The sequence below is a fragment of the unidentified bacterial endosymbiont genome (assembly GCF_918797525.1).
Classification (GTDB): Bacteria; Pseudomonadota; Gammaproteobacteria; order Enterobacterales; family Enterobacteriaceae; genus Enterobacter.
In genome coordinates, this window is the sequence record NZ_OU963893.1 from 4,132,871 (window position 1) to 4,248,213 (window position 115,343).

Annotated in this window: 101 protein-coding genes, 3 tRNA genes, 2 pseudogenes and 1 other annotated feature (2 of these 107 running past the window's edge); of the genes and pseudogenes, 45 read left to right on the forward strand and 61 right to left on the reverse strand. The window is 53.7% G+C overall.

Annotation, left to right across the window (positions count from 1 at the left end):
• Both mog and tal read right to left on the reverse strand, forming a co-directional pair.
• Positions 1 to 472, reverse strand: partial view of a molybdopterin adenylyltransferase gene (gene mog / locus NL510_RS19795; RefSeq protein ID WP_253379551.1) — the 5' portion only. Its footprint begins 116 nt before the window's first position; the window shows 472 of its 588 coding nt (coding positions 1–472); it begins with the start codon at positions 470 to 472; its stop codon lies beyond the left edge, outside the window.
• Between the two features lie 110 nt (positions 473 to 582).
• On the reverse strand, positions 583 to 1,536 hold the full coding sequence (tal, locus tag NL510_RS19800; RefSeq protein ID WP_253379552.1) for a transaldolase: 954 nt from the start codon (positions 1,534 to 1,536) through the stop codon (positions 583 to 585).
• 262 nt (positions 1,537 to 1,798) lie between these two features.
• Between tal and NL510_RS19805 the strand changes: the two genes are divergently transcribed.
• Together NL510_RS19805 and yaaA are read left to right on the forward strand one after the other, a co-directional pair.
• Positions 1,799 to 3,229 (forward strand): alanine/glycine:cation symporter family protein, encoded by a 1,431-nt coding sequence (locus NL510_RS19805; protein ID WP_253379553.1) that lies wholly within the window; start codon positions 1,799 to 1,801, stop codon positions 3,227 to 3,229.
• A gap of 66 nt (positions 3,230 to 3,295) precedes the next feature.
• Positions 3,296 to 4,069, forward strand: a complete 774-nt coding sequence (gene yaaA / locus NL510_RS19810) for a peroxide stress protein YaaA (protein WP_253379555.1) — start codon at positions 3,296 to 3,298, stop codon at positions 4,067 to 4,069.
• Positions 4,070 to 4,131: 62 nt separating this feature from the next.
• Here yaaA and thrC read toward each other — a convergent pair whose 3' ends face one another.
• The 6 genes from thrC to yjjY all read right to left on the reverse strand — a co-directional run bounded on the left by thrC (position 4,132) and on the right by yjjY (position 10,403).
• Positions 4,132 to 5,418, reverse strand: coding sequence for a threonine synthase (gene thrC / locus NL510_RS19815; RefSeq protein WP_253379556.1), 1,287 nt, complete (start codon positions 5,416 to 5,418; stop codon positions 4,132 to 4,134).
• A gap of 3 nt (positions 5,419 to 5,421) precedes the next feature.
• On the reverse strand, positions 5,422 to 6,351 hold the full coding sequence (gene thrB, locus NL510_RS19820; RefSeq protein WP_253379557.1) for a homoserine kinase: 930 nt from the start codon (positions 6,349 to 6,351) through the stop codon (positions 5,422 to 5,424).
• A 1-nt stretch (position 6,352) separates the two neighbouring features.
• Entirely contained in the window at positions 6,353 to 8,815 is a 2,463-nt protein-coding gene (gene thrA, locus NL510_RS19825; RefSeq protein ID WP_253379563.1) for a bifunctional aspartate kinase/homoserine dehydrogenase I, read from the reverse strand.
• Between the two features lie 25 nt (positions 8,816 to 8,840).
• Positions 8,841 to 8,958, reverse strand: a sequence feature (Thr leader region).
• Positions 8,897 to 8,965 carry a thr operon leader peptide gene (gene thrL / locus NL510_RS19830; RefSeq protein ID WP_253385028.1) on the reverse strand — a complete coding sequence of 23 codons (69 nt, stop codon included), beginning with the start codon at positions 8,963 to 8,965 and terminating at the stop codon, positions 8,897 to 8,899. (Overlaps the previous feature by 62 nt.)
• A 211-nt stretch (positions 8,966 to 9,176) precedes the next feature.
• Positions 9,177 to 9,863 (reverse strand): tRNA/rRNA methyltransferase, encoded by a 687-nt coding sequence (locus NL510_RS19835; RefSeq protein ID WP_253379565.1) that lies wholly within the window; start codon positions 9,861 to 9,863, stop codon positions 9,177 to 9,179.
• Positions 9,864 to 10,262: 399 nt separating this feature from the next.
• The gene (gene yjjY / locus NL510_RS19840) at positions 10,263 to 10,403 is read right to left on the reverse strand and encodes a YjjY family protein (RefSeq protein WP_001541509.1); all 141 of its coding nucleotides are present in this window, start codon (positions 10,401 to 10,403) and stop codon (positions 10,263 to 10,265) included.
• 95 nt (positions 10,404 to 10,498) lie between these two features.
• Here yjjY and arcA point away from each other — a divergent pair, with 95 nt between their 5' ends.
• Complete coding sequence (gene arcA / locus NL510_RS19845) at positions 10,499 to 11,215, forward strand: two-component system response regulator ArcA (RefSeq protein WP_253379567.1); 717 nt, start codon at positions 10,499 to 10,501, stop codon at positions 11,213 to 11,215.
• Positions 11,216 to 11,259: 44 nt separating this feature from the next.
• Here arcA and creA read toward each other — a convergent pair whose 3' ends face one another.
• Positions 11,260 to 11,733, reverse strand: coding sequence for a protein CreA (gene creA, locus NL510_RS19850; protein WP_253379569.1), 474 nt, complete (start codon positions 11,731 to 11,733; stop codon positions 11,260 to 11,262).
• Positions 11,734 to 11,944: 211 nt separating this feature from the next.
• Between creA and robA the strand changes: the two genes are divergently transcribed.
• Positions 11,945 to 12,814, forward strand: coding sequence for an MDR efflux pump AcrAB transcriptional activator RobA (gene robA, locus NL510_RS19855; protein ID WP_253379574.1), 870 nt, complete (start codon positions 11,945 to 11,947; stop codon positions 12,812 to 12,814).
• On the opposite strand, the gene gpmB is transcribed toward robA, so the two are convergent.
• A complete protein-coding gene (gene gpmB / locus NL510_RS19860) occupies positions 12,811 to 13,458 on the reverse strand; it encodes a 2,3-diphosphoglycerate-dependent phosphoglycerate mutase GpmB (RefSeq protein ID WP_253379575.1) in 648 nt (215 codons plus the stop codon). The two genes, robA and gpmB, sit on opposite strands and share 4 nt — an antisense overlap.
• A gap of 49 nt (positions 13,459 to 13,507) precedes the next feature.
• Here gpmB and yjjX point away from each other — a divergent pair, with 49 nt between their 5' ends.
• Positions 13,508 to 14,023, forward strand: coding sequence for an inosine/xanthosine triphosphatase (yjjX, locus tag NL510_RS19865; RefSeq protein WP_253379576.1), 516 nt, complete (start codon positions 13,508 to 13,510; stop codon positions 14,021 to 14,023).
• Here yjjX and trpR read toward each other — a convergent pair.
• Positions 14,014 to 14,343: a trp operon repressor gene (trpR, locus tag NL510_RS19870; RefSeq protein ID WP_253379583.1), complete on the reverse strand. Its 330-nt coding sequence runs from the start codon at positions 14,341 to 14,343 to the stop codon at positions 14,014 to 14,016. The genes yjjX and trpR overlap by 10 nt on opposite strands.
• A 55-nt stretch (positions 14,344 to 14,398) precedes the next feature.
• On the reverse strand, positions 14,399 to 16,336 hold the full coding sequence (gene sltY / locus NL510_RS19875; protein WP_253379584.1) for a murein transglycosylase: 1,938 nt from the start codon (positions 16,334 to 16,336) through the stop codon (positions 14,399 to 14,401).
• Positions 16,337 to 16,560: 224 nt separating this feature from the next.
• Here sltY and ettA point away from each other — a divergent pair, with 224 nt between their 5' ends.
• A complete protein-coding gene (ettA, locus tag NL510_RS19880; protein WP_253379586.1) occupies positions 16,561 to 18,228 on the forward strand; it encodes an energy-dependent translational throttle protein EttA in 1,668 nt (555 codons plus the stop codon).
• 180 nt (positions 18,229 to 18,408) lie between these two features.
• Here the strand turns inward: ettA and nadR are convergent, their stop codons facing one another.
• Genes nadR through serB form a run of 3 tightly spaced genes read right to left on the reverse strand, consistent with a single transcriptional unit; the run spans position 18,409 to position 22,042 of the window.
• Positions 18,409 to 19,641, reverse strand: a complete 1,233-nt coding sequence (gene nadR / locus NL510_RS19885) for a multifunctional transcriptional regulator/nicotinamide-nucleotide adenylyltransferase/ribosylnicotinamide kinase NadR (protein ID WP_253379587.1) — start codon at positions 19,639 to 19,641, stop codon at positions 18,409 to 18,411.
• Positions 19,642 to 19,676: 35 nt separating this feature from the next.
• Positions 19,677 to 21,062 (reverse strand): DNA repair protein RadA, encoded by a 1,386-nt coding sequence (radA, locus tag NL510_RS19890; RefSeq protein ID WP_253379588.1) that lies wholly within the window; start codon positions 21,060 to 21,062, stop codon positions 19,677 to 19,679.
• Between the two features lie 11 nt (positions 21,063 to 21,073).
• On the reverse strand, positions 21,074 to 22,042 hold the full coding sequence (gene serB, locus NL510_RS19895) for a phosphoserine phosphatase (RefSeq protein ID WP_253379589.1): 969 nt from the start codon (positions 22,040 to 22,042) through the stop codon (positions 21,074 to 21,076).
• A 117-nt stretch (positions 22,043 to 22,159) separates the two neighbouring features.
• Here serB and NL510_RS19900 point away from each other — a divergent pair, with 117 nt between their 5' ends.
• Positions 22,160 to 22,804, forward strand: a complete 645-nt coding sequence (locus NL510_RS19900; RefSeq protein ID WP_253379590.1) for a YtjB family periplasmic protein — start codon at positions 22,160 to 22,162, stop codon at positions 22,802 to 22,804.
• A gap of 39 nt (positions 22,805 to 22,843) precedes the next feature.
• The gene (lplA, locus tag NL510_RS19905) at positions 22,844 to 23,860 is read left to right on the forward strand and encodes a lipoate--protein ligase (protein ID WP_253379592.1); all 1,017 of its coding nucleotides are present in this window, start codon (positions 22,844 to 22,846) and stop codon (positions 23,858 to 23,860) included.
• An 85-nt stretch (positions 23,861 to 23,945) separates the two neighbouring features.
• Here lplA and deoD read toward each other — a convergent pair whose 3' ends face one another.
• The 13 genes and pseudogenes from deoD to NL510_RS19970 all read right to left on the reverse strand — a co-directional run bounded on the left by deoD (position 23,946) and on the right by NL510_RS19970 (position 36,144).
• Positions 23,946 to 24,668: a purine-nucleoside phosphorylase gene (gene deoD, locus NL510_RS19910; protein WP_253379599.1), complete on the reverse strand. Its 723-nt coding sequence runs from the start codon at positions 24,666 to 24,668 to the stop codon at positions 23,946 to 23,948.
• 82 nt (positions 24,669 to 24,750) lie between these two features.
• Positions 24,751 to 25,974: a phosphopentomutase gene (deoB, locus tag NL510_RS19915; protein WP_253379601.1), complete on the reverse strand. Its 1,224-nt coding sequence runs from the start codon at positions 25,972 to 25,974 to the stop codon at positions 24,751 to 24,753.
• 53 nt (positions 25,975 to 26,027) lie between these two features.
• On the reverse strand, positions 26,028 to 27,350 hold the full coding sequence (deoA, locus tag NL510_RS19920) for a thymidine phosphorylase (protein ID WP_253379604.1): 1,323 nt from the start codon (positions 27,348 to 27,350) through the stop codon (positions 26,028 to 26,030).
• Between the two features lie 53 nt (positions 27,351 to 27,403).
• Positions 27,404 to 28,183 (reverse strand): deoxyribose-phosphate aldolase, encoded by a 780-nt coding sequence (gene deoC, locus NL510_RS19925; RefSeq protein WP_253379605.1) that lies wholly within the window; start codon positions 28,181 to 28,183, stop codon positions 27,404 to 27,406.
• Positions 28,184 to 28,765: 582 nt separating this feature from the next.
• Positions 28,766 to 29,563 (reverse strand): hypothetical protein, encoded by a 798-nt coding sequence (locus NL510_RS19930; RefSeq protein WP_253379606.1) that lies wholly within the window; start codon positions 29,561 to 29,563, stop codon positions 28,766 to 28,768.
• A 221-nt stretch (positions 29,564 to 29,784) separates the two neighbouring features.
• Entirely contained in the window at positions 29,785 to 30,567 is a 783-nt protein-coding gene (locus NL510_RS19935; RefSeq protein WP_253379608.1) for a TatD family hydrolase, read from the reverse strand.
• A pseudogene (locus NL510_RS19940) lies at positions 30,564 to 31,611 on the reverse strand (patatin-like phospholipase family protein). Before NL510_RS19940 ends, NL510_RS19935 begins: the two are co-directional and overlap by 4 nt.
• 122 nt (positions 31,612 to 31,733) lie before the next feature.
• On the reverse strand, positions 31,734 to 31,895 hold the full coding sequence (locus NL510_RS19945) for a DUF1328 domain-containing protein (RefSeq protein ID WP_003856556.1): 162 nt from the start codon (positions 31,893 to 31,895) through the stop codon (positions 31,734 to 31,736).
• Positions 31,896 to 32,022: 127 nt separating this feature from the next.
• Entirely contained in the window at positions 32,023 to 32,640 is a 618-nt protein-coding gene (gene osmY / locus NL510_RS19950) for a molecular chaperone OsmY (protein ID WP_253379609.1), read from the reverse strand.
• A gap of 300 nt (positions 32,641 to 32,940) precedes the next feature.
• Positions 32,941 to 34,530 carry a peptide chain release factor 3 gene (gene prfC / locus NL510_RS19955; RefSeq protein WP_253379610.1) on the reverse strand — a complete coding sequence of 530 codons (1,590 nt, stop codon included), beginning with the start codon at positions 34,528 to 34,530 and terminating at the stop codon, positions 32,941 to 32,943.
• Between the two features lie 91 nt (positions 34,531 to 34,621).
• Positions 34,622 to 35,299 (reverse strand): pyrimidine 5'-nucleotidase, encoded by a 678-nt coding sequence (yjjG, locus tag NL510_RS19960; RefSeq protein ID WP_253379611.1) that lies wholly within the window; start codon positions 35,297 to 35,299, stop codon positions 34,622 to 34,624.
• Between the two features lie 19 nt (positions 35,300 to 35,318).
• Positions 35,319 to 35,762, reverse strand: a complete 444-nt coding sequence (gene rimI, locus NL510_RS19965; RefSeq protein ID WP_253379612.1) for a ribosomal protein S18-alanine N-acetyltransferase — start codon at positions 35,760 to 35,762, stop codon at positions 35,319 to 35,321.
• Complete coding sequence (locus NL510_RS19970; RefSeq protein ID WP_253379614.1) at positions 35,731 to 36,144, reverse strand: DNA polymerase III subunit psi; 414 nt, start codon at positions 36,142 to 36,144, stop codon at positions 35,731 to 35,733. The genes rimI and NL510_RS19970 overlap by 32 nt, the downstream gene beginning before the upstream one ends.
• 102 nt (positions 36,145 to 36,246) lie before the next feature.
• Between NL510_RS19970 and rsmC the strand changes: the two genes are divergently transcribed.
• The 4 genes from rsmC (at position 36,247) to NL510_RS19990 (ending at position 37,765) form a co-directional block, all read left to right on the forward strand.
• Entirely contained in the window at positions 36,247 to 37,275 is a 1,029-nt protein-coding gene (gene rsmC, locus NL510_RS19975; protein ID WP_253379616.1) for a 16S rRNA (guanine(1207)-N(2))-methyltransferase RsmC, read from the forward strand.
• A gap of 172 nt (positions 37,276 to 37,447) precedes the next feature.
• Positions 37,448 to 37,533 (forward strand) — tRNA-Leu (locus NL510_RS19980).
• Between the two features lie 28 nt (positions 37,534 to 37,561).
• Positions 37,562 to 37,647 (forward strand) — tRNA-Leu (locus tag NL510_RS19985).
• Positions 37,648 to 37,679: 32 nt separating this feature from the next.
• Positions 37,680 to 37,765 (forward strand) — tRNA-Leu (locus NL510_RS19990).
• A 41-nt stretch (positions 37,766 to 37,806) separates the two neighbouring features.
• Here NL510_RS19990 and NL510_RS19995 read toward each other — a convergent pair.
• The gene (locus tag NL510_RS19995) at positions 37,807 to 38,076 is read right to left on the reverse strand and encodes a DUF1435 domain-containing protein (protein WP_253385030.1); all 270 of its coding nucleotides are present in this window, start codon (positions 38,074 to 38,076) and stop codon (positions 37,807 to 37,809) included.
• Between the two features lie 214 nt (positions 38,077 to 38,290).
• Between NL510_RS19995 and NL510_RS20000 the strand changes: the two genes are divergently transcribed.
• Positions 38,291 to 39,355 (forward strand): GGDEF domain-containing protein, encoded by a 1,065-nt coding sequence (locus tag NL510_RS20000; RefSeq protein ID WP_253379618.1) that lies wholly within the window; start codon positions 38,291 to 38,293, stop codon positions 39,353 to 39,355.
• A 94-nt stretch (positions 39,356 to 39,449) separates the two neighbouring features.
• Positions 39,450 to 40,247 (forward strand): siderophore-iron reductase FhuF, encoded by a 798-nt coding sequence (gene fhuF, locus NL510_RS20005; RefSeq protein ID WP_253379620.1) that lies wholly within the window; start codon positions 39,450 to 39,452, stop codon positions 40,245 to 40,247.
• Between the two features lie 40 nt (positions 40,248 to 40,287).
• Here fhuF and NL510_RS20010 read toward each other — a convergent pair whose 3' ends face one another.
• A complete protein-coding gene (locus NL510_RS20010; RefSeq protein WP_253379622.1) occupies positions 40,288 to 41,634 on the reverse strand; it encodes a PTS sugar transporter subunit IIC in 1,347 nt (448 codons plus the stop codon).
• A gap of 328 nt (positions 41,635 to 41,962) precedes the next feature.
• Between NL510_RS20010 and NL510_RS20015 the strand changes: the two genes are divergently transcribed.
• A complete protein-coding gene (locus NL510_RS20015) occupies positions 41,963 to 42,421 on the forward strand; it encodes a YbaK/EbsC family protein (protein WP_253379624.1) in 459 nt (152 codons plus the stop codon).
• 37 nt (positions 42,422 to 42,458) lie between these two features.
• Here NL510_RS20015 and bglJ read toward each other — a convergent pair whose 3' ends face one another.
• Both bglJ and NL510_RS20025 read right to left on the reverse strand, forming a co-directional pair.
• A complete protein-coding gene (bglJ, locus tag NL510_RS20020) occupies positions 42,459 to 43,100 on the reverse strand; it encodes a DNA-binding transcriptional activator BglJ (protein WP_253385032.1) in 642 nt (213 codons plus the stop codon).
• Positions 43,097 to 43,834: a helix-turn-helix transcriptional regulator gene (locus NL510_RS20025; protein ID WP_253379626.1), complete on the reverse strand. Its 738-nt coding sequence runs from the start codon at positions 43,832 to 43,834 to the stop codon at positions 43,097 to 43,099. The genes bglJ and NL510_RS20025 overlap by 4 nt, the downstream gene beginning before the upstream one ends.
• Before the next feature lie 353 nt (positions 43,835 to 44,187).
• Here NL510_RS20025 and NL510_RS20030 point away from each other — a divergent pair, with 353 nt between their 5' ends.
• From NL510_RS20030 to opgB, 9 genes are all read left to right on the forward strand, one after another.
• A complete protein-coding gene (locus NL510_RS20030; protein ID WP_253379628.1) occupies positions 44,188 to 44,964 on the forward strand; it encodes a threonine/serine exporter family protein in 777 nt (258 codons plus the stop codon).
• Positions 44,955 to 45,428: a threonine/serine exporter gene (locus NL510_RS20035; RefSeq protein WP_253379630.1), complete on the forward strand. Its 474-nt coding sequence runs from the start codon at positions 44,955 to 44,957 to the stop codon at positions 45,426 to 45,428. Before NL510_RS20030 ends, NL510_RS20035 begins: the two co-directional genes overlap by 10 nt.
• A gap of 66 nt (positions 45,429 to 45,494) precedes the next feature.
• The gene (locus NL510_RS20040) at positions 45,495 to 46,136 is read left to right on the forward strand and encodes a TetR family transcriptional regulator (RefSeq protein WP_253379632.1); all 642 of its coding nucleotides are present in this window, start codon (positions 45,495 to 45,497) and stop codon (positions 46,134 to 46,136) included.
• A 41-nt stretch (positions 46,137 to 46,177) separates the two neighbouring features.
• Positions 46,178 to 46,630: a MarR family winged helix-turn-helix transcriptional regulator gene (locus NL510_RS20045; RefSeq protein WP_253379634.1), complete on the forward strand. Its 453-nt coding sequence runs from the start codon at positions 46,178 to 46,180 to the stop codon at positions 46,628 to 46,630.
• Positions 46,631 to 46,712: 82 nt separating this feature from the next.
• Positions 46,713 to 47,141 carry an organic hydroperoxide resistance protein gene (locus NL510_RS20050; RefSeq protein ID WP_253379636.1) on the forward strand — a complete coding sequence of 143 codons (429 nt, stop codon included), beginning with the start codon at positions 46,713 to 46,715 and terminating at the stop codon, positions 47,139 to 47,141.
• 148 nt (positions 47,142 to 47,289) lie between these two features.
• Positions 47,290 to 47,835 carry a primosomal protein DnaT gene (dnaT, locus tag NL510_RS20055; protein ID WP_253379639.1) on the forward strand — a complete coding sequence of 182 codons (546 nt, stop codon included), beginning with the start codon at positions 47,290 to 47,292 and terminating at the stop codon, positions 47,833 to 47,835.
• Positions 47,832 to 48,569, forward strand: a complete 738-nt coding sequence (gene dnaC / locus NL510_RS20060; protein ID WP_253379641.1) for a replicative helicase loader DnaC — start codon at positions 47,832 to 47,834, stop codon at positions 48,567 to 48,569. The genes dnaT and dnaC overlap by 4 nt, the downstream gene beginning before the upstream one ends.
• Before the next feature lie 83 nt (positions 48,570 to 48,652).
• Complete coding sequence (locus NL510_RS20065; protein WP_253379642.1) at positions 48,653 to 49,135, forward strand: YjjA family protein; 483 nt, start codon at positions 48,653 to 48,655, stop codon at positions 49,133 to 49,135.
• Positions 49,136 to 49,404: 269 nt separating this feature from the next.
• Positions 49,405 to 51,696: a phosphatidylglycerol--membrane-oligosaccharide glycerophosphotransferase gene (opgB, locus tag NL510_RS20070; protein WP_253379651.1), complete on the forward strand. Its 2,292-nt coding sequence runs from the start codon at positions 49,405 to 49,407 to the stop codon at positions 51,694 to 51,696.
• A gap of 71 nt (positions 51,697 to 51,767) precedes the next feature.
• On the opposite strand, the gene tsr is transcribed toward opgB, so the two are convergent.
• The gene (tsr, locus tag NL510_RS20075) at positions 51,768 to 53,432 is read right to left on the reverse strand and encodes a methyl-accepting chemotaxis protein (protein ID WP_253379653.1); all 1,665 of its coding nucleotides are present in this window, start codon (positions 53,430 to 53,432) and stop codon (positions 51,768 to 51,770) included.
• A gap of 497 nt (positions 53,433 to 53,929) precedes the next feature.
• Here tsr and NL510_RS20080 point away from each other — a divergent pair, with 497 nt between their 5' ends.
• The 8 genes from NL510_RS20080 (at position 53,930) to NL510_RS20115 (ending at position 65,224) form a co-directional block, all read left to right on the forward strand.
• A complete protein-coding gene (locus tag NL510_RS20080) occupies positions 53,930 to 56,083 on the forward strand; it encodes a carbon starvation CstA family protein (RefSeq protein ID WP_253379655.1) in 2,154 nt (717 codons plus the stop codon).
• A gap of 121 nt (positions 56,084 to 56,204) precedes the next feature.
• On the forward strand, positions 56,205 to 57,158 hold the full coding sequence (gene yjiA / locus NL510_RS20085) for a GTPase (RefSeq protein WP_253379657.1): 954 nt from the start codon (positions 56,205 to 56,207) through the stop codon (positions 57,156 to 57,158).
• A gap of 880 nt (positions 57,159 to 58,038) precedes the next feature.
• Positions 58,039 to 58,626, forward strand: a complete 588-nt coding sequence (gene ecpA, locus NL510_RS20090; RefSeq protein WP_253379659.1) for a common pilus major fimbrillin subunit EcpA — start codon at positions 58,039 to 58,041, stop codon at positions 58,624 to 58,626.
• A gap of 108 nt (positions 58,627 to 58,734) precedes the next feature.
• Entirely contained in the window at positions 58,735 to 59,385 is a 651-nt protein-coding gene (locus NL510_RS20095) for an EcpB family pilus assembly chaperone (RefSeq protein ID WP_253385034.1), read from the forward strand.
• 8 nt (positions 59,386 to 59,393) lie between these two features.
• A complete protein-coding gene (locus NL510_RS20100) occupies positions 59,394 to 61,874 on the forward strand; it encodes a CS1-pili formation C-terminal domain-containing protein (RefSeq protein ID WP_253379661.1) in 2,481 nt (826 codons plus the stop codon).
• 34 nt (positions 61,875 to 61,908) lie between these two features.
• Positions 61,909 to 63,552, forward strand: coding sequence for a fimbrial adhesin EcpD family protein (locus NL510_RS20105; RefSeq protein ID WP_253379663.1), 1,644 nt, complete (start codon positions 61,909 to 61,911; stop codon positions 63,550 to 63,552).
• 9 nt (positions 63,553 to 63,561) lie between these two features.
• Positions 63,562 to 64,242: a fimbria/pilus periplasmic chaperone gene (locus NL510_RS20110; RefSeq protein ID WP_253379666.1), complete on the forward strand. Its 681-nt coding sequence runs from the start codon at positions 63,562 to 63,564 to the stop codon at positions 64,240 to 64,242.
• Positions 64,243 to 64,678: 436 nt separating this feature from the next.
• Complete coding sequence (locus NL510_RS20115) at positions 64,679 to 65,224, forward strand: YfaZ family outer membrane protein (protein ID WP_253379668.1); 546 nt, start codon at positions 64,679 to 64,681, stop codon at positions 65,222 to 65,224.
• Between the two features lie 47 nt (positions 65,225 to 65,271).
• Here NL510_RS20115 and NL510_RS20120 read toward each other — a convergent pair whose 3' ends face one another.
• Positions 65,272 to 66,651, reverse strand: coding sequence for an NAD-dependent succinate-semialdehyde dehydrogenase (locus tag NL510_RS20120; RefSeq protein WP_253379670.1), 1,380 nt, complete (start codon positions 66,649 to 66,651; stop codon positions 65,272 to 65,274).
• Positions 66,652 to 67,077: 426 nt separating this feature from the next.
• On the opposite strand from NL510_RS20120, the gene NL510_RS20125 reads away from it, so the two are divergent.
• From NL510_RS20125 to NL510_RS20145, 5 genes are read left to right on the forward strand one after another with little or no spacing between them, the layout of a single operon-like run.
• Positions 67,078 to 69,345, forward strand: coding sequence for a type I restriction-modification system subunit M (locus tag NL510_RS20125; protein WP_253379672.1), 2,268 nt, complete (start codon positions 67,078 to 67,080; stop codon positions 69,343 to 69,345).
• A complete protein-coding gene (locus NL510_RS20130) occupies positions 69,345 to 70,727 on the forward strand; it encodes a restriction endonuclease subunit S (protein WP_253379674.1) in 1,383 nt (460 codons plus the stop codon). Before NL510_RS20125 ends, NL510_RS20130 begins: the two co-directional genes overlap by 1 nt.
• Entirely contained in the window at positions 70,724 to 73,984 is a 3,261-nt protein-coding gene (locus tag NL510_RS20135; protein ID WP_253379676.1) for a type I restriction endonuclease subunit R, read from the forward strand. The genes NL510_RS20130 and NL510_RS20135 overlap by 4 nt, the downstream gene beginning before the upstream one ends.
• The gene (locus NL510_RS20140; RefSeq protein WP_253379689.1) at positions 73,977 to 74,141 is read left to right on the forward strand and encodes a hypothetical protein; all 165 of its coding nucleotides are present in this window, start codon (positions 73,977 to 73,979) and stop codon (positions 74,139 to 74,141) included. Before NL510_RS20135 ends, NL510_RS20140 begins: the two co-directional genes overlap by 8 nt.
• A 3-nt stretch (positions 74,142 to 74,144) precedes the next feature.
• On the forward strand, positions 74,145 to 75,416 hold the full coding sequence (locus NL510_RS20145; RefSeq protein ID WP_253379692.1) for a DUF445 domain-containing protein: 1,272 nt from the start codon (positions 74,145 to 74,147) through the stop codon (positions 75,414 to 75,416).
• Here the strand turns inward: NL510_RS20145 and NL510_RS20150 are convergent.
• From NL510_RS20150 to NL510_RS20165, 4 genes are all read right to left on the reverse strand, one after another.
• A complete protein-coding gene (locus NL510_RS20150; RefSeq protein WP_253379699.1) occupies positions 75,413 to 76,489 on the reverse strand; it encodes a DUF2955 domain-containing protein in 1,077 nt (358 codons plus the stop codon). The two genes, NL510_RS20145 and NL510_RS20150, sit on opposite strands and share 4 nt — an antisense overlap.
• Positions 76,479 to 77,546, reverse strand: a complete 1,068-nt coding sequence (locus NL510_RS20155) for an HlyD family secretion protein (RefSeq protein ID WP_253385036.1) — start codon at positions 77,544 to 77,546, stop codon at positions 76,479 to 76,481. Before NL510_RS20155 ends, NL510_RS20150 begins: the two co-directional genes overlap by 11 nt.
• The gene (locus NL510_RS20160) at positions 77,543 to 78,013 is read right to left on the reverse strand and encodes a MarR family winged helix-turn-helix transcriptional regulator (protein WP_253379709.1); all 471 of its coding nucleotides are present in this window, start codon (positions 78,011 to 78,013) and stop codon (positions 77,543 to 77,545) included. Before NL510_RS20160 ends, NL510_RS20155 begins: the two co-directional genes overlap by 4 nt.
• A gap of 208 nt (positions 78,014 to 78,221) precedes the next feature.
• A complete protein-coding gene (locus tag NL510_RS20165; protein ID WP_253379716.1) occupies positions 78,222 to 78,701 on the reverse strand; it encodes a carboxymuconolactone decarboxylase family protein in 480 nt (159 codons plus the stop codon).
• Between the two features lie 102 nt (positions 78,702 to 78,803).
• Here NL510_RS20165 and pdxR point away from each other — a divergent pair, with 102 nt between their 5' ends.
• Positions 78,804 to 80,192, forward strand: a complete 1,389-nt coding sequence (gene pdxR / locus NL510_RS20170; protein WP_253379718.1) for a MocR-like pyridoxine biosynthesis transcription factor PdxR — start codon at positions 78,804 to 78,806, stop codon at positions 80,190 to 80,192.
• Positions 80,193 to 80,238: 46 nt separating this feature from the next.
• On the opposite strand, the gene foxA is transcribed toward pdxR, so the two are convergent.
• The 3 genes from foxA to NL510_RS20185 all read right to left on the reverse strand — a co-directional run bounded on the left by foxA (position 80,239) and on the right by NL510_RS20185 (position 83,793).
• Positions 80,239 to 82,347 (reverse strand): ferrioxamine B receptor FoxA, encoded by a 2,109-nt coding sequence (gene foxA, locus NL510_RS20175; protein WP_253385038.1) that lies wholly within the window; start codon positions 82,345 to 82,347, stop codon positions 80,239 to 80,241.
• Between the two features lie 121 nt (positions 82,348 to 82,468).
• Positions 82,469 to 83,422, reverse strand: a complete 954-nt coding sequence (locus tag NL510_RS20180) for a helix-turn-helix transcriptional regulator (protein ID WP_253379720.1) — start codon at positions 83,420 to 83,422, stop codon at positions 82,469 to 82,471.
• A 137-nt stretch (positions 83,423 to 83,559) separates the two neighbouring features.
• Positions 83,560 to 83,793: a DUF2171 domain-containing protein gene (locus NL510_RS20185; protein ID WP_253379722.1), complete on the reverse strand. Its 234-nt coding sequence runs from the start codon at positions 83,791 to 83,793 to the stop codon at positions 83,560 to 83,562.
• A gap of 218 nt (positions 83,794 to 84,011) precedes the next feature.
• Between NL510_RS20185 and NL510_RS20190 the strand changes: the two genes are divergently transcribed.
• Complete coding sequence (locus tag NL510_RS20190) at positions 84,012 to 84,197, forward strand: DUF2767 domain-containing protein (protein WP_253379724.1); 186 nt, start codon at positions 84,012 to 84,014, stop codon at positions 84,195 to 84,197.
• A gap of 38 nt (positions 84,198 to 84,235) precedes the next feature.
• Here the strand turns inward: NL510_RS20190 and NL510_RS20195 are convergent, their stop codons facing one another.
• Together NL510_RS20195 and NL510_RS20200 are read right to left on the reverse strand one after the other, a co-directional pair.
• Positions 84,236 to 85,357, reverse strand: coding sequence for a ribosomal protein uL16 3-hydroxylase (locus NL510_RS20195; RefSeq protein WP_253379726.1), 1,122 nt, complete (start codon positions 85,355 to 85,357; stop codon positions 84,236 to 84,238).
• A gap of 135 nt (positions 85,358 to 85,492) precedes the next feature.
• Positions 85,493 to 86,098: an ATP-dependent Clp protease proteolytic subunit gene (locus tag NL510_RS20200; protein WP_253379728.1), complete on the reverse strand. Its 606-nt coding sequence runs from the start codon at positions 86,096 to 86,098 to the stop codon at positions 85,493 to 85,495.
• Positions 86,099 to 86,438: 340 nt separating this feature from the next.
• Between NL510_RS20200 and NL510_RS20205 the strand changes: the two genes are divergently transcribed.
• Complete coding sequence (locus NL510_RS20205) at positions 86,439 to 87,056, forward strand: response regulator transcription factor (RefSeq protein WP_253379730.1); 618 nt, start codon at positions 86,439 to 86,441, stop codon at positions 87,054 to 87,056.
• A 2-nt stretch (positions 87,057 to 87,058) separates the two neighbouring features.
• On the opposite strand, the gene NL510_RS20210 is transcribed toward NL510_RS20205, so the two are convergent.
• From NL510_RS20210 to NL510_RS20230, 5 genes are all read right to left on the reverse strand, one after another.
• Positions 87,059 to 92,641 carry an ATP-binding sensor histidine kinase gene (locus NL510_RS20210; protein WP_253379732.1) on the reverse strand — a complete coding sequence of 1,861 codons (5,583 nt, stop codon included), beginning with the start codon at positions 92,639 to 92,641 and terminating at the stop codon, positions 87,059 to 87,061.
• Between the two features lie 9 nt (positions 92,642 to 92,650).
• Entirely contained in the window at positions 92,651 to 93,031 is a 381-nt protein-coding gene (locus NL510_RS20215) for a response regulator (RefSeq protein WP_253379734.1), read from the reverse strand.
• 23 nt (positions 93,032 to 93,054) lie between these two features.
• Positions 93,055 to 93,315, reverse strand: coding sequence for a XapX domain-containing protein (locus NL510_RS20220; protein WP_253379742.1), 261 nt, complete (start codon positions 93,313 to 93,315; stop codon positions 93,055 to 93,057).
• A complete protein-coding gene (locus NL510_RS20225; RefSeq protein ID WP_253379744.1) occupies positions 93,312 to 93,533 on the reverse strand; it encodes a XapX domain-containing protein in 222 nt (73 codons plus the stop codon). Before NL510_RS20225 ends, NL510_RS20220 begins: the two co-directional genes overlap by 4 nt.
• A 61-nt stretch (positions 93,534 to 93,594) precedes the next feature.
• Complete coding sequence (locus NL510_RS20230; RefSeq protein WP_253379746.1) at positions 93,595 to 94,281, reverse strand: hydrolase; 687 nt, start codon at positions 94,279 to 94,281, stop codon at positions 93,595 to 93,597.
• A 239-nt stretch (positions 94,282 to 94,520) separates the two neighbouring features.
• On the opposite strand from NL510_RS20230, the gene NL510_RS20235 reads away from it, so the two are divergent.
• Genes NL510_RS20235 through NL510_RS20250 form a run of 4 tightly spaced genes read left to right on the forward strand, consistent with a single transcriptional unit; the run spans position 94,521 to position 99,267 of the window.
• Positions 94,521 to 96,392: an amidohydrolase gene (locus NL510_RS20235; protein ID WP_253379748.1), complete on the forward strand. Its 1,872-nt coding sequence runs from the start codon at positions 94,521 to 94,523 to the stop codon at positions 96,390 to 96,392.
• Complete coding sequence (locus tag NL510_RS20240; RefSeq protein WP_253379750.1) at positions 96,392 to 96,799, forward strand: DoxX family protein; 408 nt, start codon at positions 96,392 to 96,394, stop codon at positions 96,797 to 96,799. Before NL510_RS20235 ends, NL510_RS20240 begins: the two co-directional genes overlap by 1 nt.
• On the forward strand, positions 96,796 to 98,415 hold the full coding sequence (locus tag NL510_RS20245) for an MFS transporter (protein ID WP_253379752.1): 1,620 nt from the start codon (positions 96,796 to 96,798) through the stop codon (positions 98,413 to 98,415). Before NL510_RS20240 ends, NL510_RS20245 begins: the two co-directional genes overlap by 4 nt.
• Positions 98,416 to 98,445: 30 nt before the next feature.
• Positions 98,446 to 99,267, forward strand: coding sequence for an alpha/beta fold hydrolase (locus NL510_RS20250; protein ID WP_253379754.1), 822 nt, complete (start codon positions 98,446 to 98,448; stop codon positions 99,265 to 99,267).
• Positions 99,268 to 99,596: 329 nt separating this feature from the next.
• Here the strand turns inward: NL510_RS20250 and NL510_RS20255 are convergent.
• Together NL510_RS20255 and NL510_RS20260 are read right to left on the reverse strand one after the other, a co-directional pair.
• Positions 99,597 to 100,349, reverse strand: a pseudogene (locus tag NL510_RS20255) (MFS transporter); the annotation flags it as partial.
• 42 nt (positions 100,350 to 100,391) lie between these two features.
• Positions 100,392 to 101,483 carry a cellulase family glycosylhydrolase gene (locus NL510_RS20260; RefSeq protein WP_253379756.1) on the reverse strand — a complete coding sequence of 364 codons (1,092 nt, stop codon included), beginning with the start codon at positions 101,481 to 101,483 and terminating at the stop codon, positions 100,392 to 100,394.
• Between the two features lie 185 nt (positions 101,484 to 101,668).
• On the opposite strand from NL510_RS20260, the gene NL510_RS20265 reads away from it, so the two are divergent.
• Entirely contained in the window at positions 101,669 to 102,679 is a 1,011-nt protein-coding gene (locus tag NL510_RS20265; RefSeq protein WP_253379758.1) for a LacI family DNA-binding transcriptional regulator, read from the forward strand.
• A 49-nt stretch (positions 102,680 to 102,728) separates the two neighbouring features.
• Here the strand turns inward: NL510_RS20265 and NL510_RS20270 are convergent, their stop codons facing one another.
• The 11 genes from NL510_RS20270 to NL510_RS20320 form a co-directional block, all read right to left on the reverse strand.
• Positions 102,729 to 103,730 (reverse strand): YcdU family protein, encoded by a 1,002-nt coding sequence (locus NL510_RS20270; protein ID WP_253379760.1) that lies wholly within the window; start codon positions 103,728 to 103,730, stop codon positions 102,729 to 102,731.
• 4 nt (positions 103,731 to 103,734) lie between these two features.
• On the reverse strand, positions 103,735 to 104,673 hold the full coding sequence (locus NL510_RS20275) for an ACP S-malonyltransferase (protein ID WP_253379762.1): 939 nt from the start codon (positions 104,671 to 104,673) through the stop codon (positions 103,735 to 103,737).
• A gap of 10 nt (positions 104,674 to 104,683) precedes the next feature.
• Positions 104,684 to 106,072, reverse strand: coding sequence for a hypothetical protein (locus tag NL510_RS20280; protein WP_253379764.1), 1,389 nt, complete (start codon positions 106,070 to 106,072; stop codon positions 104,684 to 104,686).
• Complete coding sequence (locus NL510_RS20285; RefSeq protein WP_253379767.1) at positions 106,069 to 106,857, reverse strand: outer membrane lipoprotein-sorting protein; 789 nt, start codon at positions 106,855 to 106,857, stop codon at positions 106,069 to 106,071. Before NL510_RS20285 ends, NL510_RS20280 begins: the two co-directional genes overlap by 4 nt.
• 9 nt (positions 106,858 to 106,866) lie before the next feature.
• The gene (locus NL510_RS20290) at positions 106,867 to 108,177 is read right to left on the reverse strand and encodes an ABC transporter permease (protein ID WP_253379769.1); all 1,311 of its coding nucleotides are present in this window, start codon (positions 108,175 to 108,177) and stop codon (positions 106,867 to 106,869) included.
• Positions 108,178 to 108,825 carry a hypothetical protein gene (locus NL510_RS20295; RefSeq protein WP_253379771.1) on the reverse strand — a complete coding sequence of 216 codons (648 nt, stop codon included), beginning with the start codon at positions 108,823 to 108,825 and terminating at the stop codon, positions 108,178 to 108,180.
• Positions 108,809 to 109,516 (reverse strand): ABC transporter ATP-binding protein, encoded by a 708-nt coding sequence (locus NL510_RS20300; RefSeq protein WP_253379773.1) that lies wholly within the window; start codon positions 109,514 to 109,516, stop codon positions 108,809 to 108,811. Before NL510_RS20300 ends, NL510_RS20295 begins: the two co-directional genes overlap by 17 nt.
• Before the next feature lie 10 nt (positions 109,517 to 109,526).
• Positions 109,527 to 110,477, reverse strand: coding sequence for an ATP-binding protein (locus tag NL510_RS20305; RefSeq protein WP_253379776.1), 951 nt, complete (start codon positions 110,475 to 110,477; stop codon positions 109,527 to 109,529).
• A gap of 18 nt (positions 110,478 to 110,495) precedes the next feature.
• Positions 110,496 to 111,713: a beta-ketoacyl synthase N-terminal-like domain-containing protein gene (locus NL510_RS20310; RefSeq protein WP_253379778.1), complete on the reverse strand. Its 1,218-nt coding sequence runs from the start codon at positions 111,711 to 111,713 to the stop codon at positions 110,496 to 110,498.
• A gap of 4 nt (positions 111,714 to 111,717) precedes the next feature.
• The gene (locus NL510_RS20315; protein ID WP_253379780.1) at positions 111,718 to 114,276 is read right to left on the reverse strand and encodes a beta-ketoacyl-[acyl-carrier-protein] synthase family protein; all 2,559 of its coding nucleotides are present in this window, start codon (positions 114,274 to 114,276) and stop codon (positions 111,718 to 111,720) included.
• A gap of 100 nt (positions 114,277 to 114,376) precedes the next feature.
• Positions 114,377 to 115,343: the 3' portion of an aminomethyl transferase family protein gene (locus NL510_RS20320; protein WP_253379782.1), read on the reverse strand. The gene runs 194 nt beyond the window's last position; only the last 967 of its 1,161 coding nucleotides appear in the window; its start codon lies off the right edge, out of view; its stop codon occupies positions 114,377 to 114,379.

Below are 115,343 nucleotides of genomic sequence, written 5' to 3' on the forward strand. Positions count from 1 at the left end.
TCCCCTGAACGATCACGCTGCCGTCGGCGGTTTTTAAGCCTTCCAGCGTCTCTTTGATCGACTTCGGCTGGCCAGGCAGATTCAGAATTAACGCCTGCTTGCGGATCACCCCGACCTGGCGGGAAAGGATTGCGGTTGGCACAAAGTGCAGGCTGATCTGGCGCATCTGTTCACCGAAACCAGGCATTTCACGATCCGCAACCGCCAGCGTGGCATCCGGGGTCACATCACGGCGTGCTGGCCCGGTTCCTCCCGTGGTTAACACGAGGTGACAACTCATCTCATCCACCAGCTCACACAGCGTTTGTTCGATGATCGCCTGCTCGTCCGGGATTAACCGGGTCTGGATTTCAAAAGGAGTTGTCAGCACGTTGTTCAGCCACGCTTCCAGAGCAGGGATGCCTTTATCCTGATAAACACCGCTGGAGGCGCGGTCAGAAATCGACACTAAGCCGATACGTAAGGTATTCATAGCCATTCCATTCAAAAAGTACTGATTAAAGGGAATGATACACGCAGCGGGGAAATTCAGACAGAGTACATAAGACGTCGCGTGACCGGGAGCCCGGTCACGCAGAATGATTACAGCAGGTCGCCAATCATTTTTTCCAGTTTTTCCTGATCGATGGCAAACTTACGGATCCCGTCCGCCAGTTTGTCTACCGCCATGGGATCCTGGTTGTGCTGCCACAGGAACTGGGATTCAGTGATGCGTTCAGGACGCGCTTTCACTTCACCGGTGTAAGACAGCTTACGTTCAATGGCGCCTTCGCTTTCTGCCAGCTCTTTCAGCAGCGCAGGCGCGATGGTCAGGCGGTCACAGCCAGCCAGCTCGATGATTTCGCCGACGTTACGGAAGCTTGCGCCCATTACCACGGTCTCATAGCCGTGCTGTTTGTAGTATTCGTAGATTTCAGTCACCGACACTACGCCTGGATCTTCAGACGCTGCATACTCTTTCTTGTCGGTGTTAGCTTTGTACCAGTCCAGAATACGGCCCACGAATGGCGAGATCAAATAAACGCCCGCCTCTGCACACGCCCGCGCCTGAGCGAAGGAGAACAGCAGAGTCAGGTTACAGTTGATCCCCTCTTTTTCCAGCTGCTCTGCAGCGCGGATGCCCTGCCAGGTAGATGCCAGTTTGATCAGGATGCGGTCGTTGCTGATACCCGCATCGTTGTACATTTTGATCAGACGTTTTGCTTTGGTGATAGACGCGTCGGTATCGTAGGACAGACGAGCATCCACTTCGGTAGAGATACGGCCAGGCACCAGTTTCAGGATTTCCAGACCGATGTTCACTGCCAGTTTGTCAGTGGCGTCCACAACCTGCTGCATGCGGTCGGTGCTCTGTGCTTTCGCCCAGGTCACGGCGTCATCAATCAGTTTACGATACTCAGGGATCTGCGCGGCGTTAAGGATCAGAGAAGGGTTAGTTGTGGCATCCTGCGGCTGGTACAACTTCATTGCCGCGATATCTCCGGTGTCAGCTACGACAGTGGTGAACTGACGAAGGGAGGTCAATTTATCCGTCATGATAGTGTTTCTCTTTTAACGTGCCCTGGATAATTCACGCTACCGACAGCATGCCTGCAGCGGAAAAATGACAGGTTTACTTGTTAGGGGGATGTAACCGGTCTGCCCTGATGATAACACGACAGAGGGGTAGCGCAACCGCAGACAGTGCGCTGAGGCAGAGTATGATAAACTCGACTTATTAACAGGCTGCTAAGTAACAGCATGGTCAATCAGTGGTAGCGCTTACATATTCACACTGGCAACAACAAGAGGGACGTTAGTGCCTGATTTTCTTTATTTTATAATTGAAGTTCTGTGGGGTTCAATCATGATATATCTGCTACTGGGAGCAGGTATATGGTTCACCTTGCGCAGCGATTTTATCCAGTTTCGCTATATCCGCAAGTTCGGCAAAAGTCTCAAAAACAGCCTGACCCCGCAGCCGGGTGGATTGACCTCGTTTCAGGCCCTCTGCATCAGCCTGGCCGCACGCGTCGGTAGCGGCAATCTGGCGGGCGTTGGGCTTGCCATCAGCGCCGGGGGACCGGGCGCGCTCTTCTGGATGTGGGTCACGGCGATTGTCGGCATGGCGACCTCGTTTGCCGAATGTTCGCTCGCGCAGCTTTTCAAAGAGAAGGATAAGAACGGCCAGTTTCGCGGCGGCCCGGCCTGGTATATGTCTCGCGGGCTAGGAATGCGCTGGATGGGTGTCCTGATCTCACTCTTTCTGCTTATCGCCTACGGTCTTATTTTTAACACCGTGCAGGCCAATTCTGTCGCGCATGCGCTGCGTTACGCCTTTGACTTTCCCGAGTGGCTATCCGGTGTCGTTTTAGCCGCCTTTATCCTTATCGCTATTTCAGTCGGTCTTCGAGGCGTCGCCCGTATGATGCAGTGGATGGTCCCTGTAATGGCGCTGGTGTGGATAACCGCCAGCCTGTTTGTAACTGCGCAGCACATCGACCAGGTGCCATGGATCATTTCGACCGTCTTTAAAAGTGCCTTTGGCTGGCAAGAAGCGGCGTCGGGAGCAATGGGTTATACCCTTAGTCAGGCGCTGACGGCAGGTTTTCAGCGCGGCATGCTCTCTAATGAAGCCGGAATGGGCTCCACACCGAATGCCGCCGCCACCGCCGCTTCATGGCCCCCTCACCCGGCGGCGCAAGGCATTGTGCAGATGATTGGCGTTTTTACCGATACCATCGTCATCTGCTCCGCCAGCGCCATGATTTTGCTGTTAGCCGATCCTGCCCCGCACGGCACGGAGACTGCCGGGATACAGCTCCTTCAGCAGGCAATGGTGAATCTTGCCGGGAGCTGGGGCGCCGGATTTGTCGCACTGATCGTAATTCTGTTCGCCTTCAGCTCAGTGGTGATGAACTACATGTATGCCGAAAACAATCTTATCTTTCTTAAGCGCGACTCACGCCACTCGCTCAGGCTGCTGCGCCTTGGGGTGATACTGATGGTGGTGGCAGGCTCCCTGCTCAGCATGCCGCTGGTCTGGCAGTTGGCGGACGTCATTATGGCCCTGATGGCGATAACCAACCTGACGGCGATTTTACTGCTCTCGCCGGTCGTCACGCTTATCGCGCGGGACTATCTGCGCCAGCGTAAACTGGGGGTTCAGCCAGTGTTTGATCCCACGCGCTATCCCGAAATCGAAGCGCAAATCGCCCCGGGCTCCTGGGATGATTTGCCACGGCAATAACAGCTATCGATCAATTCAGGGCGATTTTTTGCTAAAGTCGCTCTACATTTCCTGCAAGGACTGGCTATGCTGATTCTGATTTCACCTGCAAAAACGCTCGATTACCAGAGCCCGCTCGCCACCGAGCGTTATACCCAGCCTGAACTGCTGGACTATTCGCAACAGCTGATCCACGAAGCCCGTAAGCTCTCTGCGCCGCAAATCGCCTCGCTGATGAGCATCAGCGACAAACTGGCGGATCTGAATGCCACCCGTTTTCATGAATGGCATCCGGCGTTCACACCGGGCAACGCGCGCCAGGCGCTTCTGGCGTTCAAAGGCGATGTCTATACCGGCCTGCAGGCGGAAACGTTTAGCGAAGCCGATTTCGATTTTGCCCAGCAGCATCTGCGCATGCTGTCGGGGTTGTATGGCGTACTGCGCCCGCTGGATTTGATGCAACCCTATCGTCTTGAGATGGGGATTCGCCTGGAGAATGCCAAAGGGAAAGACCTGTATCACTTCTGGGGCGACATCATCACCGACACGCTCAACACAGCGCTGCATGCGCAGGGCGATGACATCGTGATCAATCTGGCATCCGACGAATACTACAGATCAGTGAAGCCAAAGAAACTGGAGGCGCAGATCCTCAAGCCGGTTTTCCTCGACGAGAAAAACGGCAAGTTCAAGGTCATCAGCTTCTATGCCAAAAAAGCGCGTGGCCTGATGAGCCGTTATATCATTCAGAACCGCCTGACAAAGCCGGAGCAGTTGAGCGAATTTAACACCGACGGCTATTTCTTTGACGAAGAAGCATCAGGAAAGGGTGAGCTGGTGTTTAAGCGTCACGAGCAGTAAAAAAGCCGGGTGCGGCTTCGCCCACCCGGCCCTGGAATAGCCTTCTCTGTAGCAGCGGATTTTTATCCGCGAGTCATCATCAACTTACGCAGCGCGGCGAAGTCCGCTGGCAACTCATGGGACAGCAGAGGGAGGTCGGCGCGGTCAGCCAGCGCTTTTGGCAGGGGCAGGGTTTCACCCAGAATCGCTTCCACGCTCTCTTTAAACTTCGCCGGATGGGCAGTTCCCAGGAACAGGCCGTATTCACCGGGATTAAGCTGGTCGCGCAGCGCTCGGTAGGCAATCGCCGCATGCGGTTCAGAGGTATATCCCACCGCTTTCAGCTCGCGCATAGTGGCTTTGGTCGTTTCATCGGTCACCGAAGCGTAACCCAGTTCCCCCAGACGCCATACCTTACGGCGAAACAGCTCTTCCACGCGCGGCCAGTTATTCGGCTGGCTCACGTCCATGGCGTTTGAAAGCGTCGCCTGAGTGACGTTTGGCGCCCATTTTCCGTCTTTCAGGAAACGCGGCACGGTGTCGTTAGCGTTAGTCGCGGCAATAAAGCGTTTCACCGTCAGCCCCAGGGATTTCGCCAGCAGGCCCGCCGTCAGGTCGCCAAAGTTTCCGCTTGGTACAGAGATAACCAGCTGATTACGCGCTTCCTGCGGTAATTGCGCCACCGCTTCGAAGTAGTAGCAAATCTGCGCCAGCAGACGGCTGATGTTGATGGAGTTGGCCGAGTTCAGACCCAGCGCCACTTTCAGCTCTTCATCATCGAACGCCTGTTTGACCAGCGCCTGACAGGCATCGAAATCACCGTCAATGGCTACGGTTTCAATGTTGCCGCCGAGCGTACAGAACAGTTTTTCCTGCAGCGGGCTGATTTTGCCTTTCGGGTAAAGGATCACCACGCGGATATTCTTCAGGCCGTAAAAGGCATGCGCCACGGCCGCACCGGTATCACCGGAGGTGGCGGTGAGAATAGTCACCGGCTTATCACTGCTGATGTGCGTCAGCATCTGGGCCATAAAACGGCCACCGAAGTCTTTAAACGCCAGCGTCGGGCCGTGGAACAGCTCCAGGCAACCTATATCAGGCTCTACCTGCTTCACCGGCGCCGGGAAGGCAAATGCCGCCCGTACGCGCTGTTCCAGCAGCGCCTGCGGAATTTCATCCCCGATGAAGGCAGAAAGGATCTTTGCGCTGCGGGTGACAAAGTCCAGCTTCAGCAATTCATCAATATTGGTCAGGGGTAGTTCAGGCAGATCGTGCGGGAAAAACAGCCCCTGATTTTTGCCCAGTCCCTGCGTCACCGCCTGCGCAAAGCTGACCTGCTCGTTATGATCTTTCAGATTGTAGAGTTTCATTTGTTATCCCAGTACTCGTGCGCCCGCCGTGTCCAGACGGCAAATATGAACAAAGCCTTCCTGATTTTGCAGGTAGTGTTTAGAGAGCCAGTCCGCCACGCGCTGTGCCGTGTCTGGCTTATCGCACAAGGCAAACAGCGTCGGGCCGGAGCCGGAGATGCCGCACGCCTGTGCGCCGATATCCAGTGATGCCTGTCGCGCCTCGTTGAAGCCAGGCAGCAGTTTGGTGCGATACGGCTCAGCAATCACGTCTTTCATCAATTTTGCCGCCAGCTGCGGCTGACGGGTGTAGCAGGCATGAATAAAGCCCGCGAGATGGCGTCCGTGAGCGATACAGTCCTGGCGACGATACTGCGCAGGCAGTATCGCCCGCGCTTCTGCGGTAGAGACCTTAATGCCCGGATAAGCCAGTACCCACAGCCACTCATCGAAGCCTGGGATCTGCTGGCTGATGATGCCATTTTCTTCAATCATCAGTTGCATCCCGCCAAGGAAACACGGCGCCACGTTGTCGTAATGGATGCTGCCAGAAATACGCCCTTCCAGCTCGCCCATTAGCCCCAGCAGGCGAGTGTTGTTCAGCGGCTTGCCGCAGTGCTCATTCATCGCCACCAGCCCGGCGACCACGGAGCAGGCGCTGGAGCCGAGCCCTGAGCCAATTGGCATACTTTTTTCCAGCGTCATGGCGACCGGCACGTTTTTACCGATCTCCTGACAAAAACGCTCCCAGCACTGATAAACGATATTTTCCCGCGGGTCAGACGGCAATTTGCTGGCGAAGCGGCCCACGTTATTCAGACTGAAGCTTTCCGCCGCTTCAACCGTCACCGTATCGCCCAGCAGCGACCCCTCTACCGGTGTGACCGCCGCACCCAGCACATCAAATCCGACGCTCATATTGGCGCTGGAAGCCGGGGCATAAACTTTGACCATGTTAAACTCCTAACTTCCATGACAGGGTACGCAGCAGATCGGCAAACACGCCCGCCGCCGTCACGTCGTTCCCTGCGCCATAGCCGCGAAGCACCAGCGGCAATGGCTGATAATAGTGGCTGTAAAACGCCAGGGCGTTTTCGCCATTTTTCACTTTGAACAGCGGATCGTTGCCATCCACTTCGGCAATCTTCACACGGCACACGCCATCGTCTTCAATGTTGCCAACATAGCGCAATACCTTACCGTCATCACGGGCTTTCGCAACGCGTGCGGCAAAGGTATCGTCAAGTTGCGGCAACTTCGCCATAAAGGCGCTGATATCACCGCTGGCATCAAACGCTGCCGGCAGCACCGGTTCAATCACAATATCCGACAGTTCAAGCTCGCGGCCCGTTTCACGCACCAGGATAAGCAACTTGCGCGCCACATCCATCCCCGAAAGGTCGTCACGCGGGTCCGGCTCGGTATAGCCCAGCTCACGTGCGGCACGAGTTGCCTCTGACAGACTCATCCCTTCCTCCAGCTTGCCAAAGATAAACGACAGTGATCCAGAGAGAATACCGGAGAAGCGCTGCAGTTCGTCCCCCGCGTTGAGCAAGTTTTGCAGGTTTTCAATAACCGGCAGCCCTGCCCCCACGTTCGTGTCATACAGGAACTTACGGCGCGACTTGCTCGCCGCCAGACGCAACTGGTGATAGTAATCCATCGACGAGGTGTTGGCTTTTTTGTTCGGCGTCACCACGTGGAACCCCTCACGCAGGAAATCGGCGTACTGATCGGCCACCGCCTGGTTCGAGGTACAGTCGACAATCACCGGGTTAAGCAGATGATACTCTTTCACCAGGCGGATCAGGCGGCCCAGGTTGAACGGATCTTTCGCCTCGTTCATCTCCGCCTGCCAGTTTTCCAGGTTCAGACCGTGAACGTTTGTTAGCAACGCTTTTGAATTGGCGATCCCGCACACGCGCAGGTCGATATGTTTCTTTTTGAGCCACGCCTGCTGTCGCTTAACCTGCTCCAGCAGCGCGCCGCCCACGCCCCCCACGCCGATCAGGAACAGCTCGATGACCTGGTCGGTATTGAACAGCATCTGATGAACCACGCGCACGCCGGTGGTGGCATCGTCGTTATCAACAACAACGGAGATAGAACGCTCGGAGGAGCCCTGGGCAATCGCCACAATGTTGATATTCGCGCGCGCCAGCGCGGCAAAGAATTTAGCAGAGATCCCGCGCAACGTACGCATCCCGTCACCGACCACGGAGATGATTGCCAGACGTTCCTGAATGAATAACGGTTCCAGCAGTTCCTCTTTCAGCTCGAGGAAGAACTCCTCTTCCAGCGCACGACGCGCGCGCTGGCAGTCGCCCTGCGGTACGCAGAAGCTGATGCTGTATTCTGAAGACGACTGGGTGATCAGCACCACTGAAATGCCCTTACGGGACATTGCGGCAAAGACGCGCGCCGCCATGCCAATCATCCCTTTCATGCCCGGCCCGGAAACGCTGAACATGGCCATGTTGTTCAGGTTAGAGATCCCTTTTACCGGGAGATCATTGTCATCGGAACGGGCGCCAATCAGCGTACCTGGCGCCTGTGGGTTACCGGTATTTTTAATCAGGCAAGGGATTTGGAACTGGGCAATCGGGGAGATGGTACGCGGGTGAAGCACTTTAGCGCCGAAGTAGGAAAGCTCCATCGCTTCCTGATATGACATTGACTTCAGCAGTCGGGCATCGGGCACCTGCCGCGGGTCACAGGTATAGACACCATCGACGTCAGTCCAGATTTCACAACAGTCTGCACGCAGGCAGGCAGCCAGAACGGCTGCTGAGTAGTCAGAGCCGTTACGACCCAGCACCACCAGTTCACCTTTCTCATTTCCGGCGGTGAAGCCCGCCATCAGGATTATGTGGTCAGACGGGATTTTGCTCGCGGCGATGCGACGGGTTGATTCGGCGATATCAACGGTCGATTCGAGGTAGTGGCCCACCGCCAGCAGTTTTTCAACCGGGTCGATCACCGTCACACTGTGACCGCGCGCCTCCAGCAGACCCGCCATGATGGCGATTGAGAGTTTCTCACCGCGGCAGATTATCTCCGCATTGATGCTGTCCGGACACTGTCCGAGCAGGCTGATACCATGCAGAACATGTTTAAGTTGAGCAAGCTCCTGTTCGACAAAGGCTTTCAACTGGACGAGCGGAAAGCCCGGCTGTGCCTTAGCGAGCCCCTGCAACAGCCCGGCAAAAATACGCTCGGCGTCGCTGATGTTCGGGAGTGCATCCTGGCCGCCGATGGTTTTTTCAATCATCGCCACCAGATGGTTAGTGATTTTTGCCGGGGCAGAGAGCACGGTTGCAACCTGCCCCTGCCTGGCGTTGCTCTCAAGGATGTCGGCAACGCGCAGAAAGCGTTCTGCATTTGCCACTGATGTACCGCCGAACTTCAACACTCGCATGGTTCTACCTCTTATCCTTTAGCCGAAAAAAAAAGCCCGCACTGTTCAGGTGCGGGCTTTTTCTTGTTTTTCCTGTACGCGTCAGCCCGCATCGTTACCTGTGGTAATGATGATGGTTGTGGTAATAGTGGTGATGCTGATGCGTGTCATAGATATTGTGTACTCTGTCATTATTATCTGTCTGTGCAGTATCCTTTTAGGGTTAAAGGATTGGACACTTTAAGTCAATGATTTTTTGATTTTATCACAATTGAGCCGACTCTTACGTCTGGCTGCCTGAGGTTTTATTTTCATCCGATTCAGCCATAAGCGCACCATAATATCAGTGTGTTAAGCCATATTTAAAACCTATGACAGCATTTTACTCGGCTAACTTTTTTTCGATATCGTGCAGCAATCGGTGCAGCATTGCCGTGTCGCGTTGCTGAAGACGTCCCAGACGCTGTTGCAACCAGTCCGCCATTTTTTTATCGTCGGCCACGCCTAACTGCGATAACAGACTCGTCACGCGCGTGCGCAGCGCGGCCAGCGGGTTTTCGTCCGTCTCAACAACCGGCGGTTGCGGTATTTGCATTAAAGATGCTAATTGATAGCAATAAACCATTACCGCCTGGCCTAAATTCAGCGACGGATAATCAGCCGCCATCGGTGCGCCGGTAAGAACGTCTGCCAGGGCCAGTTCATCGTTGGTTAACCCGGAATCTTCACGACCAAACACCAGGGCAGCGTTGTTCAACCAGCGGCTTTTCTCTTCCAGCATCGGCACCAGTTCGGCAGGCGTGGCGTAATAATGGAACTTTGCCCGGCTGCGCGCGGTGGTCGCCACGGTGAAAGAGACGTCGTGCAACGCATCGGCGAGCGTAGCGTAAGTGCTTATATTATCGAGAATATCGCCCGATCCATGCGCCACCCAGCGGGCCGCTGGTTCCAGATGGGCGCGGCTATCTACGATACGCAAATCGCTAAAACCCATGGTCTTCATGGCACGCGCCGCCGCGCCAATATTTTCGGCTCTGGCTGGGGCAACCAGTACAATCGACAGATGCATTTATGCTCTCTTTTTAGTCAGTTAGCGGGTAAAAATGTGATGCGCCTCAACATATTACGCAGCACAAATTTACAAAATTGCAACACAAATCACCGAAATAGCGTTTCATAACAAATTAAAAGCGCTAAACTATTTTGTGACTGAACAATCAGTTAGAATGTTAACAGAAGCTTATTATCCATATGTTTTATAATGATAATCACTACGGGAATATCCCCTTATAATTGGATTCATGTTATTTATAAATCAATATCCGCAACTAATTGGTTTGTTGAAAAATTGTGATAAAGGCTAGCATTAGGCTACGATGATTTCATCAAACTGTTAACGTGCTACAATTGAACTTGATATATGTCAACGAAGCGTAGTTTTATTGGGTGTCCGGTGTCACTTAGCCTGTTATGTTGCTGTTAAAATGGTTAGGATGACAGCCGTTTTTGACACTGTCGGGTCCAAAGGGAAAGTGCCCACGACCAAGCTAATGATGTTGTTGACGTTGATGGAAAGTGCATCAAGAACGCAATTACGTACTTTAGTCACGTTAGGCCGGTCATGTTAATTTGCAACATGCATCAGGCAGGTCAGGGACTTTTGTACTTCCTGTTTCGATTTAGTTGGCAATTTAGGTAGCAAACATGCAGACCCCGCACATTCTTATCGTTGAAGACGAGTTGGTAACACGCAACACGTTAAAGAGCATTTTCGAAGCAGAAGGCTACGATGTCTTTGAAGCGACCGATGGCGCAGAGATGCATCAGATCCTTTCTGAAAATGATATCAACCTGGTCATTATGGATATCAACCTGCCGGGCAAAAACGGCCTTCTTCTGGCACGCGAGCTGCGTGAACAGGCGAATGTGGCGTTAATGTTCTTGACGGGCCGTGACAACGAAGTTGATAAAATTCTTGGCCTGGAAATTGGCGCGGATGATTACATCACCAAACCGTTTAATCCTCGCGAGTTAACCATTCGTGCCCGCAATCTGCTGTCCCGCACCATGAACCTGGGTACGGTCAGCGAAGAGCGTCGTAGCGTAGACAGCTACAAATTCAACGGCTGGGAACTTGATATCAACAGCCGTTCGCTGATTAGCCCTAACGGTGAGCAGTATAAACTGCCGCGCAGTGAGTTTCGCGCGATGCTGCACTTCTGTGAAAACCCGGGCAAAATTCAGTCCCGTGCAGAACTGCTGAAGAAAATGACCGGTCGCGAGCTGAAGCCTCATGACCGCACCGTGGACGTAACCATCCGTCGCATTCGTAAGCACTTCGAATCTACGGCTGATACGCCGGAAATCATCGCCACAATACATGGCGAAGGTTACCGTTTCTGCGGTGACCTGCAGGAATAATCCGCACGTAACGCATTAAAAAACGGCGCATCGCGCCGTTTTTTTTACTTATGCCACGGCATAATTGGTACTGCGCTTATTGCGTTTTTAGGCGAGCCATCCACCACTTTGTCGGAATAGGCAAGGTAGGCCAAAGTATTACGTTTGGCATCGTAGAAACGCACCACCTGCAGTTTTTTGAACACCAGCGAAGTACGTTTCTGGAACACAACATCCCCCTGCGCCTTACCGTTTTTAATTTTGTCACTCAGTTCAACCGGGCCGACCTGCTGACAGGATATTGCGGCATCGGAGGTATCTTCAGCCAGCCCCAGCCCACCTTTAATCCCCCCCGTTTTCGCCCGGCTAACGTAGCAAGTAACGTTTTTCACATCCGGGTCGTCGAATGCTTCCACCACAATTTTATGGTCCGGGCCAAACATTTTGAACACGGTATCGACAGAACCAATCTGTTCTGCCTGCGCGCCACGTCCAGCCAACAGCACGACAGCGGTAAAGATCAATGTCTTGTATTTCATATTGTTACCATTCTTTAAAATTGCATTGTGCGATTATTCAACACTTTAGATAAAAATGTAGCAAGATCACAGGATTAGAATATATTTGCCATAAATATGGGTCAAAAGGCATTAATGCGCAAAAAAAACACTGAATGCTAAAACGTCAAAAAATGCTATTATCCGCTAACCTGTTATCAGGCACCTGCTGTTTTAAGGATGAGGATAGTATATGGATCAGGCTGGAATTATTCGCGACCTGCTAATCTGGCTGGAAGGTCATCTGGACCAGCCTTTGTCACTGGACAATGTTGCGGCTAAAGCAGGCTATTCCAAGTGGCATCTGCAAAGGATGTTCAAGGATGTCACCGGTCATGCTATCGGTGCTTATATCCGCGCGCGTCGTTTATCAAAATCTGCTGTGGCATTGCGTCTGACCGCGCGCCCTATTCTGGATATTGCCCTGCAGTATCGTTTCGATTCGCAGCAAACCTTTACGCGCGCCTTTAAAAAGCAGTTCTCGTTGACGCCAGCGCTTTATCGCCGCTCGCCAGACTGGAGCTCATTCGGTATGCGTCCGCCGCTGCGTCTGGGCGAATTTGCCATGCCGAAGTATGAAATCATCACCCTGCCTGATACCCATCTGGTGGGCACAACACAGAGTTACTCCTGCTCTCTGGAGCAGATCTCCGAGTTCCGCCATCAAATGCGCGTCCAGTTCTGGCGCGATTTCCTCAGCCATGCTCCGGCTATTCCGCCGATCCTGTATGGTCTTAACGAAACGCATCCAAGCCAGGAAAAAGACGATGAGCAGGAGGTGTTCTACACCACCGCGTTAACGCCAGAGCTGGCCAATGGCTATATTCAGGGTTCAAAACCGGTCCTGCTGGGAGGCGGTGAGTACGTGATGTTCACCTACGAAGGGCTGGGAACGGGGGTGCAGGAGTTTATCCTGACCGTTTACGGAACCTGCATGCCGATGCTGAACCTGAACCGTCGTAAAGGTCAGGACATTGAGCGTTACTACCCGGTGAGCAATGTTAAGCCGGAAGAACGCCCAATCGATTTGCGTATGGAATTCTTAATTCCGATACGTCGTTAACGCTGCAGTTCGTCCAGCGCAGGGGCATCAAGATGCGAAATGTCTCCTGCCATCTCCACCACCCAACCCGACGCCAGCCACGCGCTTTCCTGATAATCAATACGGGAAATTGAGCAGTTGCGCAGGCGTAAACGGCGCTCAGCGTAAGCCGGCAGACCCAGAATAGTACTGACCAGACAGCCCAGCGCGATACCGTGGCTGACCAGCAGCGGACGGCTCCCCGCCGGAAGGTTCAGACACTCTGCCAGCGCGGCATGCATACGCGCGCTCAGCTCCAGCATGGATTCACCTTCAGGAATACGGCCATCTTCAGTACCGTTGACCAGGGTGCGACGCCAGCCCTCTTCCGCTTCGGTTAGCGTGTCGATAGGACGCCGCTCCAGCACGCCCATATCCAGCTCGCGCAGCCGTGGTTCAAGCGTGATATCACAGCCGCAGGCATCGGCGATAATGCGTGCCGTCTGCTGGGTGCGACCGAGATCGCTGGTGATAACATGAGTGATGCCGAGCGTTCTGGCGCGTTCCGCCACCTGCCACGCTTGCTGCACCCCCTTTTCTGTAAGAGGACTGTCCGACTGGCCTTGAATACGTCGCTCGGCGTTCCAGTGCGTTTCACCGTGGCGAACAAGGTAAACCTGTAACATGCTTTTTTTCCGTTATACTGCGATGAAATTTTTAAAGTTAGGTCTAATTATGCACCAGGTTGTCGCTGCTACCACTAATCCTGCCAAAATTCAGGCAATTCTAAAGGCATTTGAAGAGATCTTCGGCGAAGGATCCTGCCATATCGAGGCCATCGGCGTCGACAGCGGTGTTCCTGAACAGCCGTTTGGAAGCGAGGAAACACGTGCCGGGGCACGAAATCGCGTGGCGAACGCGAAAGCTGCCGCACCGGGCGCGGAATTTTGGGTCGCCATCGAAGCGGGTATCGACGAAGGGGCAACTTTTAGCTGGGTGGTGATTGAACGCTGCGACCAGCGTGGCGAGGCACGATCCGCGACGCTGCCCCTGCCGGAGATCGTTCTGGACAAAGTTCGTGCAGGTGAAGCGCTCGGGCCGGTGATGTCGCAGTACACCGGTATTGATGAGATTGGCCGTAAAGAGGGAGCCATTGGCGTATTTACTGCTGGCAGGCTGACGCGCTCAGGCGTTTACCACCAGGCGGTGATCCTGGCGTTAAGCCCGTTCCATAACGCGATTTACCGTTGAGCGCCCAACAGCACAGATTCCAGCCACTGACGCAACTCGACCGGCGCAGACTTCAGGCTATTTGATCCGCGGGTGATCGTGGCGATACCCGCGCCCAGCTCATTTTTCAGCTCGCGCTGGCTCATCTCTCCGCGCAGCAACTCTTCGATTATCCGCACCCGCGTGCCCAGCGCTTCACGCTCGTCGGGGGTCAGCATCAGTTGCAGCAAGGGGAGATGCAGATCCTGGTCATATGACTGGCGGAGTAACGCCACAAAACGAAGCCACTCCTGGTTGCGTTGTTCGGCCATCGCCGAGGAATACGGGGAATGCTGGGTCATGTTATGCCGCCTCTTGTACTCATTAACGAGTACAGCATAACACAACCCACGCCGATCAGTAACGTCTCTGCCACTCGGCATCGCTCAACAGGGTATCTTTTTGCCCCATGAAGTGGCGATAGTAGACGTCATACGCCAGCACGTTCTTCACGTAGCCACGCGTTTCTGAGAACGGAATGCTTTCGACAAACGCCACCGCGTCGATACGCCCCGCGCTGTTACCAAGCCATGTGCGCACACGCCCCGGGCCTGCGTTATACGCCGCGGAAGAGAAGATACGGTTATTGTCGAACTGCTGGTAGACGTACTCCAGGTAGTGGGTGCCGATGTTAATATTGGTATCCGGATCCAGCAGTTGCGAAGGGTTGCTATATCCCGGAATGTCAAACATCTTCACCGTGTGCGTCGCAGTACCTGGCATAATCTGCATCAGGCCGCTGGCCCCCACCGGAGAACGGACTTTCGGGTTCCAGGCACTCTCCTGACGGGCGATCGCCATTGCGTAACTTTTCGGGATCTCTTTGCTGCGGGTGTAGCGATTAAACAGATCGCTGTACGCCAGCGGGAAACGTTCTTCAAGATGATCCCAAAGCTTACCGGCGATCGTGGCCTGTACGCTCAGATCCCACCAGCGGTTATCAAAGGCATAGCGGGCAAGCTGCGCTTTTTCATCGGTCGTGCGGCTGGTCACCAGATTCGCCCACTCGCTGCGCGCGGTGTTATCCAGGTTCCAGTACATCAGTTCCCGTACGCGCGCCATCTCTGGCCCTTGCGTTAGCGTCGGACTCGCGTTGGCTGGCGCTTTGTCGATGCGCAAGGTGTACTCCTCACCCAACCGCTGTGCAGCGACCATTGGGTAGAACCCACGCTGCTGCATCAGGGCATGGAGGATCTCTTTCGCTTCATCATCACGACCCCGCTCGAGCAGCAGGTCGGCCTGCCAGTAACGCCATTCGTCTTTCTCTTTGGCATCCATGGGCAGGCGTGCAAGCCAGGTATTGAGCCCATGACGATCCCCCGTGCCGAGCGCCATGCGCACGCGGCGCTCCACAAGCGACGTGGAATGTGAACGCATTATTGCGTCGTCACGCCAGCGGGCCTGCTCGTCGGTAATATCTGTCCCCATCAGTCGCCACGCCACGGTGTCGCGTAGCTCCTGGGTCTGTTCTTCATTGAGCTGTTGCGCCTGCACCAACTGAGGGATCATCAACCGCGCGTTTTCAACATCGCTACGCGCCACGCGGGTAAACGCGACCGCCGCCATCTGACGGGTAAAGTCGGTGGCTCCGGTACTGCGGACAAAGGTCATGATCGAATTCGGATCGTTCGCCAGCCCGATTATCGCCGTAGAAATGGTCTGATAGTCCGCCGGCATTTGTCCCGCCAGAGCGGTCACCAGACGCGTGTTCCCGGCTTTCATCGCCAGCCGGATGCGCTCAAGATACGCCAGCGGATCTTGCTTACCGGAGGCGCGCCACGCGCCAAAGAGTGGATCACAGGCGTTCGGCTGGCTTTTCCCCGTCAGCCACAGCGCTTTCGCCCCTGCCCAGGCCTCATCCTGCTGACCGGTGGCCCATTTGGCGTAGTAATAGTGACATTGCGCCTCGGTGTTGCCCGGTTTTTCCGGGCTAAAAGCCAACAGCCCGCGCCAGTCTTCGCGTCGCGCCAGTTCATTCACAAAACGGGATTTTAAGCTGCGCGCGGGCGGCAGGGTTGGGTTCGCCTGAATAAAGTTATTCACGGTTACCGTTGGTTGGTTCATGAGATCGTCGGTGATCTGGCGATACTCAAGGTACGGATAGAGCGGATAATCCTTTAGCGTCGGCATCAGCGACTGCACAGTATCCATCTGCTTGCGGTCCCACGCCTGTTTAATTTGGGCGTAGCGATGGCGTTGTTCATCCAGTGAATCGGCCTGCACCACCTTGCTCACCGCCATTACGCATACGCTGGCAGCCAGCAGACGCCAGACCACCTGTTTGGCTTTTCCCACAAGCTCTCCTCATTGTTTTTTTTATCAATTGCAGCGTCTTGCCGCGTCAAAATCTCATCAACTTATGCTAACCAGGCATCCAACAACGCGCCACGTCGTGAACACTTTTTTACCATTTTGGCGCGTTTTAACACTCCTGACGTTCCTGGCTGGGATTAGGCCGTGAAAAAGGCTACACTTCGAGGCTGAATTCCAAACTCAACGATAAAAGAGGCGAAGTCCACGTGGCTCAATTCGTTTATACCATGCATCGTGTCGGCAAAGTGGTTCCGCCGAAACGTCATATTCTTAAAAATATCTCGCTGAGCTTCTTCCCCGGCGCAAAAATCGGTGTCCTGGGTCTCAACGGTGCCGGTAAATCCACCCTGCTGCGCATCATGGCCGGGATTGATACAGACATCGAAGGTGAAGCCCGTCCGCAGCCCGGCATCAAGATTGGTTACCTGCCGCAGGAACCTCAGTTGAACCCGGAACATACCGTTCGCGAATCTGTTGAAGAAGCGGTTGCCGACGTGGTTAATGCGCTGAAAGGCCTAGATGAAGTGTATGCCAAATACGCCGAACCGGATGCGGACTTCGACAAGCTGGCCGCTCAGCAAGGTAAGTTTGAAGAGATAATCCAGGCGCACGATGGTCACAACCTGAACGTGCAACTGGAGCGTGCGGCGGACGCTCTGCGTCTGCCAGACTGGGATGCAAAAGTTGAGAAGCTCTCCGGGGGTGAACGCCGCCGCGTGGCACTGTGCCGCCTGCTGCTGGAAAAACCGGACATGCTGCTGCTCGACGAGCCGACGAACCACCTGGATGCAGAATCCGTGGCCTGGCTGGAGCGCTTCCTGCACGACTTCGAAGGGACCGTGGTGGCGATTACCCACGACCGTTACTTCCTCGACAACGTCGCTGGCTGGATCCTGGAGCTGGACCGCGGTGAAGGTATTCCGTGGGAAGGTAACTACTCCTCCTGGCTGGAGCAGAAAGATCAGCGTCTGGCGCAGGAAGCCTCTCAGGAAGCGGCTCGCCGTAAATCCATTGAGAAAGAGCTGGAGTGGGTTCGTCAGGGCGCTAAGGGCCGTCAGTCCAAGGGTAAAGCCCGTCTGGCACGCTTTGAAGAGCTGAACAATACCGAATACCAGAAGCGTAACGAAACCAACGAACTGTTTATTCCACCTGGAGCACGTCTGGGGGATAAAGTTGTTGAAGTGAGCAACCTGCGTAAGTCTTATGGCGATCGCCTGCTGATTGACGACCTGAGCTTCTCCGTACCGAAAGGCGCCATCGTGGGTATCATTGGTCCGAACGGCGCGGGTAAATCCACACTGTTCCGCATGATGTCCGGTCAGGAACAGCCTGACAGCGGCTCTATCACCCTGGGTGAGACCGTGAAGCTGGCCTCCGTTGACCAGTTCCGTGACGCGATGGATAACAGCAAAACCGTGTGGGAAGAAGTCTCTGGCGGTCTGGATATCATGCGTATCGGCAACACCGAAATGCCAAGCCGTGCCTACGTGGGTCGCTTTAACTTCAAAGGCACCGACCAGGGTAAACGCGTCGGCGAGCTGTCCGGTGGTGAGCGTGGTCGTCTGCACCTGGCGAAACTGCTGCAGGTCGGCGGTAACGTTCTGCTGCTCGATGAACCCACCAACGACCTGGACATCGAAACCCTGCGCGCGCTGGAAAACGCACTGCTGGAGTTCCCGGGCTGCGCCATGGTTATCTCGCACGACCGTTGGTTCCTGGACCGTATCGCCACCCACATTCTGGACTACCAGGATGAAGGTAAAGTGGAGTTCTTCGAAGGTAACTTTACCGAATACGAAGAGTACAAGAAACGCACGCTGGGCGCTGACGCGCTGGAGCCGAAGCGTATTAAGTACAAGCGTATTGCAAAATAAAAGCACAACGGCAACTCAGGTTGCCGTAATTTATTTTTGTACCCTCTTGGGCATCAGGCCGCACACGTCACTCCTCCACGTAAAACCATTTCACTTCATCAAACTGCATCACAACTCGATATAGCGCAGGCGAATTCAGCTGAAGCGGCTTAAACGGAGCGTTAACGTGCAGGGGAACGGTTATCCCTGCTCCCCCATCATCTCCTTCACCAGCTCGACGCAGCGCAGGAAACGGGAATCGTAGTCCGACTCTTCCACATGGACGAAATCAATGTGGTTCTCATTCAGCATCTCCACCAGCATGGTCTGGAACTCTTTTCTGTTCACAGAGCTGCCGAGGCTGCGCATCCCATCGGCTACCCAGGGGGTATTATTTTCCAGCAGGATAACGAGGTCGAAGCGGTATTCATCTATCAACGCCTGCACAAACGGGTGCTCACGTCCTTCGTACTTTTTACAAAACGCCTGAGTCGTCACAAAATCGGTATCGATAAACGCGACTTTATTAGCGTATTTTACTGCAAAATCAATGTACTGCGCATGTCCGAGTGCGATTTTATCGTAGTCAGAATACTGCAACGCCATCTCATCGCCGCCGAGGTGAGACAGAACGTAATCACGCCCATACTCCCACGCGCTGGTGGTATTGAAGATATTGGCCAGCTTGTTGACCAGCGTCGATTTTCCGCTCGATTCGCCGCCGAGGATCGCCACCGTACGGACAAAGAACGGTTTTACTTCGGTCGGAATGTAATCCCAGTAGCGGGACGGGTTTTCGCGAATTTGCCCCCCGCTAATGTTCATAAAGGTGCGTTTTGGATCGATCAGCACGGGTTCTATGCCCAGGTGCTCGCGGAACTGCGGCGCATCGGACTCTTCAGAGGTGTAGATCCAGTTCGGGGCGATGCCCTTCACTTCCATAAAGGTTTTCACGCCGTTGCTCCACACGTCCCAGCCGTGCGGATACGGCTCCATGCCCTCTTCATTAAAAGCATGAATTCGGATGTTTTTCTGGTATTTAAAGGTCTGTAGCAGCCAGCGTAGACGGTCGGACACCGTCGGCTGCTGCGACATGGCGCTGTCTTCAAACAACTGACGATCACGCGTTTCGTCATATCCCATAATGATGTGCAGCTCGTCGACCTGGCTACAGGCCCGCTGGATCAGATAGATATGCCCGGTATGCAGCGGATAAAATTTGCCGAACACCACGCCGATGTTCTTTTGCAGACGCGGAAATTCAAGCCCCAGAAAGCGGTGTAGTGCTTCCAGCTTCTGCGCGCTCGGGCTTTTGATTTTGGCGTTCAGCAGTTGGCTAAGATAGCCTTTGGTCATGCCGCTGGCATCAGCTACCTGCTGTAGCGTGCAGCCTTTCTGGCGGATTGCGGTCTTGATGTAGTCAAATGATGACATAAATTACGGTGCCTCCTGCAAAATCGAATACGTAATTATAAGTCGTCAAAGACATTTAACGCATCTGCGAGTTTTTTTACGCCAAATACCTGCATCCCTTCCGGGATTTTTTTCGGCACATTAGCGGCGGGAACAATTGCCCGGCGGAAACCGTGTTTCGCCGCCTCGGAAATACGCTCCTGCCCGCTTGGCACCGGACGGATCTCCCCGGCCAGCCCCACCTCGCCAAAGACGACCAGGTCCTGCGGTAACGGCCTGTCGCGCAGGCTGGAGACCATCGCCAGCAGCAGCGCCAGGTCAGCACTGGTTTCCGAGACCTTAACGCCACCCACCACGTTGACGAAGACATCCTGATCCGCCATTTGCAGGCCGCCATGACGGTGCAGTACGGCAAGCAGGATCGCCAGACGGTTTTGCTCCAGCCCCACTGCCACGCGCCGCGGGTTACCCATCATTGAGACATCCACCAGCGCCTGAATCTCGACCAGCAGCGGACGCGTCCCTTCCCATAGCACCATCACCGAGCTGCCGGAGGTCACTTCATCCCCACGGCTGAGGAAGATAGCCGACGGATTGCTGACTTCACGCAACCCCTGTTCGGTCATGGCAAAGACGCCCAGTTCATTTACCGCGCCAAAACGGTTTTTATGGCTGCGCAGGGTGCGGAACCGGGAATCCGCATCGCCATCGAGCATCACGGAGCAGTCGATACAGTGCTCAAGCACCTTCGGCCCCGCCAGTGAGCCGTCTTTGGTGACGTGGCCCACCATCACTATCGCCACGCCACGGGTTTTGGCAAAGCGCGTAAGATAGGCGGCCGTTTCACGCACCTGCGCCACGCTGCCCGGCGAGGATTGAATGTCCGCCATGTGCATGACCTGGATGGAGTCGATCACCATCAGCTTCGGCTGCTCTTCTTCGGCGATCATGCATATTTGCTCAATGCTGGTTTCCGAGAGCATATTGAGGTTGCCCGTCGGCAGGCCAAGACGGTGCGCACGCATCGCCACCTGCTGGAGCGACTCTTCCCCCGTGACGTAGAGGGTTTTCATCTGCTCGGCGAGCCTGCAGAGCGTTTGCAGCAGTAACGTCGATTTTCCCGCCCCCGGATTACCGCCGATGAGGATCGCGCTGCCCGGCACCACGCCGCCACCGAGTACGCGGTCAAACTCTTTGAATCCAGTGGAAAAACGCGGCAGCTCTTCCAGACTGATGTCCGAAAGCTTTTGTACCTTCGACACCCCGGCGTTGCACGCATACCCGCTCAGGCGCTCATTACGGGCCACGCTCGGCGAAGCCGCCACACCACGCACTTCCGTGATAGTGTTCCAGGCATGACAGGCGCTACACTGCCCCTGCCAGCGCGGATAATCCGCACCACATTCATTACAGACAAATGCGCGTTTTGGAGCTTTCACCACGGTTTACCTCGTTATTTCTGATTGATGCTGCCGGAGAGAATGCAGAACACCCCCATCAGATCAGCATGACGGACAGTGACTTCCGTCTTTTCATTGACTTTTGGCTTGGCATGATAGGCAATGCCAAGACCGGCTACGCCGATCATCGGCAGATCGTTAGCACCGTCGCCGATGGCCACGGTCTGCGCGACGGGGATGTCATACTCCTGCGCCAGACGGGTTAACGTGTTGGCTTTGTACTGCGCATCCACGATATCGCCAATCACCTGACCGGTGAGCTTACCGTCCATGATTTCCAGTTCGTTCGCCACCACGGTGGTCAGACGCAGCTTGTCACGCAGGTACTCGGCGAAGAAGGTGAACCCTCCGGAGGCTATCGCCACTTTCCAGCCCAGCGTCTGTAGCTTTAATACCAGCTGTGTCAGCCCGGGCATCAGCGGTAATTCATCGCGAACCTGACGCAAAATGTTCGCGTCGGCGCCTTTTAGCGTTGCTACGCGCTGACGAAGGCTGGCGGTGAAATCCAGCTCGCCGCGCATCGTGCGTTCCGTGACCTCTGCCACCAGCTCACCGCTGCCCGCCAGTTTAGCGATTTCGTCGATACACTCAACCTGGATGGCGGTGGAGTCCATGTCCATGACCAGAAGCCCGGGCGTTTTCAGATGCGGGATTTTGCCGAGCGGAGCCACGTCCAGCCCGGCGTCGTGCGCCAGGCGCGTGGCACGCAGGGTTAAGGAGCCCGCCAGGCGAATAACCTGGTAATCTTCCACGCACCAGGCGGCAACAATCACCATCGCCGCACCCAGTTTGGTCTGGTATTGAGTCAACTGGTGCTTATCCAGGCCGCGTCCGTACAGCAGCCAGCCGCTTCGGCCAGCGTGGTAATCCAGAGGCATCACCTCATCACCACTTAAAGAGAGCGGCAATCCTGGCCATAAAGAGACATCCGTTGGCAGGTCACACCAGGTAATGTTTGGCATTGAAGCTCCTGTAATTTCGTTCGCGCCGGAAGGTTCCAGAGGGAAAATAACGCATGAGGCTACCCTGTAACCATCACTTCTGGCAACATTAAGCCGTAATTTTTCAGCAGGTGGAATATGGCTCGCGCAAAACTGAAATTCCGGCTTCATCGTGCCGTGATTGTTCTTATCTGTCTCGCACTTTTAGTGGTGCTGATGCAAGGGGCATCATGGTTTAGCCAGAACCATCAACGGCAACGTAACCCACAATTTGAAGAGCTGGCACGCACGCTGGCGCGTCAGGTGACGTTCAACGTGGCTCCGTCCATGCTGACCGAAACGCCGGACGATAAGCGGATAGGCCAGATCCTGCGCCTGTTAACGGAGAACAGCCGCATTCTGGATGCGGGTGTCTACGACGTACAGGGTGACCTGATAGCCCGTGCGGGCGAGCACGTCGAGGTGCGTGACAGGCTGGCGCTGGACGGCAAAAAAGCCGGGGGCTATTTCAACCAGCAGATCGTCGAACCTATTCCGGGTAAGAATGGCCCGCTGGGGTATTTGCGCCTGACGCTCGACACGCATACCCTGCCAACCGAAGCCAAGCAGGTCGATAATACCACCAATATTCTGCGCCTGATGCTGCTGCTCTCACTGGCATTGGGCGTCGTCCTGGCGCGTACCCTGCTGCAGGGCAAACGCACCCGCTGGCAGCAGTCACCGTTCCTGCTGACCGCCAGCAAGTCGGTTCCCGAAGACGAAGAGAGCGAGAAGAAAGAATAGTGATAAAGTAGGCGAACGATTCGGAAAAGGAACTCTGCCATGACGACGTTACGCCTGCTTATCTCTGACTCTTACAATCCCTGGTTTAATCTCGCGGTGGAAGAGTGCATCTTCCGCCAGATGCCCGCCACGCAGCGCGTACTGTTTCTCTGGCGCAACGCCGACACGGTGGTGATTGGCCGCGCGCAAAACCCGTGGAAAGAGTGCAATACCCGGCGCATGGAAGAGGACAACGTCCGCCTCGCGCGCCGCAGCAGCGGCGGCGGAGCGGTGTTTCACGATCTCGGAAATACCTGCTTCACCTTTATGGCGGCTAAACCGGAGTACGATAAAACCATCTCTACCTCAATTGTGCTCAACGCGCTGAATTCGCTCGGCGTCACGGCAGAAGCCTCAGGCCGTAATGACCTGGTGGTGAAAACGCCTGACGGTGACCGCAAAGTGTCGGGCTCAGCCTATCGCGAAACGAGGGACCGCGGATTCCACCACGGCACATTGCTGCTGAATGCCGACCTGAGCCGTCTGGCTAACTACCTCAACCCGGACAAGAAAAAGCTGCAGGCCAAGGGGATCACCTCCGTGCGCGGCCGCGTGGCGAATCTGGTGGAGCTGCTGCCGGGCATTACACATGAGCAAATCTGCCATGCCGTCCGCGAGGCGTTCTTTGCCCACTATGGCGAGCGCGTGGACGCGGAAGTAATCTCCCCGGATAAGACACCGGATCTGCCCAACTTCGCGGAAACCTTCGCCCGCCAGAGCAGCTGGGAATGGAACTTTGGTCAGGCGCCTTCATTCTCGCACCTGCTGGACGAACGCTTCACCTGGGGCGGCGTTGAGCTGCACGTTGACGTGGAGAAAGGCCACATCACCCGCACGCAGGTATTTACGGACAGTCTGAACCCGGCGCCGCTGGAGGCCCTCGCGGCACGTTTGCAGGGCTGTTTGTATCGGGCGGATATGCTGCAGCAGGAATGCGACGCATTGCTCGGGGATTTCCCCGAGCAGGAAAAAGAGCTGCGGGAGCTGTCGGCGTGGATTGCACAGGCCGTGCGCTAGTATAAAAGCCCGCTGGCGCAGCGCTTAGCGGGCCTACAAAACCGTAGGCCGGGTCAGGCGAAGCCGCCACCCGGCACAACAGTTCTTACTCTTTATCGCCCAGCAGAACGGATTCCAGCGCGATTTTAATCATGTCGTTGAAGGTGGTCTGACGCTCGGCTGCAGTGGTCTGCTCATGCGTACGGATGTGGTCAGACACGGTGCAGATGGTCAGCGCTTTAGCGCCAAACTCAGCCGCAACGCCGTAGATGCCTGCCGCTTCCATTTCTACGCCCAGAATGCCGTATTTTTCCATTACGTCGAACATCTCGCCGCCGTCCGGGGCATAGAACAGATCCACAGAGAAGATGTTACCCACACGGGCATCTACGCCCAGCGCTTTTGCCGCGTCAACCGCGTTACGTACCATGCCAAAGTCGGCAATCGCCGCGAAGTCGTGGTCTTTGAAACGCATACGGTTGACTTTGGAATCGGTGCAGGCACCCATACCGATCACCACGTCACGCAGTTTAACGTCCATGCGTACCGCGCCGCAGGAGCCTACACGGATGATTTTCTTCACGCCGAAATCGGTGATCAGCTCTTTGGTGTAGATGGAGCAGGATGGAATACCCATACCGTGACCCATAACGGAGATTTTGCGGCCTTTGTAGGTACCCGTGAAGCCCAGCATACCGCGAACGTTGTTCACTTCACGCACGTCTTCAAGGAAGGTTTCTGCAATGTGCTTCGCACGCAGCGGGTCGCCAGGCATCAATACCACGTCAGCGAAATCACCCATTTCTGCATTAATGTGAGGAGTTGCCATCTTCAGTTCCTTTTCATATAAAATTCTCCCTCTCCCGGCAGGAGAGGGCTGGGGTGAGGGCATCAGGCCGCACCCAATGTGTTTAGAACATGGCCTTGCCATATTCCATATCGGACGTACCAAAGTACTTCGCAATGGTCTGGCCGATATCCGCGAAGGTGTCACGGTGACCAAGCGACCCCGGTTTCACTTTCGGGCCATACACCAGCACCGGAATATGCTCGCGGGTGTGGTCGGTACCGGTCCAGGTTGGGTCACAGCCATGATCCGCGGTGAGGATCAAAATGTCATCTTCCCCCACCAGTGCCATCAGCTCAGGCAGGCGGCGGTCGAACAGCTCCAGACCCGCAGCGTAACCTGCTACATCGCGGCGGTGGCCCCAGGAGGAGTCGAAGTCCACGAAGTTAGTGAAGACGATGGTTTTATCGCCCGCCTCTTTCATCTCTTTGATGGTGGCATCGAACAGCGCATCCAGGCCGGTGGCTTTCACTTTTTTGGTAATGCCGCAGTTAGCGTAGATATCGGCGATTTTACCCACGGAAACCACCTGACCGTCTTTCTCGTCGACCAGTTTTTGCAGCACGGTGGCTGCCGGTGGCTCAACGGCCAGATCGTGACGGTTGCCGGTACGCTGGAAGTTACCCGCTTTGTCGCCAATAAACGGACGCGCGATCACGCGACCAATGTTGTAGCCGCCTTCGGTCAGCTCTTCACGGGCGATTTCGCACAGCTCGTACAGTTGATCAAGGCCATAGGTCTCTTCGTGGCAGGCAATCTGGAACACAGAGTCAGCCGAGGTATAGAAAATCGGCTTGCCGGTTTTCATGTGCTCTTCACCCAGCTCATCCAGTATCACGGTACCGGAAGAGTGGCAGTTACCGAGGTAGCCCGGCAGTTTGGCACGTTTAACCAGTTTATCCAGCAGTTCCTGCGGGAAGCTGTTCTGGTGATCGGAGAAATATCCCCAGTCGAACAGAACCGGCACACCGGCGATTTCCCAGTGGCCGGACGGGGTATCTTTACCGGAAGAGAGCTCGTGAGCCCAGGCGTATGCGCCCACCACTTCCGCGTTGCCGTCCATACCGGCGGCAAGCTTGCCAGTAGAACCTTCGTGTGCTTTCACAAGACCGAGACGGGTCAGGTTTGGCAGAGTCAGAGGGCCTTTACGACCGTTGTCCGCTTCGCCTTTTGCACAGGCTTCAGCGATGTGACCCATGGTATCGGAACCCACGTCACCAAAACGTTCTGCATCTTCGGTTGCGCCGATGCCGAATGAGTCCAGTACCATAATAAATGCACGTTTCATAATTGTTCTCTGTACGTAGTGCTTCATAAAAATGCGATCAGATCAGTATACCGCTATTCAGTGATACGACGATAGACAGTAGGTGTGGTTTGCGGTGCTGTATCGTCAAGCGTAATTGCCGCTTTCACCGCTTTTGCCGCGTCCTGCCAGCTGGCTTCGTCTTTGGCGTGGATCACCGCCAGCGGACGTTGGCCGTCAACGCTGTCGCCCAGACGGGCCATATCGGTAAAACCGACGCTGTAATCAATGGTGTCGGACGCCTGACGACGACCGCCGCCCATTGAGACCACCGCCATGCCGAGCGCACGGGTATCCATTGCGGAGACAAAACCTTCGCTATCCGCGTAGACCGCTTTGCTGAGCATCGCGGTTGGCAGGTATCTGGCGTACTTTTCCACGAAGTCGGTCGGGCCTTTCTGCGCCGCCACCATACGACCAAAAATCTCCGCCGCTTTACCGTTGTCCAGCACCGCCTGCAGTTTCACGCGGGCTTCGGCGTCGTCTTTGGCAAGCGAGCCGGAGATCAGCATTTCAACGCACAGCGCCATGGTCACATCGAACAGGCATGGATTGCGATATTCGCCGGTAAGGAACTGGACAGCTTCACGCACTTCAACAGCGTTACCGGCACTGGATGCCAGCACCTGGTTCATGTCGGTCAACAGTGCGGTCGTGCGCACACCGGCGCCGTTGGAGACGCCAACGATCGCTTCGGCAAGCGCAGCAGAAAGCGCATAGGTAGGCATAAACGCGCCGCTGCCCACCTTTACGTCCATGACCAGCGCATCCAGACCTTCGGCCAGTTTTTTGGCAAGGATCGAGGCGGTGATCAGCGGGATGGAGTCAACGGTCGCGGTAATATCACGCGTCGCGTAGAAACGCTTATCTGCCGGAGCAAGTGAGCTGGTCTGGCCGATAATCGCCACACCAACGTCTTTAATAATGTCGCGAAAGCGGGTGTCATCCGGGAAGATATCAAAGCCCGGAATGGCTTCCAGTTTGTCGAGCGTACCGCCCGTGTGCCCCAGGCCGCGCCCGGAAATCATCGGAATGTACCCGCCGCAGGCCGCGACCATCGGGCCAAGCATCAGGGAGGTGACATCGCCCACACCACCGGTTGAGTGTTTATCGACAATCGGGCCATTAAGGTTGAGGCTCTTCCAGTCCAGAACGGTTCCTGAATCTCGCATCGCCATGGTCAGCGAAACACGCTCAGGCATCGCCATATCGTGAAAGAAAATGGTCATCGCCAGCGCAGCAATCTGCCCTTCTGAGATGGTGTTGTCACGAATGCCGTTGATAAAAAAGCGGATTTCTTCGTCACTTAATGCATGACCATCACGTTTTTTACGAATAATTTCTTGTGCGAGAAACACGGTAACCTCCGAAGTAGGCCGGGTGAGCGTCGCGCCCCCCGGCAATTCAAATCTTAGTAGCTGCTTGCGCTCTTGCCGTCGCCGTGGCCCAGCGCTTTGAGCAGGCTTGCCAGCAGGCTGGAGGCGCCGAAGCGGTAGTGACGAGCATCGGCCCAGTCTGCGCCGAACAGCTCGTCGGCAATCGCCAGGAATTGCTGCGCGTCTTCGGCGGTACGCACGCCGCCCGCAGGTTTGAAACCAACGGTTGTGGACACACCCATATCACGGATCACTTCCATCATGATGCGTGCGCTTTCCGGGGTGGCGTTAACCGGCACTTTACCGGTTGAGGTTTTGATGAAATCCGCCCCCGCGTTGATGGAAATTTCAGACGCTTTACGAATAAGACGCTCTTCTTTCAGTTCACCGGTTTCGATGATCACTTTAAGCAACACATTTGCCGCGGCACAGGCGTCTTTACAGGCTTTCACCAGATCAAACCCCACCTGCTCGTTACCGGCGATCAGCGCGCGGTACGGGAACACCACGTCAACTTCGTCTGCGCCGTAGGCAATCGCCGCGCGGGTTTCGGCCAGCGCAATGTCGATATCGTCGTTGCCGTGCGGGAAGTTAGTGACGGTAGCAATACGCACGTCCGGGGTGCCCTGCACGTTCAGCGTTTTCCGCGCAATCGGGATGAAACGCGGGTAGATACAGATGGCGGCGGTGTTACCTGCTGGCGTTTTCGCCTGATGGCACAGGGCGATGACTTTCTCATTAGTGTCGTCATCATTCAGGGTGGTCAGGTCCATCAGTTTCAACGCGCGCAGGCTGCTTACAGTTAAATCGGTCATAACATTCTCCAACGGCAGTGCCGTATATAGTTTACCTTGCGGGTCTGTGAGTATTTTAACATTCACCCGCGCTCACACTTCGATATTCATCACAGTTAATCAAATCTACATACAAATTTGCATTACCGTAGTGAGATCAGAATCATCTTTTTTTTCGTCACATCTTTACACAACTTTCTGGGCCAGCGCGGTGTGGTATAGCATGTTATAATTCTAACATAAGGGGAGATGGACAACCGAGAAAACGTTTCTGACGCGACCGTGAGCGTATGCAGCCCGACACAGTAAACTGTATATTGCCCATGGTCCGATGAATGATAAAATTTTCACAAAAGGGGGTTTTGGGAGTTAGCAAGGGTTCACTGTACTTGCTGGCAGGCATTTGTAGCGACTTCAGCCTGCCTTTTTATTTCAACAAAGCCTAACAAATGTTAAAAGCACCATCTTTTAGTTGGCTTAAGCTACAATTCTTAAACTGTTTTTGATTCATGCGCGTCTACAAGATGCACAATTCGACGATTTTCAATGACTTGACGCCAGGAGCGCTAATCCACCGTTTTCAGTAGGCAGCCGTTAAGTTTGTTAGCTAATATTTAATATCACCTTAACTTCTGTCGGGATGAACACTGACATATGTTTAGACAAAATTTCTCCCTCTAATCTGAGGTCTGCGTCCTTTTCAGGTTTTTCACATTTTATATAATCATCATAAAATCGATTAAGTTTTCTACTGGCAATAAATAATGGGTCACTTAGTGCTTCTTTTTCAGTATCAAAACTGTTTCTACACAATTTTTCTGCAATTTTGGCATTTGCTGCGGCTACCGCGATGCTTTCCGAAGCCCCCTGTTTTTTGTACTGTTCAAAATGAGTTGCAAACGCTTCCTGCATTTTATCCGCAGGAGCTGATATCTCGCTATAAATAAGCGCATGCGCAAAATTATATTGACAACAGTTCCATGCAAACGTTCTTTTTTCTGCAGTTATCCCTTGCGTCTGTAGCTCGTCAAGGGACAGAGCAAAATAATTTTGACTTACAAACAGTTCATTATTATCATGTACTTCGCTTGATAAATTAAAACTCTCCCAGTCAGTGTCTCCGCTTTTCATCGCAGCCATGCCAAACTTTATATTTAATACCTGTAGCTCTTTCTTTATTTTGTTTGGCAACCCATAGTCCGCTTTCAGTTCACGTTCTATCTTGTTGATAAAACCAAATATTAAATCATTAATCTCACGCTTTCTTTTATTATCAGGCTCAGTTGTACGGTAAAGTTCATTTTCTATCATCAATAAGTTATTATTGATGATATTTATCTTATCTGTATTATTATTATAAAATTTGTGGCCTGATATTGAACCAACTGGATTAACTTTCATAATGTTTCCTTAGATATAAACAAAAACCTCATGGTACATAATGACATTTTCTCTCGCCAGGGACTACCAGGGTTTTCCATTATTAATCTAATCACTTTTTAATGGTTATGTTTTTATTTATAACCTGAAGCCTGCATACCTGAGAACAACTGTAACCGGATGCCGGTAAGTGGCAACGTGCTGCCGCCGGCAGGTGGTGAGGCGGCATCCTGGCGCTTTATCTAAAGCCTAATGCCAAAGAGGGAGCGTGTATTTTCCAGCAGCGCATCCGCAATCACCTCTTCCGGCTCCCCGCGCAGTTCGCACAATGTTGCAAATACGCCTGCCACCTGCTCCGGTCGGTTGGGCTGACCCTGAAAACCGTTGAGCGGCATATCGGGAGCATCCGTTTCCAGCAACAGCGCGTCGAGCGGCAGACGCGCCATAACATCGCGGGTTTTGCTGGCGCGCGGGTAGGTAATGGTCCCGCCGACGCCAATTTTATAGCCCAGTGCAATAAAACGCTGCGCCTGCTGAAGGCTACCGGAGAAACCGTGCACGACGCCCCGGCGTGGCAGATCGATACGTTTCAGGTGCATGGCCAGTTTGTCATGGGTGCGTCGGGAATGGAGGATCACCGGCAGATCGTAACGCTTTGCCAGCCGAAGCTGGGCATCAAGGATCGTCTGCTGGCGTTCAAATTGGGGATTTTCACGATAAAGATCGAGGCCGATCTCACCGATGGCAACCAGCTTTCTGTCGGCCGGATGTAAGTGAGCCTCCAGCCGGTCAATATCGTCATCGCGATGGCGCTCAATAACGATAGGATGCAAGCCCAACGCGGCATACAGCGCATTGTGGTGCCGGGCCAGTTCGCGCACCCGCCCGAAACAGGCGGCTTCCGTCGAGGGGACAATAATCGCCTGTACGCCTTTTTGCCCGGCGCGCTCTAGACTTTGCACTTCATCACCCGTAAACGGCGGAAAATCGAAGTGGCAATGGGTATCGATAAAGCGAAGCGTCACGCCAGATCCTCATTGTCCAGTGGCACATCGTTAGCCTGCGGCGCATCCACCAGCGGCATCGCCAGCGCGTCGTTAGCCACGATAGCAGGCGGAGTGATAATCCGCTGATGTCGATAGAGAGGCGGCTGTTCCGCCAGCATTTTTCCCACGGTCGCCAGGAAGTAACGCCCGCACAGCCGTCCGGTTTTGTAATCCATACGCAATGCCGGTAAACGGCTGCCCAGCGCCATACTCTTCAACGGTTTCGGCGGATAAATCTCGAAGATACGCAGTTTACCCGGCGGTTTTTCAATAAAACGCTGCATCGCCCCGTAGGTGCTCTCATGCTGCTTCGCAATGTTGACCAGCGACTGCAGGCTACTGTCACCCAGCCAGCGCTCCATGCGTTTAAACCACTGCGGGGTGTAGTACATTTGCGAGGGTACGGTGCGGATGACCACCATGGTTTTTGCCCCCCGCCGCTTCCTGTACCGGAACGGCATCGCTGATGCCGCCGTCCAGATAGCTGATGCCGTCCAGCAGTGCGCCCGAACGATAGAAACCCGGTATGGCACTGGAGGCGCGAATGATGTCCAGCCAGTTCTCCTTCTGCGGCGAAAAATAGCCCGGTGAGTAGTCATCGCCCCGGCTGGCACACATCCAGAACTCTTTGCCGGTATCAAACAGGCGCGCCGCGGTATCCATTGCCAGCGGCATCTGGCTGGCGGTTGAATCCAGTAGCCAGTCAAGATCGATCAAGTTTCCGCCGCGCACGAAGCGCATCGGATTAAAAAATTCCTTCGACGTGGTGTAGCGCATGATCACCTTGCGCGCATAACCGGGCTGGTTGCACACGTAGGCGGAAATGTTCTGCGCCCCGGCAGAGGTGCCAAAGAACAGGTCAAAAGGGTTGAATTGCGCACGCATAAACTCGTCCAGTACTCCGGCCGTAAAAATACCGCGCTGTCCGCCGCCTTCGCATACCAGCGCAAGCTTACCTGCGCGAAACGGCTTTAACGCCAGTGGCGCTATGTTGCCGAGCGTTACGGGAATTCGCTGCCCCACCTCTTCTGTCCTGTTTTCACCTGTTGGTTCTGACACAGTAACGCACTCCCTGCCTGAGACTCAAACAAGAAAAAGCCAGTCTGGGGACTGGCTTTGTTTTGTTGACATAATATTGCGATTTGCTACGGGCGACGTCGGCCCGTAAACAGGCTCACCAGGAACAGGATAATACCGACGACGAAGACAATTTTTGCTGCCCATGCCGCTGTACCCGCTAACCCACCAAAGCCCAATGCGGCGGCAATTAACGCGATAACCAGAAATATAATGCCCCAACGAAACATAAGCCTCTCCTTTACCATAGTTAATGTCGGCCGCTAAATATGAGTGCTCATCTCACTCACCGGCGTTCTTCCAGTGTCGTTCTTATTTCGCCCGCCAGCCTCAGACAGACGGGCGACTTTCATGGATTTACTTCGTTTTCAGATCGTTCTTGACGCTTTTCACGCCATCAATCGCCTTGGCGATAGTTTCAGCACGTTCAACCTGCGCCTGAGACTCTACCGTACCGGAAAGCTGAACCACGCCATCGGTGGTTTCGACTTTCACCATACGGGATGGCACGATGTCATCCGCTAACAGTTTAGCTTTGATTTCGCTGGTGGTTGCCGCATCCCCGGCATAGCCTTTCACGGAAGAGTCTTTGCTGTCACGTACGTGCAGTTTGTCGCTCACGGACGTCACGCCTTCCACGCCTTTCGCTACAGTGACAGCCTGCTCGGCCTGGGCCTGGCTCTCAACGAAGCCGCTTAGTGTGACAACTTTATGGTCGGTTTTAACGGATATGTCGGTGCTTTTGATGGAGTCATGATCCACCAGCGCCGCTTTCACTTTAGCTGTGATTGAACTGTCATCCATGAAATTCCCGACTTTATTCATAGAGCTATCGATTTTTTCACCTGCGGTGTCGGCGGTAGAGTGCGCTTTTTCCGTAGCAGTGGTTTCCGCGAACGCAGAACCGCTTACCAGAACGCTACCTAATGTCACAGCCAGCAGAGTTTTAGAAATCTTCAGTTTTGTCATATTCATCGCTGTATTCCTGTGTATTGCCCGTCATTCGGGCGACAAACTTCCTTTATGAGTTTTATATTTTGCGAATAAACACCAGAGCGTTATTGAGAACTCATGGACATGCATTGAACAGTTAATTCATCCACGCCCGGTGTTAAACACTGAGTTAAATATAGATCACTCTCACAACATCGCGTTGATAATCGAATAAAAAACGTGCAAACAACGTGAAAATGCGGTGATTTAAGAACATTCCGCAAGGGATTAATAAGACAGGAATAAAAGAAGAGCACGGCGCTGCCGTGCTCTGAGAGACGATTAGTGTTCGCGCGTTTTGCGGAACTGAACGTCAGGATAACGTTCTTGCGTCAGGTTGAGGTTAACCATAGTTGGGGCAATAAAGGTCAGGTTATCCCCGCCATCCAGCGCCAGCTGTATTTCATTCTTACGCTTAAATTCTTCAAATTTCTTCACGTCAGAACACTCAACCCAGCGCGCAGTGGCCACGTTTACGGATTCGTAAATCGCTTCCACGTTGTACTCGCTTTTTAATCGCGCAACGACCACATCAAACTGCAGCACACCGACCGCCCCCACGATAAGATCGTTATTCGCGATTGGGCGGAAGACCTGGACGGCCCCCTCTTCGGAAAGCTGGACCAGGCCCTTGAGCAGCTGTTTCTGCTTCAGCGGATCGCGCAGGCGAATACGGCGGAACAGTTCCGGGGCGAAGTTCGGAATGCCGGTGAACTTCATCATCTCGCCCTGGGTGAAGGTATCGCCAATCTGGATAGTACCGTGGTTGTGCAGACCAATGATATCCCCCGGGTACGCTTCTTCAACGTGCGAACGGTCACCCGCCATGAAGGTCAGGGCGTCGGAGATAACCACGTCTTTTCCGATACGCACCTGGCGCAGCTTCATACCCTTTTCATATTTACCGGAGACGACGCGCATAAAGGCCACGCGGTCACGGTGTTTCGGGTCCATATTGGCCTGAATTTTGAAGACGAAGCCGGTAAATTTCTCTTCCTGCGCTTCAACCACACGGGTATCCGTTTTACGCGGCATTGGACGCGGCGCCCACTCCACCAGACCGTCAAGCATATGGTCAACGCCGAAGTTGCCCAGCGCGGTACCGAAGAAGACCGGGGTAATTTCACCCGCCAGGAACAGCGCTTTGTCGAACTCGTGGGACGCGCCCTGTACCAGCTCCAGCTCGTCACGCAGCTGCGCCGCCAGCTCTTCACCTACCGCGACGTCAAGCTCAGGGTTGTCCAGCCCTTTAACAACGCGCACCTCCTGAATGGTGTGCCCTTTACCGGTCTGATACAGGTACGTCTCATCTTTATAAAGATGGTAAACGCCCTTAAAAAGCTTGCCGCAGCCGATTGGCCAGGTAATGGGCGCACAGGCAATTTTCAGCTCGCTTTCGACTTCATCCATCACTTCCATCGGATCGCGGATGTCGCGGTCAAGTTTGTTCATGAAAGTGAGGATCGGCGTATCGCGCAGACGGGTAACTTCCATCAGCTTACGGGTACGATCTTCGACACCTTTTGCGGCGTCGATCACCATCAGACAACAGTCGACCGCGGTCAGCGTGCGGTAGGTATCTTCGGAAAAGTCTTCGTGGCCCGGGGTATCCAGCAGGTTCACCAGGCAGTCGTGATACGGGAACTGCATCACGGAGGTGGTAATCGAAATACCACGCTGCTTTTCCATCTCCATCCAGTCAGATTTTGCATGCTGGCTGGAGCCACGGCCTTTTACGGTGCCAGCGGTCTGGATCGCCTGTCCGAACAGCAACACCTTCTCGGTGATGGTCGTTTTACCGGCATCCGGGTGCGAAATAATGGCAAAAGTGCGGCGCTTGGCCACCTCCTGCAAATAAGGAGACAACGTCATAATTGAATCTTCTTTTATAAGCGTAGCAGTACGCCACGCATCATGGAATACGAAATTGCGGCTATTTTACCCATCAACAGGGGGCAGGCAATCATTGTTTACACAGGAGCTGCTCCAGTTCGTTCAATGACGTGACGGTCCAGGTCGGCGCAATACCGTCAGGCTGTACGCGACCATGCGCATTTAGCCAGACGGTTGATAGCCCAGACCTGATGCCGCCCAAAATATCTGACTCTGCGGTATCGCCTACCATCAGCACGCGATCGCGGTCAGGATTACCGGCTTTCGCCAGCGCATAATCGAAAATACGCGGATCCGGTTTAGGGACCCCTACCTCTTCAGAAATCACCAGCGCGTCGAAATGATCGCGCAGGCCGGTTCGCTCAAGACGGATCTGCTGCAACGCGGTAAAACCGTTGGTAATGATGCCAAGTTTCGCCTTACCTTTCAGCGAATCCAGCAGAGAAACTGCCCCTGGCAGGGGGACACAAATAGCGGCCATTGCGTTCAGAAACGCGTCGTTCAGCAGACCGGGGCTGACGTTTAAGCGTTCCGCCCATACGTCAAAACGCTGGTGCTGAAGTTGTAACGCGGTGATGGCCCCGTTCTGGTAATCCACCCACAGCGGTTTGTTCACCGCCTGATAGTCCTGAAAATCTTCAGCGGTGAAGGTCACGCTATAATCCATAAACATCCGCTGCAGGCCACCGAACGCGTCAAACGTAAACAGCGTTTCGTCGGCATCAAAGAAAATCCAGTCCCACTTCATCGTTACAACCTTATTTTTGTTATCCAATCGGCAGAGCCATAATGATGGCGTCTTCACGTCCCTCGGCGCCAGGGTAGTAGTTGCGGCGGATTGTCGCCTCGTTAAAGCCTAAGCTTTCATAGAGCGCGATGGCGGCGACGTTCGATGCGCGCACCTCCAGCCACAGGGTGAAAACGTCACGGGTTTCGAGCTCACGAATGAGGTGCCCGAGCAGTGCCCTTCCCAGCCCACGGCGTTGAAACGCGGGGTCGACAGCAATGTTAAACAGCGTCGCTTCATCAAGGACGACCTGCGTAATCGCAAACGCGGCCATGTTGCCGTCAACGTCCAGACGAAGGTTCAGATACCGTTCACCCTGGTTGCTGGCGAAGGTTTTTTCGCTCCATGGAAACGCATGAGCGCGTGTTTCAATCGCGAACGCTGTTGCCAGGTCAGGCGTCGTGAGGGAAGAAATCGTGTTCATATTCGCAAATTTGTTGCCATAACGCGCTACGCGCTTGTGGGTTGGCCTTCAGCTCTTCAAGCGCTGGCGAGCAGAGCTGGCTCCCCTGCAGGGAGATAGCCTCTGTCTCTCCCAGTCGCCAGCTATTACAGCGGCTGTCAGGAGGAAGCATCGCGACCCGTTCTGGCGTCAGTTGAATAACCTGTTCGGTGGTGAGCTTCAGGCTACGAAGGATATCACCAATGAAGGGTTCATTCAGGGCAGGCAGTTCTTCCGCCACCATCACCAGCCGCACATGCGCCGGAAGGGAAATAGCGATTTCGCCCTGCAATGCCGTCGGGCGACGCAAGGCCCACTGGGTGATGCCCAGTTGCTGCAACTGCCAGTCTCGTCGGGATGTCATAGCGAAAACTCCTGTCTCTCAGGCGCGCAAATATAGCAAATGTGTCGAAAGTGCGCCATCTACCTACTATAATCCCCGCCTGAGTTTATTGAGGAACAATTCATGTCTGCATTTACCCCGGCAAGTGAAGTCTTGCTGCGCCACAGTGATGATTTCGAACAAAGCCGTATTCTGTTTGCCGGAGATATGCAGGATGACCTGCCAGCGCGTTTCGACTGTGCTGAAAGCCGTGCCCATACCCAATATTATCACCACTGGCAGGCGCTGAGCCGCCAGATGGGTGAACGCGCACGCTTTAGCCTGGTGGCGGAGCAGAGCGACATTGCCGATTGCGACACACTGATCTACTACTGGCCGAAGAACAAACCGGAAGCCCAGTTCCAGCTAATGAATCTGCTCTCCCTGCTGCCGGTGGGTTGCGATATCTTCGTGGTCGGTGAAAACCGTAGCGGCGTGCGGAGCGCAGAGCAGATGCTGGAAGAGTATGCCCCGCTGAACAAAGTCGACAGCGCTCGTCGCTGCGGCCTGTATTATGGTCGTCTGGAAAAGCAGCCTGTCTTCGATGCAGAGAAATTCTGGGGCGAGTATCTGCTCGACGATTTAACCATCAAGACCCTGCCGGGCGTGTTCAGCCGCGACTATCTGGATGTCGGCAGTAAACTGCTGCTCTCCACCCTGACGCCACATACTAAAGGCAAGGTGCTGGACGTGGGCTGTGGGGCGGGCGTACTGGCGACGGTGCTTGCCAGCCATTCACCCAAAGTGCGTTTAACGCTGTGTGATGTCAGCGCACCAGCGGTAGAAGCCAGCCGTGCAACGCTTGCGGCAAACGGTTTTGAAGGTGAAGTGGTTGCCAGCAACGTCTTCTCTGACGTAACGGGTCGCTTTGATATGATAATCTCTAACCCGCCCTTCCATGACGGCATGGAGACCAGCCTTGAGGCGGCGCAAACGCTAATCCGTGGCGCAGTACGCCATCTTAACAGTGGCGGTGAACTGCGTATCGTCGCCAACGCTTTCCTGGCCTACCCGAAAGTGCTGGATGAAACCTTTGGTTTCCATGAAGTCATTGCCCAAACCGGCCGTTTTAAGGTCTACCGTACCGTGATGACGCGTCAGGCAAAGCGATAATACGCCCTGTTTGGTTGCCGGATGATGCTTGCGCTATCCGGCAAACAGGCGCCTCTGTTCCGACCATTTTTACAGCAAATAATAAATGGCGCGCACTTTTCAGTTGACGTAAAGCTGAAAACATCTAGAATGCGCCTCCGTGGTGACGATACTTTTACAGTATCGATGGTATGCGAAGGTGGCGGAATTGGTAGACGCGCTAGCTTCAGGTGTTAGTGTCCTTTGGATGTGGGGGTTCGAGTCCCCCCCCTCGCACCATAAATCACGTTGATATTGCTCGCACTGGGCGAAGGTGGCGGAATTGGTAGACGCGCTAGCTTCAGGTGTTAGTGTCCTTAGGATGTGGGGGTTCGAGTCCCCCCCCTCGCACCAACGAGGCGATATCAAAAAAGTAAGATGACTGTGCGAAGGTGGCGGAATTGGTAGACGCGCTAGCTTCAGGTGTTAGTGTCCTTAGGATGTGGGGGTTCGAGTCCCCCCCCTCGCACCAATTATCTTACATCCCTTCTACTGTACCTCTGGTTTTCCCTGTTATTTCAAACTCATCAGTATAACCAGAATGGCACTGACCAGCGCAACGCACGATGGCAGCAGCACAAAGTGGCGTAACTGCTTATGCCAGATCATGGCAGACGTTGCCAATAGCCCTGATACGATGATGGCTTTCCAGATATCGATTGAGAGATCGGCAAACATCAGACCGCCAAGGATTGCCCCTGGCAGCAAGACTCCCCAACCACTTCCCAGCGCCCTGTTCAACATGTTTCGACCTCTCACACCGATAATGATAACCAATATCATATGATAATAATTATCATTTGTCAGCATGGATAATCAAAATCCGCCGGCCTTTACCTTTCCTGTAATGACAGGAAATGGGTAAGGTGATAAATTGCCCACCTGTTAACTTCCTATACAGTTTTTCTGATAATAATAATTCTATTTCTTTGCATGCACAATTCCCAGACAACAACTATTTATTTGTTTTAATTAATAATATTAAAAACGCACGAATATGACATCACAATCCTGGCGGTCTTTGGTTAATAGTAAATATCAGTTATCTTTACGTTTATTCCTCTTTCTGAACGCATTATCAGCGCTGTTCTCGGCAACAAACCCGCTCTATTCGGTGCGCGTGTGGTCTGTTCCAATGATTGCCGTGTTTACGATAAGCGCGGGCTTGCTCATCTGGCATGGCAAGAACGGCACCCGTAAAGTTAATGTCCCTTTAGTTTCAGCCGTCTTTGGCTGCCTGTGGGCATGGCAAATTGCCTCAAAATTTTCGTTAATCACCCAGGATTACGCCACTTATTTAATTATGGCGCTGCTCACGGTGCTGTTTATCGGTTCGCTGGCATTCGCCAGCAATATCAGAGCCTTTACCCTGCATTCATTACCTTCGTTTATTGTCTGCCTGTGGCTGAGCACCTCTGACAGCGGGTTAACAATGGTTTATTTCTTCGCGCTTCCTGTCGTGGCGATCGGCATTCATAACGTTCTACAACGACGTAACGATCGTTTCGCGCAGGCGCTGCTGTCGAGGCTACTGGAAGAACGCGAAACGCTTACCGATCTAAGCATGATGGACCCACTTACCGGCCTGTATAACCGCCGCGGCCTGCAAAGCCGTCTCGAAAACCTGCCGACAGGGGATAAAGGCGAACACTTTGTGATGCTGCTCGATATCGACCACTTCAAAGCCTATAACGATCACTACGGGCACATGATGGGCGACCAGGCGTTAATTCGCGTCTCAGCGGCGATCCGCGATGCGGTACGCTCACGCGATATCGTCGCTCGCTTTGGCGGAGAGGAATTTATGGTGCTGTTGACCAACATTTCCCTCGAACATGCCCGCCAGACGGCAGAGCAGATCCGCCAAAAAGTATATGATTTGAAAATCCCGCATATGTTTAATGCACGTGTCGCCACCAACGTTACGATCAGTATTGGCATTGCCATTTTCGCCGATGAAGATGTCGAAGGCGCACTGCAAAAAGCGGATAAAGCGCTGTATGAAGCGAAGCATATGGGCCGTAATAATATTCTCCTCAGCGAAGAGTTGCAGACGGCGTGAGGGCGCCGTCCTGACCCTGGGACAAAAGGCTTGCTATCGGTTTGAGCAATAGTTAGGATTGGCAATCATTATCATTTAGATTTCTATCCATACTATGGCCACTCGCACTCTACAAGCCGCTGACCCCCTTATCTGGCGAGCCCGTCTCTCCACGGGGAGCATGACGCTTGCAGAGGCCATTCGGGATAAAATCGCTGAAACCCGCGCTCATCTGCTGGAATTTATCAAGCTTGATGAAGCCCACCCGCACGCTGCCATGACGCTTGCCCAGTGGAAGCGCCCTGCGGAGCGTCAGTCGCTTTTGGCCGCCTATTCCGACCATATCTACCGTAACCAACCGACTCAGGCGCGGGAAGATAAACCCCTGCTGTCACTTTGGGCGCAATGGTATATCGGGTTGATGGTGCCTCCCGTTATGCTGGCGTTGTTAACCCAGGACGCAATGCTGGATCTCTCCCCGGATCATTTCCATGTCGAGTTTCACGAAACCGGTCGTGCCGCCTGTTTCTGGGTTGACGTTCATGAAGACCAGAATGCAAGTCACCTTTCTGCTCAGGATCGTATGGAACGGCTTGTGACTCGCGCATTGATTCCGGTAGTTGATGTCCTGGAAGAGACGGGAGAAATTAACGGCAAGCTTATCTGGAGCAATACCGGGTATCTCATCCACTGGTATCTAACAGAGATGAAGCCGCTGCTGGATGAAGAGAAAGTCGATGCCCTGCGCCAGTCCTGCTTCTTTGCAAAACAGCTTTCCGATGGCCGGGATAACCCGTTATTCCGCACTGTCGTCCCTCGTGACGGACTTCTGGTTCGCCGCACCTGCTGCCAGCGATATCGCCTGCCAGACGTTCAGCAGTGTGGGGATTGCACGCTTAAGTCGTTGCGCTAAGAGTACAGACGGCGACCTTGGGTCGCCGTTTTGCTTTTACCTAGGCAACCTGCTGGTTGTCTTCTTCAGCATTGCGCAGTGCTTCTTCTGCTTCCTGCTCCAGCAACTGCTTCTCGTACACTTTAAAGAACGGGAAGTAGATAATGGCCGACACGCAGGCCAGCACAATCACCAGAATCGCGGCACGGTAGTCCCAGCCCAGTGCCCATGCGGCACCTACAGGTGCTGGCGCCGTCCACGGCACCACAGAGATAACACGACCAATCAGGTCTAACTTCATGACTCCCCAGGCCAGCACGGCGTTAACCATTGGCGCCAGCAGGAACGGAATAAAGAACACCGGGTTCATCACTATCGGCGTACCGAAGATAACGGGTTCGTTAATATTAAAGAAACTGGGTACGACGCTCAAACGCCCAATCGAACGCAGGTGAGCAGAACGGCTACGCAGATAGCAAAGCACCAACCCCATCGTTGCCCCTGATCCGCCAATAACGATGAAAAACGTCCAGAAGGCTTCCATAAAGATATGAGGTAATGGCTGACTGGCTGCCAGCGCAGTCTGGTTAGCGCTAAGGTTAGTTAACCAGAACATCTGCAGCATCCCGGAAACAATGGCGGCTCCGTGGATCCCCGCAAACCACAGCAAATGACCAATCAGCACCGCCAGCAGGATCGCAGGCAGGGAGTCAGCAGCGGAAACCAGGGGTTTAAATACCGACATAATGGCCTGCGGGATCAGCATCCCAAACTGAGACTGAATCAGCAGGCTCAGCGGATAGAGCGTCAGTACCACCACCAGCACAGGGATCAACAGATCAAAAGAATTTTTGATCATCGGTGGCACCTGGTCGGGCAGACGGATGCCAATGTTGTGCGCTTTCAGAAAACGCATCATCTCCACGCAGTAGATTGCCACCAGAATAGCGGTAAAAATCCCCGTCCCACCCAGGCTATCTACGGGCAAGGCCCCTTTCGTTTTAGGTGCCGCAACCAGCAGAAAGGCCATCAGCGACAGCATGGCACACATAAAGGGATCTAACTGATGTGACTTCATATAGTGTTTGCCCAGGTTATAGGCGATGGCCGCACAAATATAAATAGACATCACTCCCATCGTCATATCAAACGGCGTCAGGATCTGGCCTTCAAATTGCTTCGCCATATCCAGCCAGGCGCGTGCAAAGCCCCAGGTGGTGTCGGGTGAGAACGGTGGATACGCAAACACTAACAAGAATGAACCAACAATCATGAATGGCATGGCTGAGATAAAACCATCCCTGATAGCCATGACGTGGCGCTGGGATGAGATCCGCCCGGCAATGGGGCTGACGTAATTTTCAACGAACCGGAATATCAGATTAAACGCAGCATGGTTGGCAGACATAGCAGATCTCCTGTCAGACGTTCGTTACGGGTGTTTTGACACCATACGCTGTTCCATACATCAGCTTCACAACCTTGCTGGCTGGACGACCAGCGGTACTGCTCAGACGGAATGATTTCATTTTTTGCTCTTATTATTGGATACAGGGGTCGTTACGTAATCAGTATTAATCTCTCATTCACGCTCTGCAACCGGTTACTGTAACCGGTTTCTGTGAATGTGAAGGCGATCCAGAAATCGTGCCTGTGGGATATTTGTTACTTAAGAGATATTTACAGAGCATAATTTCTTATGACAGATTACGCAGGATATTTTCCAGGAGGAAACAATGAGTTTGCAGTCTGTACAGCAGTTTTTTGCCGACAACGCGCCGGATATTAAGGTCATCGAACTGGCTCAAAGTACCGCAACCGTAGCATTGGCCGCTGCAGCCCATCGCGTGGAGCCTGGGCAAATCGCCAAAACCCTGTCGCTGAAGGTAAAAAATGAAGTGATTCTGGTTGTTGCGAAAGGTGATGCGCGGCTGGATAACAAAAAATTGAAAGACACCTTCGGCGCGAAAGCACGGATGCTCAGTAGTGATGAAGTTGTCATCATTACCGGTCATCCTGTTGGTGGCGTCTGCCCCTTCGGGCTGGAAAACCCACTTTCGGTTTACTGTGATATTTCCTTAAAAAACTATGCTGAAGTGCTCCCTGCAGCCGGTGCAATTCACAGTGCCGTGCGCATCTCCCCTGACCGGATGGCGGAGCTGACCCTTGCAAAGTGGGTCGATGTTTGTATTTGATTAAGGCGCCAGCGAAGGTCTGGCGCATAAAGAGGCCTTATAAGAACCCCGGGGTACTGGTACTTAAAGCGGAACCACGCGTTTCTCTTGCCGGAAGATGAGCAAGGATATCTGCAGCATCAAGCAACCCGACGTCGGAATTGACACCCAGCTTAACCATGGCATTGAACTTATGTGCCCGAATAGTCTTAATATTGCGCTCAAGCCGTGCCGCGATTTCAGGGATAGAATACCCGCAGGACATATAGCGCAATATGGCACGTTCCGTTGGACTTAACATCCTGTTATGGCTCATATAATAGTGGTTGAGCATATTGTCATTTATTCGGCGCGTTTCCTTTAGCAAGGCCATCAACGCCTCCTGCAAATCGCCAAGCGATGCCGATTTACTGATGATGCCATGCAGCCGTGAAGGCGACAGATGGCTAATCAAACGCGCCTCCATTTCATCCGACGCCAGAATAATGCGCTGGATATCACAATGCGTAAAGGCAAGATCCCGCAAGGATGCCAGACAGTTACGGCGCTCCTCACGCGCATCGGAAAGTGAATAGATCACTGAGAAAAAGGAGATGTGGGGAAGTGCTGCCTTAAAACTCTTGAACTCGCTAAACAGATGCAACTCATAACGGCTAAACGCGGGCAATGCAAACAGATGCCGTAGCCCTACAGCACTCATTGTGCAGTTTTCAATGACGGCGATATGTCCTGCTGAAGCGGTCTTTTCCATTCCTCATACTCTCCATAGGCTGACAGTAAACTCAGCTCTCTCATTCCCTGAGCACTGCTGATCCAGGCGTACAAATCAGCGTTGGTACGCAGTGACAACCGGCGCATGGCGCTGTTTTTCTGTGCGCTAATAGTTTTGTTACTCTTCTTAAGCAACGTGGCTATTTGGTTAATACCCCAGCCTTTACCCAGCAGACGCAAGACCTTACGTTCAGAGTGAGTGAGAACGATAAATGACGCGTCTTCATCTTCAGAGACTGGAGGCTCTGATTGCAATAATGTCTGGCTGATCCGTGCCGTTAGATTACGACCAGTACGTATTGCATCAATGACGCCGTCAACAGATTCAATATCAGAGAGCAACGTGCTCTCAGGACGCATCAGTAGTTCAACGGCAATCGAATAAAGAGGACGAGGTACTAAAAAAATCCAGTGGATATTCTTATATTGGCTCAATAAGTCGTAATATTCTTCGAGTGCGCCTCGGGGGTTCTGATAATCACCTGAAACGTCCGCAATAATAACGTCAGCGCAACGTAATTGTAGCAACGTCAGCTCTTGCAGCGTTCGGCAATAGCTTACCTCGAACTCAGGTAAGTGGCGTGTCATAACACTACCTAACCCGTGTTGCATAACGGGTATCCTGCTAATTATTACTCCGTGTTTACCATTTACTGGCAACATAGACCCTCCGTGTCCATTTTCATTTTACTGTTTTAGCGTAACGCTAAAGGTTTTTTTAAGATTTAATAATCGCCCAAGAAAGTGTTAATATCGCACAAATAACAATAAAATTTAATTGCAACAGCCTTAGATTAATAAAAATATAAAGTTAGAATAACTAAATATATATTTTCTATATTTAAGATTTAAGAAATTCACAGTATAAATAATTAACCCCTCTTTTTTTCCGATTCGGGTTGCATCTCTCTGCATAATTCTTGATCTAACCCAGCGTAAAGGAGGCTGTACTCTGTGCTAAAAGTAGGTATACCGTGCCGTCAGGCAAGCTATCCATTTTCTCTTCAGGGCAATACATGCAGGCAGATCGGTCAATGCAGCGTGTGGCAACGCGACTGTGTATTCAATGCGGCCTTTTTCTTCTCCAGCACGGCGCGGAAAGCGCCCTGGTTGAAGAACTTTCAACACGGCTGGGGCTGGCGCTGGGTATGGATAGCGTGGAAAGCGCTATCTCCTCAAACGCCATCGTGCTGACCACCATTAAAGAGGGTCAGTGCTTGACCTCTACGCGCAAAAACCATGACCGCGGGATTAATATGCACGTCGTTACCCAGGTTCAGCATATCGTCATTCTGGCTGAGCATAGGCTTCTCGACCTGCGGGAAATCGAAAAACGCTTCAACCACATTAAGCCGTTACGCTACCCACGCTGGCTGGTTGTCATGATGGTGGGGCTATCCTGCGCTTGCTTTTGTAAACTCAATCAAGGCGGGTGGGATGGCGCAGTCATTACCTTTTTCGCCAGCAGCATCGCCATGTTTGTTCGCCAGTTGCTGACGCTCAGACATTTGCATCCGCAAATTAACTTTTGCATCACAGCGTTTGTTGCCACCACGGTCTCAGGCCTGCTGCTGCGCCTGCCACAGTTCGTCGACACGTCGACCGTTGCCATGGCGGCCAGCGTTCTCCTGCTGGTGCCGGGCTTCCCGTTAATTAATGCCGTTGCCGACATGTTTAAAGGGCATATTAATACTGGCCTCGCGCGCTGGGCGATTGCCAGTTTATTAACGCTCGCCACCTGTATTGGCGTGGTCATGGCCATGACGCTATGGGGGTTACGCGGATGGGCGTGATAGATTTTCTGTTGGCACTGGCGCAGGATATGTTCCTGGCCGCCATCCCTGCCGTCGGTTTCGCCATGGTGTTCAACGTGCCCCAGCGTGCGCTACCGTGGTGTGCGCTATTAGGAGCAGTAGGTCACGGATCGCGGATGGTCATGATGACGGCCGGTTTTAATATCGAATGGTCGACATTTATGGCCTCCCTGCTGGTCGGCAGCATTGGCATTCAGTGGTCGCGCTGGTATTTGGCGCATCCAAAGGTCTTTACCGTCGCCGCCGTAATCCCCATGTTCCCGGGCATCTCAGCCTATACGGCTATGATTTCAGCGGTGAAGATTAGCCACTTTGGCTACAGCGAGCCGCAAATGATCCTTCTTCTGAGCAACTTCCTTAAGGCGTCTTCCATTGTCGGGGCGCTGTCGATTGGTTTGTCGATCCCGGGGCTGTGGCTGTACCGTAAACGCCCACGCGTTTGATATTTGTGTTATTTCACGGCCGTAGGGATAATCCCCTCTTCCGTTTGGTGACGATAAGGAAAGGATGTGGCTAACCCCGGCAGCGAACTCCCCGAGCACAATGAAGGCTCCAGCCTGAAAGAGAGTATTTTTCAGAGCGCTATCGCACTGTTTGCCGAATACGGGCTGAACGGCGCCCGCATGGAACAAATCGCGGAGAGAGCGGGTACGACCAAACGGATGGTGGTGTATCACTTTAAAAACAAAGAGAACCTGTATCTTCTGGCGCTTGAGTATGTTTACACGCAAATTCGCGCCAGTGAAAAAGCGCTAAGCCTTGCAGGTATGCCGCCTGTCGAAGCGCTGGTGCAGCTGGTGGAAGCCACCTTTGACTATCATGCCGACCATCCGGACTATATACGCATTATCTGCATGGAAAATATGCAGCGCGGGCGCTTTATACAGCAATCCAGCTATCTGCGTCAGGTCAACCGCAGCGCCCTGGAACTGCTCGAGGCGATCCTGCAGCGAGGAAAAGAAAAGCAGCTGTTTAACCACACGGTGAATGCCCGCGATCTCCATAGACTGATCAGCAGCTTCAGCTTTCATTACGTCGCCAACAGCTACACCTTTACGTTGCTGTTTGAAGAGGGTGCGGATGAACAGGCGCAGCGCCAGCACTACCGGAAAATGGCGGTTCAGGTGGCGCTTCGTTACACCTGCCCATAAAATCGCTTGCAATTATATCGTGTACTATTTATATTCAACCCATGAACGCAAACAAGACCGACACCACCGCAGCGCTTCTGCTGGATAACCAGCTCTGTTTTGCCCTCTACTCGGCAAACCTGGCGCTTAATAAGCTGTACCGGCAACTACTGGCGCCGCTGAACCTGACCTACCCGCAATACCTGGTGATGCTGGTGCTGTGGGAGCAGGATGACATAACGGTGTCGGACATTGGCGAACGGCTGTTTCTTGACTCTGCCACCTTGACGCCGCTGTTGAAGCGTCTGGAAATCGCGGGGCTGATAAACCGCCAGCGATCGCGCCAGGACGAGCGTCAGGTGGCTGTCACACTTAGCGATGCGGGACGCGCCCTTCAGCAACAGGCCCAGAATATCCCTCACGCGGTAGGCTGTGCGGCGCAATGTGATACCGACACGATGCTGGCGCTGAAGCAGCAGCTTGAGCTTTTGCGACACCAGTTACATCACGCGTAAAGCTGTACTTTACGCGTATTTATTTACCCATATATATCGCACACTATTTAATAGCACACAAAAATGAGATGAGGAATTAGTTATGTCTTTAGAAAACGTTGTCTATACCGCCAAAGCCAAAGCAACCGGAGGCCGTGACGGCCGTGCGACCTCTTCCGATGGCGTCCTGGACGTTAAGCTGGGTGTGCCAAAAGAGATGGGCGGCATGGGCGGAGAAGCCACTAACCCGGAACAGCTGTTTGCTGCCGGTTACTCTGCCTGCTTCCTGGGCGCCATGAAGTTTGTCGCCGCGCGTGACAAATTCGCTCTGCCGAAAGAGGCCTTTATCGAAGGTGAAGTCGGCATTGGCCCACTGCCAACCGGTTTTGGTATCGAAGCGAAGCTTAACATCCACGTAGAAGGCATGGACCCGGCAGAAGCCAAAAAACTGATCGATGCTGCGCACATTGTCTGTCCGTACTCAAATGCAACGCGCGGTAATATCGACGTGACGCTAAACATTATTGCCTGATAACTGCCTGATGGCGTTACGCTTAGTAGCTCTGGGGTTATCGCCTCTGGAAGCGTAGCGCCACCGGGGAAATCCCCTCCTTTCCCGCCCCTTCTCTGTGCTACCATAAGCCCATATCACGCCCGTAGTCATCAGTAGAGAAAGTGTTATGTCCTCCAGAATTCTGACCACCAGCATTGCTGGCATTGAGGCCTTTATGCGCGATCCCCGCGGCGTACTGACCAATGCCGAAAGCGGTACGCTCGCGGTGTTTGCCAATAACGCTCCGGCGTTTTACGCAATTACGCCGGAACGTCTGGCCCAGCTTTTGGATATCGAAGCGCGACTGTCGCGCCCGCCAAGTGATATAACCCTTGATAATCAGTTCTTTGACGAGCCGGAAAATGCCCCCGTCGCAGTCCCGTTCGGGAAGTTTGCGATGTACGCTGGCTGGCAACCGGACGCGGATTTTCAGCGCCAGGCGGCGCTATGGGGTATTGCGCTTTCGCAGCCGGTGACGCCTGAAGAACTGGCGGCATTTACCGCTTACTGGCAGGCTGAAGGGAAAGTATTTCACCATGTGCAGTGGCAACAAAAGCTGGCCCGCAGTATGCAAATCAACCGCGCCAGCAACAATGGCCAGCCCAAACGCGATATCAACGCTTTTTCAGAACCGGATAAACAGATCCCCAATGGATTCCGAGGTGCAAAATGAAAAACGTCGGCGACCTGATGAAACGTCTGCAAAAAATGATGCCTGCCAACGTTAAGCCTGCCTTTACCACAGGTGAAGAGCTGCTGGCGTGGCAAAAAGAGCAGGGCGAGATCCGTGCTGCCGCCCTCGCCCGTGAAAACCGGGCGATGAAAATGCAGCGGACCTTCAACCGCTCGGGTATTCGTCCGCTGCACCAGAACTGCGCCTTTGATAACTACAAAATTGAGACCAATGGGCAGATGCATGCCCTGATGGCCGCACGCCAGTACGTGGATGAATTCGACGGTAATATTGCCAGCTTCATCTTTAGCGGCAAACCCGGGACCGGTAAAAACCATCTCGCCGCGGCGATCTGCAACGAACTGCTCCTGCGTGGAAAATCGGTCTTAATCATCACCGTGGCCGATATCATGTCCGCCATGAAAGACACATTCAGTAACCGCGACGTCAGCGAAGAGCAGTTGCTTAATGACCTGAGCAACGTCGATTTACTGGTAATTGACGAAATAGGCGTCCAGACGGAATCACGTTATGAAAAAGTGATCATCAACCAGATAGTGGATCGTCGCTCATCATCTAAACGCCCAACCGGCATGCTGACTAACCACAATATCGACGAAATGACCCGTTTGTTGGGCGAACGCGTAATGGATCGCATGAAGCTGGGTAACAGCCTGTACGTCATTTTTGACTGGGAAAGCTATCGCAGCCGCGTCACCGGCAAAGAGTATTAGGATGTTTCCAGAATTTGCCAGTGGCCCCGAGGGCTATACTGGTGATACTTTGGCCCCTAACGGACCTGTTTGAGTACCCTATTATGAATAAAAAATTACTTGCCGGCGCGGCGTTAAGCGCATTGTTAGTCACCGGCGCAGCACAGTCAGCTTCGTGGCAGGAATCACTGACCAGCGCGGCTAACGAGCTGACCAAAGAGAGCAGCAATCCAGATGGCGGGCTGTCGCTCTCGTCTCTCACCAGCCTGCTCGGCAACAGTTCCCAAAGCCTGAGCGCAGGGACGATGAACAATGCAGCAGGCGTTCTGGAATACTGCGCGAAGCAAAAACTGGCTTCGGTGACCGACGCGCAAAGCGTAAAAGACCAGGTGCTGGGCAAACTGGGCCTCGATACCCAGCAGCAGAAGGCCGACACCAATTATATGGACGGTATTCAGGGCCTGCTTAATGCGCAAAACGGCCAGCAGCTTGACCTGAGCACCCTCGGTAACTCCTCCCTGGCGAAACAGGTGAAAACCAAAGCCTGCGATCTGGTGCTGAAACAAGGCGTTAATTTCCTCTCCTGATTTCCCCATTTTCTGCCACAACACGCCGTGTTTATTACGTTAGTCTTACAACGCGGCGTTAAACGAGCATTTTAATCCCTTGCCAGCGTCTGAACGCCCGTATGTCAGGATGCGACCACCTTCAAAAAAAACGATTTTATAAACTAAATCCTAACAACAGCACACTTTCGTGACGCTAAAATTGCAGCTAAGCGACATCACTATTACATTGTAACACCCAAAAATAATCAGTTAGCTATCTACGATACTGGCATCATGAGGATAGGCAGTTGTCAGAGTTAATGTCCCTCTTTCTCTTTCTGGCTTCCGTCGGCGTTTACGCCTGGAAAGCCGGTCGTAATACCTGGTGGTTCATTGCCACCCTGGTGGTGCTCGGCATTTTTATTGTTTTAAACATCACTTTATACGCCAGTGATTACTTTACCGGGGACGGCATTAACGATGCGGTACTCTACACCCTGACCAATAGCCTGACGGGCGCAGGTGTTAGTAAGTACATACTTCCGGGTTTAGGTGTGCTTGTTGCTCTGGCGACCATTTTTGGCACCCTCGCCTGGATGCTGCGTCGGCGTCGACATCATCCGCACCATCACGGCTACAGCCTGCTGGCGCTGTTCCTGGCGCTGGCCTCCGTGGATGCCAGCCCGGCGTTCCATCAGATAACCGAGCTGGTGAAATCTCAGTCCCGTGACGGCGATCCTGATTTTCTAGCCTATTACAAAGAGCCGGCGAAAAAGATAGCTCATCCGAAGCTTAATCTGGTCTATATCTACGGCGAGAGTCTGGAACGTACCTACTTTAATAGCGATACGTTCCCGAACCTGACCCCGGAACTGGGAGCGCTTAAAGATGAAGGGATCGATTTTAGCCGCACGATGCAGCTCCCCGGCACCGATTACACCATCGCCGGAATGGTCGCCTCGCAGTGCGGCATCCCGCTGTTTGCGCCGTTTGAAGGTAACGCATCCGCGTCCATGTCGAGCTTTTTCCCGCAAAATATCTGTCTTGGCGATATCCTTAAAAACTCCGGCTACGAGAACTATTTTATGCAGGGAGCCAACCTGCGCTTTGCCGGTAAAGATGTGTTTCTGAAATCACACGGTTTTGATCACCTTTACGGCTCAGAAGAGTTAAAAACCACGGTCGCCGATCCGGACTACCGTAACGACTGGGGATTCTACGATGATACGGTGCTGGACGAGACCTGGAAAAAGTTCGAGGCATTATCCCGCGCCGGTAAGCGATTCTCTCTCTTTGCCCTGACCGTGGACACCCATCATCCCGACGGTTTTATCTCGCGGACCTGTAAGCGTAAAAGCTATGACATCAATGGTAAGAGCAATAAGTCCTTTAGCGCCGTAAGCTGCAGCCAGGAACATATCGCCGCGTTAATCGAGAAAATCAAAGCTTCGCCGTATTTTAAGAACACGGTGATCGTCGTTTCATCCGACCACCTGGCGATGAAAAACAGCGCATGGGATGAACTTAACAAACAGGATCGCAGCAATCTGTTCTTCGTCCTGCGCGGTGACAAGCCGCAACAAGAGGTGATCGCCACTAAACGAAACGCTATGGATAACGGTGCCACGGTGCTGGATATTCTGGGCGGCGATAACTTTATTGGCCTTGGCCGCAGTACGTTGTCGGGGCAATCTCTGTCTGAAGTCTTCCTCAACATTAAGGAAAAAATCCTCGCCTGGAAGCCAGATATCATCCGCCTGTGGAACTTCCCGAAAGAGATTAAAGATTTCACCATCGATCAGGACAAAGGCATGATTGCCTTCTCGGGCAGCCATTTCCGCCTGCCGCTGCTGCTGCGCGTGTCCGACAAGCGCGTAGAACCGCTGCCGGAAAGTGAATACTCGGCACCGCTGCGTTTCCAGTTGGCCGACTTTGCCCCGCGCGATAATTTTATCTGGATCGATAAATGCTACAAAATGGGCCAGCTCTGGTCACAGCCGCTGTCGCTGTCGACAGACTGGTGTGTTTCTCAGGGGCAACTTGGTGGAGAGCAAACGGTCCAGCACGTCGACACCGCGCAGTGGAATGGGAAAACCGCGTTTAAAGAGTCGGTCATAGATACCACGCGCTACCAGCGCAACGTGGACATGTTGAAAATCGTCGATAACGACATTCGCTATAAAGCAGACAGCTTTATCTTCAACGTGGCTGGCGCGCCGGAAGAGGTGAAGCAGTTTAGCGGCATCTCTCGCCCTGAGACATGGGGACGCTGGTCGAACGCACAGCTGGGCAATGAGGTGAAAATTGAATACACCCATCCTCTGCCGGAAAAGTTCGATCTGGTGATTACGGCAAGGGCGTTTGGCCCCAACGCTAATCGACCGATTCCGGTGCGAGTGGGGAATGTCGAGCAGACGCTGACCCTCGAAAAAGAGGTCACCACCACCACGCTGCATTTCGACAATCCGTTGCGTAGCAATACCCTGGTGATTGTGCCGCCCGCCCCGCAGTCAACCAACGAAGGGAATATTCTCGGCCACGCTCCGCGACAGCTCGGGATCGGCATGGTAGAAGTCAAAATTGTCAGTGATGCAGGTTAACGCGGCGGGCCTTTACAACTCCTGAACCGTTTGCCGGGTCTGGCGAAACCGCCCCCGGCAAACGGGCGTGTTTAGAAGGTTTCCCAGTTGTCGCCTGCATCGGCGAGTGCGGGGTTACGGGCCATTACCGGGGCGGCAACGGATTTTGTCGAAGCATACTCGCGCGCTTTTACCTGCTCGTGCTGAATGCGGAACACCGCAACAGCCTGAGTCAGACGGCTTGCCTGTTCTTCCAGCGCCGCGGCCGCAGCCGCTGACTCTTCCACCAGCGAGGCGTTCTGCTGGGTCACGCGATCCATCTCAGCCACCGCCAGGCCCACCTGGTCGATACCGCGGCTCTGCTCGTCAGAGGCGGAAGCGATTTCACCCATGATGTCGGTTACGCGGGTGACCGCATTAACGATCTCACCCATGGTTTCGCCGGCGCTTTCTACCAGAGTCGAACCAAGTTCCACACGCCCCACGGAATCTTCAATCAGGCTCTTAATTTCACGTGCCGCCTGGGCACTGCGCTGCGCCAGATTACGCACCTCACCTGCGACAACGGCAAACCCGCGTCCCTGCTCGCCCGCACGCGCCGCTTCTACCGCCGCGTTCAGTGCCAGGATGTTGGTCTGGAAGGCGATACCATCGATGACGCTGATGATATCAGCGATTTTTTGCGAACTGCCCGCGATGTCGCGCATGGTTTGCACCACGTTATCCACCACTTTGCCGCCTTTCTGCGCGGTTTCAGAGGCGCTCAGCGCCAGGTTGCTCGCCTGGCGGGCGTTCTCGGCGTTCTGCTTCACGGTCGCGGTCAACTGTTCCATGCTGGCAGCGGTCTCTTCCAGGGAAGCGGCCTGCTGTTCTGTACGGGAAGAGAGATCGTTGTTCCCCATTGAGATTTCGCTCGCGCCGCTGTAAATGGCGTTGGCGCCATTACGCACGTCACCCACGGTACGCACCAGTTCCCCCTGCATGTGACGCAGCGAGTCCGCCAGTTCCCCCATCTCGTTAGAACCCTCCACATCAATGCGTTTCACCAGGTCGCCGCTGGCGATATGACGAATGCTGTCAATCAGGCGGTTCAGCGGAGAGATCAGCGCCTGCTTAATGCCCAGCCAGACGCCGACAATCACTACCAGCACGGCAATCAGCACGCTAATCAGCACCCAGATAGCCTGGCTGTAAGAGCTGTTGCTGTCGTTAACCGCCGTCTCGTACAGCTTGTCATTCTGCTCCAGGTAGCTCACATACTGCTTCTCAAACTCATCCTGATAGCTCTGGGTGGGTTGGTCGAAGAAGTCATTAATTTTTCCCGCGCCCAGAAGCTGAATCAGCTCCGCCAGCGCACCGTGATAGATATCGTAGTGACGTTTAATTTCCACCGCCTCGGCATCGCTTTGACGCGGATCGCGTGGCAGGGCTTCGTAGTCAGCCCAGTATTTTTCCGCCTGTTTCAACGACGCGGCAGCAATTTGCATCAGCTCGGAAACGGTCGCGCCGCTGCCGATGTTGTTCTGATCCATCATGTAGCGAATACCCGCCCGGTTAAGGGTATTACGGGTTTGCAGCAGATCCACCCAACTGCCGTTTAGCGTAGATTGTTGCTGGCGAATGGTTTGCAGGACGGTGAAGTTCTCTCTGTCATGCTTAAGCGCAGTAAAGAAAAGCCCCCCGGAAGTGAGCTGTAAAAGACCAAAAATAGCTAAAACCAGCAATAAGCTGGTGACGATCTTGATACGGTTTAACATGTTTTCTCTTTCCTTCAGACGGATAACATAATTTTCGGCCTGGAAAAGAAAAACTTTACGGAAATCACATTGCGCGTAGGGTTTATACCCCCGGCCCCGGGCAGGGTGATGCAAAAATGCCAAAGTAAACAGAGTGGTAAACCGCAGCATCTGCCAGAAAGTTCATAAGGAAAAAACCGTGTGATTCATCCATACAAACTTTTTGTGAAATGATTTATCAGCAACAGCCTTTCACATCCCTTCACCCGGCGCGATCCTGGCTTGCTGAACACGCCGCTGAGTTAACCCTGTGATCTCAATCACATAATATTAGCCACTGGCGGCGAGCCTGGACCACTCACCGCCGCCTTTGACCGCTCAGCTCGCACTTTCAACCACTCACCCATTTACCTTCCTTTACACGCGTCACTCTCTGGCACGATCGCATCAGCATTAATCAATACCCCCGCACAACGCACCTCGACCCTTTTTTCTTTACATAAAAAACCAGGTCTATTATGGATACTAAAAAACTACTGAAGCACGTACCCTGGGCAATACTCGGGATCCTCGGCGCTTTCTGTCTGGCGGTTGTCGCACTACGCCGGGGCGAGCACGTTAGCGCCTTGTGGATCGTGGTGGCGTCTGTTTCCGTCTATCTTGTGGCTTACCGCTACTACAGTTTATACATTGCGCAGAAGGTCATGAAACTCGACCCGACGCGCGCCACGCCGGCGGTTATTAACAATGACGGCCTGAACTACGTTCCCACCAACCGCTACGTGCTATTTGGCCACCACTTTGCCGCCATCGCCGGTGCGGGCCCGCTGGTCGGCCCGGTACTGGCCGCGCAAATGGGCTACCTGCCAGGAACCCTGTGGCTGCTCGCAGGCGTAGTGCTGGCGGGCGCGGTGCAAGACTTTATGGTGCTGTTTATCTCTTCTCGTCGTAACGGCGCGTCTCTGGGTGAGATGGTTAAAGAAGAGATGGGACGCGTACCGGGTACTATCGCCCTTTTCGGCTGCTTTCTGATTATGATCATCATCCTGGCGGTGCTGGCGTTAATCGTAGTGAAAGCGCTGGCCGAAAGTCCGTGGGGGGTGTTTACCGTCTGCTCAACCGTGCCGATTGCGCTGTTCATGGGGATCTACATGCGATTTATCCGCCCGGGTCGGGTGGGGGAAGTGTCGGTCATCGGAATCGTGCTGCTGGTCGCGTCTATTTACTTCGGCGGCGTAATTGCGCACGACCCTTACTGGGGCCCGACGCTGACCTTCAAAGATACCACCATTACCTTCGCACTGATCGGTTATGCCTTTGTTTCCGCCCTGCTCCCGGTATGGCTGATTTTGGCCCCGCGTGACTATCTGGCAACCTTCCTGAAAATCGGCGTCATCGTTGGTCTGGCGATCGGCATCCTGGTGATTAACCCGGAACTGAAAATGCCAGCAGTGACCCAGTACATCGACGGTACCGGCCCGCTGTGGAAAGGCGCCCTGTTCCCGTTCTTGTTCATTACCATCGCCTGTGGCGCGGTCTCTGGCTTCCACGCGCTGATTGCGTCCGGCACTACCCCGAAGCTGCTGGCGAACGAGAAAGACGCACGGCTGATCGGCTACGGCGCGATGCTGATGGAGTCCTTCGTGGCAATCATGGCGCTGGTGGCAGCGTCCATTATTGAACCGGGACTCTATTTCGCGATGAACACCCCACCGGCAGGGCTGGGCATTACTATGCCAAACCTGCATGAGATGGGTGGTGACAACGCGGCGCTGATCATGGCGCAGTTGAAAGAGGCGAGCACACACGCCGCAGCGACCGTAAGCGCCTGGGGCTTTGTTATCTCCCCTGAGCAAATCATGCAAACGGCGAAAGATATTGGCGAGCCTTCCGTGCTGAACCGTGCAGGCGGCGCGCCGACGCTGGCCGTGGGTATCGCGCATGTGTTCCACAAAGTGCTACCGTGGGCGGACATGGGCTTCTGGTACCACTTCGGTATTCTGTTTGAAGCCCTGTTTATCCTCACCGCGCTGGACGCCGGTACGCGTGCAGGCCGCTTCATGCTGCAGGATCTGCTGGGTAACTTTGTCCCGTTCCTGAAGAAAACCGACTCTCTGGTCGCGGGCGTACTGGGTACGGCAGGCTGCGTTGGCCTGTGGGGTTATCTGCTGTATCAGGGCGTTGTCGACCCACTGGGCGGCGTCAAGAGCCTGTGGCCGCTGTTCGGTATCTCTAACCAGATGCTGGCGGCGGTTGCTCTGGTGCTCGGCACCGTAGTGCTGGTGAAAATGAAACGCACCCAATACATCTGGGTGACCGTGGTACCTGCGCTGTGGCTGTTGCTCTGCACCACCTGGGCGCTTGGCCTGAAACTGTTTAGCGCCAACCCGCAGTTGGAAGGTTTCTTTTACATGGCTAACCAGTACAAAGAGAAGATTGCCGCAGGCGGCGGGGAGCTGACTGCCCAGCAGATCGCCAACATGAACCATATTGTGGTGAACAACTACACCAACGCAGGTCTGAGCATTCTGTTCCTGGTGGTGGTCTACAGCATCATCTTCTACGGCATCAAGACCTGGATGAATGTGCGTAATGCCGACGGCCGTACGGACAAAGAAACCTCGTTCGTACCAGTTCCGGAAGGCGGCGTGAAGACCTCATCACATCATTAATCCACAAACACCCCCTCACCCCAGGTTTTAGGGTGAGGGGCTTTCCTGTCTGGATGGCCTGATATTTGGTAACGTAAGCGAAACAAATAAATACGGCGATAATGCTGCTATAGGAGAAATCATGACACCGATTGCCGTCACCCTGCTGACCGGTTTTCTCGGCGCTGGCAAAACCACCCTGCTGCGCCACATTCTCAACGCGCAGCACGGTTTCAAAATTGCCGTAATTGAGAACGAATTTGGCGAAGTCTCAGTAGACGATCGATTGATTGGCGACCGCGCTACGCAGATCAAAACCCTGACGAACGGGTGCATCTGTTGCACCCGCTCTAACGAACTAGAAGACGCCCTGCTCGATCTGCTCGACTGCCGCGATCGCGGTGAGATCGCCTTTGATCGTCTGGTGATTGAATGCACTGGCATGGCAGATCCCGGTCCGATTATTCAGACCTTTTTCTCCCATCAAATCCTCTGTCAGCGCTACCTGCTGGACGGCGTGATTGCGCTGGTCGATGCGGTACACGCTGACGATCAAATGAGCCAGTTCACCCTTGCCCAGTCGCAGGTCGGCTACGCCGATCGCATCCTGCTCACCAAAACCGACGTGGCGGGTGAGAGTGAAAAACTGCGTGAACGTCTGACGCGTATAAACTCACGTGCGCCGATTTACACCGTGACGCACGGCGATATCGACCTCTCCGTGTTGTTCAACACCAACGGCTTTATGCTGGAAGAGAACGTCACGTCGAAACCACGTTTTCACTTTATGGCGGACAAGCAAAACGACGTCACCTCTGTCGTGGTCGAACTGGATTATCCGGTAGATATTAGCGACGTCTCGCGGGTGATGGAAAATCTCCTGCTCGCCCATGCCGATAAGCTGCTGCGCTATAAAGGGATGCTATGGATCGACGGCGAGCCTAATCGCCTGCTGTTTCAGGGCGTGCAGCGTTTATACAGCGCCGACTGGGACAGGCCCTGGGGCGAAGAAACGCCGGGAAGCGTGATGGTGTTTATTGGGCTGATGCTGCCGGAAGATAAGATCCGCGCGGCTTTTGCGGGGTTACGCAAATAGCGATGCAGCCCTTTCCCTCATCCTGTGGGCTGAGGGATCCCAACGCATACTATCTGCCCGCAACCGTGCTCCACCTGCGTTAATTTCTTCATCGAATATTCTGCTAATAATCACCTTCATTGCAGCACTATTGCATTATAACGGGCTGCAACGATTCCCCTCCTTCGGTCAGTCAATTGCTTGCTTTAAAGAGTATGAAAAGCCCGACGTACATTCACTGCGGGCAAAAAATGAAATAAATCCCATTCACGATAAATTCCTGTTCGTAAAGTAACTCAAAGAAAGCTTCATTTATCTCCTCAAATCACGCCGTTATTAAACAAAACCAAAACAGCACATGTAAAATATATAATTAATTTTTGTAACTGAAAGTCTACTAATATGTTTAATTTATTATTTTGCAGGCCAGTAAGTTCATATATTTCAAATGGTTGTAAATAAATATTTCGCTGCGTGATCATTCTTGCCGATCGGTAGAATATCTTTAATTGATATCACCAATTAATTATCCATTTTTGATCGACATTGACGATCAAAATAGGTTTATGCATAATTGACTTATTCCACTTTCATGAGAAAACCTTAAACAAACAAAATTTGATCTAAATCAATTTATACAAAATACCAAAGAAATCGTCAAAGGCCAGATATTATCACAAGTTTGGACGTCCAGTCTTCGCTCGTTTAAGTCGACTTTTTACGTCTTCAGGATCCCAGTTAATTTAATTAATTAACTGCAGAATCTGCTGACCAAAAATAGTCACCAGCACGCCTGGAAATAGGCCTGTTTCGCGGCATGTATAAAACCATGCCGTAATTATTGCCTGAGAATTAACGTAATAAATCGCCTCAATACAGGCGAATCATAGAGGAGAAAATAATGACAAAGCGCATTACTGGAGTTTGTACCGCAGCAGCCATCTCGCTTTGCAGTTTCGGCGCATTAGCTAATGTGACCGCTTCCGCTACAGCAAGCTGGGACGCAAGTGCAACGAAGGATACGAAAAGCTCACTGGTTGTAACGCCGCTTAAGTCGCTCAGTTTCCAGTACGCAGAAGGGACCGAGGCTTTTAATACTCAGTCTGGCGCATTTGATATCACGATTCAGGGCCAATCCGGCGCAACGGATTTCACCCTAACATCGCAACTGGTCAACAACACCCTGTCTCGTACCACGGATGATTCAACGCTGAGCGTGGGTGTTGACTGGAACGGAACGGCGTTAACCAAAACGGCTCCGGTTACCATGATTGATACATCCCAAAATGTATCGGCTGGGCTTGACGCGCTTGCCGTGAGTACCGCCTATGCGGGCTCCGATCGCACCAGTACTCAGGGGGCCTTTAATTTCTCCATTGAGTCAGCGACCGCCGGCGGGGAACCTGTTGCCTTTAAGGAGCTTGATGACGGCTATTGGGACGGAGAGGTCCGGGTGCAGTTTACCGCCACCTGGGCCAAAACAGCTTAAATTGCCTGACAACATGAATCTGATTAACTCAACACGCTGATTTTAAAAGGAGGCTCCGGCCTCCTTTAAGGATTATTTGTGAAAAATACATATCGCAGCATCGTATTTATGACCACGTTATTCACTTCCCTGCCGTCGCTGGCGATAAATGTGGGAGAAGTGACCTCTATTATGCTACCGGCAGAAGCGAGCCTGGCCAAAGAAATCAGTAATCCAACGGATGCTGCACGGCTTGTGAGTCTCAGGGTAGAAAGAATATCGTCACCGATGGAAGGCGGTGTCGTGATCCCGATGGAAAATAAATCAGAACTGCTTTCTACCCCAGCAAATATGATAATGCCGGGCAATTCTAAAGAAAACTTCCGCGTTTTTTATAATGGGCCCGCAGATGATAAAGAACGTTATTATCGTCTTTCATGGTCTGATGAACCTGTCACCGATGATAACGGCACTACGACGAATAAACAGGGTCAGGCCATGACGTCGGCCATTATTAATACCATTTTGGTGGTTTCCCCGCGCAAGGAACGTTTCGATTTTGTAAAAAAAGGGAACGGCGTTGAGAATACGGGAAATAGCTCTTTCCGCGTTATTGCATTTGGACCTTGTAAAGACAAAAACAAAGATACCGGCCAGGGATGCCGCGAACGCTACTATGTGATGCCGGGTGATAGCATCAATTTCCAGCATGTTGATTTTACCCAGAGCAAATCCCGTATAGGGATCTGGCATGGACCTAAATACATCAATGTAAATTAATACGCGGTATGAAAAATTTAAGTCGCGCGACGGTTATCATTGCGGGTGGGCTCATTAGCGTAGCCGGAAATGCCCTTTCGGAAACGCAAACAGCGTCAGTTCGTATCAATAAATACGTGATCCCGGCAGTTTTTGTCAACGCACTTAACCAAGGGATGAACGTTCCTGTTTTCATACGCTTTGACAGAGATACGTCACGCGAACGTAGCGATCAAAAAATAGCCGACGTGGTGCTGGGTATCAAAGACGGGGCCTTTCTAATAAAGCAGGTCATCCTGGAGGATCAACCGCAACAAACCGGGTTATCGCAGGCCGTGCGCGCAAAGTTGATGGAGATGAAAGACGTAAATTTTGGCGACGGCTCGCGGCTGGACGTGACCAAAAACGCATTTCTTTCGCTGGAATCAAAGTCATTTTACATTGAACTGAATGTCACCGAGGAGGCGTTAGCGCCAACGATAATACCTCGTACCAATACGCTGAGTAACTCATCGGTGGAGGGCGTGACCAACGTTCTGAACTACTCATTTGGTAGCTATTATATAAGCCGACAGAGCACAGAGAGTTCGAGTAGTTATCTCACGCTCGATAATACCGCAGCGTGGCGCGAACATCATATCAATCTAAACGGTTCGGTTTATGGTATTGGCACACCTCACCGCAACAGTGAACTCTACCGCGCGATGTATGAAAAAGATCGCGACGGCCATCGGCTTGCGCTCGGGATGGTGGATACCTGGAACCTGCAATCAATTGCAAGCATGAGCGCCTTAAATTCCAGTCGGATTTATGGTGCAAGCTTTGGTAACCGAAGCAGTACGCAGATTGAGGATAATACCCTGTCCTTAATTCCGATCACCGTGTTCTTACCCGCAGCTGGAGAGGTGCATATCTTTCGCGATGACCGTCTGCTGAGCATTCAGAACTTCCCAATGGGCAGCTATGAGATTGACACCGCCCGCCTGCCGTTTGGCGTGTATAACGTCGATATTCAGATTGTGGTTAATGGTCGTACGGTCAGCAGTCGTAGCGCCCAAATCAATAAAACGTTTTCCCGAAAATCCAGCGTAACCGGGGAAGTTTCATGGCAGGTTTTTGGCGGCGCGCTTGAAATGAACAGGATGTATGTCCAACCCAACAGCAGTGAACGTAAAAAAGAGACCTGGATTTCCGGCGTGGCGGCAGCCACTACACAACCCTGGTTTTCCGGGGTGAATGTAAAATCCACCTTATATGGGTTTGATAACAATGGCGTAAACGAAACTGAAGCCAACGTTATCTTCAGCGATGCGCTCACCGCTAATCAGCAAGTACTCATGGCCAGCGACAGTACCTGGCGGAGTATTTCGACCCTGAATCTCAATTTGCCCCAGGGATATGGCAGTCTATGGACAACACAGGAAAAAAGCGCGATCGGTAATCGACTTGATATGCAAAAAAGCGATGCCCTCTCTTTCGGGGCAACGGCTAATTTAAACAAATTGTCGCCCTGGCTGGGGACGTTGACCGTGAGCAATACGCACGATCGTTATGCAGGTAACAGATTCACCAATATGGACTATAGCCAGTCGCTTTTTTCCAACCGGCATGCCTCGGTTTCTCTGCGGACAGGCATTCAAAACTATACTTACAACGATCGAAACACTTCTCGCGACAAATATGTCAATATTAATGTTTCGATACCGCTCACGACGTGGTTCAGCGCGGGTGTCTCAAGTGAAAATGGGAACATGCTCGCCAACGCCACTATTCGTAAAAGCCTGAATGATAGCGCCATTACTCAGGTAGGCGGATCTGTGTCGAAAAGAATAAAGGAAAAAGACACTTCCGGGCGAGACAATGAACATTCGGCCAACGGATACCTTGCCTTTGACACAAAATACAACACCGGGAACGCCTCTGTGACCCACACCTCAGACAATACTTCCACATTCAATATGAGCACCCAGGGAAGCGTTGGTTGGGCCAAAAACAGCATGGCGATGGGTAAAGGATCACAACATTCAGGGATCATGATTAAAACCGATCTGGCAGATGACGGTGCCATGCTGGCTAACATTAATGGACGCAACTATCCACTCAGCGGGAAAAGAAACTATATTAATTTGCCGCCTTATGCAGAGTATAAAGTCGAACTGATGAACGATAAAAAATCTGAAGAAAGCGTGTCTGTGGTCAGCGGACGTCAAAGCCATCATGTCCTCTACCCAGGAAATATTGGTATTATCGAGCCTGAAGTGAAGCAGCTTGTTACGGTATTTGGTCGAATAAAGCCTGCTGGCGGTGATGCCCTGGCAGGGATAGAAATCAAAAATCATATCGGACGAGCGCAAACGGATGAATATGGCGAGTTTTCTATGGACATAGACAAACGCTATCCGGTCATCGCCATTCTTAATAAAAACAATGAAGTGTGTGAAGCCAGTCTGGATCTGCATAAAGCCCGCGGGGCTGTTTGGCTTGGTGATATATACTGCCAGAAATCATAAGTATAAAAATGACCGGGATATAAGGGGCAATTTAATGAAAAATATTTTTAAACATTCAGGCCTGAGAGGGTTAGGCTATGGCCTACCAGCGCTGACTTTGTTGGTTTTATTATTTTATTCCTCAATAATATTTGCTGCCACGCCATCGACAGTTAACGATGGCAACAATACGTATGTTTTAATTGAAAATGAAGTAGATGGTGACTATCTTATTACACCTAATACCTTCAGCCCGCGTTTTACCGGAGCAAATACATGGACAAAATTCAATACTAACCAGACCAGCCTGGGCTTTATGGGACATCAATGGAATCAGCCTAATAGATATTTTGATATCTGGATAGATAACTCTCCGATAAATAGGCCATTTCGAGGGCTTCGCTGTATCACAGATGGTGCCAACTGCCCCGCATCAGGATATTTAGCGGCAGATGTTATTGACGCCAATGGTATTTATCACACGCTTGGAGGCAATAATGAAAACAACGGGAGTTTTGCCTATGGCTCTCTGACTGATTCAGCATATCAGTACTTTGCTTCACGTCCTGTCGGTGCAAACGACGCGTACGTTCTGAATGTTTGTGTAACCACCACAAATTATGACTACGCTTCAGGGGTGAGATGTAAAGACCTAACCACAAATGTAGCGTGGCGTGCAGTCAATATGACCTTGACTAAGGTCGGCCATCTAAAACTTTATAGCACTAACGCTCTTGCCGAGGTATGGGTCGCCAGCGACGGTACGCCAAGTACCACGTTAAACTCTGAGCACTGTAATATCGCTATCGTTAATAATGTCAACGGTATTACATGCCGCATGGTCTCTTATAACTACCAGCGTTCAGCAAATATCACTTCTAACCTGTTTTTCAGTATGGTCATCGATACTGGCACATTAGGTTTCAGCCCTGCTGCCAGTACGATTAGATATAGCGGAGATGGTGCAACATGGTACAACTATAGCTTACGTACCGCTTACAGTAACATCTTCAAAGAGGCTGGTGATGGTTATGTTTATGTTTTTCTGTCGAACACATTTTTGAAGAACCTCGTGGACAGAGGTATTTCCATTACTAATAATGACTCAATCTTTACCTTTAATTTTTATAACGCGGTCGTTCCCTTATCAGGATATTATCAGTTTACAGCATCAAGTTCGCTAAGTATCTTACCGAAAGAATACGGTATTAGTATTGCCTCAAGCGACGGTCAAGCCCATCCAAAAGGCTCAGGGGAAATAGGCAGTCAGCAGCCCATTGAGCTTGAATATACGGTGACAACGTCTGCGGAACGGCAGGCAGACAGTATTACCGCTCAGGTCACCGGAAATTCAGTAACAATAGATTCTGTGCCGTACTGCCTTTTTAGTTCTCCGGATAACACATTTAAAGTCCCGATTCCGGCATATCTTTCGTATACCTCGCAGACTGGCGCGACCATAAAGGAGCGCAATAGCTGTGCAGACGAGCCTGTAGATTTAACTGGCGCACTCTGGACACAGACGGCCTGGGATGCGTCTACGGATAAAGGCTACTTTTTTACCACCAACCTTAAGCTCCTTTTCCCGATGAATAATTCACGTTCTGACTATACACTTGAGGGTGACACCTGGATGGGTACAGTCAGTGCAAGTGGCGAAATCAAGGTTGAGGCGACCTGGATTGGCGTTAACCGTTAGGATAAGCTGATGCGATTTTTAACACTCTTTTATTTAGCCGGTTCTTTACTGCTCACAGCATGGCCTGCGGCTGCCATTTATCTGAATTCAACGGTATTTTCAGTTGAAGCCAGGGACGCATTTCTTTCCATTCCGGTAGTGAACAATACGTCTGTGGCTAATATTTATTCCGTGCAGGCCTTCAAAATTGATAAACCCGGTGAGGGAGGGGAGAATCGCGTTCGTGAGAACGAAAAGGATGTCATTTGGTCCCCGCTTAACATCACTATCCCGCCTGGCGGCAAGGATTATTTCAAGGTTTTCTACCGTGGTCCGAAAGACAGACAAGAGCGCTACTTCAGGATAATTTTCAGGGAGGTGCCGGTTACCATCGTCCCTTTCAAAAAAAATGCCAAAGCGACTGAAGTGGTATCGACTATTTCAATGAGCGCAATATTGATCGTACGGCCAAGGGATACTGTGCTGAAATATGCCTACGATGAAAGCCAGGGGATATTGAAAAACAGCGGTAACACGTTCTTTAGAGTCATTATCCATAAGGGATGCACGGGGGATGACGAAAGCTCTCACCAATTCCATATGTTGCCCGGTGAACGTTATGCATCAGCGTCTTTAAAAGGCATGAACAGGAAGTTCATCGTGGCAGAGGGTAAATATATTCCTTTAGGCACCGCTTGCTTTGGGAATTGAATAAACAAAACTCTCTCTTCTCTTTACGAGCGTTGCCAGCGGCACGCTCGTGTTCAGCGTTCCGGCCCCCCGCAAAACAACATCTCAGCCAATGCGTTTATTAAGCGCACGATCGCGTACACTTTATACAGTTGAATGTAAAATTACGTATTCAACCATTACACAGGAAACATTTTTGGAAATTATTAGCATTTCAACTACTGCATTTCAAACGATTATCCCCGTCTCGTTCACCCTCTGTTTAGAAAAAAAATTAAACTTATTCTAAACACTAAAACATTATGCATTGACGCAGTAAAAAACCCTCTTTCCCTCAACATAAAGCGACAACTGACCTAACAAAATCAATATAAAACCGCGACTTCCATCACATTTGCAGTCGTAAACATCGCTTGTTAAGGTGTCCTCATATTAATTTGATGACGAGGAAATACTTATGAAAAAGCTCAATGTCCTTATTCTTTCCGCACTTACCGCTGTATCTGGCTCCGCACTGGCAATGGGCGGCAGCATTGAGCAGGGTAAAAACTTTACCAACCTGAATGTGGAAATGGGTAAATCGACTTCCGGCCTGTACGCGGAAGGTAACTGGATTAAAAATACCGACGACGGCACTACCACCGGTGGCGTTGGCGCAGGCTACAATTTCGAAGTCGGCCCGGTGATGCTGAATGCTGGCGCGAAAGCCCTCTACGTGGGCCCGAAAAAAGGGGATAACGGCGTGGCGTTCCCGGTAGGCGGCGGCGTAAGCGTTGCGCTGACCGACAGCGTTAAGGTGTTCGGTGAAGGATATGTTGCACCAGACGGCATGAACAACAGCGTAAAAAATTACGTTGAAGCCAACGGCGGCGTAAGCTGGAGCCCAATCAAACCCGTTACGCTGAAAGTGGGCTATCGCCACGTGAGCGTTGACGGCAAAGACGGTCGTCCAAACCACACCCTGATCGACGGTGCCTACGTGGGCGGCGGCGTGAGCTTCTAACGTATTGTAAAAACAAGAAAAAACCTGCCAACCGGCAGGTTTTTTTATTACCTCGTTGACTTATGCACGACTACCAGCTTCTGGTTCACAAACTCTTTGATCCCCAAATCCGATAGCTCACGGCCGTAGCCGGAACGCTTCACCCCACCGAACGGCAGCTCTGCGGCAGTATCGGTCAGCCAGTTGATGTAGACCATACCGGTTTCGATACGGGACGCCATTTTCTTCGCCCGCTCAATATCCTGACTGAATATCGCGCCGCCCAGGCCGTAGTGCGAATCGTTCGCCAGCGCGACCGCGTCGTCGTCGCTCTTCACCACATAAATTTGCGCCACCGGGCCGAAGAACTCTTCGAAGTACGCCGGATTTTCTCGCGAGATGTTGGTCAGGATCGTCGGTTCAAAGAAGCTCCCGTCACGTTGAACCGGCTTACCGCCATAATGGAGCGTCGCGCCGTTTTTCACCGCCTCGTTGACCTGTTTGGTCAATGTCTCAAGGGCATCTTTCGAAGACAACGGCCCCAGCGTGGTGCTTTCGTCCAGCGGATCGCCCATCTTCACCTGTCTGAAGGCCTCGGTGAATTGACTCAGGAACGCATCGGCGATGTGCTCATGCAGGATGAAACGCTTCGCTGCAGTACAGACCTGCCCGGCGTTAGTCAACCGCGCGTTAACGCCGATCTTCACTGCTTTCTCGAGGTCAGCATCGTCAAGCACCACGAACACGTCGTTACCGCCCAGTTCGAGGGTCGATTTCTTTATATGCTTCGCCGCCTGCGCCGCGACCACGCTGCCCGCTTTTTCTGAACCGGTCAGCGCCGCACCCTGCACGCGCTCGTCAGCAATGATATTCGCCACCTGATCGGAGGAGATGAACAGGTTAGTCCACGCCCCTTCCGGCGCACCGGCCTCACGCACCAGATGGGCAAAGGTCTCGGCGCAGTGCGGTACGATACTGGCATGTTTGGCGATCACCGGATTCCCCGCCGCCAGGTTTGGCGCCAGCACGCGCATCAGTTGGTAGTAAGGGAAGTTCCACGGTTCAACGGCGACCAGCACGCCGATGGGGTGATGTTCCACCCAGGCTTCCCCCTGTTCGGTATTGTATTTCACCGGCGCCAGGAACTGCTTCGCGTTATCCGCATAATAGCGGGCAATTTGCGCACACAGTTTAACCTCGCTACGGCTTTGTTCGATGAGCTTACCCATCTCCAGACTGGCAATCTTTGCCAGATCCTCCACGCGTTCGTCGATAAGGTCGGCAAGCTTATGCAGCACCGGCAAACGCTGGTCAATATCGCCTTTCGCCCACTCAGAGTGGTAGAGCGCATCGGCCGCTTTCAGCGCCGCGTCGACCTGGGCATCCGTATGGGAGGGATATTCTTTAATGAGCTGGTTGGTGGCAGGATTTACTGTCTGGTAAGCCATATCGAATCTCCTTTAATTACCGCTTAGGGTATTAAGGGTAGTCAAAATGACTGGTCGCGGACGTAAAGTTGGGTATATCCGGAAGGTTCTTAGAAAGGATCGCGGGCTTTGAGCTGCATATGTAATGATCGGGAATATCACCTGCAGTCTGATGCATTTTGCGGCCCTGCTAAGCCATGGTCTTGATTTTTTTCTCGCTGATTGGCGCATCGCTGTTGTAGCGGCTGATGGCGAGAAGCGTTGACGTATTCGCACATTCACCCGGCTTAAGCAATATATTCATAGTATCAATTAAATTTGGCAAACCATACTCATAACATATTGAAAATGATCGTGTTTTTTAGTGAATGATACTTTAAGGCATGGTAAAAAGAGAGTTTTAAATCCTCCTAAAATAATGCCTCTAACATGGGCAAGGGTGCTTTTATGACGTCCCTCAACTTCTCGCAAACGGCAGCCTTTATTTGGTCTGTCGCTGATTTGCTACGCGGTGATTTTAAACAGTCTCAGTATGGCCGCATTATTCTTCCTTTCACCCTACTACGCCGCCTGGAATGCGTGCTTGAAGAGAGCAAAGACAGGGTCGTCGCCGAGGCCAAAAACGTCCGTGCCTCGCACCTGCCTGAAGAGGCGAAAGAGAAATTAATCCTGCGCGCCACTAATCACCTGACGTTCTTTAATGCCTCGCCGCTGGATCTGGGCAAGCTGGGGCAAAGCGATATTCGGGATAATCTGGAAAACTATATCCAGTCTTTCTCAACCGATGCCCGTGAAATTTTCGAACACTTTAAGTTCAGCGAATTTATTGGACTGTTGGATGACGCTAACCTGCTGTACAAGATTGTGCAGAAGTTTGCCACTACCGACCTTAGTCCGCAGGCCATCTCCAATCATGATATGGGATTGGTATTTGAAGAGCTGATCCGCCGTTTTGCCGAAAGCTCAAATGAAACCGCCGGGGAACATTTTACCCCCCGTGATATTGTGCGCCTCACCACCTCTCTGGTCTTTATGGAAGACGATGATGCCCTCACCAGAGCCGGCGTTATTCGTACTCTATACGACCCGACGGCAGGCACGGGCGGCTTTCTCTCCGCCGGGATGGAGTACGTCCACGAACTCAATCCAAAAGCGGTAATGCGCCCGTTCGGACAGGAGTTAAACCCGGAGTCTTACGCCATCTGTAAGGCCGACATGCTGATAAAAGGCCAGGACGTCAGCCGCATCAAACTGGGTAACACCCTTTCCAACGATCAACTTCCTGTCGACCGCTTTGATTACATGTTATCGAATCCACCGTTTGGCGTGGACTGGAAGAAAATCGAAGCCGATGTAAATAACGAGCATCGTAAAGGGTTTGAGGGGCGTTTCGGGCCGGGTCTGCCGCGCGTCTCGGATGGCTCGCTTTTATTCCTGCTACATCTGATCAGCAAAATGCGCGATGCTGATACCGGGGGACGCATCGGCATCATCCTTAACGGTTCACCGCTGTTTACCGGCGGAGCGGGCAGCGGCGAGAGCGAAATCCGACGCTACATACTTGAAGCCGACCTGCTGGAGGGGATCGTTGCCCTACCCACCGACATGTTCTACAACACCGGTATCGCCACTTACGTGTGGATCCTGTCGAACAAAAAAAGCGCTGAGCGTAAGGGTAAGATCCAGTTGATCGATGCCAGCAAGCTGTTCAGCAAAATGCGCAAATCATTGGGCGCGAAACGCAACATGATGAGCGAGGAGGACATCCGGCTTATCACCCGTACCTTTGGCGACTTCGAGGTCGTGGATCTTAAAGACGCTGGCGACAAACGCACATTCTCCTGCAAGATCTTCAACAGCACTGATTTCGGCTTCCGCCGCCTGACCATTGAACGTCCTCTGCGTTTAACGGCCCAGGTCACCGATGAATCTATTGCCGCACTTCGCTTCGCCCCAAAACCGTTTAATGCCCCGATGGTCTGTCTGTATGAGGCTTTCGGTGCGTTCTGGCAGAACGAGAACTACGGCAGTTTTGCTGCACTCGAAGCCGAAGCGCGTGCCATTATTAAAGCCGAATTCCCTGAGCTCAAAGAGAAGCAGATTAAAGATCTGCTTGACGCGTCGCTATGGCAAAACCAGCGTGCGTTGATGATGAAAGCGCAGCAGATTCAGACGCAGCTCGATGGTAAAGCGGGTGGTAAAGGGCAGCCGAGCGATGACTTTAACCAGTTCCAGCTCACACTAAAAGAAGCGATCAAAACCGCCGCCGTGAAGCTCGATGCGAAAGAGCACAAGCAGTTTATTGAGGCGATCGCCCGTAAAAATCCGCATGCCGAACCGGTAATCAAAAAGGTACTTAAGGAAGCTGCCCAACCGCTGTACGGCGCGTTTGATTACTGTGGACAGGTGGTAGAATTCGAACAGGATGCCGACCTGCGCGATAACGAGAACGTAGCGCTTAGTCCGTCTGTCGCGACCAGCGATCTGATTGAAGGGTACGTGAAGGCCGAGGTGTTGCCGCACGTGCCAGATGCATGGATAAATGCCGACAAGCGTGATGCACGGGACGGTGAGGTTGGAATTGTGGGGTACGAGATTCCGTTTAACCGACATTTTTATGTGTATAAGCCCCCGCGCCCGCTGGAAGAGATCGACGCTGAGCTGGACACGCTGAGCGCGGAGATTATGAAGCTGCTGCAGGAGGTACATTCCTGATGGCTAAATATAAAGCGTATCCGGAATACAAGGACTCTGGGGTTGAGTGGTTGGGAGAAATACCTTTACACTGGAATATTCTATCAGGGAAAACCTTATTCCATCGTGTACTTACTACTGCATTTAAAAGCGATGAACATCTTGCAGCAAGCCAAAAGTATGGCGTCATTCCTCAATCCCTAATGATGATAAAGAATGACTCAAAAGTAATGCTTGCATTAAAAGGAACTGATTCATTTCGACATGTAGAGAAAAATAATTTTGTTATCAGCCTTCGTAGTTTCGAAGGTGGCATTGAATACAGCCAGTATTCTGGTTGTGTTTCACCAGCATACACAGTGCTAACACATGCTAAGCCAATTAGTTATGAATATTATCGTCACCTTTTGAAATGTACTCCTTTCATTGCAAATTTACAGGCATCGACAGATAGTATGAGAGAGGGTAAATCTATAAGTTATGAACAATTTGGTGCATTGTACTTGCCATTAACATCAATTAATGAGCAAAATATGATCGCTACTTTTATTAATGATGAAACTGCAAAAATCGATAACTTACTCCAAAAACAACAGCAACTCATCGAACTCCTAAAAGAAAAACGCCAGGCATTAATTAGCCATATTGTAACCAAAGGGCTAAACCCCGATACGCCGCTAAAAGATTCTGGGATTGAGTGGTTGGGTAAGATCCCGCAGCATTGGAGGATAAGCAAACTTAGATATTGTTTTTCATTTGGAAAAGGCCTTACCATTACAAAAGAAAACCTTCAGGAAGAAGGGATTCCATGTATAAACTATGGTGAAATACATTCCAAATATGGCTTCGAGGTCAACCCGAAAATTCACCATCTAAAATGCATCTCTGAAAGTTATAAAAGAGGAAACCTGGAATCTTTACTCTCATTTGGTGATTTAATCTTCGCAGATACATCTGAAGATGTTGCCGGATCAGGTAACTTTTCGCAACTCGTTTGTGAAGCCAATATTTTTGCAGGCTATCATACGATAATAGTGCGTCCAGAACGTAAAAAAAATTATCGATATTATGCCTATATAATGGATGGCCCTGCATTTAGAACGCAAGTACAATACTCGGTCAAAGGCGTGAAAGTATTTAGCATTACGCAGTCATTATTACGAGGATTAACAATTTGGCTCCCACCAGACAATGAGCAGGCAAGAATTACGGCCTTTCTAGATAATAAAACCGCAAAAATCGACACCTTAATCCAAAAACAACTCCAACAAATTGAACTCTTAAAAGAACGCCGTACCGCCCTTATCGCCGCCGCCGTTACCGGCAAAATCGATCTCCGCGACTGGGCACCTCCCGCCATCAGCGTCGACGCCAACTTACCCGCTGAGGAGGCCATCGCATGAACGCCGATATCACTAAAGAAGCCAACCTTCAGGCCGATATCATTCATGAGATGTGTCAAAACGGCTGGCACCTGGGCAAGGGTGATATCTACGATCGCCAACGCGCACTCTACCCGCAGGATACGTTTTCATTTATCCACGCCACCCAGCCGCAGGAGTGGGAAAAATTCGCCCGTATTTATCCCAACGATACCGAACGCCATTTCCTCGACGCGCTGGTCGCTAAGCTTAAAAAAGCCGATGCCAACACCACCGATCTCCAGTCCCGAACCTACGGCACGCTGGGCGTACTGCGTCACGGTATTAAAAGCCATAATGCACGCTTCTCACTGTGTCAGTTTAAGCCCGATCATACCCTGAACCCGGACACCCTTGCGCGCTACCGACAAAACATTTGCCGCATCGTCCCGGAGCTGGTTTACAGTCCCCACGCCAGCAGTAATGCCACGGATATAAAAGCCAAACGCTGGCGCATCGACCTGGTACTCTTTATCAATGGCCTTCCCGTCGCCACGTTTGAACTAAAATCCGAATTTAAGCAGACGGTTAACAGCGCTATCAACCAGTACAGGAAAACGCGTCTGCCAACAGACCCGCTGACCAACAAACCAGAGCCGCTGCTCACCTTTAAGCGCGGGGCACTGGTGCATTTTGCGGTCAGCCAGTATGAGGTCTATATGACCACCAGGCTGTCAGGCGATGAGACGTATTTTTTGCCCTTTAACAAAGGCACCAAAGAAGGCGGCGCAGGCAACCCGATCCCGGCAGATAGCCAGCAATACGCCACGCGCTATCTCTGGAATGAAGTCTTACTCCCCGAAAATCTGCTGAAAATCCTTGCCTCCTTTGTTCACCTGCAGATCGACGAAAAAGAGGACTGGAACGGTAAGCGAATCAAAAAAGAGAGTCTGATCTTCCCACGCTATCACCAGTGGGACGTCGTGAATAAGCTCATCAGCGCCGCAGATGAAGAAGGCACTGGCAATAAATACCTTATCCAGCACAGCGCCGGATCCGGAAAATCAAACTCCATTGCCTGGACGGCGCATCAACTCTCCTGCCTGTACGATGAACAAGGCCATAAACGCTTCCACTCGGTGATTGTAGTCACCGACCGTACCGTGCTGGACGATCAGTTGCAGGACACCATCTATCAGTTTGAACATGCCGATGGTGTTGTCGGCCGCATTAATAACCGCGAGGGGGAAGGCTCGAAATCGGAAAAGCTTGCCAGCGCGCTGGAACACTCGCAGCCGATCATTATCGTGACCATCCAGACCTTCCCGTTCGTGCTGAAAGCAATTGAAAACAACACCAACCTCAAAGAACGTCGCTATGCGATCATCGCTGATGAAGCGCATTCATCCCAAAGCGGTTCCACGGCGCGCCAGCTAAAAGAGGTGCTGATAAGCGATGGGATTGAGGATGATGCGGTACTTAGCTGTGAGGATATTCTTGACGCCACCCTCATCGCCCGCCGCGGGAGCAATAATCTCAATTTCTACGCCTTTACCGCCACGCCAAAGGCGAAAACACTTGAGCTTTTTGGGCGAAAACCTGACCCCAATGAACCAGCATCCAGATCAAATAAGCCTGCTGCGTTTCACGTCTACTCCATGCGCCAGGCCATTGAGGAAGGGTTTATCCTCGACGTGCTGAAAAACTACACCAACTATAAGGTCGCCTGTAAACTGTTGCAGAAAATCGATGATAAAGATCGGGAAGTGGACAGCAACCGGGCAAAAATCAAACTTAACCAATGGGTAACGTTGCACGACCACAATGTTTCTCAAAAGGTGAAGGTCATTGTTGAGCACTATCGCCAACATGTGATGTATCTGCTTGGTGGGCAGGCAAAAGCGATGGTCATCACCAGCTCACGCAAAGCGGCGGTGCGTTATAAACTGGCTTTTGATAAATACATCGCTGAGATGGGTTATAAGAGAATCACCACTATGGTGGCTTTTTCTGGCGAGGTGGAGTTTCAGGAAAATGACATGAACAACCTCGCGCTATTACACCAGAAATTTACTGAAATCACGATGAACCCGGCGCTCAAAGGCCGCGATATGCGCGATGCCTTTGACAGTAATGACTATCAGATCATGCTAGTTGCCAACAAGTTTCAGACAGGTTTCGACCAGCCAAAACTCTGCGCTATGTATGTCGATAAAGCGCTTGGCGGCGTGGAGTGCGTGCAGACATTGTCGCGTCTGAATCGAACTTATCCGGGCAAAAAAGAGTCTGGAACTTTTGTCCTCGATTTTTACAATGAACCTCAGGACATCCTGGACGCCTTCCAGCCCTATTATCAGACAGCAGAATTAACTGACGTGAGCGATCCGGGTCTGGCCTTCGATCTGTATGAAAAACTTCGCGCCAGCGGCATATTTTTATGGCATGAAGTCGAGCAGTTTTGTGAGTCCTTTTACAGTAAGAAAAAATCCAGTGCGGCAATCAGCAATATTTGTCGGCCCGCGGTTGAACGCTGGGCAATGCGATATAGCGCTGCGAAAGAAGCCTATCAGAAAGCCAGACAGATCGTTGAACTGACTAAAAGAGATTCACCCAATCCCATTCTTCTCGCAAACGCGGAGAACAGTTTCAAAGCCTGTAAGCAGGAGAAAGATCGCCTTGAAATTTTCAAAAAAGATCTCGTTAGCTTCGTGCGATTTTACGAATTCATGTCCCAGATTGTCGCTTATGACGATAAGGCGCTGGAAAAATTAAGCCTGTATTGTCGACACCTTAGTCCATTGTTACGTGAAGAGGCAGCGGATGATGATGAGGTGGACGTCTCCAGCGTGGAAATGAGCCACTATCGGCTATCTAAAATTCATGAACAGGATCTTAAGTTGAAGGAGAATGCGGCAGAGTACACGCTGGATCCGGTTAATGACGTTGGTACTGCCAGGGCAAGGGATAAAAAAGAAGAATTTTTGTCTCAGGTACTGTCGAAGCTCAATGAGCTTTTCATTACTGAAAATCTGTCTGATAAAGACATGCTTAACTACGCCTTTGTCGTTTGCGATAAACTCTGCGAAAACAAAGTCGTTATGACTCAACTCGACAATAATACCCGTGAACAAGCCATGCTGGGCGATTTTCCAAAAGCGATTGATGATGCGGTGATTGGCAGCAATGAAGCGCACAAGGAGATGATGATGCAGTATTTATCATCTACGGATGTCGCAAAAGGTTTTGCTCACCTGATGTACGATTTAGCAAAAATGCGCAGGGAATGGGCTCATGAGTGATATTCAGCTTTTCCGCTACAGCATAAGCGGAGTGAGAGAACGGTCAGGCAAAGCGGCGATTATCGAGAAACCCCTGCAAAACGTGATCGAATTACAGCGTGAGCTCTGTGACACCCTGCAATTTTTGCACTTCCCCTCCACAACCCTCTATCCTTAACCCATGGAAAAACATACTGAACTCAAGCGCGCCAAACTGCTGGCGCTGTCACTACTGCTGATAGCCGTTGCGGCGTTTATTACTACCCTCTTCCTGCCTCAGACCTTCTGGGTGCGCGGGCTGAAGGCGATTGCCGAGGCGGCAATGGTCGGTGCGCTGGCGGACTGGTTTGCGGTCGTCGCGCTGTTCCGCCGGGTACCGATTCCGTTTATATCGCGGCATACGGCGATAATCCCGCGCAACAAAGAGCGGATTGGCGATAATCTCGGCCAGTTCGTCCAGGAGAAGTTTCTCGATACGCAATCGCTGGTGGCATTAATTCGCCGTTATGAACCCGCGCAGATAATTGGCATCTGGTTTAGCAAACCCGATAACGCCCAGCGGGTCGGGCAGCATCTGATCCAGGTAATGAGCGGTTTTCTGGAACTGACCGACGACGGGCGCATTCAGCGTCTGCTCAAACGGGCGGTGCATAAGGCTATCGATAAGGTCGATTTCACCCAAACCAGCGCCGCGATGCTGGAGAGCATGACCAAAAATAACCGCCATCAGGTGCTGCTGGATGCGGTAATCAAGCACCTGATTACGCTGCTACAGCGGGAAGGCACGCGGGATTATATCGCCGCGCAGATTGTCCACTGGCTCAAGACCGAGCACCCCCGTAAGGCAATGGTGCTGCCAACCGAGTGGCTGGGCGATCAAAGCGCTGAAATGGTATCCAACGCGGTGAATACGCTGCTGGATGATATCAGTCATGACCGCACCCACCAGATCCGTCAGGCGTTTGATCGCGCCACGCTGAAGCTTATCGACAACCTGAAAAACGACCCGGAGATGGCGGAAAAAGCCGAGAACATCAAACACTACCTGAAGAACGACGAGGCGTTTAACCGCTATCTGGGGGAGATGTGGGCCGACCTGCGTCAGTGGCTGAAAAGCGATATGCACAGCGAGGATTCCCGCGTGAAGCAGCGTATCGCCAGTGCGGGTCAATGGTTTGGCGAAACCCTGACCCACGACGCCAGCCTGCAGGCCTCGCTGAACGAGCATCTGGAGCAGGCCGCGCACCGCGTCGCGCCGGATTTTGCCGCGTTTCTCACCCGCCACATCAGCGATACCGTGAAAAGCTGGGATGCCAAAGATATGTCACGCCAGATCGAGCTGAACATCGGCAAAGATCTGCAGTTTATTCGCGTCAACGGGACGCTGGTCGGCGGGACGATTGGCCTGATCCTCTTCCTGCTGTCTCAGTTGCCCGCCGTGCTTGCCCATTAATCCGCGTCAGGCGGCGCGATCGCGTAGCGCGTCGCCGCAAAACGATTAAGGATCAGGTGCACCAGAAAGATCATCGTCAGCGTCGCTACTAGTGCGAAAGTGACAGAGGTGATGCGATACAGATCGCTGAACACCAGGTCGCTGTCCGGGTGCATATTCTGGCCGAACATGATGCCGATAGTGGTGATACTGGAAAAGCCCACGCCAGCGCCGACCTTTTCCATGACGTGCAGACGCGCGCCAAACGCCAGCCCGAGGCCGATAAGCGGCATCATCAACAGCAAATGGCTGCTGTGATCGTAGAGGATGAGCTGCACCACCAGAATGTACAGACACCCGAGTACCACGCCAACCACACGCCAGATTGAGCTCATTACCGCGCCGCGATAGTGCATCGGAAACAGGATCAGGATCCCGGCCATCAACGCCGAGAGAGAGTCACTCAAATCGCTTAGCTGGAAGACCACAAAAATCATCGTCGCCACGGTACCGGAAAGCAGCGACTCATGGCGCACGCGGGCGTCGTCTTTCTCAATCAGCGGCGGCCGCCGCCTGGGCTCAACGTCCGGCAGAAGATAGTTCATCAGTGCGCTCAGGCACACCGCCATCACGCTCGCTTCGATATTGGAAAACAGCAGCGTGTGCCAGTTGGTGGAGGAATAACTCATAAAATTGAGCATCACGCTCTGACACACCACGCCCATCGAACCGAACAGGAACAATGGCCCCTTACTCATAAAGCGAAAACGCATTACGTACAGGGCAAAAACAACCAGCGTCATGATAACCGGCCAGCGCGATAAATAGCCGATGATAATGATCATTTCAACGCAATTAAGCGATGCGCTAAAGATAAACTGCTTTGCCACATGGCGGTTAAATACGGGTACCAGCGACAGCAGCATGATCGGGTAGACCACGAAAAACACGCCGTAACGGGTGTTGTAGAAACTTGAGATGCTGAGCGCAATCATCCCGGCGAAGACGATGCGCAGGGTCTGGCGAAAGTCGTTCGCCGTGTAGACGATGTTACCGTGCGGGGTAAACACCCGCGCCAGAGTGTTAATAGACATAGTGAAGCAGGCTCACCAGGTGGATTTGCATGCCGGAAAAGAAGCGCGCAAAGGGCCCTTCACTGTTATAGAGCTGCACGGTCGCACGCGCGCCGGTGGGCAAGTGCTTCGGCAATTGTTCCTCCAGCGCCACGTGAATGCGCATACGCTGGGCATCACGCACCCAGCGGTTGGACGTCTCCGGCTGAGACAACTGGCCATTTACCGCTTCCTGCCCGGCCAGGATCCCCGCATCGCTACTGGTAACACGAGCACGGAATACCCGACCCGGGAAGGCATCAAACACCACCGCGGCGGGAGTTCCCTGATGAGTATGACGCAGGCTTTTTTCACGGAAATCCGCCACGATGTCGATCTGGTTATTGACCAGCGCCAGCGAGGCCGAGCCGGATGAGGCATAAAAACCGGGGCTTAACTGCAGGTTACTTACCGTACCGTCCGCTTCTGCGTAGACCTTCGTCCAGCCGAGGTTCAACGCGGCCTCATCAAGGGCGTTGCGGTATTTTTGCAGCGTCACGTTACGGTGTTCATCCCGTTCGCCGCGCTGAATGCGCAGATTATGGATGTTGGCCTCAAGGGAGCTCACGGACTGCTCGCTGCTCTGCCAGGCGGTGCGGACTTTATCCAGATCCGCCTGCGAGACGTTCTGCAGGCTACTCAGCTTCTGGTAACGGTCAAAGGTGACTTTATCATTGCGCGCCGTCAGCACCGCCGTTTTCAGGCTAGCCTGCGCAGAGGCGATCTGCGCATCCAGTTGGTCGTTGGTAAGACGAGCCTGTTCCAGCGCGATTTGCGCCGCTTCAACCTTGTTACGAAACGGTGTGTCATCCAGCTCAAACAGCAGATCGCCTTTCTTGACCTGGCTGTTATTGTGCACATGGACGGCCGAAACATAGCCGGAAACGCGCGCAGAAACCGGGGTCACCACGCGCATTACGGTGGAATCCGGCGTCAGCGGGATCCAGATATCCGCGACGATAAAATAGACAAACATCAGCAGGAAAGAGGCAATACTTACCCTTACCCAGCGGGCAAACTTTTGTTCAGGAGTCATTATTTTTGGGTCTTGTTATCTTCTTCGCGGATTGTCCGCAAATTGCAGGCGATTTGATTCAATGTGGCGCTGAAAATGTCGATATGTTCCGGCGCGATGTTGTGCGATACGCGAGCCTGAAAGGTCTCGATCACCTGAGTGAGCGTTTTGAGTACGGCATTTCCCGCTGGCGTCAGCGTTAACAGCCGGATGCGCTTGTCATAAGGCGAGACGGTGCGCAGCAGATAACCCTGTTTTTCGAGTTGGGTCAGAGTGCGCATCAGCGGCGGCAGTTCAATACCCTGTACCTCTGCCAGCTCGCTGACCGAGACGTTTTCGCCAAGCTGCTGCAGCTGCATCATCACCGTCCAGCTCGACTGGGTTAACCCGGTCTCGAGAATGGCATCATCGATCACCGCACGCCACTGGCGCACAACCATTGCCATCCGCATGCCCATCGGCCTGCGGCTAAACAGCTCTTCTCCACGCATGGCAGATCCTCTCGTATTACTCAGATACAATAATAGTTATCAGGGTAAGTATCAAGAAACGAGGAACGAAAGAGCAGGAATTGCAAAAGATCACGGATAGTCTGAATAGAAAACGTTGACTCAAGTCCGCTTAGCTTGCGGCTTCGGTGAAAAAAGACATGTCGTAAGCCGGATGGCGCTACGCTTATCCGGCCCGTAAAGCGCGGAACTATTCCAGGTTAGCCTTGTTCAGCCCGTAAGCCACATCCAGCGAGCCAGGCTCCATGCGCGAGGTGATCCCCAGCCGGTTCCAGGCGTTGATCGCTACGATGGCGAAATTCAGCTCCGAAATCTCTACGTCTGAGAAATGCTCCGCCACGCTGCGGTACAGCGCATCGCTCACCCCGTGCGCGCCAATTTGCGTCAGCGCTTCGCTAAAGGCCAGCGCTGCTTTTTCACGGGCGCTAAACAGTTGAGATTCGCGCCATGCCGCCAGATGATAGAGGCGCAGCTCGCGTTCTCCGGCAATTTTGGCCTCTTTCGAATGCATATCCAGGCAGAAAGTACAGCCATTCAGCTGCGAAACGCGAATGTCGATCAGGTGCTTCAGCGCCGGGTCGATGGAGGTTTTCGCCACCGCCATGCTCAGGTCTGAAAGCGCTTTGGCGAGGGCAGGTGTCGCTTTGTGGTGGTTTACGCGTGTGCTCATTGTCGTGCCTCTTTTGTATGCGGTAGATATCATGCGATGAGGTAAAGGTAGCGGCAATATGACATAGTAAAAAGATACAAAAAGCGTGAAATGAGATAGGACATGAAGCCTGGCTATCACCAAATCTACACCCGATATCGGGACAACATCACGCGCGGCGTACTTAAGCCTGGCGACAAAGTCCCTGCCATCCGCGTGCTGGCCGAAGAGCTGAAGGTGGCGCGCAAAACCGTCGAAACGGCATATGCCATCCTGACGGGCGAAGGATATCTGGTCAGCCAGGGCGCACGCGGCACGCGGGTGAACCCGGATCTGTTGCTGACGGCGAAAAGCGCGCCAGCACCACAGCCCACCGGGGTGCTGCCAGCCTCGCTGATAAGCCAGCGCGAGCGGGCCGGATTTTTACGCCCGGGCATTCCGGCCCTGGACAGTTTCCCCTACAAAAAATGGCTACTGCTGGCAGGCCAGGCGACGCGATCGATGCGCCAGGAGGAGATGCTGAACCCGCCGGTGCTGGGCTGGTTTCCACTGCGCGAGGCCATCGCCCGCTATCTTAATATCTCCCGCGGCCTCGCCTGCAGCGCTGAGCAGGTGCTGATCACCAGCGGCTACAGCGGCAGCCTGCGCCTGATCTTCGACACGCTTGCCAGCCGCAGCGATAAAGTGGTGTTTGAAGATCCGGGCTATTTTATGGGCCAGCAGTTGCTCAAGCGGATTGTGCCACGGTTACACACCGTTCCCGTCGATCGTTTCGGAATCGATACCGACTATCTGCTGCGTCATCATCGCGATGCGCGCTTTGCCCTCGTCACCCCGTCGCACCAAAGCCCGCTGGCGGTCACGCTCACCCTGCCGCGCAAACAGCAGCTTCTGGACTGGGCGAGCGAGAATGACGCCTGGATCATCGAAGATGATTACGACGGCGAATTTCATTACACCCGTAAAGTGCTCCCGTCGCTGAAAAGCCTCGATCGGCACGACCGGGTGATCTTTATGGGCACCTTCAGTAAAACCATCATGCCCTCGCTACGCATAGGCTACGTAGTAATGCCCGCCTGCACCGTTGAGGCGTTTACCGACTGCGCGGACATCGTTACCAGCGGCCAGCCGGTGCTGACGCAAAAGATCCTCACGGCATTTCTGAACGAGGGCCATTTTTTTCGCCATCTCAAGAAAATGCGCGCCCTTTATCAAATCCGCCGTGACTGGACGATCGGCGCGCTTAAGGCGGTGTATGGCGATCTGTTCTTCACCGGGCAAAACGATGGCGGAATGCATATCGTGGCGTTTCTGGCGAAAGGCAGTTGCGATCGCGAGATCGCCCATTGCTGGCAGGGGCAACAGCTACAGGTGAACGCGCTGTCAGAGTGGTATTGCGGCTCGGATAAACGATACGGGCTGGTGATGGGCTATAACAACGTGCAGACCTACCAGCAGGTGCTGGATTTGCTGGAAAGGCCGAAGCAGCAGACGCTTGAGATTTTGCGCTAAGGCTGAGCCGGGTGGCAGCTACGCCTGGCCCGGCAAAATGATGCTCTTAGAATGACCAGGAAACACTGCCCAGGATGCTGCGCTCCGCCCCGAAATAGCAGTAAGAGAGCGAATTACACGCCGCCACGTAGCTTTTATCGGTCAGGTTATTGACGTTCACCTGCGCACTCACGCCCTTCAGCCCCACCTTCGACAGGTCATAACCCACCGCCATATCCACCAGCGTGTAAGACGGCAGCGTGTGGGTGTTCTGTCGATCGCTGGTAACGCCGTTCACATAGCGCACGCCAGAGCCCACGGTCAGGCCGTCCAGCGGGCCGGTTTTGACGTCGTAACTTAGCCAGGCGCTGGCCATATTACGCGGCGCATAGACGGCGCGCTTGCCCTGCTCCTCCGGGCTGCTCTTCTTGTAGCGAATATCGGTGTACGTGTACGCCGCCTGCATGCGCAGGCTGTCGGTCAACTGACCAATCGCCTCCAGCTCAACCCCTTCAGACTCGATTTCACCGATCGAACGGTACGGATCGGTCGGCTCTTCTTTGGTGGCGATATTCTTCTGGTTAATACGGAATACCGAGGCGCTGAACTGGCTGTTCATCCCCTCCGGTTCATATTTCACGCCCGCCTCCCACTGCTTGCCCTTCATCGGATCAAGGATGTTGCCCTGCTCGTCGGCAAAGCTGGTAGGCGTAAAGGCCGTGGAGTAGCTCACGTACGGCGCCACGCCGTTATCAAACAGATACAGCAAGGCCGCACGGCTGCTGAAGTTGCTCTTATCCAGATCGCTACGGGTATGATTAAAGTTGTCAACATTCGAGACGCTCACCCTATCGTAACGGCCACCGAGCGTCAGACGCCAGCGGTCAAAGGACATTTGGTCCTGCAGATAGTAACCCGTCTGGCGCAGCTTATGTTTTTCCCGGCTGTACTGGGTGATGTAGTCCGGTGGGGCGCCGTAAACCGGATGGAACGCGTCAATCGCCGGGAAGCCGCCATAATAGCCGGTAACGTTGTTGGTGCGATCCTGATAATCCATACCGATCAGCAACCGGTGGTTCACGGCCCAGGTATCAACGCTGCCGTCGAGCTGGTTATCGAGGGTAATGGCATTCATCTTCTCATCGGAGCCGGAATAGCCGCGGTTCAGCTCGGTGTCGTTGAGCCAGCCTGCGGCATACACCTGGTTCAGCTCCACTTTCGTGTGCAGGTAACGTAGCTTCTGGCGCACCGACCAGCCGCTATCGAACAGATGTTCAACGTTGTAGCCGACCATATTTTCCCGGCGATCGTACTTATCGTAATCATCCTCGCCTTCAAAGAAGGTGTTGGCGATTTTGTTGCCATAGCGCGGTACGACGGTGCCCTCATACGGCAGGCCCGAGTGGCTACCGCCTTTCGGGTCGCGGTGCAGGTAAGCCATCACCTCCAGACGCGTATTATCCGTGATGCGCCAGGTCAGGCTCGGCATCAGCGCGTAACGTTCTTCTTTGAGCGGATCGAACTGGGAATCAGCGTAACGGGTCATCCCGCTAAGGCGCACCGCCACGCGGTCGTTAGCGTCGAGCGGGCCGGTGACGTCGAACATCGCGCCGCGCTGGTTATTGTTACCGGCGAACAGCTTAATCTCTCCGCCCCGGTCAAACGACGGTTTACGCGATGTGAGGGCCACAATCCCTCCAGGCGAGGAGCGTCCGTACAATACGGAGGCCGGGCCGCGAACGACTTCAATACTGTCCAAAAACCAGGGATCAACCACCAGCGAACTGTGGGAGTTAGTGTCTCCCATCATCTTCAGGCCATCGAGATAGATGTTATCCAGGCTGCCGTCGGAAAAGCCGCGCAGCACAATGTAATCAAAGCGGTTTGAGGCGCCAATCTGGTTACTGTAGACCCCCGGCGTGTAGCTCACCGCCTGACGCACGCTGGTTGCGCCCTGCTCCTCGAACTGCTCGCGGGTCACGATAGAGACCGCCTGCGGGGTTTCACTATCCGGCGTTTCAATCTTGGTGGCGGCAGACTGCATCTGCGAGGTGACCACCAGGGTATCCGTTTTTTGGCCATCCTGCGCCAACAAAGGAAAAGCGACGCTCCCGGTGACCCAGCCTACCAGCAGTGCCAGACGCGATTTAGCAAACATAACCCTCTCCAAAGATATTTCTTATTGTTAATAAGAATTATTACCTTTTTGGGGGCGTAAACGGCTATGCGCGCCGCCAGGTTACGTATGGGTGATGACAAACCGCACGGGTTGCGTTCGCAGAAAAGAGGAAAAGGCGTTAGCGCGTTTTACGCACATCGCCCGGTGAAATACCGTAGTGGCGGCGAAACGCGGTCGAGAAGTTCGTGGCATGCTGATACCCGCACATCCACGCCGTCTGCTGCACGCTAAAGCCTTCCAGCAGATAACGACGCGCCAGGGCCAGGCGGCAATCACGCAGATAATCAAACAGCGCGCAACCGTAACGCTGGCGAAACTTACTGCGCAGGCTGCTCTGGCTCATTGCCGCGAGCGCGGCCAGTTGAGTGAGGGTATGGTTCTGCTCCGGCGCCTGTTCCAGCAGGCTACGCACGCGTTCCAGCCGCGTATGCTCGGGTCGGTTCGGGCCGTTTTGCATGCGCTGATTCAGCCCGTGCCCCAGCAGCTGGTACATTAGCCCCTCCAGCAACAGCTTGCGGGATACCGCGCTCAGCCCGTCCTGCTGGGCATGCTGGATGCCGGTCAGCACAAACCCGGGAACGTGCCAGACAAAGGTCGGCGCGCTAAGGTTTTGCCACTCCAGCAGCACTGATTCCAGTAAACACTCACGTCTACTCTCTCCAGGATAGACGCCAAACGAGAGCGTCTTCAGGATACTGTCGGCGTCATGATGCGCACTCATCACCTGCTCCTCGCTCAGCCGGGAGCTGAATGCCATACCAGCTCCCACCCTGTATTCATGCCCGTTCAGGCTGAGCGTCACGCATCCGTCGAGCACTACCAGCATATAGAGCGGGCTGTTATGGCGGGACGTGGTTTCGTAGGGTTGTAAAACGCGGACATCCGAGTGGGTCAAGGCGATCCCTGACGAGAGCATCATCTCTTCTACATCGCCATGCAGGACCGGGCTTGCGGAGGCCCGCGCATCCTGAAGCTGCGGGAAACGATACTCAATGCCGTAGCGCTCGCCGAAGCCGTGAAAATCCTCAACGAAGTAAATGCGTTTTGCCGACCTGTTTTTACTCTGGAGCATAATACCGAGGCCTGCATCAGATAACATGAGCGAAAACAGTACCATTTATTTATGTCGGCAGCAATCTTCCCTTAAACAGCATTAAGCCCCGGTCGAAACCGGGGCCATAAAAAACCATTTCATCGGGGGAAATAGAGTTACGCTTCTTCCCACCCGGCAAACGTTTCTTCATGGTTTTTAGTCAGGATAACTTTATTATCCTCGACTTTATCGACCCAGCTAAGAGGAATATAATGGTGCTTACCGCCGGATTCCGGATCGCTTTTCGCCAGTTTGATACGCTCGCCATCCAGATGATCGACGACGCCGACGTGAGTACCGCAGCTCGCGACAACCTGAGTGTGATCCTTAATCTCGCTTTTATTTACCATGTTAATTCTCCTGTTTCGGTTATTTGGCTGTTGCACGGAATTAACTGTAGCGTATAAATCCGGATCGCTGGCGCATATTAGCATTTTGAAACAACATTGACACAATAGAGATCTGCGACTATTTACGAGTGAATTAACGTTAAGAATAAGATGAATTAATAACGGCAGATTATTTCTCTCACATACTTTACCTAACGCAACCAACCGAGGAGATATTAATGACGATGCAATCAAATCGTACAGAGATTTCACTGGCACTTGGGGAAGCGGTATTAGACATCGTGCAGAAAGGCCATGAAGTGTCACGAGAAAATCTGGCCCAGGCGATGAAAATCAAAGCGGAAAAAGAGCGCGATGATGAACGGCTTCTGAATTACTGGAAAGCCTGTAATTTGCTGGTCTAAACAACGCGGCGTTTAGCAAGACTAAGCGCCGCCCTTTGTCACTCGTCGAAGAACCAGTATCCCTGGTTAACCAGCCCGGTAAGTTCTTCTACAAACGCCGGGTTATTTAGCGCGTCCCCAAGCTCTGCCTGACCAAGCTCGGTATAGCGGCACAGCACATCCGCGGCCAATGGCTCTACCGTTTCAAGCTGTTCGCTATTGATGAAGATGTTGCCATTGATATTCAGCACCCGCAGGCCGCTCAGGCGAGACAAGGTTTCCCCCCCCTGCAACGCGTCCAGCACCTCTTCAGGCGCGTATGGCGGCTCGGCGGCGGCAATATCCAGCTCATGACGCGGCGTGGAAATGAAGCTACCGAACCATTTAGTGAGATCTTCAGGTTTATTGATCATCTCGATCATCATCTTACGAACGCGTTCGAGTTCGTATTGCTCCACGCGCCCGGGATGCTCACGGCAGGTCAGATCCGGGTCGCTGTAATGCTCGCCGCCCAGATCGTTTTCCAGGGCGTAATCCGCAAAGCTGCTGATCAGATCGCGGCCGTTTGGCCCACGAAAACCGACGGAATAGTTCATCGCGTTTTCGTGGGTGAAGCCGTCATGCGGGAATCCTGGCGGAATATAGAGGACATCGCCCGGGGCCAGATCTTCGTCAATGATTGGCTCAAAGGGATCGACATGCAGCAGCGCGGGGTGCGGGCAAAACTGACGCACCGGCAGCTTATCGCCCACCCGCCAGCGGCGGCGCCCCATCCCCTGAATAATAAAGACATCATACTGGTCGATATGTGGACCCACGCCGCCGCCCGGGACGGAGAAGGAGATCATCAGGTCATCAAGACGCCAGTCCGGCAGCGCACGAAACGGGCGCACCAGCTCCGCCGCAGGCATATGCCAGTGGTTTACCGCCTGCGCCAGCAGCGACCAGCCGGTCTCACCGAGGTTATCGAAGTGCTCAAACGGACCATTGCTGGCCTGCCATTTGCCATTGGATTGGCTCACCAGACGGCTATCGACCTCTGGCTCCATCGCCAGACCGGCAAGCTCATCGGCAGTGATCGGATCGACAAAATTCGGGAAGGCTTTTTTAAGCACAACGGGTTGTTTTTGCCAGTATTTTTCAAGAAATTCCGGCCAGTTCAGATTCAGTTGATACGCCATGGTTAGCACCAGTGAAAGGGTAAACAGGCGCGATTATAGGGGAGAAGGCGGAGGGGGAACTTGTCGTGCGTCAAACGAGGGCGCGTAGGTCGGGCAAGGCGAAACCGCCACCCGACGCAGACGCGGCGCTAACGCTTAATCCAGCTTCAAATCGTCATAATGGTGGATCATTTTACCGACAATGCCGTAGTCCAGCGCTTCCGCCGGAGACATCCAGAAGTTACGGTCGGTATCTTTTTTCACTTTTTCCAGCGGCTGGCCGGTGGCGTCAGCGATAAGCTTGTTCACGCGATCCAGCATGCGGATGATTTCGCGTGCTTCAATTTCAATATCCGTCGCCTGACCGCGTACGCCGCCCAAAGGCTGGTGGATCATGAAGCGGGTATTCGGCAGGGAGTAGCGGTGCTCTTTTTTTGCCGCCAGGAAGATGGTGATCCCGGCGCTCGCCACCCAGCCGGTGCCGATCACGTGAACATCCGGACGGATGAACTTAATGAAATCGTGAATGGTATCGCCCGCTTCGACGTGGCCGCCCTGGCTGTTGATGTACAGCTTAATCGGGTCGTTACTCACGCTTTGCAGCAGGATAAGTTGAGTCATGACTTTCTCAGCCAGCGCCTGGTTTATCTCGCCAGAGATCACAATTGAACGGGACTCCAGCAGTTTTTGCTGCAGCGCGCCCGCGTCGTTCTTCCCTTCCGCTTTCTCTTTATCGTCGCTGCTTTTCAGTGTGTATGGCATTAATGTTTCCTCAGCATATGGCGCTCAAAACCAGAGTGTAGCCTGTTTTACCCCTCAAAGTCCTCACGCGCGTACAATGCGAACATCCTGCGCGGCAAACGAAGCGGCGATAGCCGACCCGGACGGAAATCGGGTTGAGCGTCTGGGTGCATGAAAACAACGTTTCACCCCTAACCAAACAGCTACATTATCATTACACTTTAATATCATTTTCATATTGGTAAATGATAATGATAATTAATGTGTTAATATGAATGCGCAGTGCAAACAGTCCCTTAGGCTTCTTTACGCGGCTGTTTTCATTCTCGATTTTTTACACTGATGACACCCGGGGCGGTGAATGGAACACATTGTTTATGTGGTTGATGACGATGACGCAGTCAGACAGTCTGTTACCGGGCTACTGGAATCTGCAGGCTTAAACGCCATCGGGTTTTCTTCAGCAGAAACGTTCCTGAAACATCATTTTGAGGAGCTCCCCTCCTGCGTGATCCTCGATATGCAAATGCCTGCTATCTCCGGCTTTGAGGTAGCGGATGCCCTCAAGGCCAGCGGACGTGAGATACCGATTATCTTTCTCACCGGCCATGGTACGATCCCCATGTCGGTGCGGGCCATCAAGGGCGGCGCCTACGAATTCCTCACCAAACCCGTTGAATCCGGGGCGTTAATTGACGCCATTGAATCGGCGTTAAAGCTGGCGCAAAGCAATGCCGCTCAGTTCAGGGAGCACTACGCCCTGAAACAACGCCACCTGTCCCTGACCCCGCGCGAACAGGAAGTGCTGCAGCTGGCGATAAACGGCCTGCTGAACAAGCAGATCGCCGCCGAACTGGGCGTCAGCGAAATAACGGTTAAAGTGCATCGCCGCCGCGTGATGGACAAAATGCAGGTGCGCTCCGTGGCGGAGCTGGCCCGGGCCGTTGAGCGCCTGAGCAAAAGCCTGCCAGCGGAATAACCCTACACCTCTTTTCCGGCCAGGGGCAACGCAAAGGTAAACACCGTGCCATGCGGCTCCCGGCGATGCGCGCTCAGCTTCCCCCGGTGGCGTTCAATAATACTGGCGCTGATGGTCAGCCCCATCCCCATTCCCTGCGCCTTGGTAGAATAGAAGGAGTCAAAAATGCGCTCGGTAAGCCCGGCGTCAATGCCGCTGCCGGTATCGGCAATCTCGACGCTCACCTTCCCGTCGGTATTGCGGGTAGTGAGGGTAATGATGCTGGCGCGATCTTTACTCTCGGCCATCGCCTCCACCGCATTCATCACCAGATTGAGTAGCACCTGCTGGATCTGTACGCTATCGCCGATGATAATGCAGTCCTCAGCCTGCAGCAGATAATCCACGCTTATTTGGCGCTGCTCCAGTTCGCTGCGCGAAAGGGCAATGATGTGGTGGATCAGGTAGTGCAGATCGATCCGCGAGAAAGTGGGATCCTGCTTGCGCGTCAGGGACTGAATGCTGCGGATGATCTCCCCTGCCCGCGCCCCTTCGGCGGCGATCTCCTCCAGCCCTTCCCGCACCTTATCCAGCCGGGCGGGTTCCCGGTTGAGCCAGCGCAAGCTCGCCCCGGCATTGGAAACAATCGACATCAGCGGCTGGTTGATCTCATGGGCGATGGACGAGGTCAGTTGCCCTACCGTGGTGGCGCGCGACACGCGTGCCAGGTCGGCCTGCGCCACCCGCATGGCAACTTCCGCCGCCCGCTGGCTGGTAATATCCGAGATAATGCCGTAATACTCATTCACCTCACTGCCGACGCCCACCGGATCGCCAATCCCGTGGATATAGCGAACCGACCCATCGGCACGGATGACACGAAATTCCGCGCGCATCGACAGCCCTTCACGCACGCTTTGGGTCACGAGGGCGCTGATCCGCGCATAATCATCCTGATGCACAAAGGTGAGAAACTCCGCCATGGAGATCATTTTTTGCTGCTCGGGCAGGCCAAGAATGCGGGCATATTCCTCGGAAATAAACATCAGATCCTGCACCAGCTCCCAGCGCCAACTGCCGGTATGGCTGATCTGTTCGCCGAGCATCAGGGAGGTCTGGCTCGATCGCAGCTCCTTTTCCACGCGTCGACGCTGAATGTTCTCCGCCAACAGTTCCGCGTACAGACGCGCCGTCTCCAGCGATACCGCCGCCTGCGCGCCCAGCAGACTCACTACCCGGGAATCCTCGGCGGTAAAGACTTCCGGCATCAGCCGGTTTTCCAGATACAGCACCCCCACCAGCCGCGCCTGCTTGAACATCGGAACGCACATCACCGCCGCCCCGGAGGTAACCAGATACGGATCCTGGCTGAAGGGGTGAAACTCCGCCGGCTTGCCGGTGCGGATCTCCTGGCCGGTACGGATCACCGCGGCCAGTACAGACAGGGGCATATCGGTCGCCACCGGAACGTCTTTGAGGATCTTAACCCGCACGCCGTCGGTAGCGGTCCACGCGCTGGCTTCAATCTCCGGAACAGCGTTCTCACCTACACGAAGCAACAAGCCGCGCTGCGCGCCGGCCCGCTCAAGCAGCAGCGTCATCAGGTTTTCAATTAAACGCTCAAGGTTAATTTCTTCAGACAGCGCGCGCGACGCTTTGATGACGCTCTGCAGGTCGCGGATTACTGCGTTCTGGGCGAAAGAGACCCTGTCATAAGCGCTGGTCTGGCCGCACGCCAGCAGGTGCGGAAAATCCTGTTCAATCTGGCGCACTTTTGCCTGCGACCCGGCGCGCCCCCAGGCGGCAATCGCGCCGCGGAAGTGGGCATCCGCAGCGGTCTGGTAACCGCTCGACAGCGCAAAACGGCCCGCCAGCTCATGTGCCAATGCGTTCATCGGGTTAAATCCGCCCTCTCTTGAGAGCCGCACCGCCTTCTCATACTGCTCGAGGGCGATGCTGTTCATCCCGTCAAGCCGGACAATTTCGGCATAGATCAGCGCCTCTTTATCGGCAAACGTTTCCGGATTAATGCGCGCCCAGAGGGCGATTTTGTCATAGTGGTAATGAATGCTGCGACGATAATCCGCCGAGAAGGTATCCGGCGTCAGTTGCCTTGAAAGCGCCAGGGCGCTGTAAAGATGAAAATCCAGCAGATGGATATGGCCCGGTGCAGACCACGCGTACCAGCCCGCCATCTCCAGATCGGCCTGCGCGTCGGCATACTCCCCACAGGTAAAGTGCGCCATGCCGCGATACAGCCAGTACCAGAAAAGCATGGTCGAAGTCTGCTCCGGCGCCTGCTCTGGCGGCGCGGGCAGTAGCGCCTCTGGCAGCATCAGCGATGCGCTCCATGTGCCGTTAACCGGGGTGCGCAAAAACTCGACGTAATGGCGCTGGACCATCAGGATCGACTCCACGTCCTGGAAGTGGATTTTGCGCACAAAGGCCAGACCGCGATCGATACTGGTCAGTACGCCGTCAAGATGGTCGCCGCGCGAGAGGAAGTTAATAATCTGGTGACAGGCGGCAAAGCAGGCGACAGTCATATCGCCGTGGGTCACCGCGGCGGTAAAGCACGATTTCGCACACTCGATGGTGAACGACAGCGGCTGGGTCCAGACGCTAAGCTGATCGAGCGGCAGCAGCGTTTTGGCCTCGAAGGCGTCATAGCCGTGGCGCTGCACCAGATCGCGGGCCAACGTACCGTACTGGAATCCGAGACGGTACTCGCCGTAGCGATGACCAATCAATACGCCAAACCAGGCCATCGCCGTGGTAGATGCGCCGGTGATCCCGCGATCGAGGGTTAAATGCATCATGCGGCAGAGCAGCAAAAAGTGCAGGCGCGGGCAGGTGAAGCTGGCGAATATGCTGGCGCTGTAGAGCAGACTCATCACCGCTTCGGTTTCATCATGCTGCATTAGCGCGAGCTGAGCGTACGGGTTATGCGGCGCATCGCCGACGCGATGACAGAACGCCTGCCAGGCCTCATCACACTCGGCGTTTGTCGGGTATCGGCTGACCTGAATACCAAAGACGCCCAGCCAGCAGAGTGCGGCCTCCAGCGCCAGGCGGGTATCCGACTGACGCATATAGACCTCCGCCAGCAGGTTCGCGGCCCGCGCTTTTTCGGTCAGCTCCCCCGGTGAGCCGAGGATCGCATCGCACAGCTCACGGGTGCGCTCCAGATGACCCAGAGCGAATTCACACGCCGCCTCTTCACTGTCGAGCATAAAATCGGAGACCATGCCGCCATTCCCCAGCGCTCTGGCCGTCTGGATATAGCTCAGCGCCGACGGGTAATCACCCGTGCGCTTCGCGCGCCGCGCGGCCAGCAGGCTCAGTTCGCGGAACATCTGACGCTGCGGCGCGGGCTGAATGCAGTCCAGCGCGGCGGTGACGTGATGCACTGCCCGGAACAGCACCTCATTTCCCGCCGCCTGACGCGCGGTATCGGCCAGCAGGCTGGCGGTTGTCAGGTGGAGATGGCTTTTCTCGCTGTCATCCAGCAGAGCAAAAGCCGCTTCCTGAACCCTGTCGTGGGTAAAGGCGTACTCTTTTTCCGTCAGCACAATCAACTGGGCCACCACCGCCGGGTGAAGCGCATAGCGGATCTCCGCCACCGAAATGCCTACTACGCGGCACAGCATCTCCAGCTCGCCAGTGCAACCGAGACAGGCAATACTGCCCAGCAGGCGGCGCGTCGCCTCGGGCATCTCTTCAAGCTGTTCCAGCACCAGCGTAACGACGTTTTCAGTGTAATGGCGGGCGCGGATGGCCTGCAGATCGTACTGCCACCTATCCTGATATTTGTTATGGATGACCAGCCCGTCATCCACGATGCGGCGGAAAAACTCATGCACGAAAAGCGGGTTCCCCCCGGTCTTTTCATGAATAAGTATCGCCAGATCAGTCGTCGTCGCGCTACGGGCGCGGAATACCGTGCCCAGCCAGCGCGCCACCGCCTTAACCGACAGCGGTTGCGGCGTAATGCCAACCACGTTCTGCGCGCTTTCCGCCAGGCTCTCCAGCTGGTTTTGTAAGACGGTATCGGACAGCGAGCCGATATCGCGATGGGCCACCACCACCAGCAGAGGAATGGCGCCACAGGTCACCAGCAGGTGCTTAAGCGTCTGGAGGCTGGCAGCGTCGCTCCACTGGAGATCGTCGAGCAGTAACACCAGCGGGCAGCCCTGTGAAGCGAAAGTTTTAACCAGCGCCAGCACCATATGGCTGAAGCGCGCCCGGGCATCGATGGAAAACGTATCCGCCGAGAAGCGGGGTTTACTCTCAAGCAGCAGGCTCAGCTCGGGCACCAGACTCACCGCCAGCTCTTCGTAGCCTTCGAGGGCGCGCGAGAGGCGGATTTTCCACGTTGCAACCTCTTCTGTCGGCAGCCCCAGCAGATGTAGCGTCAGGGAGCGAAACGCCGAGCTTAAAACGCCGTAAGGCAGCGAGGGGGAAAACTGATCGACTTTGCCCACCGCCAGCAGCACGTTACGCTGCTGCAGTGTTTTAAGCGCCGTGGCGATGATCGAGGACTTGCCTATCCCCGACGGTCCTCCGATCAACACCAGTTCGGGGACAATATTGCGCTCCACCCGCCCGAACGCGGCGATCACCTCGCCTGCCTGCGGGTGGGCGGCGAACAGCGAGTCCCTCAGATGAATGGCCGGGGTCCGGTCCTGCTGGCCGGGGGTAAAATCAGCAATTCCACCTTCGGCTGTCAGCGTCGCCTGGCAGCGTCGAAGGTCAGCAATCAGCCCGTCGACCGTCTGATAACGGTGCTCAGGATTTTTCTCCAGCAGCTTGAGGATAATAGTCGACAGCATGCCCGGCACGTCCGGGCGCACCACGCCGGGGGCCAGTGGCGCAGAGGCAATATGGTAATGCGCCCAGTTAATCTGCTCATCTGCGCCCAGCTCAAACGGCAGGCGTCCGGTCAACAGTTCATACAGCACCATGCCAAGGCTATAGAGATCGCTGCGGCTATCCACGGCACGCTGGGTACGCGAGGTATGCTCCGGCGACATATAGGCGGGCGTACCGCCAGAAACGACAAGCCGACCGGGGTCAACGGCCCCGGACCTCCCGCTGGAGAGGCCAAAGTTGCCCAACCGACAGGTGGCGTCGTGATGAACAAAGATAGTGCCGGGTTTGATATCGCCGTGGATCAGCTTTTGCAGATGCATCTGGCGCAGAGGAGCGCAGATACGAATAGCCAGCTCAATAAACCGCGTAATCCCCGAAATCGCCTTACCCGCCCGGCGCGCCAGTAAATCAAACACAAACGGCGCATAGACCAGCGCGAAACGCCCCCGGTACTGCGTAGAGGCAACGGCGCGAATAGCCCAGCTCTCCTGTAACTGGTCGCGCAAGGCGAATTCATTTTTGAGCAGGCGGGTCGCCCGTTCTTCTTCATCATCGCTGACCGCGGTGGCAATAATAAATGAGCCACCGGAATGGGGATGCCGCGCGTTCATCCAGGCGATCCCTCCTTCCTGTGCCAGCACGGTAAAAATCACATCCTCTTTCAGCACAAAAGCCCGCCCTTCATGGAGATCCCCCTGGGCGGGCCAAAATGCAGGCAGCTCGTTTTCATTCATCGGCGATCCTTATTGTCGGCGGGCCAGCTCCCGCTGAATGTGATCCAGCAGAATATCGATGTTAATGGGCTTACGCAAAAATGCAGCGGCGCCCAGACTAAGAGCATACCGCTGCATATTTTCATCAGCATGACCGGAGATAAAAAGCACGGGCGGAGGCGGCAGCGCCAACAGCCGCAGCTTTTCGAACAGCTCCAGCCCGCTCATACCGCGTAGCTTAATGTCCGTTATCACCAGCGCGGCGTCCGACAGCGCAAGAGGATGGCTCAGAAACACCTCTGCCGAATCAAAGGTATCGGTCGCATACCCTTCCGACTGCAGCAGGTTGCTTAACCCACTGCGCACAGAACGTTCGTCATCAATGATGGCAATACGCCACGCCAGCGTCATGCTGTCTTTCCTCACACAAATCATTAAGCGTCGCGGCTTTCCTTCGCAGGCGCAGGGGGCGCAGTGCCACTGATTTTCGGTACACATTCGTGACGAAACCAGGCAAGCGTAAAGGGTTCGCGGCTGATGATGCGCCGTCCCACCGGGATCAGTTGTTCGCCCACCAGCATGCCGAACAACCCAAGCAGGGCCACCACCGGCGGTGCCGGTGAATGGACGTTAAGCAGGGCGTAAATTACCCCAGCCATTACGCCGCACACCAGCGAAATTATCCATGCCTTCATGATGATGCTCCTGCCTGATGCTGCACGTGAGGCGCCGTAACCTGCATCTGCGCGGGGGTATCGCGGGATAAAAGATGTCGCATCGCCTGCTCGCCCGCCAGCATACCCAGCAGACCCATCAGCGCCAGCGCGGGCGGCGCGGGTGAGCGCACCTTCAGCGCGGCATACAGCAGGCCAATCAGCACGCCTGCCGCAAGGGATATCAACCCTGTACTCATTGTCAGCTCCAGAAAAACTGTCAGCGGCAGGCTGGATGAGGAACCCGCCCGCCGCCGGGACTTAGCGGGCCGGAACCGGCGCTAAGGTACGGTGTTCGCTCTTCTGGCGCGACGGCGATTTGTGCACCATGGTGTAGGCATAATCCACGCCCATACCGTAGGCGCCGGAGTGCTCGCGCACGATATCCATCACCGCGGTGTAGGTCTCTTTATGCGCCCAGTCGCGCTGCCACTCCAGCATTACCTGCTGCCAGGTTACCGGGATCACGCCCGCCTGAATCATGCGCTGCATCGCGAAATCGTGAGCCTCTTTAGAGGTGCCGCCGGAGGCATCCGCCACCATATAGATCTCGTAATCCCCTTCCAGCATTGCGCACAGCGCAAAGCTGTTGTTGCACACTTCGGTCCACAGGCCCGCGACCACCACTTTCTTCTTGCCGTTCGCTTTCAGCGCATCACGCACCTTCTGGTCATCCCAGGAGTTCATCGACGTGCGCTCAAGGATGTCCTGGCCCGGGAACACGTCCAGCAGCTCTGGATAGGTGTTACCGGAGAAGCTTTCGGTCTCAACGGTGGTGATGATGGTCGGAATGTTGAACACCTTCGCCGCCTTTGCCAGCGCCACGGTGTTATTTTTCAGCACCTGGCGGTCAATAGACTGCACGCCAAACGCCATCTGTGGCTGGTGGTCGATAAAGATTATCTGACAGTTCGCAGGGGTTAAGACTTCGAGCTTTGAAGTGGTCATAGGATTATCCAGTGAGGTTAAAGGAATGAACACCGCCGCGAATCGCGCGGCGATAAAGTCGCAAGCATCCTATGCCCCCTGGTCAACCCGGCGTAATTATCTCTTCGTATAGTTAACCTAAGGTATAGGTATACTTTAGTATAGCTATACTTTGGTATACCTATCCTATTGTATAACTGGATCTTTCCCGAAAGCGGTTCCCATAATCCTGACCATTCCCCTCTTAGTCTGGAGCAGTTATGGTTACCCTCGGTAAAGCCTGTCTCATTCTGGTTAACGGCCAGTTTCACACCGTCGATCGCGAAAATCCGCTTGCGGAAGCTGTGGCCGTGCGCGATGGCAAATTTCTTGCAGTCGGTAGCGTCGCCGAGGTGATGCAACACCACTGCGATGGCACTAAAGTGGTTGATCTGAAAGGCCATACCGTCATTCCCGGCCTGAACGATTCCCACCTGCACCTGATCCGTGGCGGACTGAACTATAACCTTGAACTGCGCTGGGAAGGTGTACCCTCGCTGGCGGATGCCCTGCGGATGTTGAAAGAGCAGGCGCTGCGTACCCCATCGCCCCAGTGGGTACGCGTGGTGGGCGGCTGGAGCGAATTCCAGTTTGCCGAGCGCCGTATGCCAACACTTAGTGAGATCAACGACGCCGCACCGGACACCCCGGTCTTTATTCTGCACCTGTATGACCGCGCCCTGCTCAACCGTGCGGCGCTGAAGATGGTCGGCTATACCAAAGACACGCCCAATCCGCCGGGCGGCGAGATCCAGCGCGATGCCAACGGCAACCCGACCGGGATGCTGATTGCCCGTCCGAACGCCATGATTTTGTACGCCACGCTGGCCAAAGGGCCGACGCTGCCACTGGAACAGCAGGTTAACTCCACACGCCAGTTTATGCGCGAGCTGAACCGCCTGGGGCTGACCAGCGCCATCGACGCGGGCGGCGGTTTCCAGAACTACCCCGAAGATTACGAGGTGATTGCCGAGCTGCACGAGAAAAAGCAGATGACCCTGCGCATCGCCTACAACCTGTTTACCCAGCGGCCGGGCCACGAGCTGGAAGACTTTGAGAAGTGGACCGACATGCTCACGCCAGGCCAGGGCAGCGACTTTTTCCGCCACAACGGCGCGGGCGAGATGCTGGTGTTCTCCGCGGCGGATTTTGAAGATTTCCTCGAACCGCGCCCGGATCTGGCGCCGGGTATGGAAGATGAGCTGGAGCGCGTGGTGCGCCATCTGGTTGAACACCGCTGGCCGTTCCGCCTGCACGCCACCTATAACGAATCTATCAGCCGCATGCTGGACGTGTTCGAAAAAGTTAACCGTGATATTCCGTTCAACGGTCTGCACTGGTTCTTCGACCATGCCGAAACCGTGTCGCAGGCCAACATCGACCGCATCAAAGAGCTGGGCGGCGGCATTGCCGTACAGCACCGCATGGCTTTCCAGGGCGAATATTTCGCCGAACGTTACGGCATCGACGCCACCCGCCATACCCCGCCGGTGGCGAAAATGCTCGAGACCGGCGTGCCGGTGGGCTTAGGGACAGACGCCACCCGCGTGGCGAGCTATAACCCGTGGACGGCGCTCTACTGGCTGGTTTCTGGCCGTACCGTCGGCGGCATGCAGATGTACGATCACAGCGCCCGTCTGGATCGCGACACCGCCCTGATGCTCTGGACCCAGGGCAGCGCGTGGTTCTCCAGCGAGCAGAATAAAAAAGGGCAGATCAAAGCCGGGCAACTTGCCGATCTGGCCGTCCTCAGCAAAGACTACTTCCGTGTGCCGGAAGAAGAGATCAAAGGGATTGAGTCCGTCCTCACCGTGGTTAACGGCGATATCGTCTATGCCGCTGGCACTTTCGGCCCGATCGCACCGCCTGCCATCCCGGTACTGCCCGAGTGGTCGCCAGTGGTAAAAGTGCCAGGCCACTACCGTAGCGCGCCACCGCAGGCGGCACGCGTGGGCATCAACGCCCTCCACCACTGCAGCGGCCCGTGCGGCGTACACCGCCATCAGCATGATTTTGCGCGCACCTCTGAGATGCCGGTATCGGACGATAATGCTTTCTGGGGGGCGCTGGGCTGCAGCTGCTTTGCATTCTGATGAAAAATACCGTTGCTTCGCCGCGCATCAATTCGGGGCTATTGTTCCTGCGCCTGACCGGTAGCCTGCTGTTGCTCTACGTTCATGGGCTGCCAAAGGTGTTCCACTTTAGTGAAGAGCTGACGCGCATCGAAGATCCGTTTGGCTTCGGCCCATATATGAGCCTGATCCCGGCGATCGTCGCCGAGGTGCTCTGCCCGCTGTTGATCATTCTCGGCGTCAGCACACGCCTGGCCTGCCTGGCAATTATCGCCGTGCTGCTGGTGGCGATGCTAGCGGTGCACCCGAACTGGTCGATTGCCGAAGGGCAGTTTGGCTGGCTGCTGCTGATCATCTTCACCACCCTTGCCATTACCGGTCCGGGCCAGTGGAGCCTTGAACGTAAAGTCGCGGAGAGGTTCGCATGACCCAGGTTAACGACGTTCATGATGCGCATATCGAGCCAATACCCGCGCAGACGGTCTCATCCTGGCAGCCGCTGAGCCAGCCGGTGTTCCGTATGTTGTGGATAGCCACGGTGGTCTCGAACGTCGGCTCGTGGATGAGCGACGTCGGCATAAACTGGAGCATGCTAACGCTCAGCGCCGACCCGCTGGATATCGCGCTGGTGCAGGCGGCAAGCAGTCTGCCGATGTTCCTCTTCGCCCTGCCGTCCGGGGTGATGGCCGATATCGTCGACCGCCGTAAATACCTGCTGTTCTCCCAACTGTGGGTGTTTATTGCCGCCGCCGGGATCACGGTCCTCTCCTTTACCGGCCATGTTACCCCCACCGTATTGCTGGTGGCGACGTTTATGCTGAGCGTGGGTGCGGCCATGAGTTCACCGCCGTTTCAGGCGATAGTGCCGGATCTGGTGAGCAAGCCGGAGCTGGGGGCCGCCGTGGCGCTTAACTCGCTGGGGGTGAACATCAGCCGGGCGATTGGTCCTGCCCTGGGCGGCTTTTTGCTGTCGCTGGCCGGGCCGTGGATGGTGTTTGCCCTTAACGCGCTGTCGGTGATGGGGGTGGCGTGGGTACTGTGGCGCTGGCGTCCGGCGCCGTCGGTGCAGCGTCTGCCGCCAGAGCATTTCTTTTCTGCGGTCCGCTCCGGCATTCGCTACGTTCACGCCGCGCCGGTGCTGCGCAACGTGCTGATCCGCACCCTGGCCTTTTTTGTCTTCGCCAGCGCGGGCTGGGCCTTACTGCCGCTGGTCGCCCGCCGCGAACTGGGGCTAGGCCCGGCGGGTTATGGCGTGATGCTGGCGTGTATTGGCCTGGGCGCAATCACCGGGGCGATCCTGCTGCCGCGCCTGCGTCAGCGGCTGAACGCCGACCGGCTGATGGTTGCCGCCAGCCTGACGTTTGCGATCGCTATGCTGGCGCTGGCGTTCGTGCGCCATTTCTGGCTGCTCAACCTGTTTGAGTTCTTCACCGGCTTCGCGTGGATAGCGGTGCTGTCGACCCTGAACCTCGGTGCCCAGCGCAGTGCGGCACGCTGGGTTAAAGCCCGCGCGCTGGCGGTGTATCTGACCGTGTTCTTCGGTTCAATGACCGCAGGCAGCGCCGTCTGGGGGCAACTTGCTTCGCAGTTTGGCACTCCGACTTCGCTGGTTGTTGCTACGCTTGGCATGGTGCTGGCGAGCGCCACCGCGTTGGTCTGGCCCCTGGAGAAAGATCCTGATTTAAATCTCGACCTGAGCGGCCAACCGCTGGACGGCAGCGAGATTGATCTGCCCAACGAGCGTGGCCCGGTGCTGGTCTCGCATGAGTACATTATCGACCTGCAAAACACAAAACCCTTTTTGCAGGCCGTGCACGAACTGCGCCGGGTGCGGCGTCGCGCCGGGGCGATGAGCTGGGCGATATACGAAGATATCGAACGTCCAGGTCTGTTTATCGAGACGTTCCTGATGGGGTCCTGGATTGAGCATCTTCGCCAGCAGGAACGCCACACCATGAATGACCTCCTGCTGCAAAGCCGCGTTCTGGCGTTTCATCAGGGCACAACATCACCGGCCATTCGCTATCTGGTCGTGCCGGTATAAACATAACAATCACCTGTCGAGGTACACACTATGGCAACGTTTAAGGCAAAAGACGGCACGCAGATTTATTACAAAGACTATGGCGCGGGCAAACCGATTCTCTTCAGCCACGGCTGGCCGCTGGATGCGGACATGTGGGACAGCCAGCTAAACTATCTGGCAGAGCGCGGCTTTCGCGCCATCGCCTTCGACCGTCGCGGCTTTGGCCGTTCCGATCAGCCGTGGACCGGCTACGATTACGACACCTTTGCCTCAGACATTAACGAGCTGATCGCCATCCTGGATCTGCACGACGTGACGCTGGTGGGCTTTTCCATGGGTGGCGGCGACGTGACGCGCTACATCAACAACTACGGTAGCGCCCGCGTGGCCGGTCTGGCGCTGCTGGGGGCGGTAACGCCAATTTTTGGCCAATCCGACAGTTACCCGCAGGGTGTGGATCAAGGCGTATTTAATGGAATTCGCGACGGTTTGCGTAAAGATCGCGCCCAGTTTATCAGCGACTTCGCGACGCCGTTCTACGGTACCAACGCCGGACAGACCGTTTCTGCGGGCGCCCTGACCCAGACGCTGAACATCGCCCTGCTGGCTTCACTGAAAGGCACCATCGACTGCGTGACCGCCTTCGCTGAAACCGACTTCCGCCCGGACATGGCGAAAATCGACGTGCCGACGCTGGTCATTCACGGCAGCAACGACCAGATCGTGCCGTTTGAAACCACCGGCAAGGTGGCGGCAGAGATGATTAAAAACGCCACGCTGAAGGTGTACGACAACGCGCCGCACGGCTTCGCGCTGACCCACCAGGATCAGCTCAACGAAGATCTGCTGGGGTTTGTGAAGTCGCTGTAAATTCCCGGGGCTGCGCGCCAGCAGGCGTCAGCCTTATCTTATTTAATTTACACCGCGCATGAGAAAGAATTTAGCTTACAATATTTTCTGAGTATAAACGGATTTATAGTTCTCGTATTAGCGGTGGTCATAATACTGGCCGCATCGTATGACTGATTGCTCCTGCTTTTACACAAATTATCACTGGCGTAAAAATTTTCTCACCGGGAAACATTCAGCATATTTGCCCTGCGCAAATCAATTATCTCAGGCCCCTGAGCCTAAACACTACGCCAGAAGATGTTGACGAATATGATCATCGCATAAAACGGTTACAAAACACCGCAATAAAAGAGACCGCCCGCGACGTTATGGAACACGCAGAAAAAGAACGACAGCAGGACGATAAACAGCGGCTTGTTCTGACGCAGGTTATGGAAGGTGTCGCGCATCGTCACCTTTTCCGGGCTCGGCGGCACGCGCTCTTTAATCTGCATAAAGCCGTTAAGCATCAGCGGCAGGCCCACCAGCATCATTACCAGCGCCGCCATAAAGTAGCCTTTGTCGCTGCTGTGCTGGGCGAAAAACGCCGCCAGTTTCGGGAAGAAGATATTGGCGCAGGCGATCCCGGCGTTCACCCCGAGCATCGCCGCCGTCACCGCCCGGGTGCGCTGGCCGGAGTCGTTGGTCATTACCGACGACATCGACCAGAACGGGATATCGGAGATGGCGTACAGCGTCCCCCACAGGATGTAGGTCACCCCGGCGTAGAGGATTTTGGTGGTCATGTCCGCTTCGATTTTATAGAACGCCATCAGGGTGACGCCGGTGATCAGCAGCGGCGCAATCAGTAAAAAGTGACGAAATTTGCCAAACCGGCTGTTAATAGTGTCCATGATGCTGGCAAACAGTGGGTCGTGAACTGCATCCCACGCGCGAGCAATCAGGAATATAGTGCTCGCCGCGAGCGCCGAGATCCCCAGCACATCGGTATAAAAATAGTTAATAAACGAACCCACTAAACCAAAGCTAAAACACTGACCTAAACCATAGCCAAAGTAAGACCACAACTCGCGAGACGGTATTTTCATTGTCATTGCCATAGTGCGTACCTGGTTGCCCGGCGGTTGCGCGCCGGGTCGTTATTACTCGCCCTGCACGTTCGGGGCGATCCTGCGAAGCTTCTGCATCAGCGCGATTTCAGCGCGCGAGAACGGAATGCCGTTCTCTTCGAACACGTCGTGGAACCACATGCGGCAGTAGTCCGGAGACGTCTTCATCACCACCGGCCACGGCAGCCAGGTCTGGGTTTTACCGCGCACCAGCCCCCACTGATACGGCGCGACCTTCGCCATGTACATCAGCGGGAGCTGCTCTTCGATGGTACCGCCCACATGGCGCGCCAGCCATTCGGTGCAGAAGATCGGGCGGCCCAGCGCCTGAAGCTGCTGGATAATCGCCGTCATACGCCCGGTGTTGGTGTAGGCGTGATAGCTCACCACATCCGACAGTTCCAGCGCGGTCTGGTCCAGCGGATGCTGATAAAACGTCTCGCCCTCCTCTTCCGCCGGCAGGCGCCACGCGCAGACGGTGAGCGGTTGAGCAGGATCTTCTTCACGTACCCATCGGAATGCCAGCGTCATCAGCTCGTGGGCGCAGGTCTCCAGCGTCTCGTCGTACAGCACCTCTTGCGTACCCGTCGCGAAAATGCCACGGTTGCCCGGCTCGTTATACAGATCCCACAGCAATACGCGCTTATCCTCGCGGAACTGGCGCACAACGTCACGGATGTAGCGCTCAATCTGCGGCCAGCAGTCGCGATCGCACACTTTATCGCGCCCCGGGCTCGCCGCCGCCTGGCTGTTGTGCTTGCCCGGTACGGGCGGCTTTTGCGGGCCGAGGTATGGCTCATCGCCGGAGAAGCCGCAGTCGTCCATCAGGGTCAGCATGGTGCTAAAGCCATGGTTATCGGCAATCGTCAAAAACCGGTCAATGCGCGCCATCAGCCCGTCGCGGTCGTGCTCCCAGACGATAAACGGCAGGTTGATGCGCAGAGTGTTATAGCCCGCGTCCGCCGCCCAGCCCAGCTCGCGGTCGATGGTGCCGGCATCGAAGGTCTCTTCCTGCCAGATGTCCGTCCAGTTCACCGCCGTCGACGGCAAATAGTTAAACCCGCACAGCCAGCCTTTTTGCTGGTACCACGCCTGGGCGTGTTCTCTGCTCCATTGCTCTTTCATTACGCATCCTCTTACTGATAAAATTTAGCTAATAAATATTAGCTGCAGGATAAATGCGCAAATTGCGGCGCTAAGAAAAGCGATGGCCCTCACAAAGTTCACGCTTCGATGAATGAGAAACGTGATCGACGGCGCTAAAGCATGCGGTTAGGGTATGATGCGAAGACGCGAGAGGGAGAGGACGGATGAAGCGCAAAACAAAAGTGACAATGAACGATATCGCGCGGGCGGCGGGCGTGTCGCAGGCGACGGTATCGCTGGTGCTCAACCAGTCACGTAACATCAAGCTCAGCGACGACACCCGCCAGCGGGTCATCAACATAGCGACGGAACTGGGATACGACCGCCTGCCGCCCGTTCACGCGCCGCGCAACCAGGAGGAGATCGCCCTGCTGGTGAGCTCCCTGCAAAGCTACGACCCGTTTATCGACGCCATCAGCCAGGCGCGAGAAGCCGCGTGGCGCAACGAAACATTGCTCACCGTCTACGACTATGGCGACAACGTGGAGCTGGCGCTGAACATTATCCGCCAACTGGACAAGCGCAACTGCATCGGGATTATTCTCGCCTCTTCGGTGACAAACGTTGTCGACATGAGGCCTTTTCAGGACTGCACCCGCATTCCGCTGGTACTGCTTAACCAGCGCGACCCCGGCTCGCCGCTACTGGCGTCGTTTATTCCGGACGACTTCGCCAACGCTTTTCAGGTGACGAAACACCTGATCGCCTGCGGGGCAACGCGCATCGCTCATATCACCGGTGAAAGCTGGATGGAGGCCACGCGCCAGCGTCTGGCAGGCTACCAGGCCGCGCTGCAACAGGCGGGGTTATCCTGTGATGAGAGCCTGGTGCGCCAGACCAACTGGCAGTTCAGCGAAGCCTTTATAGCCACCACGGCCCTGCTGGAACTGCCCGAACGCCCGGACGCCATCTTCTGCGCCAGCGACTGGCTGGCGATTGGTTGCTACCAGGCTCTGGCGGCGAACGGCGTTCGCATCCCGCAGGAGATGCTGCTGGCAGGCTATGACGACCAGAAAATTTCCGAGCAGCTCACCCCGCCGTTGACCAGCATTCAGTTGCCTTACAGCGAACTGGGACGGCTGGCGGTGGAGTACCTGTGTCATCAGGAAGATGTCGTCACCCACGTCACGCTGGCGGGCAGGCTGCAGGTGCGGGCATCAAGTCGCAGAGCCTGAGGCGCATATTGTTCAACCAGAATAGGCACCGCCACGGCTTCTCACCCGCTTACCATAGCGCAGTTTGTCTTCTGATCTCATCCCAGCGAAGGCACATATCGCATGACATCATAAAATCGTTGTGCCATTTCCACCTCGCATGCAGGGCGTAATAGGCCAGACAAGGCGCATAGCAGAGCAGGAAATAGGCTTCGAACCACAGCGACCATCCTGTCAGCGTCACCACAAGCCCGACCAATACCAACCATACAAACTCAATGACCAGCAGAAGCGCCAGCCTCAGCCACAGCGGTTTTGCATTGAGCGTACGCCACGGAATAGATTGCGAGAAATAAAGATCGACCTCATTCATGAACAGATGCCCAAGAAAGATATAGCGTTTAGTAAAACGTAAAAACAGCAGATTTATCGCCAGCACCACCGCACATAATATCAGCATGGTGATAATCGCGTTGAGCGTAAAATAATGCCCGGAGAGATCGAACTCTGCACTGTTTCCGAGCGGCGCGATGGTCAGTAAATTCATCATGACGGACATAACAACCGCCACCGCCAGATAACCGGTAAGGCGCTTATATTTAAGAGTATCTCTCGCGCTGGCAATGATCTGCTTTATATAAACAGGGCGCAGCAGGGCAACGATCCCCCAAATAAGCAGCGGGGCCACAATCACGATTGCGGCCAGCGCCACGCCCGGCGGCACAAGAGAAAGGAGCGCCCAGCTCAACCCGCTAAACAGCAGCGCGGCCAGCGCCAGAACCGTAAAGGGAGAAAAGAGAAAACCTTTTCTTACTTTGCTCTCAGCGTTGAGAAAGCAGCTCAAATCAACATTTTTGACCACGCATTTATAGGCCCAGTACGCCCTGAGATCGGCAATAAACCCATAGAGCACCAGGGCTAAAATTCCGCTCACGCACCAGGCATCCTTAGGTGAGAACGAGAAACCGGTATTTTTCCAGTAAAACCCCAGCAGGATCAGCGTGACAATATAGATAAAAAGAAGGTTCCTTTTATCCTGAAACCGAATAAACGTTAAATAATCAGGGATCATAGCGCTACCGTGACATCTCGAGTGCTTTTCTGCAGTGAAGGACAGGGGACGTTGTCCCCCCGGGAAAATCATTCAGCATCTGGCCCAGATAGGGTTTATTGCTCATTTCAACAACGTGCGGCCGCCTGTGGTGATGTAAAAAGTACGACAGCGTATCGCGCCATTTCACCGTATGGGTCAAATGCAGCGCCAGATTTTCTTTGATTTGCTCATGAGCATATTCAGGCCGGGCCGTCACGTTCATCAACACCTCATGTTCCGGCGTGCTGATGGGCTGCCCGGCCAGGAAATCGCGCATCGGCTGAACGCCCTCCGCCATCAAGCGCGTATGCCATGCGCCACTCACGCCGAGCTTAATCGGGTTATAGCCGTCACTGAGCAAAATTCTGGTGAAATCCTTTAGCGCGGACGGCGTGCCGCCAATCACCTGCTGAAGCGGGGTGTTATCGCAGCTGATATCCAGCGCTATTTCCGAACGGGCGATCGTCTCTGCGAGCCGCGTATGTGTAATGCCCTTGAGAGCCAGCATCGAACCTTTATGAACGTTGCTTACCGCATCCATATTGCTGGCGCGAAAATGGATCGTGCGAAACAGCGTCTCCAGCGAGAATGCCCCGGCAGCATAGAGGGCGCTATATTCCCCCACGCTATGCCCACAGGAGCCGATAATCGGCATGCCGGTGAAACGTTCCCGCCACAGGCTGAACAGCGACACATTAATGGCCGTCACCGCCATCTGCTGTACTGGCGTTTGAATCAACTTATTCATCGGACCCCGCAGACAAAGCCTGCGAAGATCCCAGCCGGAAATATCGCTGGCACAATCCCAGATCCGTTTGGTTGTGGCATGACTATCCCACAGGTCGCTTCCCATTCCGATCTCTGGATTTCCCTGTCCGGAAAAAAGCAGTATCACGGGCTGTTGCGTATTATTAAGCGTCATCGTTATCTCCTTATAAATAATATTTCAGTCCAACATACATACCGACGGCTTCACCAAAGAGTGCGAACTCAGACTCTGCCCCGCCCAGTGCGGCATAAATTCCGCTAAAGGCTTCGAGATTGTTGCTTACGGCGCTCAGCGGGGTGCTGACGTGAAGGCCGGCCAGGCTACTGGTGTCGACAAGATTGAGTACCAGGTACGGCTGCAACCTTATCTGCCCCCCCGCCTGCAGGCTGGCCCAGGCGTTAAGATAATGTTTCCCCTGCAACATGCCTTTATTACCGGTATTACTGATTTCAGACGACATGAGGTATTTATACGAATCGAACCCCCTGTCCAGCGGATCGAAGCCGGTGCGGGTATTGAGAAAGCGCACCAGTTCACGTTGCTTTTGCCACTGCGATCGGGAATATCCTTCGCTCTGAAAATAATATTCCAGCCCGTAAAGAGAGAAGTTATCGGTGGTATATTCCCCTCCCGCAGCCACCTCTACGCCCGGCTTATCCTCTGCGCTGTAGAGCGAGGAAGGAAACTGATAGCGCTCCAGTTCCTGCCGCTTTTGATCGGAGAGGTGTCGCCAGCGCTGTCCGCGGTGAAACGCCACTTCCCCTTTAAAGGTCACCTGAGGCGTATACGTGAAGCTATCGGAAAACGCCAGCGACTGAGCATCCCCGAGCAGAACACGTACGCCAGGAGTATGGTCGCGAAACTGATGCGATGAGTAGCTCAACAGCCAGGCTTCACTGCTGTTTCCACGCTGGGTATCAGACCAGGCGCTGGACGAGAGATAGCGTTTATCAATCGTCGAAAGCTTCGGTACGACGCTCAGCGATAACGCCTGCTCCCGATCCTCCGCCGACAGGGTTGCCGCCCAGGGGGAGGTCTGATACGCCGATCTCAGCTGAGGGTCATAAAGACGCGTGGGTTTGAAGCCTGCGTAGTACTGGCTAATGAGACCGGCAGGCGAGCGCAGGAAAAAGAGTCCCGGCTTCGGTTTGAGCTTACCTATCTCAAGCTGCATCTGGTCAGAGATGCTGTACACCACGCGCAATTTTTCGAGGATCGCCCGTGAGCGGCGATCGCTCTCTTCAAACGTGCCTAACGGGCGAGCGCCATACCAGGTCAGCCCGTAGAGCGAGAAATCCAGGTTCAGAACGTTGTCGACAAGCGCGCAATTGCTGGCAATGTTGATCCCCGCATCGTTAAAAAAATGGTTTCGGGTGTAGGGGTTTTTGCCCTCAATCTGCCACAACGAGGTCTGCCTCTTGACGTAAGACATCTGCTCAAACAGCGTCACCGTGGCATTTTGTGCAACATCAGTCCCGGATAAGCAATCGGCCAGCAGAGTGAAGGGCGCGCATGACAGGGCCAGCGTTATCCGCGCCAGCGCCTGTTTCATTGCACACCTCGCATAATGGACTCACGGGTGAACCAGGATTCAGGCAGTGATTCCAGGCGGATATCACTGTATTCCATCACGGAATACCGTTTACCGTTGCGGGTATCCTGAACCACAATTTTGGTCGGGCGCATTTTGCCCAGCACCGGTTGGAAATCATGGTACGTTACCTCTTTAAACAATTGATTATCCAGAGAGTAATACGCGGCCTTATACGGACGGTTGTCCCCCTCTTTCTCGACGTAATAGAGGATTTTTGGCCAGGTTGCCTCGGCGGATTTGCGTTCGAGCATCAGCGAATAACAGACTTTATCGCCACAGGGGACGTCTCCCTGCAGGGCGGCGCGATAGGCGTATTCAAAATTGGTGACAATCACGTCACCATTGGCTATCTGCCCAATGAGCCGCTGTTGTGGCGAAACCGGAACGGGACGGCGCAGTTCTGGCGTATAGAACCACAGCGCATATCCGTCCGAGAACAGCACTTTACCTCTGTCCCGCGGCGGATAGATTAACCGCGCCAGAGAACGCGCATCCGCTTTTGTATCGCCATCCGGCTTAATAAAGCGCATGGAAACATCAAGGATCTGTTTATTTTTAGGCTGCGTCTCGCCAGCCTGATATTCGTTAATCGTCAGGGTATAGCGGAAAGGCTTATTCGGGGAGCGAACCTCATCAGCCCGCCTGATTATCTCCAGCGCGTTTTCATCCACAGGCGAGGAATAAGCCAGGCTCGAAAAAACAGATAAACATAACAGTAGCGTGGTACGAACCTTGCTCAACATATCGCTTCCTTACGAGAATTTAAACGCATCCGAAATAGTCAACCGCGAGGCACGCAGGGCGGGCAGTACCGAGGCGCCGGTTGCCGTTAATATGGGCAGTACCAGCGTTATCCAGTTAAGCGCCAGGCTATCCGTTTTAATAAATGCCGTATATCCCTGGGATTGCCCCGGTGACGCTGGCATGGCAATTCCCTGAAGATTAATGACCGTCGCAATGGCGTAACCGACCGCAAGGCTTCCGGCAGCCCCTATCATGCCGATGAAAATACCCTCTAATAAAAAAAGTCGCGTGACGTGCAACGGTTTTAAACCAATCGCTCTGAGCGTGGTAATTTCCCGGGTGCGCTCAATAATATTCATCATCATGGCATTGCCAATCATAAAGATGACAATCAGGCTGACGATGAGCTTAATAAAGAAATAGATCCCGGAGAGTAACCCTTCAACCTGCTGATAAAACAGCGAGACCTCTTTCCACTCCTTCACGATCAGCGGCAGGTTGTGTTGGGAAATAAACTGACGTAGCCTGTCGCAGAAGGCTGACGTATCATCCTCATTAAGCAGGATCAGGATTTTGTTCACGCCGTCGGTCCCCATCATACGTTGCGCAGTATCAAGCGGGATTTTCATTGCGACATCATCGTAATCTTTAATGCCAGACTGAAATACGCCGCGCAGCTTGAGGGATAATGCTCCTTGCCCGCCATGGGCGTTAACCACCAGTACGTCGAGCCAGTCGTCGTAATGGGCATTGAGCGTTTTCGCCAGTCCGCTGCCGAGGGTAATTTCATTGGTTTTTACCCGCGAAAGGTCGCTGCCGGAAATGAGCTTATCAAACGCGCCCAGCTTTAATGCCGGTAATGGCTCCACGCCCAGCGCAGAAAAATAGCTCGAGGTTTCGCTCTCGTACTGGGAGATCACCCCGGAGAACTCCAACTGTCCGGAGAGGGTGGAAATATGCTTCGCCAGTTCCGGTTCGCTGAGGATCGCCTCTTTTAACGCCTGATAATCATCAATAAGGCTATTATTTTTATTCGAGGTCTCAAAATAGTTATTTTTGTAGATCTGAATATGCCCAATGTTGGTGCGAATGGTTTGCTCTTTCAGGATCCAGAATGAGTAATCGATAAAACCGCCGTACAGAAATATCGATATCCCTCCCAGCATAATTGCGGCAAGGGTAGAAAACGATCGCCGCTTGTGGCGAAAAAGATTTAAAAATGCAAACTTCACGTCCCGCGTGCGATAGCATGCGCACCACAGAACAAAAAGTAGAATGCCGATAACAACCACAGTGGCTAAAACCATTTGCCAGATCATTTATTTCCCTTTCACCAGTGGTAACAATATCTGAGTGACTTCGTGTATATCCCATTCCGGTGCGCTACCTGATTCCAGCGCCGCAGCCGCGTCGGGATCCTGTTTTTGAATTTCCGTTAGCAATGTTTTCGCCTGCTGTGGCTGTTTACAACTGAGCAGCGCGCGATAACGCATCCCTTTAATATGCGCTACCAGTCCAACGCTGAACGCCGAAGGGGTATTTAACAGCGCAGCGGTATCGTTGAGCGTTATCACGCAACGCCCTAAATCAGAGGCCAGCCATGCATCCACCCGTGCGCGCAAATAGCGCACTCTCGGGTTGTCTTCATGTAACTCGACGGCCTCATCAAGGTAGAAAAAGCCGGTTTTAGCGTATTCTGACGCCCGAATGAGATCGTTGGTCGCCAGAAAACGATCGGCCTGGCGGAGCATGCCGTAGGCGTAAAACACCAGCGAAAGGGGGTTGTTAGTGCTGCGGTATTCAGTAAATAGCGCCTGAGTGACCTCAGCCAACGCGCCTGGCTGGGCCGGAAACCCGTGTTGAATGACCTGTTCAGCCACCGGGTAAGTCGACGCCCTGACGGGTGCGCCCCACAGCAGGTACAACGCACAAGCGCACAGCAGAAAAAAATTACCGTTGCGAATCATGGACTAATACTCCATCTTTAATTTCAACCACCCGCCTTGCGCGTGCTTTTAGCTGGCTCGAGTGCGTAGAGATAATAAACGTGGTCTGGGTCTCCTGATTAATTTTCAGCAGCAGATCCACAATGGCCTCCCCCGTTGCCAGGTCGAGATTACCGGTAGGTTCATCGGCGATGACAATCTGCGGTGCGTGCGCCAGCGCTCTGGCAATGGCTACCCGCTGCTGTTGCCCGCCGGAAAGCTGTCCCGGCTTACGCGCCGTAAATGCGGCCAGGCCGACGCTGTCAATAAACTGCAGCGCCCGGGCTTTGGCCTCGCGTTTACTGATGTGCCCGTTTAATACCAGGGGGAAATAGACGTTATCAAAGACGTTCAGCACAGGGATTAAATTAAAAAACTGAAAGATAAACCCTAAATGCTTCCCGCGGATCGTCGATAGCTGCTCTTCACTCAGGTTATTGAGCAATTTATTCAGCAACAGCACGGTACCGCCGCTGGGTTTATCAATCCCGGACAAAATATTCAGCAGCGTGCTTTTACCACTGCCGGATGGCCCGCACAGGGCCAGGAAGTCACCTTTAGCGACGTCCAGGCTGATATTTTTTAATGCATCGACTTTGCCGTCACCCTCGCCATAGTGCTTATAGATATTATTTAACGAGAGCATGGGCAGCTCTTTGATTATATTGCTCATAGCGTTGTCGTTAATCCTTGCAATAATCGATGTCGAAATAGCTGTAACCCAACACATTATCCGCAACGACGGTTCTGATATTTTCTGTTGCAGAGGCGTGCTGCTTTATCCACGCGAAGCTCAGTGCAGGCGTCAGACAGCCACTGGCGCCGTAGGTCTCTACCAGGTTGAGGCACTTTTCTTCAGGCAGCGCTGAACGCTGCAGCAGCTCGGTGCGTAAGCCGGCAAAAGCAATGCGTCCAGCCTCTCGGGTATTCTGCAGCGTTTGCGTCATCTGATACTGTCCGCCGCTGACCTTTATCGCGCTTTCCTGACGGCTGAAAATAAAGCAGCCGGTACGTTCGACGGTTAAATTGACTTTATCGGCTTTGCCACGCTGTTTTTCTCTGCGTGACAGAGGGCGGTCCTCGTCAGAAAATACCAGGATTGGGATAGCCCGGTACGCGGCACAGATCACAACAAAATCAAAAACATCCCAGCTCAGGTAATCTTGCGCCAGAGAGATAGCCTGCATAAAAGCCTGCTTTTCACCGCGAATTTTGCAGGTGGGCCCGTTAACGGCGAAGCGTTTGACCAGGTTCTTTGGCAGTGTATCTATTGTCGAAATATGCAGAGCGCTGGCAATATTCTCAAACGGCCCCGACTCGCCCCATGAATCAACATAGATAAACGCCGTCCGGCGTTTCAGTAATCTCATGCGCTCCCTGGCGGGCATCGCCAGCAGGGCTTCATCCGCAGACTGTTCCATCGCCTCAAGGTATTTTTGATACTGAGGATTTCGGATCATCTCTCCAGCATATAGTCCAGGCTCGGTGCCAAAGCGTTTCAGCCCCCAGCCGTTTGCGTGGGAAGCGTATAGCCCCTTGTTATATAAGTGCGCCTCCCAGGCATTGAGCCAGCTTGGCTGATAGAAATAAAATGGCGCTTCTGGCTCAACAATCGAAAATGACGATAAATACATATGACCTTCCATGTTCGTCTACCGCCCTGAATGACTATCAGACATCACCACACCAATAACCGAACCATCCACGCCGATCCCCATTTTCAGGAGATGAGATTGGGTAGGGTTTGTGACCTCGCGATTAACCCACACTTGCTGCGCAACGGTATTAATAATGGCGTCATTGCCGACGGGAGAAATAATTTCTCGTCGGGAGAGCGTGTGATGCCCGATAATTAAATCAATAATACCCGAGCCGGTAGAGGTATAGCCTATCTGGCCTTTGTAGGCGAGAACGGGAATACAGCGCCCTTCGCTAAATATCGCGATGGCTTTCGCTTCGGCTTTATCACTAACGGAAGAACCGTTCCCGTGAGGAATAATCGCACACAGTTGTTCTGCACTGAGTTGCGCTTTTTGCATCGCCTGCTGCATCACTTTCACGATACTGGTACTGAGCCATGAACTGTCATTGCTTCTTCCCGAGCCGATCTGCATATAGGTACTTTGTAAACGTATTCCACCGTTGTGCTGGCGCGCGCGGCGGTGGCGGGCGCTTTCGAGCAGCAGCACGCTAAACCCTTCCGCAAACAATACCCCTTTACTGTGCTCGCCAAAGGGCTGTACAAGATCACTATCCAACATCGACTGGGTAGTAAGAAACCAGAGATCCTGGGTTTTAATTTTGGAACTGTTCACCACCAGCACCAGATCGACACCGTTATGCTCAATGGCCTGACAGCCAAAATGTACCGCCGTCAACGATGAATTGCTGGTGCAGTTCATATTCGGGGGTAAATAGCGCAGCCGGTATTGACGGGCAAGGTGGCCTGCCAGACGATCCTGCGACATATTCTCAACGTGCAACTTCATTAATGATTTTGACAGATGAATATCTTCAATATCATTTTTGTTATAGAAGCTTTTATATGCCATACCGTCGACCCGTGGGCCGAGACCGGTCAAATAAACCCGCACGTTGGCCCCGGCCAGACAGTGCGCATCCAGCTCTGCCTGGCCGAGCGCGTCGTCGATCAGGCGAAAGAGCAGGTCTACTGCGCTATCATCCGTATGATCCAGCGTGGCTACCAGTTTATTCCCGCTAAATCCACACGTTATGGCCTCATCGTCAGACCTGAACCAACCCTTTTTTTCCACACGCATTCCCCGCTTCAGGTTGTGAATAAGCTGAGGGCTGTCTTTGGCAAAGGGTAAACAGGAACTGAACCCTGAAATGATAGCGGCATTGTCCACAATATTATCCTTTAATCACAAACGCGTAATAATTCCCACCTTCCGTCGCCCCTACGAGTAATACGTGTCTGAGCGCCAGTTGCAGCGGTTCACGCACAAAGTTGATGCGTGAATCAAAGAACGCCAGGGTATGCGGAATAGCGGGAACAGCTTGCTTTTTAAAGCAGTCAATAATGACCATCAGATTCAGCAAACCCGCGCAGGATGCGACAAAACCAAAGCAGGCGTTATAGTTCACGACAGGCACATCTGGTTTTTCCCCGGCAAAGGTTGCGTAGATAGCATCGATTTCAATGCGCGAGCAGTCGGCGCTGCCGTTGCTGGTGCCGCACACAAGGTCAATGTCCTGCGCCTCAATACCGGCATCGGCCAGCGCGCGGGCAATAGCGAGTGCCATCGATGACGATTTTTCAGCGTGCATTGATGCATCAAAGTAGCTATTACTGCAGGCTTTACCGTACCCGGCGACCTCCGCCAGCACCTCCGCCCCGCGCGCTTGCGCGCGCTGCGGATCTTCCAGCAGCAGCATGCAGGCGCCTTCACCCGGTACGTAGCCTTTCGACGCCTTGCCGTAGATCTGATAATCATCCGCCCGGGAAGTCATGTGCAGTTTTTGCGTCACCGCGTTCATATACATCGACATCGACGGGAAATACTCATCCGCGCCGCCCACCAGCACCTGCGGCTGCAGGTTTTGGCGCACAATTTCGTAGCCGTAGGTCAATGCCCCCAACGCCGCGTTCTCGCCGGTGGCAAGCGTGGTGGTGTAGCCCTTGATCCCTTCGGAAATTCCGCAGAAGGTGGGGATCGCGTTCATCAGCGAGCCAGGAAATTCTGAGGTCCTGACCTTGCGCGGATCGGGCTTCAGGCTTTGTAGGTATTTGTAGGTGGTCTCCTGCGGGCCGCTGGACATCCCCATCACCAGGCCCAGCGCGTCGCCATCACGCTTGATTTTGCGCTTCGCCTGTTCCAGCGCCTCACAAAGGGCTATTAAGGCAAAGGTGCCGCCACGGGTCGCTTTACGCGGGTCGAAACGGCGCAGGTGTTTGCGTGGCTCGAGGTCGGTCACCTGGAAGGTTTTAAACTGTGCGTTATCTTCCGGGCGTGCAGCGGAATCGAGGCTGAAGGCATCGCCGAACAGCGATTCAAACTGATGGGTCTCTTCCAGAACCGTCAGCAGCGCTTTCGCCTCCTCGAGGGTGTCCTGCGGGAAGGTGACGTCACCCAAAGCCACGCTATGATTGCGCTTCCAGACACCATCCAGAATCTCATTGATGGTGTGTCCTATAGCAGAAACCGCGCCGGTCCCGGTAATGGCGACGCGTTTCTGCTCAAAACTGCTGACCGGTACGGAACAAGGCTCCATACTCACGATCATGCTGCAGTTATTCCCGCCGAAAGCGTAGTTGTTCTTCATGAAGATATTAATCTTCTGCTCGCGGAACGTATTAGGCACATAGTCCAGATCGCAGTTAGGACGAGCAGTAGTGAAGTTCAGGGTCGGCAAAATGCGGTTGTCAGGCAGTGTCACCAGACAGGCGATGAGCTCGACAATGCCTGCGGCGCCGATGTTGTGACCAAAGTAGGATTTGGTCGAGCTCACCGGCGGCATCGCGTGGCCCGCAAAGACTTTTTTCATCGCCAGCGTTTCGATACGGTCGTTGGCTTCGGTCCCGGTCCCGTGGGCATTCACGTAGTCAATCTGATCCGGGGTGATACCCGCGTTTTCCATGGCTTTTAGCATCACCTGCACGGCACCGCTGGCGCGCGGGTCTGGCCCGGTCTCATGGAAGGCATCGCAGGATGTGGCATAAGAGAGGATTTCGCCGTAAATGGTCGCGCCACGCGCCACGGCGTGATCATAGTCCTCCAGCACCAGCGCGCCCGCGCCTTCGCCAATCGACATACCGGACTGGCCCGAAAACGGCGTACAGGCCTGCGGGTGCATAACATTCAGCGCGTAAAATCCGGCGAAGGTCGGCAGGTAGATAGGTTCTGTGCCGACCGCCAGCATCGTTTTGTTTTTGCCGTTCTGGATGTAGTCAAAAGCCATGCCAACCGCATTTGGGCTGGCGGTACAGGCGGTGGCGACCAGCTCGACGCCGCCCTGCAACCCCAGCAAGGTCGAAACGCTGGAACAGCAGGAGGAAAAGCCACCTGAAAACAGCGCTTTACGCAGGGAAAAATCGCCGAGGCGTTGCTCAAACAGCGGTAAAAAGGCCTCTGTACCGGCAGAAGAGACGCCAACAATCAGGCCGGTCTCTTTGAGGTTGGCCTTGTTATCGACCAGGCCCGCCTGGCGTAACGCATCTTTGCCCACTTTCCAGGCCCACAGCGCCGCATTATCGAGTGAGTCAATCACCTCGTCCGGGAGTTCTGAATAATCTACCTCGTGCAGTACTTCAGCCGCTCTGGCATTCTCAAACCATGTTGAAAAGCGTTTACTGTTAGCTACACCGTTTCGCTTATTCACTAAAGCGTCTTTAAAATCCTGAAGGTTATCAGCCAGAGAAGATAAAATGCCCATTCCGGTAATAACTACGCGTTTCCTGTTTGTTTTCATAAATCACCGTACCGCCGTGTACAGATAATAAAACAGTCTCCCTGGTAAACAGGCGGCATTGCCCCCGTTTATTACCATAGGCTGTTTTTTAAGGAATAAATTACAATGCGCTTTTCGCTTTTGACGCATCAACAAAACTGTGTTCAGTTGGATTAACCAGCATGCTCAGGTTATAAATAAACGGCATACTCTTGGTTCTCGCGACCACCGTTTCGGTATCGGTTTGAAGGGTATAACCCGCAATATCAGACCAGGCATAGTCGCTTTCCAGCAGCGCCAGGGCAACAAAGCACTGTAGCGCCGGGGAGAAGACGGCATTCACCACGCTTCCGATGACCTGGCCGTCAACCAGCACGCTGTCGCCTGCCGCGATTCCTGAACACGGTTGTTCGGCAATCATGCCAATCAACTTACGCATACCGGCTTGTTGCGACAGCGCCTGCACTGCCTCCTGACCAACAAACCCTTCTTTATCGTACTGAACGGCCCACTGCATCTGCAGTTCTACAGGGTTGAGGCTGTAACTGGCGAGCAGGCTCGCATCCCAGCCCGGGTTCTCGATACGCACTATTTTCTGATAGTCCAGACCGCCGGTCTGCAGATGATATTTACCGCCTAAGCGCTGCAACTGCTGCCACTGTTCAAGCAATTTCTCTTCATCGCCGATAACCATATAGGCAAATTCACCGTGTTTACCGCAGCGGAGCACCATCAGTTCATCATCGATATTCATGTACTCGTGATAAGGCAGGCCAATCACATCGAAGCCGTGAATTTCCGCCATCAGCTCCCAGGCGTACGGACCTTCGAGCAGAATGGCCCCCCAGCGTTGTTCTCGCATGTCGCTGATTTCAGGGTGTTCCTGAATATCGAGTTCGTCTGCTTTCTCCAGCAGCGCCGTCAGGTTAGCCATCAGCTCATCGGCGGAAAGGTTCTCCGACAGGATGTAATACCCCTCGGAAGAACAGAGGACGTAGACATCACCGCGAATGGTGCCGTCTTCATTCAGAACCAGCGAGTAGATCGCCTGTTCGTCACGAATAATAGAGACATCGGCAGAGACCAGA

What these genes read in the sequence shown, in the direction of transcription:
- yjiA (WP_253379657.1), top strand. Translation starts at nt 56,205, where the DNA reads ATGACACCGATTGCCGTCACCCTGCTGACCGGTTTTCTCGGCGCTGGC.
- NL510_RS20225 (WP_253379744.1), bottom strand. Translation starts at nt 93,533, where the DNA reads ATGAGTACAGGGTTGATATCCCTTGCGGCAGGCGTGCTGATTGGCCTG.
- NL510_RS19900 (WP_253379590.1), top strand. Translation starts at nt 22,160, where the DNA reads ATGGCTCGCGCAAAACTGAAATTCCGGCTTCATCGTGCCGTGATTGTT.
- NL510_RS20305 (WP_253379776.1), bottom strand. Translation starts at nt 110,477, where the DNA reads ATGTATTTATCGTCATTTTCGATTGTTGAGCCAGAAGCGCCATTTTAT.
- bglJ (WP_253385032.1), bottom strand. Translation starts at nt 43,100, where the DNA reads ATGAGTGCTGTAGGGCTACGGCATCTGTTTGCATTGCCCGCGTTTAGC.
- osmY (WP_253379609.1), bottom strand. Translation starts at nt 32,640, where the DNA reads ATGAATATGACAAAACTGAAGATTTCTAAAACTCTGCTGGCTGTGACA.
- NL510_RS19995 (WP_253385030.1), bottom strand. Translation starts at nt 38,076, where the DNA reads ATGATATTGGTTATCATTATCGGTGTGAGAGGTCGAAACATGTTGAAC.
- NL510_RS19970 (WP_253379614.1), bottom strand. Translation starts at nt 36,144, where the DNA reads ATGACATCCCGACGAGACTGGCAGTTGCAGCAACTGGGCATCACCCAG.
- NL510_RS20025 (WP_253379626.1), bottom strand. Translation starts at nt 43,834, where the DNA reads ATGTTGCCAGTAAATGGTAAACACGGAGTAATAATTAGCAGGATACCC.
- NL510_RS20200 (WP_253379728.1), bottom strand. Translation starts at nt 86,098, where the DNA reads ATGCCATACACACTGAAAAGCAGCGACGATAAAGAGAAAGCGGAAGGG.
- yjjG (WP_253379611.1), bottom strand. Translation starts at nt 35,299, where the DNA reads ATGAAGTGGGACTGGATTTTCTTTGATGCCGACGAAACGCTGTTTACG.
- NL510_RS20215 (WP_253379734.1), bottom strand. Translation starts at nt 93,031, where the DNA reads ATGACGCTGGCGTGGCGTATTGCCATCATTGATGACGAACGTTCTGTG.
- NL510_RS20205 (WP_253379730.1), top strand. Translation starts at nt 86,439, where the DNA reads ATGGAACACATTGTTTATGTGGTTGATGACGATGACGCAGTCAGACAG.
- creA (WP_253379569.1), bottom strand. Translation starts at nt 11,733, where the DNA reads ATGAAATACAAGACATTGATCTTTACCGCTGTCGTGCTGTTGGCTGGA.
- NL510_RS20120 (WP_253379670.1), bottom strand. Translation starts at nt 66,651, where the DNA reads ATGGCTTACCAGACAGTAAATCCTGCCACCAACCAGCTCATTAAAGAA.
- NL510_RS20190 (WP_253379724.1), top strand. Translation starts at nt 84,012, where the DNA reads ATGACGATGCAATCAAATCGTACAGAGATTTCACTGGCACTTGGGGAA.
- nadR (WP_253379587.1), bottom strand. Translation starts at nt 19,641, where the DNA reads ATGTCATCATTTGACTACATCAAGACCGCAATCCGCCAGAAAGGCTGC.
- NL510_RS19835 (WP_253379565.1), bottom strand. Translation starts at nt 9,863, where the DNA reads ATGCATCTGTCGATTGTACTGGTTGCCCCAGCCAGAGCCGAAAATATT.
- tal (WP_253379552.1), bottom strand. Translation starts at nt 1,536, where the DNA reads ATGACGGATAAATTGACCTCCCTTCGTCAGTTCACCACTGTCGTAGCT.
- NL510_RS20065 (WP_253379642.1), top strand. Translation starts at nt 48,653, where the DNA reads ATGAATAAAAAATTACTTGCCGGCGCGGCGTTAAGCGCATTGTTAGTC.
- deoB (WP_253379601.1), bottom strand. Translation starts at nt 25,974, where the DNA reads ATGAAACGTGCATTTATTATGGTACTGGACTCATTCGGCATCGGCGCA.
- lplA (WP_253379592.1), top strand. Translation starts at nt 22,844, where the DNA reads ATGACGACGTTACGCCTGCTTATCTCTGACTCTTACAATCCCTGGTTT.
- NL510_RS20220 (WP_253379742.1), bottom strand. Translation starts at nt 93,315, where the DNA reads ATGAAGGCATGGATAATTTCGCTGGTGTGCGGCGTAATGGCTGGGGTA.
- robA (WP_253379574.1), top strand. Translation starts at nt 11,945, where the DNA reads ATGGATCAGGCTGGAATTATTCGCGACCTGCTAATCTGGCTGGAAGGT.
- NL510_RS20265 (WP_253379758.1), top strand. Translation starts at nt 101,669, where the DNA reads ATGAAGCGCAAAACAAAAGTGACAATGAACGATATCGCGCGGGCGGCG.
- yaaA (WP_253379555.1), top strand. Translation starts at nt 3,296, where the DNA reads ATGCTGATTCTGATTTCACCTGCAAAAACGCTCGATTACCAGAGCCCG.
- NL510_RS20145 (WP_253379692.1), top strand. Translation starts at nt 74,145, where the DNA reads ATGGAAAAACATACTGAACTCAAGCGCGCCAAACTGCTGGCGCTGTCA.
- NL510_RS20270 (WP_253379760.1), bottom strand. Translation starts at nt 103,730, where the DNA reads ATGATCCCTGATTATTTAACGTTTATTCGGTTTCAGGATAAAAGGAAC.
- dnaT (WP_253379639.1), top strand. Translation starts at nt 47,290, where the DNA reads ATGTCCTCCAGAATTCTGACCACCAGCATTGCTGGCATTGAGGCCTTT.
- NL510_RS20150 (WP_253379699.1), bottom strand. Translation starts at nt 76,489, where the DNA reads ATGTCTATTAACACTCTGGCGCGGGTGTTTACCCCGCACGGTAACATC.
- NL510_RS20080 (WP_253379655.1), top strand. Translation starts at nt 53,930, where the DNA reads ATGGATACTAAAAAACTACTGAAGCACGTACCCTGGGCAATACTCGGG.
- NL510_RS20100 (WP_253379661.1), top strand. Translation starts at nt 59,394, where the DNA reads ATGAAAAATTTAAGTCGCGCGACGGTTATCATTGCGGGTGGGCTCATT.
- thrC (WP_253379556.1), bottom strand. Translation starts at nt 5,418, where the DNA reads ATGAAACTCTACAATCTGAAAGATCATAACGAGCAGGTCAGCTTTGCG.
- serB (WP_253379589.1), bottom strand. Translation starts at nt 22,042, where the DNA reads ATGCCAAACATTACCTGGTGTGACCTGCCAACGGATGTCTCTTTATGG.
- NL510_RS20285 (WP_253379767.1), bottom strand. Translation starts at nt 106,857, where the DNA reads ATGTTGAGCAAGGTTCGTACCACGCTACTGTTATGTTTATCTGTTTTT.
- NL510_RS20180 (WP_253379720.1), bottom strand. Translation starts at nt 83,422, where the DNA reads ATGCTCCAGAGTAAAAACAGGTCGGCAAAACGCATTTACTTCGTTGAG.
- NL510_RS20135 (WP_253379676.1), top strand. Translation starts at nt 70,724, where the DNA reads ATGAACGCCGATATCACTAAAGAAGCCAACCTTCAGGCCGATATCATT.
- NL510_RS20165 (WP_253379716.1), bottom strand. Translation starts at nt 78,701, where the DNA reads ATGAGCACACGCGTAAACCACCACAAAGCGACACCTGCCCTCGCCAAA.
- thrA (WP_253379563.1), bottom strand. Translation starts at nt 8,815, where the DNA reads ATGCGAGTGTTGAAGTTCGGCGGTACATCAGTGGCAAATGCAGAACGC.
- NL510_RS20275 (WP_253379762.1), bottom strand. Translation starts at nt 104,673, where the DNA reads ATGACGCTTAATAATACGCAACAGCCCGTGATACTGCTTTTTTCCGGA.
- ecpA (WP_253379659.1), top strand. Translation starts at nt 58,039, where the DNA reads ATGACAAAGCGCATTACTGGAGTTTGTACCGCAGCAGCCATCTCGCTT.
- dnaC (WP_253379641.1), top strand. Translation starts at nt 47,832, where the DNA reads ATGAAAAACGTCGGCGACCTGATGAAACGTCTGCAAAAAATGATGCCT.
- NL510_RS20105 (WP_253379663.1), top strand. Translation starts at nt 61,909, where the DNA reads ATGAAAAATATTTTTAAACATTCAGGCCTGAGAGGGTTAGGCTATGGC.
- rimI (WP_253379612.1), bottom strand. Translation starts at nt 35,762, where the DNA reads ATGAACACGATTTCTTCCCTCACGACGCCTGACCTGGCAACAGCGTTC.
- NL510_RS20110 (WP_253379666.1), top strand. Translation starts at nt 63,562, where the DNA reads ATGCGATTTTTAACACTCTTTTATTTAGCCGGTTCTTTACTGCTCACA.
- NL510_RS20035 (WP_253379630.1), top strand. Translation starts at nt 44,955, where the DNA reads ATGGGCGTGATAGATTTTCTGTTGGCACTGGCGCAGGATATGTTCCTG.
- NL510_RS20130 (WP_253379674.1), top strand. Translation starts at nt 69,345, where the DNA reads ATGGCTAAATATAAAGCGTATCCGGAATACAAGGACTCTGGGGTTGAG.
- gpmB (WP_253379575.1), bottom strand. Translation starts at nt 13,458, where the DNA reads ATGTTACAGGTTTACCTTGTTCGCCACGGTGAAACGCACTGGAACGCC.
- NL510_RS20260 (WP_253379756.1), bottom strand. Translation starts at nt 101,483, where the DNA reads ATGAAAGAGCAATGGAGCAGAGAACACGCCCAGGCGTGGTACCAGCAA.
- NL510_RS20140 (WP_253379689.1), top strand. Translation starts at nt 73,977, where the DNA reads ATGAGTGATATTCAGCTTTTCCGCTACAGCATAAGCGGAGTGAGAGAA.
- NL510_RS20015 (WP_253379624.1), top strand. Translation starts at nt 41,963, where the DNA reads ATGAGTTTGCAGTCTGTACAGCAGTTTTTTGCCGACAACGCGCCGGAT.
- arcA (WP_253379567.1), top strand. Translation starts at nt 10,499, where the DNA reads ATGCAGACCCCGCACATTCTTATCGTTGAAGACGAGTTGGTAACACGC.
- NL510_RS20280 (WP_253379764.1), bottom strand. Translation starts at nt 106,072, where the DNA reads ATGAAACAGGCGCTGGCGCGGATAACGCTGGCCCTGTCATGCGCGCCC.
- NL510_RS20010 (WP_253379622.1), bottom strand. Translation starts at nt 41,634, where the DNA reads ATGTCTGCCAACCATGCTGCGTTTAATCTGATATTCCGGTTCGTTGAA.
- NL510_RS20050 (WP_253379636.1), top strand. Translation starts at nt 46,713, where the DNA reads ATGTCTTTAGAAAACGTTGTCTATACCGCCAAAGCCAAAGCAACCGGA.
- thrB (WP_253379557.1), bottom strand. Translation starts at nt 6,351, where the DNA reads ATGGTCAAAGTTTATGCCCCGGCTTCCAGCGCCAATATGAGCGTCGGA.
- prfC (WP_253379610.1), bottom strand. Translation starts at nt 34,530, where the DNA reads ATGACGTTGTCTCCTTATTTGCAGGAGGTGGCCAAGCGCCGCACTTTT.
- NL510_RS20290 (WP_253379769.1), bottom strand. Translation starts at nt 108,177, where the DNA reads ATGATCTGGCAAATGGTTTTAGCCACTGTGGTTGTTATCGGCATTCTA.
- deoC (WP_253379605.1), bottom strand. Translation starts at nt 28,183, where the DNA reads ATGACCGATTTAACTGTAAGCAGCCTGCGCGCGTTGAAACTGATGGAC.
- NL510_RS20295 (WP_253379771.1), bottom strand. Translation starts at nt 108,825, where the DNA reads ATGATTCGCAACGGTAATTTTTTTCTGCTGTGCGCTTGTGCGTTGTAC.
- NL510_RS20300 (WP_253379773.1), bottom strand. Translation starts at nt 109,516, where the DNA reads ATGAGCAATATAATCAAAGAGCTGCCCATGCTCTCGTTAAATAATATC.
- NL510_RS20250 (WP_253379754.1), top strand. Translation starts at nt 98,446, where the DNA reads ATGGCAACGTTTAAGGCAAAAGACGGCACGCAGATTTATTACAAAGAC.
- NL510_RS20240 (WP_253379750.1), top strand. Translation starts at nt 96,392, where the DNA reads ATGAAAAATACCGTTGCTTCGCCGCGCATCAATTCGGGGCTATTGTTC.
- yjjX (WP_253379576.1), top strand. Translation starts at nt 13,508, where the DNA reads ATGCACCAGGTTGTCGCTGCTACCACTAATCCTGCCAAAATTCAGGCA.
- NL510_RS20245 (WP_253379752.1), top strand. Translation starts at nt 96,796, where the DNA reads ATGACCCAGGTTAACGACGTTCATGATGCGCATATCGAGCCAATACCC.
- fhuF (WP_253379620.1), top strand. Translation starts at nt 39,450, where the DNA reads ATGGCCACTCGCACTCTACAAGCCGCTGACCCCCTTATCTGGCGAGCC.
- NL510_RS20045 (WP_253379634.1), top strand. Translation starts at nt 46,178, where the DNA reads ATGAACGCAAACAAGACCGACACCACCGCAGCGCTTCTGCTGGATAAC.
- rsmC (WP_253379616.1), top strand. Translation starts at nt 36,247, where the DNA reads ATGTCTGCATTTACCCCGGCAAGTGAAGTCTTGCTGCGCCACAGTGAT.
- tsr (WP_253379653.1), bottom strand. Translation starts at nt 53,432, where the DNA reads ATGTTAAACCGTATCAAGATCGTCACCAGCTTATTGCTGGTTTTAGCT.
- NL510_RS20095 (WP_253385034.1), top strand. Translation starts at nt 58,735, where the DNA reads ATGACCACGTTATTCACTTCCCTGCCGTCGCTGGCGATAAATGTGGGA.
- NL510_RS20315 (WP_253379780.1), bottom strand. Translation starts at nt 114,276, where the DNA reads ATGAAAACAAACAGGAAACGCGTAGTTATTACCGGAATGGGCATTTTA.
- NL510_RS20235 (WP_253379748.1), top strand. Translation starts at nt 94,521, where the DNA reads ATGGTTACCCTCGGTAAAGCCTGTCTCATTCTGGTTAACGGCCAGTTT.
- NL510_RS20000 (WP_253379618.1), top strand. Translation starts at nt 38,291, where the DNA reads ATGACATCACAATCCTGGCGGTCTTTGGTTAATAGTAAATATCAGTTA.
- NL510_RS20125 (WP_253379672.1), top strand. Translation starts at nt 67,078, where the DNA reads ATGACGTCCCTCAACTTCTCGCAAACGGCAGCCTTTATTTGGTCTGTC.
- NL510_RS20230 (WP_253379746.1), bottom strand. Translation starts at nt 94,281, where the DNA reads ATGACCACTTCAAAGCTCGAAGTCTTAACCCCTGCGAACTGTCAGATA.
- trpR (WP_253379583.1), bottom strand. Translation starts at nt 14,343, where the DNA reads ATGACCCAGCATTCCCCGTATTCCTCGGCGATGGCCGAACAACGCAAC.
- NL510_RS20160 (WP_253379709.1), bottom strand. Translation starts at nt 78,013, where the DNA reads ATGCGTGGAGAAGAGCTGTTTAGCCGCAGGCCGATGGGCATGCGGATG.
- pdxR (WP_253379718.1), top strand. Translation starts at nt 78,804, where the DNA reads ATGAAGCCTGGCTATCACCAAATCTACACCCGATATCGGGACAACATC.
- NL510_RS20115 (WP_253379668.1), top strand. Translation starts at nt 64,679, where the DNA reads ATGAAAAAGCTCAATGTCCTTATTCTTTCCGCACTTACCGCTGTATCT.
- NL510_RS20185 (WP_253379722.1), bottom strand. Translation starts at nt 83,793, where the DNA reads ATGGTAAATAAAAGCGAGATTAAGGATCACACTCAGGTTGTCGCGAGC.
- NL510_RS20210 (WP_253379732.1), bottom strand. Translation starts at nt 92,641, where the DNA reads ATGAATGAAAACGAGCTGCCTGCATTTTGGCCCGCCCAGGGGGATCTC.
- NL510_RS20195 (WP_253379726.1), bottom strand. Translation starts at nt 85,357, where the DNA reads ATGGCGTATCAACTGAATCTGAACTGGCCGGAATTTCTTGAAAAATAC.
- NL510_RS19930 (WP_253379606.1), bottom strand. Translation starts at nt 29,563, where the DNA reads ATGAAAGTTAATCCAGTTGGTTCAATATCAGGCCACAAATTTTATAAT.
- deoD (WP_253379599.1), bottom strand. Translation starts at nt 24,668, where the DNA reads ATGGCAACTCCTCACATTAATGCAGAAATGGGTGATTTCGCTGACGTG.
- NL510_RS20030 (WP_253379628.1), top strand. Translation starts at nt 44,188, where the DNA reads ATGCAGGCAGATCGGTCAATGCAGCGTGTGGCAACGCGACTGTGTATT.
- NL510_RS19945 (WP_003856556.1), bottom strand. Translation starts at nt 31,895, where the DNA reads ATGTTTCGTTGGGGCATTATATTTCTGGTTATCGCGTTAATTGCCGCC.